Source organism: Microbulbifer pacificus, from assembly GCF_002959965.1.
GTDB classification, from domain to species: Bacteria; Pseudomonadota; Gammaproteobacteria; order Pseudomonadales; family Cellvibrionaceae; genus Microbulbifer; species Microbulbifer pacificus_A.
Map to the genome: position 1 here is coordinate 1,867,501 of NZ_PREV01000026.1, position 115,343 is coordinate 1,982,843.

Below are 115,343 nucleotides of genomic sequence, written 5' to 3' on the forward strand. Positions count from 1 at the left end.
AGCCAAATTGTCTTAGGCAAGGCGCGCGATGAGCGAGTGAGGGAGCGTACATTAGTACGTGACCGAGTAAGCGAAGAGCAGCAACGCCGCATAAGACGGTTTGGAAAAGCACAAAGTCGTTAGTAGTCGTTTGTGTTGTATGGTCAAGCGACTAAGCGTATACGGTGAATGCCTTGGCAGCTGGAGGCGATGAAGGACGTAGGAGCCTGCGAAAAGTTCAGGGGAGCTGGCACACAAGCTTTGATCCTGGAATGTCCGAATGGGGAAACCCACCCGCTTGCGGGTATCACATAGTGAATCCATAGCTATGTGAGGCGAACCCGGGGAACTGAAACATCTAAGTACCCGGAGGAAAAGAAATCAACCGAGATTCCCTGAGTAGCGGCGAGCGAAAGGGGACTAGCCCTTAAGCTCTTTATGTCTTAGTGGAAGGATCTGGAAAGTTCCGCGATACAGGGTGATAGCCCCGTACACGAAAAGGCACATTGAGTGAAATCGAGTAGGTCGGGACACGTGTTATCTTGACTGAATATGGGGGGACCATCCTCCAAGGCTAAATACTCCCAGCTGACCGATAGTGAACCAGTACCGTGAGGGAAAGGCGAAAAGAACCCCGGAGAGGGGAGTGAAATAGAACCTGAAACCGTATACGTACAAGCAGTAGGAGCAGGCTCGTCCTGTGACTGCGTACCTTTTGTATAATGGGTCAGCGACTTACTGTCTGTAGCAAGGTTAACCGCATAGGGGAGCCGTAGAGAAATCGAGTCTTAATAGGGCGTTTAGTTGCAGGCAGTAGACCCGAAACCCGGCGATCTATCCATGGGCAGGTTGAAGGTTGAGTAACATCAACTGGAGGACCGAACCGACTCCTGTTGAAAAAGTAGCGGATGACCTGTGGATCGGAGTGAAAGGCTAATCAAGCCGGGAGATAGCTGGTTCTCCTCGAAAGCTATTTAGGTAGCGCCTCGCGTCTCACCCTCGGGGGTAGAGCACTGTTTGGGCTAGGGGGTCATCCCGACTTACCAACCCCATGCAAACTCCGAATACCGAGGAGTGCAATCGCGGGAGACACACGGCGGGTGCTAACGTCCGTCGTGAAAAGGGAAACAACCCAGACCGCCAGCTAAGGTCCCAAATACCAGTTAAGTGGGAAACGATGTGGGAAGGCCCAGACAGCTAGGAGGTTGGCTTAGAAGCAGCCATCCTTTAAAGAAAGCGTAATAGCTCACTAGTCGAGTCGGCCTGCGCGGAAGATATACCGGGGCTCAAACTGGTAACCGAAGCTGCGGATGCTCTTATGAGCATGGTAGAGGAGCGTTCTGTAAGCCGTTGAAGGTGAACTGTGAGGTTTGCTGGAGGTATCAGAAGTGCGAATGCTGACATGAGTAACGACAAGGGGGGTGAAAAACCCCCCCGCCGGAAGACCAAGGGTTCCTGTCCAACGCTAATCGGGACAGGGTTAGTCGGCCCCTAAGGCGAGGGCGAAAGCCGTAGTCGATGGGAAACAGGTTAATATTCCTGTACTTGCAATTGCTGCGATGGAGTGACGGAGAAGGCTAGGCCAGCATGGCGATTGGTTGTCCATGTTTAAGGTCGTAGGCTGGGGGATTAGGCAAATCCGGTCCCCTAAGGCTGAGAACTGATGACGAGTCTCTTTAAGAGACGAAGTGGTTGATGCCCTGCTTCCAGGAAAAACTTCTAAGCTTCAGGCAATTGCGAACCGTACTCTAAACCGACACAGGTGGTCAGGTAGAGAATACCAAGGCGCTTGAGAGAACTCTGGTGAAGGAACTAGGCAAAATGGTACCGTAACTTCGGGAGAAGGTACGCCGGTTTTGGTGATGGGACTTGCTCCTTAAGCTGAGGCCGGTCGAAGTGACCAGGTGGCTGCGACTGTTTATTAAAAACATAGCACTCTGCAAACACGTAAGTGGACGTATAGGGTGTGACGCCTGCCCGGTGCCGGAAGGTTAATTGATGGGGTTAGCGCAAGCGAAGCTCTTGATCGAAGCCCCGGTAAACGGCGGCCGTAACTATAACGGTCCTAAGGTAGCGAAATTCCTTGTCGGGTAAGTTCCGACCTGCACGAATGGCGTAACGATGGCCACGCTGTCTCCACCAGAGACTCAGTGAAATTGAAATCGCTGTTAAGATGCAGTGTACCCGCGGCTAGACGGAAAGACCCCGTGAACCTTTACTATAGCTTTGCACTGAACTTTGAGCCTACTTGTGTAGGATAGGTGGGAGGCTTTGAAGCAGGAACGCCAGTTCCTGTGGAGCCATTCTTGAAATACCACCCTGGTATGTTTGAGGTTCTAACTCTGGTCCGTAATCCGGATCGAGGACAGTGTATGGTGGGTAGTTTGACTGGGGCGGTCTCCTCCCAAAGAGTAACGGAGGAGTACGAAGGTGCACTCAGCATGGTCGGAAATCATGCAATGAGCATAATGGTATAAGTGCGCTTGACTGCGAGACAGACATGTCGAGCAGGTACGAAAGTAGGTCATAGTGATCCGGTGGTTCTGTATGGAAGGGCCATCGCTCAACGGATAAAAGGTACTCCGGGGATAACAGGCTGATACCGCCCAAGAGTTCACATCGACGGCGGTGTTTGGCACCTCGATGTCGGCTCATCACATCCTGGGGCTGAAGCCGGTCCCAAGGGTATGGCTGTTCGCCATTTAAAGTGGTACGCGAGCTGGGTTTAGAACGTCGTGAGACAGTTCGGTCCCTATCTGCCGTGGGCGTTGGAGATTTGAGAAGAGTTGCTCCTAGTACGAGAGGACCGGAGTGAACGAACCTCTGGTGTTCCGGTTGTCACGCCAGTGGCATTGCCGGGTAGCTATGTTCGGACGGGATAACCGCTGAAAGCATCTAAGCGGGAAGCCTCCTTCAAGATGAGATCTCCCTGGGACCTTGAGTCCCCTAAAGGGCCGTGGAAGACTACCACGTTGATAGGCTGGGTGTGGAAGCGTTGTGAGGCGTTGAGCTAACCAGTACTAATTGCCCGTGCGGCTTGACCATACAACAGAGATGGTTACTAACGAACGGATTGTGTAAGCAATCGAGAGACGTGCAAGCTTCTCGCAAGAGATCGACTTGCGGTGTATTACTACAGAATGTTTCGCCGAAGTATTTGGGGTTATCGCCGGTCTAAACGACCAGGCAAACAGCGATAACAGGTAGCGCAGGGCACAGCCCGTAAGACCAGCACCAACCCAAGCCAGTTTGCCTGACGACAATAGAGTTGTGGAACCACCTGATCCCTTGCCGAACTCAGAAGTGAAACGCAACATCGCCGATGGTAGTGTGGGGTTTCCCCATGTGAGAGTAGGTCATCGTCAGGCTTCTAAATAAAAGAAAGGGCCACCCAAACGGGTGGCCCTTTCTTTTATTTTTGCGCCCGACACTATGAGCTGGTGCCAAGCATCGTGAGAGTAGGGCTGCCCATCGCGTATGCGAAGCACACGCTTCGCGTGATGGGCAGCGCCCGGCCATGGATGGCCGGGCCGGGGCTAAATAGCACATTCAAAAGTCGCGCCAGGGATGGCAGTGCAGAGGTTCACAATCTCTGCCACAAAATGCGGCAGTTCTCTACTTTGCCTTTTCGAAGCTTCCTTTCCTGAGCTGGTCCTGCCACCGGCGCTTTTTTAAACGCTTTCCCAAGCCCAACAACCACGGGCCTCACATCCGATATCCCAAACTTATCCCCAGCTCTATGCATGGATTTTGTGGGAAACTGTGTAATCCACAGGGCAATGCCTCACAATCGACGCATGCAAAGCAGCGGCATATTTTTGCGTACTTTCTCGAGCTGATCAGCCTCCAGGACTGCTGTAACAACACCTTCGCCCTCGCCCATTTCTGCGAGTACCTCACCCCAGGGGTCAATAATGGCCGAGTGCCCCCAGGTGCGACGCCGGTGTGAATGCTGCCCTCCCTGTGCAGCTGCAACCACAAAGCAGCCATTCTCAATGGCGCGTGCGCGCAGCAGAGTCATCCAATGCGCCTGACCGGTTGTATGCGTAAACGCCGCGGGGATCATGAATACTTCGGCTCCCGCCATAGCCAATTGGCGGTAGAGTTCGGGAAAGCGCAGATCAAAACAGATGCTGAGCCCGAGCCTGCCCCACGGCGTGTGTGCGGAGACTGGATTGTCGCCAGGCTCAATACTCGCCGATTCGCAGTAGCGGCCGGCGGCATCGGCGACCTCCACATCGAACAGGTGCATTTTGTCGTAGCGTGTAACGAGTTTCCCGCGGTTGTCGTAGAGCAGGAACGCAGAGCGACTACGCGAACCGGGGACAGGGGAGCCGTCCTCGCGCTGGAGAAGGGAAACCGAACCGGCGGCGATCCAGATGCCCAGTTCACGAGACCACTTTTGCAGAGAAAATTGCACCGGGTGCAGCTCGGGATCAGCGGTGCCCCGGGCAAATGGTTCCGCCACCGAATAGCTGCCACCATCCGCGAGATGCGCGAAGTTTTCCGGTAAAAGTACCAGTTGAGCACCCTGGTCCACGGCTTGTGTCAACAGCTCACAGGCTCGTTCGAGGTTCACGGAGACAGAATCTCCGCTGACCATTTGTACTGCGCCGACACAAATATCCTTCACCGTCTGCTCCTTGTAATTGAACGCGAACCTGTGGGGTGGGTTGGACACCGGCTCTGTTTTGCGACGGAAGCCGGGAGGTGCGCGGTCACCGGTCCCCGGAAGTGATCGCTGTCGTGATATGGTTCAGCGTTCAACCATTTCTACCGAGGGAATATTCAATGGCACCGAGACCCGCCGGATTTCTGTTCCTGATCATAGTCGCAGGCTGGCTGCTGATACCAGCGGCGCAGGCGGTTACCGCTTCTGAACAGCTGCAGGCCGTGATTGACGAGCACTGGCAGTACAGTCTCAGGGAAGACCCAATCACCGCCGGGAGAATGGGAGCGAAGGGTTATAACGACCGCTTGCCCGGTGTCGCGCCGGAAGATCGCGCACGCCGCCTGAAGTCGGAGAAGGCGTTGCTCGCACGCCTCGATGCTATCGATGCCTCGACCTTGAGTGCATCGGAACGGGTAAACCGTGACCTGCTTGCCTGGGTGCTCAAAAACTCTACTGAGGGCAATCAATTGTTCCTCGATCGCATCCCGGTGAATACGTTCTACAGTTTCTGGAGCGCGGCCCTGGACGCAAGCTCTGGCCTGAATATGCCGAAGGTCTCGGACTATCAGGATTACATCAAGCGTATTCAGGATTTCGGCCGTTACTTCGACGAAAATATCGCGAATATGCGCGTGGGTATCGAGGATGGATTTGTACTGCCGAAAATCGTCGTGAAAGGCATTGCCCCGACGGTGCGTGCGCAAGTATACGAAGATCCCACCAAAAGCAGTCTCTACGAGCCGTTCAAAAACCTGCCGGAAACGTTTTCTGAAGCTGACAAAAAGCGTCTCCGGGAACAGGGTAAACAGGCTATCGCTGAATATGCCATTCCGGCGTTTGATCGTGTGGCGACCTTCCTGGAAGGGGACTACATGAACGCCGCAACTGATTCACTTGCGGTCGAAGCGCTGCCCGGAGGCAAGGAGTATTACCGCCATGCGATCCGCACCTATGTGACCATGGATATGGACCCCGCGGAAATTCATCGCATCGGGCTTGATGAAGTAAAGCGCATTCGCGGAGAAATGAACGCGCTGATTGCACAGCTGAAGAAAGAGGGAAAATTTGACGGCGACTTTGCAGCATTCACCGAGTTTCTGCGCACCGATCCCCAGTTCTATGCAGACACCCCGCGTGAACTCCTGAGCGAGGCATCCTACGTTGCCAAACGCATCGATTACCGCCTGCCGGAGTTTTTCGGCAAGCTGCCCAGACTGCCCTATGGCGTGGTGCCGGTACCCGATGAAATCGCGCCCAACTACACCACGGCGTCCTATAACCCGGCCGCCATTGGCGGCACTCGTGGTGGCGCTTACTGGGTGAACACCCACGCCCTCGACCAGCGCCCGCTGTACGAACTGGTCGCGTTGACCCTGCACGAGGCGGTGCCTGGTCACCATCTGCAGGGAGTGTTGTCCCAGGAGTTGGAGAATGTGCCGGATTTCCGTCGCAACCTCTATCTGAGTGCCTTTGGTGAGGGATGGGCGCTCTATAGCGAACGGCTTGGGGTGGAGATGGGTGTATATGAAAATGCCTACCAGCAGTTCGGCAGATTGAGTTACGAAATGTGGCGTGCCGCGCGCCTGGTAATCGACACGGGAATCCACTCCCAGGGCTGGACTCGTCAGCAGGCGCTGGATTTTCTGGCGGATAACACCTCACTTTCCAAAGCAAACGTGCGCGCGGAAGTCGATCGCTATATCTCCTGGCCGGGGCAGGCGCTGTCTTACAAAATGGGCGAAATCAAAATTCGTGAGCTGCGTGCAAAGGCGGAAAAGGAACTGGGTAACCAGTTTGACATTCGCGCCTTTCACGACGCGGTGCTCGCCAATGGCGCACTTCCGATGGAAATGCTGGAAGCAGAAATGGATCGCGTGATTGCGCAAGGAAAGAAATAACACCGAAGGCCCCGGTACCTGACCGGGGCCTGATTTTCCGGTGCACCATTCCAGTCCGGAAATCGAATGATTTATCCCGATTAATTCGATTTTTCCCCGTCCCCACCGGTCGTATAGTGCGGTCACTCCACAACGGCTGAGGACGAAAAAATGCTCTATCAACGTCGTGCTGACGAACGCGGCCGTGCGAACTTCGGATGGCTCGATTCCCGCCATACCTTTTCATTTGGTCGCTATTACGACCCAAAGCATATGGGTATCTCCGTCTTGCGGGTCATCAATGATGATACCGTCGCACCCGGTGCGGGGTTTGATGCCCACGGCCATCGGGATATGGAGATAATTTCCTACATTCTCTCCGGGGCGATTGAACATCAGGACAGCATGGGTAACGAGTTTGTGGTCCCCGCCGGTGATGTGCAGCGAATGACGGCCGGTACCGGTATCACCCACTCCGAGTACAACCACTCGAAAACCGACCCACTCAAATTTTTGCAGATATGGATTGTTCCCAACCAACGCAACCTGCCACCGGGGTATGAGCAGAAGACGATTCCGCAGAGCGGCCGACTCACACCACTGGTGACACCCGATGGGAGAGACGGTTCTCTGACGGTACATCAGGATGCGAGTATCTTCCGCGCGCAGCTCGAAGCCGGTGAGCAGCTAACGCTAAATACCGGGCAGCGAATGGGTTATCTGCACGTGATTACCGGCAGTGTACAGGCCAGCGGTAACAGCCTCTCCGCCGGCGATGGAGTTGGTGTTATCGACGAGCCGCTGGAGCTGATTGCGGGTGAACCGGGGATAACGGCGCTCTGGTTCGATCTGCCGCGGACGCGCGACCAGCCGTAACTGGCGAATGACGATCTTCGCCTGGAAGCGGGAAAACCGGTATCGGATTACATGGCCTGAAGGTAGCGACGGCCGCCCAGCTGTTGCACCTGACGATGAATGGCAGATGCACGGCTGCGTACATATGGCGAGGGGCGGCTCGCTGACATCTGTATGGGGTTGGGGAGTACCGCCGCCAGCAACCCGGCCTGTGACGCGCTGAGGTGTCGCGCAGTGGTGCCGAAATGCGCTTGCGCCGCAGCCTCGGCGCCGTAAACCCCTTCGCCGAACTCGATAATATTGAGATACACCTCAAGTATCCGCCGCTTGGACCAGAGTGTTTCCATCAACAGCGTGAACCAGGCTTCCAGCCCTTTGCGCAGATAACTGCGCCCATTCCACAGGAACAGATTCTTAGCGGTCTGCTGGGTAATGGTGCTGGCGCCACGGGTGCGTTTACGGTTTTCTGCGAGTGCTTTTTGCAGGGAAGCGAAGTCAAAGCCGTGGTGTCGGGAAAATTTTTGATCCTCGGCCGCAATTACCGCCATCTGCAGGTTCGGAGAGATGTTTTCCAGGGAGCGCCACTGCTGCCGGGCTTTGCGGTCGCTGCTCAATTCCCAGGTGAGAATGACCGCAGATGAGGGCGGGTCAATCCAGCGCAGAGCCAGAACCAACAGCGCAGTAATCGCCGCAAAAGCAACCGCAAGAAAAAGTCCGGATTTAATGGTGCGATTCAGGTAGTGGGTCATCGTTTGCGGAGATCAAAGGAAAACGGCAGCGCGCAGTATCCGTTGGCCCCAGTGCTTGAGGCCATATACGAAAAAGGCCACCCTGTGGGTGGCCTTTTTCGTATATGGCCCGCCCGAGAGGATTCGAACCTCTGACCTTCGCCTCCGGAGGGCGACGCTCTATCCAGCTGAGCTACGGGCGGAGCGGGTGACCTGGTTGGTCTAATCAGCGCCAAATCAACAGCTTAGGAACTCTGGCGCGGACGCGGATTATACAGAAGGCCCGGGTTGCGGCAAAGGGAATTGGGAGTGGATTGGTCGCTGGTGGAGCGCGGGCCTTCGCAGGGGCCGGCGCTATGCTTATAATGCGCGGCTGTTTGGTAGAGGTTTGTGGCGATTGCGCCGAAATCTACGGGCCGGCTTGGGCCTTTAGGGGGAATGGATGAAAGTTGTTTTGAATTTCGTGGCGGCCCTGGCCGTGGTGGCTGGCGCAGCGGTAGCCGTGGCGCAGTCCGTGGATGAGCAGATCGCCGAGCGCATCGCGCCGGTAGGCAAAACCTGCATGAAGGGCGATGAGTGTGCGGCGGCGGCACCCGCGGCGGCGGCCTCTTCCGGTGGCGCCCGTAGCGGCAGCGACGTCTACAGCGGTCACTGCGCGGCCTGTCACGGTACTGGTGCGGCTGGCGCGCCCAAGTTTGGCGACGCCGGAGCCTGGGGCCCGCGTATTGCCAAAGGGATGGATACGCTATACACCCACGCGCTGAACGGCTTCAATGCGATGCCGGCAAAAGGTCTGTGTATGACCTGTTCCGAGGACGAGGTGAAGGCGGCCGTTGACCACATGGTGGAAAACAGCAAGTAAGCAAAAACGTACCGTCACAGACAAGAAGGCCGCTCATTGAGCGGCCTTCTTGTTTCTGGATTCCACTCCTGCCGTTCAGTCAAACATACTGAGCAGAGACCCCAGCGTCTCGGCTCCCTTGGCCTGGTTCTGTTCCGGCGTCGCCTTGCCGAAGCCTTCAAATACACAGTCTTCCTGTGGCAGTTCGTCGAGGAAACGGCTGGGAGTGGTGTCCTGGTTCTCGCCAAACATTTTGCGCTTGCCGGCGAGCGTCATGGTTAGGGTACGCTGGGCGCGGGTGATACCCACGTAGGTGAGGCGCCGCTCCTCCTGGATGTTGTCGTCTTCGATACTGTTGCGGTGCGGCAGCAGGTTTTCCTCCATGCCGATCATGAACACATGGGGAAATTCGAGGCCCTTGGCGGCGTGCAGGGTCATCAGGCTGACCTTGTCGGTGGCCTCTTCTTCCTCCTGGCGGTCGAGCATGTCGCGCAGGATCAGCTTGGAGATGGCCTGCTCCAGGCGCACGTCCTGCTCCAGTTCATCGTCGGTACCCTCCATGGTCTTCATCAGGCTGTCCAGCAGCCAGTAGACGTTCTCCATGCGCTTTTCGGCGACTTTCTCACTGCTGGCGTTCTGGGACAGCCAGCCGGCGTAGTCAATGTCGTCGAGCATCTCGCGCAGCGCCGTTTCCGGGCTGTTGTCGGCGCAGTTGCGGGCTACGCCCTCCAGCCAGTGGGCGAAGCGGTTGAGTCGCTCGTAGCCCTGCTCGGTGATGTGTTCTCTGAAGCCGATTTCGGTGCAGGCGCGCAGCATGGAAATCTCGCGACCCTTGGCGTAGTTGCCCAGTGCCTCCAGGCTGCTGGTGCCAATCTGCCGGCGCGGGGTGTTGATGATACGCAGGAAGGCGTTGTCGTCGTCCGGGTTAACCAACAGGCGCAGGTAGGCCATCACGTCCTTGATCTCCGCGCGTGCGAAGAAGCTGGTGCCGCCGGACATCTGGTAGGGAATCTGGTTTTCCTGCAACTTCATTTCGATCAGCCGCGCCTGGTGGTTGCCGCGGTAGAGCACCGCGAAATCCATGAATTTGCAGCCGCGGCGGGCCTTCTGCAGAAAGATTTCGTTGGCGACGCGCTCGGCCTCTTCGTTCTCGTTGGCTACCTTGAGCACGCGGATTTCGTCGCCGAGGCCTTTATCGGACCACAGCGCTTTGTCGAACTCGTGGGGGTTGTGGGCGATCAGGTGGTTGGCCACCTTGAGGATGCGGCTGGTTGAGCGGTAATTCTGTTCCAGCTTGATCAGGCGCAGGTTGGGGTAGTCCTGCTTGAGCTGACTCATGTTTTCCGGGCGCGCGCCGCGCCAGGCGTAAATCGACTGGTCGTCATCGCCCACCACGGTGAGACCGCCGCGGTCGCCCACCAGCAGTTTCACCATCAGGTACTGGGAGCTGTTGGTGTCCTGATACTCGTCCACCAGCAGGTAGCGGATTTTTCTTCTCCACCGGTGCAGGAGCTCCGGATCGGATTCGAACAGCTGAACAGGGATCAGGATCAGATCGTCGAAGTCCACCGAATTGTAGGCTTTCAGCGCTTCGCAGTAGCGCCCGTAGGCCACCGCCATGGCCTGCTCCCCCGGGCTCTGGGCCAGCTCCAGTGCCTTGCGCGGGGTGAGCATGTCGTTTTTCCAGTTGGATATCTGGTTCTGTACCCGGTCCAGCAGGTCAGTGTCCAGGTCGCCATCGCGCAGCATCAGCTCCTTGATCAGGCCGCGGGCGTCCTCGGCGTCGAAGATGGAGAAGCCGGGTTTGAAGCCGGCGGCGCGGTGCTCCTTGCGCAGGATGTTCAGACCCAGATTGTGAAAGGTGGAGACGGTGAGGCCGTGGGACGCCTTGGACTTCTTGCCATCGGGCCCGGTGATCAGTTTGCCCACCCGCTCTTTCATCTCCCGTGCGGCCTTGTTGGTAAAGGTCAGGGCGGCGATGTTTCGCGCCTGATAGCCGCACTCTCCGATCAGATAGGCGATTTTACGCGTTATTACACTGGTTTTGCCGGAGCCGGCGCCGGCCAGCACCAGGCAGGGGCCGTCGACATATTTCACCGCCTCCGCCTGGCGGGGGTTCAGCTGGGTCATTCTGGGGCTTACATCTTGGTTGCGCTCGAGCCGGGGATTCTACCAGTGTTGCGGTAGTTGCTTGTTCAACTTGCTTTATCGTTACGCCCGCATTGATAGCTTTACCATAATGGACGTGAGCGGCGCCCTGCCGGGAGCGCCGCTTTACTTTTGAGAGACCTCCCGGCCAACGCGCGGGGATTATTGCAGGCGCGCCAGATCCAGTTTCGTGAACAGGAACTGGTTTATGCGTTCCAGTAGCGGCATCTTGCTGCCGTCGTCGGCCAGGGTGATGTCGCTCTGACGGTAGAAGTGACCGCGACCGGGAACCCAGGCCAGTTGGCTGTCGACCCCGGCGCCGCGCATGCTCTGTACCACCGCCGGAGCGATTTGCAGCAGACCGGGAATATCGTTTTCGCCCCACAACAGCAGCAGTGCGGGCGTGTCTGTCGCCGGCTGCAGCTTGTACAGGTTGTAGCCCCAGAAGCCGCCGGAGTTGGCGAACACGGCTTTGACCGGTACCCGGGCGCCGTAGGCCAGGTTGATGGAAGTGAAAGCGCCGGCGGACCAGCCGCCCACCGCCACACGCTCCGGATCGATGCCGAAGGACTCGGCATTGGCGCGGATATATGCCACCGCCTTGCCCATGTCCTCCGAGGAACCGACGATCGCGCGCCAGAACCAGAAGCGGGTTTCATCGGTGAGTGGCGCCAGGCCCAACTCACTGCGCACGCCGTTGGCACCGCCGAGAAACTTGTGCTGCATGGCGAATTCCGGGTCCATCAGGTGCTCTGCGTGCGGCGGGCTTTCCAGGCCCGGGTCCTCCTGGGTCAGCCGATAGTCGATGGAGAAACAGGTGTAGCCACGGGCGGCAAATGCCTGGCAGTAACCGGACATGGGGGTGTTCTGGTGGCCCTCCGCATCGTGCATGGGCGCCGCGTCCTTGCCGCCGCGGTGCCAGAAGCCGCCGAAGGCCAGCACCAATGCCGGCCGTTTCCGTGGCGCCGTCTCGCCGAGCGGTTGGTAGACGTCCATGGTCAGTTTGCGCGTGCGGGGCTCGCTGCTGGAATCCACAACCCCCTCGCCGTAGGCCACGTCTTTTTGTACCTGCACCTCGAATTGTGGTGTTAGGAAAAGAGTCGTTTCCGCGCGGGCGCTGAGAGCGAGAAATATCAGCGGGGCGATCAATACTCGTAACATTTCTCTGGCTCCCGGTTAGCTGGTTTCGGTTGAATGGGTTTTGATGTCGAGCAGTGTCAGTGCGACCGGCAGCTGCTCCAAAAGATCTTTCGCCTGCGCCGCGAGCCCGGTTTCCATGTGTATCGACAGTCGCAGGCTACCGCTTTCCAGTCGCGCCTCAACCTGCGCCTCGATACCCTCACCGCGCAGTAATTCAGCGGCGGCGAATGCCAGCGCGCGGCGACGCAGTTCCGGCTTGAAGATTTTACCCACGGCGGTGAGCGGCATCTCCGATACCAGGAAGATACGCTTGGGCACCGCCGCGCGCTCGCGGATGTGCTGGGCGGCAAAGGCCAGTAGTTGTGTTTCGTCGACTTCCGCTCCCGCACACGGTTGCACGAATGCCACCGGGAGTTCGCCGGCATGTGCGTCCGGCATGCCGACCGCCACCACGTCCGCCACGGCGCTGTGCCCGCGCAGTGGCTCTTCGATCAATTGCGGATCGATGTTGTGTCCGCCGCGAATGATCAGATCCTTGGCGCGACCGGTGATAAACAGGCGGCCCTCGGTGTCCAGGTAACCGCAGTCCCCGGTGTCGAACCAGCGATGTCCCTCGTCGTCCGTATACCAGACGCCGCGGTTGTCGTCTTCCTGCAGGTAGCCGGCGAATACGTTGGGGCCGCTGATCAGGATATTGCCTACTTCGTTGGCGTTCAGCGGTGAGGGCTCACCGCCGCCGAGGGTGGCGATCCGGATTTCCGTATAGGGGATGGGCAGTCCCACACTGCCCGCCGGCGCCGCGCATTCGGCGGGTACCGGGGAGCCCTGGCCGCGCGCGATCAGGCAACAGCTCTCGGTCATGCCGTAGCCTTCCGCGATGCGCAAGTCGAAACGCGCCTCGAAACGCCGTTTCAAACCCTCCGGCAGCGGCGCGGCGCCGCTGCCCATCTCCCACAGGCAGGAGAGATCCAGCCCGTCCACCTCCGCATCCAGCAACAGACCGAACAGGGTGGGCACCACGGGCACCACATTTGCGCGGTGTTCGGCCACCAGCGGCCAGAAGTTGCGAATGACCGCCGGGGTGCGGAAGCCGGCTGGGGTCAGGTGCACCACTCGGCAGCCGTGGATGAAGCTGGCCAGGCCCGCGGCCATGGCACCATAGATATGAAACAGCGGCAGTCCGTTCAGTTGGGTGTGGCACTCGGGCAGCGCAGTCACATCGCGCATGGCCTGGGCCACAAAGGCGAAGTTGGCCTGGGTCAGTCTGGCGATCTTGGGGCGGCCGGTGGTGCCGCCGGTATGAAAGTAGGCGGCGACATCCTCGGCACGGGGTACTTCCCGCAGCGGTACGGCTTCGGTCTCCGCCATCCGCGCCCGGTAATCCACCGGTAACACCCGCTTGGGCAGATCGATGAAGAGGTCGGAATCCAGGGGCCTGTCCGGCAAGCCGACCACCAGCAGGCATCGGACGGACGGGCACTCGCGCAACAGATACTCAACCTTGGTCCAGCCCTCGGGGTCCAGTTCCGGTGCACAGGCCGCCAGCACCCGCGCGCCGACGGCATTGATGATCCCGGCCAGGTGCTCCGCCTCCAGCAGCGGGTTGAGCGGGTTGGCGATGCCGCTGCACTGGGCGGCGAAGGTGAGTATCTGGGTTTCCGGCAGTATCGGCAGCAGCAGCGACAGAACCTGGCCGCGACCAAAGCCCAGCTCCCACAGTACCTGGTGTGCACGCAGTATCGAGTCGTGCAACTGGTGGTAGTGGATGGTGCCGGGGATCTCGCCGGGCTCGCCGGTCATCAGCAACTGGATCGCTGGCTGGTCCGCATAGCGTTCACAGGCGTGGTGCAGCAGGGCGGGTATCGTGTCCAGCGGGAAGCGCTGTGCGCGGGGTACCTGCTCATAGCGCCGAACCTGTTGCAGGGAAATCAGCGGCAGTTCTGTCATCGTCACTCTCAATATCTTGTACTTGTTATTCGTGACAATTTCCCTCAGAGCGTGCACAGGCTCCATTACTTCGCGGGTAAAGCGCGCTTGATACTGGAGGTAATGGCTCCCCGGCACCAAGCCTTTTAGTGTGAGGGCCTGCCGCAAGCGAGGAGAGGCAAAGTGAACCTGACACACGAAGAGCAAGCGTTTCGCGAGGAGGTGCGCAACTTCCTCGAGGAAAATTTCCCGAAAGATATTCAGCAGAAAGCCAGAAACCATATTCCTCTGAGCAAAGACGACCATGTGCGCTGGCAAAAAATCCTGTTCGAGAAAGGCTGGGCCGCGGAGAACTGGCCACTGGAGTACGGCGGCACCGGTTGGACCCATGTCCAGAAGCACATCTTCGCCGAGGAGTGCGCGCAGGCCTACGCACCGGAAGTCATTGCGTTCGGCATGCGCATGGTGGCGCCGGTGATCTTTACCTTCGGCAACGAGGAGCAGAAAAAACGCTTCCTGCCCGATATCCTCGCCAGCAATGTGTGGTGGTGCCAGGGTTACTCGGAGCCCAATGCGGGTTCAGATCTGGCCTCACTGAAGACCACTGCGACCCGGGATGGCGACGACTACATCGTCAATGGCACCAAGAGCTGGACCACACTCGGTCATTGGGCCGACTGGATTTTCTGCCTGGTGAAAACCGGCGGCCCGGACACCAAAGCCCAGGAATCCATCTCCTTTCTGCTGATCGATATGCAGACCCCGGGTGTCACCGTCTCGCCGATCATCACCCTGGATGGCCGTCGCGAAGTGAATGAAGTGCATTTCGACAATGTGCGCGTACCGGTCGTCAACCGCATCGGCGACGAGGGGAAGGGCTGGACCTACGCCAAGGAACTGCTTACCCACGAGCGCACCGGCATCGCGCGCGTGGCCCACTCCAAAGTGCGCCTGCGCGACCTTAAGAAACTGGCGAGAAGCACGCCCAGCGGTGACGGAACCCTGGCGGAGGATCCGATCTTCCGCCACAAGGTGGCGGACATCGAACTGGATCTGCTCGCGCTGGAATACACCGAGCTGCGCACCCTGGCCGCCGTATCCACCGGTAAGGCACCCGGACCGGAGTCCTCCATCCTGAAAATCAAGGGCTCCGGCATTGGTCAGCTGATCGACGAACTCTATTTGGAAGTGGCCGGCCATCACGCGCTGCCGTTTGTGCCGGAACAGTTCGATATGGCGTTTTGCGGCGATTTTGTGGGCCCCTGGTACGCAGCGGATACCGCGCCCCATTATTTCAACTACCGCAAAACCACCATCTACGGCGGCTCGAACGAGATTCAGAAAAATATCATCAGCAAATTTGTTCTGGGGCTGTGACCATGAATTTTTCCTTAAACGAAGAGCAGCTAATGCTTCAGGATTCCGTGCGCAAATTTGTACTTGCGGAGTACGGGTTCGAAAACCGGCAGAAGCGCCAGCGGAGTGTGCCGGGCTATGCGCTGGAAAACTGGAACACCATGGCCGAGCTGGGGTGGCTCAGCCTGCTGCTGCAGGAAAATTACGGCGGCTTCAACGGCGGCGCCCGCGATCTGGCGGTGGTGATGGAGGAAATGGGCAGGGGGTTGATAGTGGAACCTTTTCTGGCCAGCGCCGTGCTGTGTAGCAGTCTGCTGCAGCGGCTCGCCAGCGAGGCACAAAAGGACCGCTGGCTGCCGCAACTGGCGAGCGGTGAAACGCTCATGGCACTGGCGTGCTGGGAGGGCAGCAATGCCTTCGATCTGCGTCGTGTCAGCACCCGCGCGGAAAAGTGTGATGCAGGCTATGTCCTCAACGGCACCAAGGCCGTGGTGCTGAACGGTGCCGAAGCCGATTGGCTGCTGGTGAGCGCGAACACCGAGCGCGGGCTCAGTGTATTTCTGCTGGACGCGCGGCAGTCGGGAGTCCAAGTTCACGGCTACCCGACGGTAGACGGCGGCCGCGCTGCGGAGATTACCTTTCGTGATGTGCGGCTGCCATCGACTGCCTTGGTCGGAGCGGAAGGCATGGCGTTGCCCGGGCTGGAATACGCCGTGGATCTGGCGACCCTGGCCGTTTGTGCCGAGGCACTGGGCATTATGCAGACGCTGCTGGAGAAGACCGTAGAGTACAGCAAAACGCGGCAGCAGTTCGGTCAGCCCATCGGCCGCTTCCAGGCCCTGCAGCACCGCATGGTGGACATGTTTATGGAATGCCAGCAGGCGAGATCGATTCTGCTGATGGCAACCACTTCATGGGACGATACCGTCCGCAGCGAGGAGGAACGCCGCCGTGCGGTCAGTGCCGCGAAAGCGCGTATCGGCAAGGCGGGTCGCCTGATCGGCCAGGAAGCCGTACAGATCCACGGCGGTATAGGCGTTACCGATGAGCTGGACGTGGGGCACTATTTCAAGCGGCTGACGGTCATCTGTCAGCTGTTTGGCAACAGTGACCGGCATCTGCGCCGCTTTGCGGACGCCTCCTGGTAGGGTGGGCGCGGGCTGACGCGGAAAGCCGTCAGAGATCGCGAAAGAGCAGCGGATGTTGCGCGGGTGTCGCTGCCAGCTGCTCCTCGTCGAGCAGTGGTTTACCGTCGTCGCGGTAGATGCGCCCGATCAGCAGGCGCGGCTGCATCAGCTGTGGGGTGGAGGACAGTGTGTCATTGAACACGGTGATATAGCACACCCCGTCATCCGTCTTCAGCACCAGTGGATAGTCGCTGGTGTGCGTCAGCTTGCGTCCCTGTGCCTGCCAGTTTTCCGGCAGTGACCCCGAAGCTTGCAGCCTCTGCAGCAGCTCCCAGCCCTTGGGGTCACTCCCCTGCAGAGTTTCCATGGCGAGATACAGGGTCAGACCACAGGCCAGCGCGGTGCCGTTCTGCAACAGCGGGCGCAACCCCCGCTCGTTCATCACCAGCTCGTAGATATTCGCATCGTCTTCCAGCAGTGCCGGATCCACATGTGGCATGAAGAAGGCCAGCCAGGCGCGGTTCACCGCCAGCAACCTGCCGAAGCTGTCGTGTACAAACGCCGGGGCCGGTTCGCTGTTCGCCAGCGCGGCGCGCATGGCTTTGCGTACCCACACCGCCAACTCGGGACTTTCGAACACGGACTGATCGGGAGAGAAACCGGCCGCGGTCATGAGGTAGGCGCGGTCGCGCGCCGACAGGCTGAATATATCCGCCAGCGTCTGCGCGACGATACGTGAAGGTTTGGAGCGGCCGGTTTCGAGGAAGCTGATATGGCGGGGGGAGACGCCCAGCGGCCCGGACAGCTGCTCCTGCGACAGGCCCGACGCTTTGCGCCAGAAATGCATCAGGCGTCCGAAGGCGCTGTCGCCCCTGGACTTCTCCACCAGTGACAGCGTGGATGGCTTCATGGTTGATAGCTTTCTTTTCAGAGCGGAACATCAATATAAAACGAAGTCACGATGAGCGCCACGCGGGCCGGGGAAATGCCTGCTCCGCAGGCCCGGCTGTAGCGTCAGGTGGATACAGCTCAGCCGCTGCGCACGTGGCGATCGAGAAATGCTTTCATCTTCGCCAGCGCGCGCCGGCTCTCCGGCGATTCCGGCAGCGTCGACTGGAACACGTGGGGCATACCTTCGTAGAGGTCCAGCTGCACCGGTTGTGCGGCGTCGTCCAGTGCCCGATACAGGCGCACGAAGTTGCTCAGGAAGAGTTCCCGGGTGCCGCCCTGAATCAGAGTAGGCGGGAATCCCGGTGAAAAATCCCCGTACACCGGGGACACATAGGGATGTTTCTGATCCCCCGGGTCGGCATAGGCCGCGGCGGCCGGCCCCAGCAGTCGCGCATAGGTGTAGCGCGGTTCCACCTCTTTGAGGGTGGTGTAGCTATCGCCGGTCTCGGTGATGTCCGCCCAGGGAGACCAGAGCACCAGCGCCGCCGGCATGCCCTGATGGCGGTCGCGCATCTTGAGCACCGCACCCGCGGCCAGGGCGCCGCCGGCGGAGTCGCCGTAGATGGCCGTGCGCTGGATCGGGATACCCTCGCGTCTCAGGGCCTCGAAAACCGCGATGACCTGATCGGTAACCTGCTGCCATCTGGCGTGGGGGGCGAGGGTGTAGTCGATAGAAATCACCCGCAGACCGGTACGTGCCGCCACCAGTGCACTGCTGGGCATGGCGCTGCGGCTGCTGTAGAAGGTGTAGGCACCGCCGTGGGTGTAGACCAGCAGACGGCCGTCATCCACCCAGTCGCGCGGTCGGATATCGGCCACGGGCACGCCGCCGAGTTCGCGCCACTCCACCGTCACCCCAAACTTCTCTAAGGCTTTGTCCCCCGCCGCGACCAGCGTGACCTCCACCGCGGACTGCATTTTCCTCCAGCCTTGCCGATCATCTGCCTGTGGCATCGCGGGCCCCTGTGTGGGGTCCGGCAGGGACGCGAACACCTGCTGCCAGCCTTCGGAAACCGTGTCCGCCGCCGTGTTGCGGACCGACGCTGTGGCATGGGCAGTGAACAGCAGCCCCACCAGTAGCGCGCATGTCTTGTTTGGTACCAAGGGGATTCTCTCCGCGATCGCGACCGGTATGGTCAGAATAAAAAGGGGCTGCGAATGCGGCCCCGGAAGTGGCGAAGGTGTCTTGCGAGGACTCGTTTAAAAGCGCTTGTTGAAGCTCAGGCCGTAGGTGCGGGGTTCTCCGGGGTAGGCCATCGCGGTACCCGTCTGCACTACAGCATCAAATATCACGGTCTTGTATCGCTCGTCGGTCACATTGCGGCCCCACAGCGTCAGGTCTGCATCGATACCGGCGAACAGCAGGCCGGCGCGCAGGTTCAACAGGCCATAGGCCTCCTGTTCCATGATCGGGTCATTAACGTTGGAGGTCATCTGATCGGAGCGGTAGTTGTATTCACCGAACAGATAGGCGTCCACACCGTCGGTAACGCTGAAGTCCTGGCGCAGGCCCAGAGTCAGGAAGTGCTCAGGGGTCGTTGCCAGCGGGTCGCCGCTGCGGTCGCACACACTGACCCCCGGATCGGTCTGGCCCGGATCCGCCATACCGGTGTGCCAGGGCGTGGTCACCCAGCAGTTGCCCTTCTTGAATTCCTTGAAGGTGGCCTTGGTATAGGCGTAAGCGGCGGTGACAGTGGTGTTGTCGGCGGGTGCCCAGAACAGCTCGGTTTCGGCACCGTAGGATTCCAGCTTGCCGGCGTTCTGCAGATTGAAACCGTCGCCGGTAAACGCATTGGCCTGATAGTCGTCCAGGGTGGTGTGGTGCAGTGCCATATTCAGGCGCACCGCCTGGGCCGGGAACTCGGTCTTCATGCCCACTTCAATGGAGGCGGACGTCTCGGCATCGAATACCGGGTCGAAGCTCTGGGCGATGCGGTCGGTATTGGTGCCGCCGGACTTGTAGCCGGTGCCGTAGGAGGCGTAGACCATGCTTTGCCCGGACAACGCGTAGCTCAGTTTGACGGTGCCGGTGACCTGCTCGTCAGACAGCTTTGCGTCGATATCCGAGCGCGGACTGTTGGCGGCGAACAGCCAGTTGCCCCAGCCGGGCTGGCTGAAGGAGTTGTATGCGGCAATCACTTCCGGATTTCCGAGGCTCGATGTATCACCGGCGGCCAGTGCTCCCAGGGAGGCCGCCACCAGCGGGATGTTCGGCGGTGCGACGGCTGTCCAGGGGGTGTCGTTAACCCACTCGCTGAAGACGGTCTGCATGGCCTTGTTTTCCTCGGTGTAGCGCAGGCCGGCGGTCAGGGTCAGCGCGTCGGTGAGGCTGTAGTCGAACTGTCCGAAGAGCGCCCAGCTGTCGTGCTGCTGGCGGGCGGTGTGGATGGGCCGGTAGCCGTCGATATAGGCCTCCGCCGCGGGCGCCACCGTGCCGGGGGGCAGGATGGAAGAAACCAGGTTGATGCCGCCGACCAGACCGGCCAGCCCGAGCCCGGGCACCAGATAGGCATTGGCCATGCTGTTGTTGGTCAGCACGTAGTCCATATCCAGGTCCTGCTCGAAGTAGTAGGCTCCGGCCACGGCATTGAAGCGGTCACCGGTAATACTCAGGCGCAGTTCCTGGGAGAGGGAACTCTGCTCGGAATCGTTGGTGGTGGAGAGGATATCCACATCACCGAAGTCACTGTCGATGATGTCGTAAGAGGCGTAATCCCGGCTGGCGGTAATCGAGGTGAGGCGCATGGAATCGGATATATCCCAGCCCACCTCCAGGGACACGCCGGTATCTTCTCCCCTGGATTCGGGGGCGAAGTTCAGCGCGGTTTCCAGGTCGTCAAACTGGCGTCCGGTAAACACGGTGCCGCCCAGGCCTTGCAGAATGGCCGAAGGTCCGGGGTTGCCGGCCTGGTTTTGCAGGCTGTCCTGCACCGTCAGCGCGCCACAGCAGATTTCGTCTATCTCGGATTTATCCAGAATCAGGCGTGCGGAGAGCGTGTCGCTGGGGGTATACAGCAGCTGCAAGCGTGCACCCCAGCGGTCGCGGTTGTTCAGGTCCTCGGTTTCGCCATCGATCGTTGCATCGATATAACCGTCGCGCTGACTGGTGAAGACGGTGGCGCGCGCCGCGAGCACATCGTCCACCAGCGACAGATTGGCGGCGGCGGCAGTGTTCAGCAGGCCGTAGTTGCCAGCGGTCACTTCCACGAAACCATCGGTTTCGTGGCTCGGCGCCCTGGTATTGAACTGAATGGCGCCCGCGGGCGTGTTTTTGCCGAACAGGGTACCCTGTGGACCACGCAGCACCTCAACCGCCTGCATGTCCACCAGGTTGTTGATCATCGAACTGGGGCGGGAGCGATAGACACCATCCACATAGAGACCCACGGATGATTCGAGTCCGAAGTTCTGACCGGAAGTTCCGATACCGCGAATCGCGAAATTCGAGGTGGTGGCGGTCTGGTTTTGTCCGGCGCGCAATCCCGGAGTATTGGTTTGCAGGTCAAAGATATCCTTGATAACTGCGGTTTGCAGTTGCTCGCCGGTAACGGCGGTTACCGCAACGGGTACATCCTGCAGGTTTTGTTCGCGCTTTTGTGCGGTTACCACCACTTCTTCCAGGGCGCGTGACTCCTGGGCCAGTGCCGGCTGGGTGACCACAGCGGCCACTGGCAGACTCAGCAGGCGGATTGCCATCGGTAATTTTTTTATCCCGAACATCGCTTCTCTCCGGATTTATATTTATTTTGCGAATGCGGTGTGGAAAGCAGAACTTAAAATGCCTGTCCGATCGGGATTATTAGCAGAGCAAAAAAATAATAAAACCCTTCGAGATGGTTATTTGAAAAATAATCTTTTTTAAACGGAAAAAAGCCGAAGAATATTATCTTCCAGGTAATATATTTTTCTATCTTGGAGCGCTTCCGTAGGTAAATATTATCTCGAAAGTAATGATGTATTCGGAGGCCGGTGCGTCGCTGTCGGGGAGGCTTGCTCAACTGCCTTTTCGGTGCGCCTGGCGCGGGTTCTTGCACCATACGCTCGTCTGATTTCAGTGGGGTGTCCCATGGGTTGCCATCACCGGAATGAATGTGCGGCTATTCGCATAATAAACTTTAATGATTCATTTGTCGGCGATACCTTGTTTCCCCAGCGAGAACTCAAGGGTGGGGACTTCCGCGGGGCGCGTTTCGGGACCCCGCTCGACTTTATTCAGAATCAGTACGTGCGGAGAGCACCGGGTGTGCCGGGAATACTCCTGGAGGGATTCGGGCAAAACAGGAACGCCGATGTCGAGCCGAAAACATTTCCGCCGTTAGAAGTTGCTGTAGCGAGAGAAAAACAGGAGAAAAATAATGCCTACACTCATTCCGAAAAATCAGATCCAGGAATTTATTGGTCACACCACCGAGCCCACCGAATGGCTCAGGGTGGAGCAGACGCGCATTGATGTGTTTGCCGAGTGCACCATGGATCGTCAGTTTATTCACGTAGACCCGGAGGCGGCCAGGGCGACGCCTTTCGGCAGCACTATTGCCCACGGCTTCCTTACCCTCTCACTGCTGTCTTATTTCGCGGAACAACTGCAGGTTGGTATCGAAGGCGTGCAGATGGGGGTGAACTACGGCCTCGACAAGGTGCGCTTTCTCAACCCGGTGAAAGTGAACAGCAATATCCGCGCGCGTGCAAAAGTGCTCGATATCCTGGAGAAAAATCCCGGTCAGTACCAATTGAAACTCGAAGTCACCATTGAGATCGAAGGCGAGAGCAAGCCGGCGCTGATCGCCGAGTGGCTGTTTTTGCAGTTCGTGTAAGAGGGCAGGATCATGAAAGAGGCGGTTATCGTTTCCACGGCGCGCACACCCATTGGCAAGGCCTATCGCGGCGCCTTCAATAATCTGGAGGGACCGAGCCTGGCGGCGCACGCGGTGCGTGCCGCCGTGCAACGCGCGGGTATTGAAGGCGGCGAGGTGGACGACTGTATTTTCGGTGTGGCGATGCAGCAGGGCTCCACCGGCTTGAACGTCGCGCGTCAAATTGCTCTGCGCGCGGGGCTGCCGATCAGTGTTGCCGGCATGACTATCGATCGGCAGTGCTCCTCCGGCCTGATGGCAGTGGCCACCGCGGCCAAGCAGGTCGTGCACGACGGCACGCCGATTGCGGTGGCCGGGGGCCTCGAGTCCATCTCGCTGGTGCAGAACGAGCATATGAATAATTTCCGTGCCACCGACCCCGCGCTGCTGGCAATACACCCGCAGATGTACGTGCCCATGATCGACACCGCCGAACTGGTGGCCAGCCGCTACGGAATCAGCCGCGACGCCCAGGATGCCTACGCCCTGCAGTCGCAGATGCGCACCGCCGCCGCTCAGGAGGCCGGATTGTTCCGCGATGAGATCGTGCCGGTTACCGCCACCAAGGCGGTATTCGACAAGGAGACCAACGCGGTTTCCTATGAAGACGTCACCCTGGAAAAAGATGAAGGCAACCGCCCGCAGACCTCGCTGGCAGATCTGCAGAAACTGAAGCCGGTGCGCGAAGGCGGCGTGATTACCGCGGGGAATGCTTCCCAGCTATCCGACGGTGCGGCGGCACTGGTGTTGATGGACAGCCAGCTGGCGGAAAAGCGCAATCTGCAGCCCCTGGGTATTTATCGCGGTATGGCCGTAGCCGGATGCGAACCCGATGAAATGGGTATCGGCCCAATCCATGCCATCCCGAAATTGCTGCAGCGCACCGGCCTCCGTATCGACGATATCGGCCTGTGGGAATTGAACGAAGCCTTCGCCTCACAGGTACTTTATTGCCGCGACAAACTGGGCATCGACAACGAGCGCTTCAATGTCAACGGCGGTGCGATATCCATTGGGCACCCCTACGGTATGAGCGGGGCGCGCATGATTGGCCACGCACTGCTGGAGGGCAAGCGTCGCGGCGTCAAGTATGTGGTGATCACCATGTGCGTGGGCGGCGGTATGGGCGCGGCCGGCTTGTTCGAAGTCGTATAAATTTTTGGAGATGGTTATGCGCGCACTGGTATGCGAAGAATATGGACCGGCGGAATCTCTGGTAATTGCCGAGCGCGAGGTGCCGGAGCTGAAGCCCACGGAGGTGCGGATACGGGTCCGCGCCGCCGGCCTGAATTTTCCCGATGCGCTGGTAATTGCCGGCAAGTACCAGATCAAACCGCCGCTGCCGTTCATTCCCGGTGGCGAGTGTGCCGGAGTGGTGGAAGCCGTCGGCAGTGCGGTTGAGAATTTCAAGGCCGGCGATCGCGTTATCGCAATGCCGGGCATGTCCGCGTTTGCCGAGCAGGTGAATGTAGATCAGAAACTGTTGGTGCCCATGTCGGACAAACTGAACTATGAGCAGGGTGCGGGTTTCTGTATCACCTACGCGACGTCCTATTACGCGCTCAAACAGCGTGCCGGATTGTGCGCGGGAGAAACCCTGGTGGTTCTGGGTGCCGCCGGCGGTGTCGGCGTCACCGCGATCCAGCTGGGAAAGGCCATGGGCGCACGGGTGATTGCCTGCGCTTCCTCAGCGGAAAAACTGGCGTTCTGCAAGGAAGTCGGCGCCGATGCGCTGATCGATTATTCCAGCGAGGATTTGAAAGAGCGCATCAAGGAGCTGACCGAGGGCAGAGGTGCGGATGTGATCTACGATCCGGTGGGCGGAGACCTCACCGAACAGGCCTACCGCGCCATTGCCTGGGGTGGCCGCTATCTGGTCATCGGCTTTGCCTCCGGGGATATTCCCAGGCTGCCGCTCAATCTGCCGCTGCTGAAAGCGGGGGACATCATGGGTATCTTCTGGGGTGCCTGGGCGCAGCGGGATCCCAAGGGAAATCTGCAGAATTTTGCCGAGTTGCTGCAGATGGTGGATGACGGCACCCTGAATCCACTGACCACGGAAGTCTATTCGTTCGAGCAGTATGCCGAGGCGTTTGCCGCAATTACCGAGCGGCGTGCGCGCGGTAAGGTGGTGCTGTCGATTGGGGGGTGACTGTCAGGTGCCGGCTCCATTTTCATTACCTGAAACATAATGGCGTGGTGGCTGGGCGGGACTTAGCCTGACTGCTGTGGTGCAAACAGAGCTCCGCGGAGCGCACACAAAACAATAATAAATTTGAGGTAATGGCGATGAGCGAGCGCGATGTAAACAGCGAGCGGAGCAACGTCAACGGCTGGCGCTGGGGACCTTTCTCCCTGCGCCTGCCACTGCTGCATCTGAAGGCGGTACCCTCGCAGATACTACAGGGTCTGGGGGTGGCCGGCGGCACCAGCCTGATCATGGCGCCGGTGATGATCGGATACTTCGGTCTCACCTTCGAGGAAGCGCTGGCCCTGATCATGCTGGCGAACACCATACTCTGTGCGTCCTTTATCCTGTTCGGCGAGCCCTTCGCTCCCGGCATGCTGACACCCGCTTTCCCGCTGGTGCTGACCTTTATCGTCAGTGGCTACCCAGAGGGGCCGGAGCGCTTCCAGGTGATGACCGCGCTTTCGCTGGGACTCGCCGCCATAGCGCTGTTTTTCAGTTTGACCGGGCTATCGCGACGGGTGATGGCCGCGCTGCCGGCGGCGTTGAAGGCGGGCATCATTTTCGGGGCCGCTATCTCGGCCCTCGACCGGGTGTTCGTCAAGGATGTCGCCTTGTTTGAACAGCAGCCGATCAGCGCTATCACCGCCCTGGTGGTTGCGCTTCTGTTCACCTTCTCGGCACCGATTCAGCAGCTGCGGGCGCGCAATCGGATTGTCGATGCGGTCTCGAGCCTGGGGCTGCTACCGGGCTTCGTCGCCGCCGGTATCGTCGGCGCGCTGGTGGGCGAGATCAGCTTCGACATCCGCTGGGGCTGGCTGTTGCCACCGGTGGCTGAAACGCTGGCAAAAGTATCGCCACTGTCGATTGGCTGGCCGCCGCTGACCATGTATCTGGAAGTGCTGCCGCTGGCCTTTGTGGCCTACGTGATCGTATTCGGCGATTTCGTTACCGGTGCCGAGATGATCAAAAGCGCCCAGGCTGCGCGGCCGGACGATCCTATCGACCTGAATTTCGAGCGCACCCAGATCGCGGTGGCTGCCCGCAATGGTGTGTCCGCGGTACTCGCCCCGCTGTTCCCATTTCAGGGTGTGCTGTGGACCGGCGTGCATGCGGTGGTGGTGCAGGCGTGGCAGAGCGGCCGCCACAAGGTCGTGGATCTGCGCAGTGGTATCGCCTCTTACTATGTATTTGGCCTGCCGTTGATTTACCTGTGCTGGCCGATGATCAGTGTGGTGAAACCATTGATGGGCATTGCACTCATGTTGACGCTGGCGCTGACCGCCTTCGCCTGTTTTATGGTCGCCGCGCCACTGGTGAAAAAACCGCTGGAAATGGTTTGTGCCCTGGTCATCGGCTACATGCTGGCGATGTTCGACGTGTGGACGGCCATCGCTGTGGCGCTCTTCCTGTTGGTGGCGGTGAATGGCAATGTGCCGCGCTGGCGGCGATCGGATCGCGCGGTTGCCGAGGCCGGTGAAAATTAATTCCATTTCTCTCTGTCTCGCGGGGTGATCGACAGGCGCCCCGCGTGTACATCGCGCGCCCGATTGGCTATAACTGCCACCTGAGTTTTCCGCCGGGCACCCCTCCCATGCAGCAACCCATCATCGGCTATCACCGCGACGAAGACGATCACTGGGTCGCCGAGCTGGCATGCGGTCACAACCAGCATGTGCGGCACGATCCTCCGTGGCAGAACTGCTCCTGGGTCACCACCTCAGAAGGTCGCGCGCAGATGCTGGGCTTCAAGCTCGAGTGCAAAAAATGTGATGAGGGTTCCCCTCGGGATCAACAACCGCGAGAAGTCCGTTAATGCCGAAAATCTGGGTCGATGCCGACGCCTGTCCCACCGTGATCAAGGAAATTCTGTTCCGTGCCGCTGAGCGCACGCACACCGAACTGACGCTGGTGGCCAACCAATATGTCCGGGTACCGCCGTCATCCTATATTCGCGCGCTGCAGGTTACCTCCGGCTTCGATGTGGCCGACAACGAAATCGTGCGGCGCTGCGATGCCGGTGACCTGATCATCACCGCGGACATTCCGCTCGCGTCCGAAGTGATCGACAAGGGGGCAACCGCACTCAATCCACGCGGTGAGAAATACTCGAAAGCCAATATTCGCGCGCGCCTGAACATGCGCGATTTTATGGAAACTCTGCGTTCCAGCGGGGTCCATACAGGAGGGCCACCGCCACTGGGGCAGCAGGAGCGCAAGGCATTTGCCGATCAGCTGGACCGCTGGCTGGCGCAGTCAGAGAAAAAATAATGTGGATGATAGATGCTGGATTCTCATTGAACCCCTTCGAGGAAAAATATCTCACCGAGCTTATGCGCTGGATTCCGTCGGAAACCGAGTGCCGGCAGTGGGGCGGGCCGGGATTTCGCTATCCGTTCGACCAGCAGAGCTTTTCAGAAGATTGTCGCTGGCGCGAGCTTCCGACATTTATCGTGAAGAATGCCGAGGGCTTGCCGGTGGCGTTTGGCCAGTTTTATCAGCGTCTGCAGTGCTGTCATCTGGGCCGTCTCATTGTGGCGCCCCACACCCGGGGCCAGGGCGTCGGACAACAGCTGATTCGCGCACTGGCTGTGCGAGGATACGAGTCACTTCGCCTGCAACAGTGCTCACTGTTCGTCTTGAAAAACAACCTTCCGGCAAAAGCGTTGTATGAAAGACTGGGATTTGAAGTGTGTGACTACCCTGAACCGATGGACGGACTGGAGATGTGTCACTACATGGTTACGCCAATGGAAAACTTATTGAGTAAGGAATATTGAAATGCATCACGGGTTTGGTTCGATGGCTAAAAAGACATTGATGGCTGCTGTGGCAATAACCGCTGTCTCGTTTGCCGTTGCTGAAGAAAACGCGTTGCCACAGCTACAAGCCTACGAAGTACCTGAACCCTGGCGCACTCCGGTGGAGCCGCTGCAGATTGCCGAGCACACCTGGCAGATTGGCACTGAAGAGCTGAGTGCGCTGCTGGTCATGACAAATGCGGGGGCCGTACTGATCGATGGGGGGATGCCGCAAGCGGCGGAACATTTGCTGGAAAATATGCGCAAGCTGGGTCTGCAGCCCGGAGACCTGCAATGGATACTCCTGAGTCACGGGCATGCCGATCACGCGGGTCCGCTCGCCGCGGTCAAGCGCGCGACGGGCGCTAAAATTGCCGCCAACGCGGAAACCGCCCACCTGCTGGCCAACGGCGGTGCAGGGGATATTCATTTCGGTGATGGCCTGATGTTTCCTCCGGTGACCGTAGATCGCTACCTGATGGATGGTGAAACGATTCCACTCGGGGAGCTCCAGTTGAAGGTCCATTTTATTCCCGGCCATACCCCCGGCAGTGTTGCCTGGACATGGCATGACCGGCATCAGGGCAAAGCGATAGACGTCGCCTATGTCGACAGCCTTACCGCTCCCGGTTATCAGCTGCTGGACAATCCGCGCTATCCGAACCTGGTGCAGGATTTCCGTTTCACCTTCGCCAAAGTGCGCGATCTCCCATGTGACCTGTTGCTGACACCCCATCCTGGCGCCAGTGGTTGGGTGTATACGGACAAAGCCAAACAGGAACGCGTCATGGATTGCAAAGACTACGCGGTGCAGGCGCAACGGAAACTGGATGAACAGTTGGAAGAGCAACGTCAGCAGAAGAAAAAGGACTGACTTCCTGTGCGCATTGAACCGCAAACAGAACGCCTGCAATTACGCCAGTGGCGCGAGGGTGACCGCGAACCTTTTGCCGCAATGAACGCCGACCCCGCGGTGATGGAATTTTTCCCGGCGCTGCTGAGCCGTGCCGAGAGCGATGCCGGTATCGATCGCCAGATCGCGCACATCGAAAAATTTGGCTGGGGTTTCTGGGCGGTGGAAACGCTGCGGGACAAGCGGTTCATCGGTTTTGTAGGCATCAAGAACGTAACCGATGACATGCCATTTGCACCGGCGGTGGAAATTGGCTGGCGGCTTGCGAAAAATGCCTGGGGTAGGGGCTATGCCACCGAGGCGGCGCGCGCCTGCTTGCAGGTTGGCTTTGAGCGGCTCGGATTGCACGAAATTGTTTCCTTTACCCTTCCCGGAAATTTCCGTTCGCGAGGGGTAATGGAAAAGCTCGGTATGCAACAGGGAGAAAATTTTCGGCATCCCGCGCTGCCATCGGGGCATCCCATGCAAGAGCATGTGCTCTATCGTTTGGCGCGGTCCAGGTAACCCATCAGACGGAAACCACAGGCTTGCGGTCGAGATTGCGATACGCCAGTGCCTCCGCGATCTGTGCTGTGCCGATATGTTCCTGCCCGCATAAATCCGCCAGCGTGCGCGCCACTTTCAATACGCGGTGATAGCTGCGCGCTGACAGGCCGAGCCTGTCCACCGATGCGCGCAGCAACGCACTTTCTGTGTTGCCCAGGCGGCAAAAAGCATCCAGTTCGCCACCCGTCAGCTCGCCATTGATTTTTCCCTGCCGCTGTAACTGGATGGCCCGCGCGGCGCGCACCCGTTCGCGCACGGTCGCAGATTTTTCACCAGGCGGGGACTCCTGCAGCTGCACCGCACTCACGCTGGTCACTTCCACCTGCATGTCAATGCGGTCGAGCAGTGGGCCGGAGAGCTTGCTGCGGTAGCGATGTATCTGGTCCGGGGTACAGCGGCAGCGGGGTTCACCCAGGTATCCACAGGGGCACGGATTCATCGCCGCGACCAGCTGGAAATCCGCGGGAAACGTAACCTGGGCGCGCGCGCGGGAAATCCGCACCTCGCCGTTCTCCAACGGCTCGCGCAGAATCTCCAGCGCGGAGCGGGGAAATTCCGGCATTTCATCCAGAAACAGCACACCGCGGTGGGCGAGGCTGATCTCACCCGGGCGCGGGTCGCTGCCACCGCCGACCAGAGCGGTGGGCGAAGCCGAGTGATGTGGTGCGCGAAAAGGTCTCTGGCGGATGCGCGCGAGCCCGGCGCTGGAATAGAGCGCGGCCACTTCGATCAACTCGCGCTCGGTAAGTGGCGGCAGGATACCGGGCAGGCGGCTCGCCAGCATGGTTTTCCCTGTACCTGGGGGACCATAAAACAGCAGGTTGTGACTTCCAGCGGCAGCCACTTCCAGCGCGCGCCGCGCTTTCAGTTGTCCGCGCACATCGGCGAGATCTGCACTGGGTACCTCCTCCTGTTCGTTATCACCCGCGGCATCCGGCAACGGCTCGCGCCCGTGCAGCTGTGCACAGACCTGCAGTAGGGACGAGGCGGCTTTGACCGGGGTACGGATCAGTGCCGCCTCGGCAGCGGAGTCGGCGGAAATCACCAGTGTGCGAGCGCATTCACCACAGGCCATGGCGGCGGGCAGGGCGCCGGGAATAGGGCGCAGGCCGCCGGACAGGGCCAGCTCGCCGATGAATTCGTACTGTTCGAGTCTGTCACCGGGTATCTGGCCGGAGGCGGCGAGGATGCCGAGGGCGATGGCGAGATCGTAGCGGCCGCCGGCCTTGGGCAGGTCTGCCGGTGCCAGGTTGACGGTGATACGTCGCTGTGGGAACTCGAAGTGGCTGTTGACGATGGCACTGCGCACCCGGTCGCGGCTCTCGCGTACCGCAGCTTCAGGCAGTCCGACAATATTGAATGCCGGCAGTCCGTTGGCGAGATGGGTTTCCACTGTGACCAGTGGTGCTTGCACGCCCAGCTGAGCGCGGGCGTAGGTGATCGATAGGCTCACTTTCCTTCCTGAAAAATGGTCGTCCCTGAAATCTCGGCGCAAATGGCCGATTAGTTTTCCCGATTCAGCTGCGTTTCGAGCATGTTCAGCTGCTCTTCAAGACGGGCGAGCTTTTCCTCCGCCCGCGCCAGTTTGGCAGCCTGGATATCGAATTCGCGCTGGCTCACCAGTGGCAGTTTTCCCAGGGCAACTTCGAGCGCATCGCGCAGATCGCTGCTCACAACTGCCCCTTGTTGTTGCAGTTCACTGAGTAACTGTTGCAATTTTTCCGCGGCCACGCGCAATTCTCCACTACAAATTCCTGTTTCGGTAGCGGCAAATAGTACCGCAGCCGTGCTATCCCACCAAGCCGCGGAGTTGGTGCTCACTCTTGGGTCGCGAGCCCCACAATCCATCGCGCGTATGCGCTATCCCGGTGCAGGTTCAATTTTGGTGCGCACTCATTTTGCGCGTCGGCTTTCGCCAAATCCCGGGTTGATCTCCCGAAAATGTACTAACTCGTTGATTTTCATCTGGAATTCCAGAGTTGGCACCAACCCTGCAAGTACTCCTGTGCAAATCGCTCTGGCAATGCAGGCAGGGACAGGCCTTCAGGTGAAGTGCCGGGGCGAGTGCGGCGCATACCGTCTCCCCGGTGAAGTTGTGACCGCCAAGATAAAAATCAAAACAAGCATTTCACACAGAGATCAAGGAGAACCAAAAGTGGGCAAGCTGAACAATAAAGTGGCTGCAATCGTATCTGGAAGCGTACTGGCCGTGGCGATTTCTGCGGGCGCGGCGGCAGATGATACCGGTGTGAGCCTGAGTGGCAATCTCGGCGTCGTCAGTGATTACAAATTCCGCGGTGTTTCCCAGTCCGACACCGGCCCGGCGATTCAGGGCGGTCTGGATCTGGATTTTGGCAACGGTTTTTACCTGGGTACCTGGGCGTCCCAGGTGGACTTCGCCTACAGCAGTGACCAAACCGACTTCGAACAGGACTTCTACGGCGGCTACGCCGGAGAAACTGCGAGTGGTATGGGTTACGACGTTGGCTACATCTACTACGCCTACCACGGCAGCGACCAGGATGAGGATTATCAGGAAGTCTATGGCAGCGTGAGCTTTGGCGATCTGAGCCTGGGCTTCGCTTACTCCGACGACTACTGGTACCAGGCGGGTGAATTCGTTTACCTGAATGCCGGTTACTCCTTCAGCCTGGCCAACGACATAACCCTGGATGTCAGTGCCGGCCTGAACCTGTTCGATGAAGAAATCTTCCTGAGCGGATCCGATTCCTACATCGATTACAACGTGACGGTTGGTAAGGAGTTCGGCGGTCTGGCACTGAGTGCCTCTCTGGTTGGCACCGATGCCAGCAAGGCAGAGTGCTACGACCTCGACTGGTGTGAAGCGACTGTTCTGGCAGGTGCAACTTACAGCTGGTAACAGCCATAACGATATGGGCCCACTCTGCGAGTGGGCTTTACTCATAGGGGGAGACCATGAAACTGGTAACCGCAATTATCAAACCTTTCAAGCTCGACGCGGTGCGCGATGCACTGGCGGAAGCTGGAGTAAAAGGCATCACCGTAAGTGAAGTGAAGGGTTTTGGGCGGCAGAAGGGGCATACCGAACTCTATCGTGGAGCCGAGTATGTGGTGGATTTTCTGCCTAAAACCATGTTGCAGATCGCCGTTGACGACAGCCAGGTAGATGCTGTGCTGGAAGCCATCGGCACTGCGGCGCAAAGCGGCAAGATCGGCGACGGCAAGATCTTTGTTGCAAACCTTGAGCAGGCAATCCGTATCCGCACCGGTGAAACCGGCGTGGAAGCGATCTGATAACCAATAACGATTGCCACAAAAAAACGATTCTTTGATCAACAGAAATAACTGCCGGGGCAACTCGGGAAAGTTTGGGTTAAACGGAGCGAAAAATGGAAAATCAAATTTTTCAGTTGCAGTACGCAATTGATACATTTTATTTCCTCGTGTGCGGTGCACTGGTCATGTGGATGGCGGCAGGCTTCGCCATGCTGGAAGCGGGCCTGGTGCGTTCCAAAAACACCACGGAAATTCTCACCAAGAACGTGGCGCTGTTTGCGATTGCCAGCATCATGTATCTGATCAGCGGCTACGCCATCATGTACGACGGCGGCTGGCTGCTGAACGGCATTGAAGCTTTCGATCTCGAAGGTGTTCTGGCAAGCTCTGCGGAAAACGGATTCGAAGGTGACTCCGTCTATTCCGGTGCTTCCGACTTCTTCTTCCAGGTGGTGTTCGTGGCAACGGCCATGTCCATCGTCTCCGGTGCGGTGGCCGAGCGTATGAAGCTGTGGAGCTTCCTGCTGTTCGCCGTAGTGATGACCGGCGTCATCTACCCGCTGGAAGGTTCCTGGACCTGGGGCGGCGCTGAAGTGTTCGGCCTGTACAATCTGGGCGACCTGGGCTTCTCCGACTTCGCCGGTTCCGGCATCGTGCACATGGCCGGTGCCGCCGCTGCTCTGGCTGGCGTACTGCTGCTGGGCGCGCGTAAAGGCAAATACGGCCCGAACGGCGAAATCTACGCCATTCCCGGTGCCAACCTGCCGCTGGCTACCCTGGGTACCTTCATCCTGTGGATGGGCTGGTTCGGCTTCAACGGCGGCTCCGTACTGAAGCTCGGCGACGCCGCCAACGCGCACTCCGTGGCCATGGTATTCCTGAACACCAACGCCGCCGCTGCCGGCGGTGCTGTCGCCGCGCTGATCACCGGCCGCATCCTGTTCGGCAAGGCCGACCTGACCATGCTGCTGAACGGCGCACTGGCTGGCCTCGTGGCCATCACCGCTGAGCCCTCCACCCCGACTGCCCTGCAGGCGACCCTGTTCGGTGCCATCGGTGGCGTGCTGGTAGTGTTCTCTATCATCACTCTCGACAAACTGAAGATCGACGATCCCGTAGGCGCCATCTCCGTGCACGGTGTGGTTGGTCTGCTGGGCCTGCTGCTGGTACCGGTTACCAATGGAGACTCTTCTTTCAGCGGCCAGCTGATCGGTGCCGCCACCATCTTTGGTTGGGTATTCGCCGCCTCCTTCGCTGTCTGGTTTGCCCTCAAGCTCATCACCGGTATCCGTGTTACTGAGGAAGAAGAGCAGCAAGGTGTTGACTTGGTCGAGTGCGGAATGGAAGCTTATCCGGAATTTATGAGCAAGTAAGCGCTCGTAAGATTGCTGCCGGGGCTGATCGCAGACCCGGCAGCCGCAAGAATCTTCCGGCACCGATTCATTTCAGGGCCGGTGCCCGCAAGAAACAATATCAGGGGATAAGTCAATGAAACTGATTACGGCTGTCGTGAAGCCATTCAAACTGGACGACGTGCGCACCGCGCTGTCCGAAGTCGGCGTACAGGGTATGACCGTGACCGAAGTGAAAGGCTTCGGCCGCCAGAAGGGTCATACCGAACTGTACCGCGGCGCGGAATACGTGGTGGACTTTCTGCCGAAAGTGAAACTGGAACTGGCGGTGGATGACAGCATGGTCGACAGCGCCGTGGAAGCCATCACCAAGGCGGCCCAGACCGGCAAGATCGGCGACGGCAAAATCTTTATCACTGCGCTCGAAGAAGTCATCCGCATCCGCACCGGCGAAACCGGCAGCGAAGCGGTCTGATCAAAGAATCCGACACAGTGTTTTACAAGCCCCGCTCTGCGGGGCTTTTTTGTACGCGAAAAAACCGCGTGAAAAGATATACGGTTGCGCGGCGGGTAAACCGTTTTGCTGTTGAGCGCGTCGTCAAAAATGCGGCGCAAAAAATTGCATAACCAACAGCAATAAATCCGGGCAAAACAGCTCAAAAAAACTCTACCAATTCGGGGAACCTTTTCTGGCAGGCTGGTGGGACACTGCCTATATATATTTCGCCGCAGGAATTCTTCTGCCCGGCGGATTTTACTCGCGGAAATTGCGCGGCTGTACCGTGTGGATTTCTTCGCGGATAAACCTGCGGGGTAGTGGCGGGATTTTTTCCGCTCGATGCTGCGGCAGCAGGGGTATTCCCTCTGTAACAAGGGGTATCAAGTTACAGGGTAAAGTGACATGAAAGACGAAGAGTACAGCGTTCGGGCGAAGGACTCCGAGGAATTCGGCGATGAACGCTCCATCACCTCCCGCCAGCGGGCCCGCAGTGAACTGAGTGCCGAAGTCGAGGCCTTCCTCGCCAGCGGCGGTGCCATCAACGAGATAGCACCGGACATCACCGCGGACCCACCTCGCAAGCCGCAGCCGAAGTACGGCAGTCGGCCCATCTGAGAGCAAAGCGCTACAGGTGATACTGGGTACCGGCTCTGCCGGTAGGACAATACCGCGTCACCCCGGCTCATGCCGGGGTCCAGTTTTCATCTGATCCCCTATCCGGAATATCTTCGCGAGACCCGCGGGGCCTGTTGACTCAGCTGCGTGCCAGCAGGTCGGGCAGCAGGCGCTCGAGTATTTCGCCGATATATGACAGGAACAGGGTGCCGAGGCTGGAGCGGTAGTGGTTGGGATCGCTGGAACCCACCGCGAGGATGCCGAGCTGGTTGGCCAGCGGTACCACCGCGGCGGAGGCGACACGCTCGGCATCGCTGCCGAACAGGAAAGCGGTTTCGCTGGGACGCAGGGTGCCGCACACCGTGCGACCGTTGCGCAAAATGGAGCCGATGGCGGTTTCTGCGCTGGCGCGGGAACAGCTGCGCACGTCACCGAGCAACTTGCCGGAGCCCGGCAGTGGGCCGAACAGGGTTAGTGCGGTGACCTCCACCTTGAAGTCGTCGCGGAAGCTGCGCAGCAGCGCGTGCCCGGCTTCTGCCACGGTGCGCGCTTCCAGTAAAGCCAGCACCAGGCGGCGGCTGTGCATGAACAACTGATCGTTATCCCGGGCGTTCTGCAGCAGCTGGTCGAGACGCTGGCGCATCTCGATATTGCGTTCGCGCAGCAAATTGGTCTGATGTGTCATCAGCGACACGGTCTTGCCGGATTCCCGCGGGATCTGAATGGCTTCCAGCAGCTCGAGGTTTTCGGCAAAAAACGTCGGATTCTGCATCAGGTAACGCGCCACCTGCCGCGCCAGCAGCTTCTTGTTGCGCTGGTTTTCGCTGTCGGCGGCTTCCTGTTTTTCCAGGTTGGCCTCGACGGCGCTGTCGATCAGGGGGGCGTCGCTGTGCTCGGTCATTACGTTGTGTTGCTCGGTCGCTGGTCCGGTGTTCTCTGGGTTAAACCACTATCTGTCCGTGATACACCGCGGTGGCGGGTCCGGTCATGGTAACCGGCGCACCGGGGCCCGGCCAGTGAATTGTCAGGGTGCCGCCGGGCAGGGTGATCTGCAGTTCTTCATCTACCAGGCCGCGAATGCGCGCAGATACCATGGCGGCGCAGGCGCCAGTGCCACAGGCGCGGGTCTCGCCCACACCGCGCTCGAACACGCGCAGGCGCGCGTTGCCGCGGTCGAGAATCTGCAGGAAGCCCACGTTCACGCGGGCCGGGAAGCGCGGGTGGCTCTCGATAGCAGCGCCGAGGCGTTCCACCGGTGCGCTATCCACATCCTCCACCAGCAGCACCGCGTGGGGATTGCCCATGGATACCGCGCCGACGGTATAGGTTTCGCCGTCTACCTCGAGGGGATAGGACTCCGCCTGAATATCCGCGTGGAACGGGATCTTTGCCGGCTCGAGCACCGGAGCGCCCATGTCCACACTGACCTGATCTGCGCCCTGCACATTCAGCTCGAGGATGCCGGCGGCGGTTTCCACCAGAATTTTTTCCTTGCTGGTGAGGCGGCGCTCACGCACGAAGCGCGCAAAACAACGCGCGCCGTTACCGCAGTTTTCCACTTCACTGCCGTCGGCATTGTAGATGCGGTAGCGGAAGTCCACGTCCGGGTCCCGCGGCGCTTCCACCAGCAGCAGCTGGTCGCAGCCGATACCGGTATGGCGGTCGGCGATCTGGCGGACCTTGTCCGAGGTCAGCTTCACCCGTTGGGTGATGCCGTCGACCATCACAAAGTCGTTGCCGAGGCCGTGCATTTTGGTGAACTTGAGCCGCATCGTTGTTCGTTCCCGTCAGTCCTTTCTCATCAATTCCTGGCCGGCACTGTGGTTTCACCGCGCACCAGGTCCGCGAGCGTTTCCCGCGCGCGCACCAGGTAGGTTTTGTCCCCATCCACCAGCACTTCCGCCGCGCGGGTGCGGGAGTTGTAGTTGGAACTCATGGTGAAACCGTAGGCGCCCGCGGAGAGCATCGCCAGCAGCTGGCCCTGCTCCAGTGCCAGCGGGCGGTGCTTGCCGAGGAAATCACCGGTCTCGCACACCGGCCCCACTATATCCCAGCTTTCGGCTTCGCCGTTGCTGGGGGTGACCGCGACGATGTCCTGCCACGCCTGGTACAGCGCGGGGCGCAGATTGTCGTTCATGGCGGCGTCGACGATGGCAAAGTTGTGGCCTTCGGTGCGCTTCAGGAATTCCACCCGGGTCAGCAGCGCACCGCCGTTGGCGGAGATGGAGCGGCCCGGTTCCAGTACCAGTGCCAGGTTGCGCCCGGCGAGCTTTTCTTTTACAGCACCGAGATAATCGCTTACCTGGGGCGGTTCTTCACCGCGATAGCGCACGCCGAGACCGCCACCGAGATCCAGGTGTTTCAGCACGATGCCGCCTTGCGCCAGCTCGTCGATCAACGTCAGCAACCGGTCGAGTGCATCGAGAAAGGGCGCGATGTCGGTGAGCTGCGAACCGATATGGCAGTCCACGCCCACCGCATTGAGGTTGGTGGAGGCGGCCACCTTGCGGTACACCTCCGGAGCGCGCTCGATGGCGATACCGAATTTGTTTTCCTTCAGACCGGTGGAAATGTACGGGTGGGTCTTGGCATCCACATCCGGGTTGACCCGCAGGGATACCGGGGCGACTGCGCCCATCTCCGCGGCCACCGCGTCGAGGCGCTCGAGTTCCGCTTCCGATTCCACGTTGAAGCAATGTACACCCACTTCCAGTGCGCGTCGCATTTCTGCCGCAGTCTTGCCCACACCGGAGAACACCACTTTCTTCGGGTCACCGCCGGCCATCAGTACCCGCTCCAGCTCGCCCGCGGATACGATATCGAAACCCGCACCCAACTGTGCCAGCACCGACAGGATACCGAGGTTGCTGTTGGCCTTGATGGCGTAACAGATCAGGCCCGGGTGATCGCCAAGGGCATCGGCGTACGCCCGGTATTGGTTTTCGAAGTGGGCGCGACTGTAGACATAGGTGGGGGTGCCGAAGTGTTCGGCAATCTGCTCAAGGCTGACGCCCTCGGCCCACAGGCTTCCCTGCTGGTAGTGGAATTCACTCATTTGGTTACTGCTTCTGCTTCCGTGTGTTGCTCGGACGGTTGTTGGCTCGGGTCTTCTTTGGCCTCATCCTTGCGCGCACTTGCGGGCTGGCCGTGGCTGTGAGTACCGGTCGCGGAAGTCGCTGCCGGTGCGGCCGGTCCCTGGGGAAGGTACAGAGGGCCTTTCTGGCCGCAGGCGCTCAACGCGACCACGACAATGGTGGCCAGTGGAATCAGTGGTGTGCGCATCGTTGTTACCCGGAACCTTATGAATCGTACCTGCCGCGTTTCGCGGGACGAGAAGACTGGAAAAGCCTGCTAGTATAGCGACCCACGCCTTCCAGCAACACAGTAACAGCAGTAACAGAACTATGAGCCAAGCGGCATACAACGCGGCGATCGAGCAGACGCTGATTGCGATCGAGGACGCACTCGACAATTGCGACGTGGACATGGATTACGAGCGCGCGGACGCGGTGCTCACCATCACCCTGGAAGACAGCGGTACTCAGGTGATTCTGTCGCGCCAGAGTGCGGTGCAGGAGCTGTGGGTGGCGGCGCGCTCCGGTGGCTACCACCTCAAATTTCAGAATCCCGGCTGGAAGTGCACCACCACCGGTGAGGATTTACCGACCCTGCTGAACCGGGTATTGAGCGAGCAGCAGGGTGCTCCGGTGTCACTGGCGCTGGGAGACCTCTGATCCCGGGAGAGAAGCTGCCGTTACCCTGATGCCGCGCGCGGTTGCCCCCTTAACCGCGCCTGTCCGTGTACCCCATTCCCGCCTCTTGCGCACTGCCGTTCCCCCCCAACCATCACGCCCGTCGAGCGCGTTGCAAAAAGTGGTTGGCTATCCGCGCGTGTTGGTGCTAATTTGATATCAAATTGACATCAAAAGGAGATTCCGGTGATCCGAGAAAAGCGCGCATTCACTCTCAATGGCTACGGGATGCTGGCGGTGCTCCTGATATTGCAGGCAGTCACCGTGGCGATGGCTCTGCGCAGTCTGGCGGCCACCGAGTTTCCCGTTGCGGCGGGCTGGGGGCTGGCGGCGGTGATTGTCGCCTTCTGCTGGCACGGACTGTTTATGGTGGCGCCCAATCAGGGAAAAATACTGCAGCTGTTCGGCAAATACGTGGGTACAGAGCATGTCACCGGGCTGCGCTGGGGCAATCCGCTGATCTTCAAGCGCACACCCATCTCGCTGCGCATCCGCAATTTCGAGAGCGGCAAACTCAAGGTAAATGACGCCAACGGCAATCCGATCGAGATCGCCACGGTGGTGGTGTGGAAGGTGGTCGACTCCGCCGAGGCCTATTTCGAGGTGGATGACTACGAGAGCTTCGTCACCATCCAGAGCGAGGCGGCGTTGCGCAACGTGGCGAATGAGTTCCCCTACGACAACCACAGCGAAGACACCCTGTCTCTGCGCGGCGATCCGATTGAAGTGGCAGAGAAAATCCGCGCTCAGGTGCAGGAACGTCTGGGCAGTGCCGGTATCCAGGTGATTGAAGCGCGCATCAGCCATCTCGCCTACGCACCGGAAATTGCCCAGGCCATGTTGCGTAAACAGCAGGCCGGTGCGGTGCTCGCGGCGCGCAAACTGATCGTCCGCGGCGCGGTGGAAATGGTCACCGATGCGATTACCACTCTGGCGGAATCCCATGCAATAGAACTGGACGATGAGCGCAGGGCGAATATGGTCAACAATCTGATGGTGGTCATTTGCGGCGAACAGCAGGCACAGCCGGTCATCAACAGTGGCAGTCTCTACTGATCGACCGGGCCGATACTGAACGATCAGGATTATCATGACGAAAAAGAAAGCTTTCCCGCTGCGAATCAACGAGCAGGTACTGGCGGCGATGCAGCGCTGGGCAGACGATGACCTGCGCAGCCTGAATGCACAGATTGAGTATGTGTTGCGGGATGCGCTGGTTCAGTCTGGCCGAGTGAAGCTGGTGCAAAAAGTAGTGACCGAAATCGAGGAAAATAAAGCAAAACCCGGGGAATCGTGAAGGGCGCAGGGCATGCGTCTGCGCGGCCACAACCACAGCTGCGCCAGCGCGGCTTGTAAAATACATGCCGGGCCGCGTTGCGCGAGCCCGGCGGCATTTTTTAATTTGGCAGGCGCTGCACTGCGTGTTCTCCGGGGGAAAACCGGATCTTCGCATAGGGGCCGATCTGTTCGATTTTCTCGACCCACAGCGCGCCGCGATAATCCGCCGGCAAGAAATCCAGCTCCTGGGGTTTGTAGATCCCGTGCATTCCGCGCCCGCGCCCTGCAAAATCCAGAGCCATCACCAGCGAGCCCGCGTCGTCCATACGTTGCATAAAACGGTCTGGCCAGCCCCACAACACCCACTGCCATGTGTTCGGTGCCACCACCGCGCCGTTGCGGCAGGCTTTCGGTACATAGCCGCTCCATCCCAGCATCACGTAGCGCAGAGTGCATTGCTGAACGCTCTCGCGGCTGAACACCCATGCATCCGGGCGCAGTTGGCGAATTCTCGCCATTACCTGCTCGCTGCCGTAAACACGCAATGGTCTTTGCTGGGGTAGCTGGCGCGCACTCAGATATTGGTGCAGCAGATCCGCTTCCTCTACATCGCTGCTTTTGATGTTGATCAGGAATTGCCTGCCGGGAAATGCGCGGAACACCTCTTCCAGTGTCGGCATCTGCCCCACACCCCTGCCGCGAAATGGATAGGTTTTGCCGTTGTCCGGGGTATAGCCGTAGCCGATGTCCAGGGTTTTCAGGTAGCTCATCGGGTGTTCGCGGGTGGTGCCGGTGCCCTCGGTGCGGCAGTCGAGGGTCCAGTCGTGGAACACGGCAAACTCGCCATCGGTGGTGGGGTGCACGTCGATCTCGACAATATCCGCCCCGTAATCAAACGCCGCCTGCATGGAGGCGAGGGTATTTTCCAGGTATTCGTGTTCCGCTGGGTACACGCGGATCGCGGTGCAGTCATCGCGACCGAGGTTTTCCTTGTTGTAGGTCTGGTAGACGCCGCGGTGGGCAATCAGCGTGGGTTTGCCCGCGGCTTTTTGGGCGAGCCACGAGGCGTTGGTGAGGTAGATGGCAACGGCGAAAGCGGCAGTGCCGAGCAGAAGGTATTTGCGCATGGAAGACTCATTTTTTTGATCGGAACTTGTGATCGGAGGAGTCTAGCGGGTCACGAAAGCTGGAAAGTGGCGGCGGACGGGATGAATTGTGACGAAAAATGGCGGCGGGGGATTTTTCCCCTGTAGGAGCCTGCAAGCAGGCTCCTACAGGGAGAGGGTGGTTTAGCGCGAGGCGATCAGTTTGCGCGCGCGCACACAGGCCGCACGCACCTGGTTCGGCGCAGTACCTCCGATATGGTCGCGGGCGGCAACAGAGCCTTCGAGCGTCAACACGTCGAACACATCCTCACCGATTGCATCGGAGAACTGCTGCAACTGCGCCAGGCTGAGCTCCGCGAGGTCGCATTTCTGTTCGATGGCAAAGGCTACGGAGTGGCCGACGATCTCGTGGGCATCGCGGAAGGCCACGCCCTTGCGCACCAGGTAATCCGCCAGATCGGTAGCGGTGGAGAAGCCTTTGCCGGCGGCGGCGTACATGTTTTCCTTCTTCGGCTTCAGCGCCGGTGCCATATCGGCAAACGCGCGCAGACAGTCGAGCACGGTGTCGGCGGCGTCGAACAGGGGTTCCTTGTCTTCCTGGTTGTCTTTGTTATAGGCCAGCGGCTGGCTCTTCATCAGGGTCAGCAGCGCGATCAGGTGGCCGTTCACACGGCCGGTCTTGCCGCGCACCAGTTCCGGCACGTCCGGATTTTTCTTCTGCGGCATGATTGAGGAGCCTGTGCAGAAGCGGTCGGGCAGGTCGATAAAGTCGAACTGGCTGGAAGTCCACAGCACCAGTTCCTCGCTGGCGCGGGACAGGTGGGTCATCAGCAGCGCGGAGAAGGCGCAGAATTCGATGGCGAAGTCGCGGTCGCTGACGGAATCCAGGGAGTTCTCGGTGGGCGCGTCGAAACCCAGCAGCTCCGCAGTGCGGGCACGATTGATCGGGTAGCTGGTGCCGGCCAGTGCCGCGGCACCCAGCGGTGAGCGGTTGACGCGCTTGCGGCAGTTCATAAGGCGCTCGTAGTCGCGGGTCAGCATCTCGTTCCAGGCCAGCAGGTGATGGCCAAAGGTAACCGGCTGCGCACTCTGCAAGTGGGTGAAGCCGGGCATGATGGTGTCGGCATTCTGCTCGGCGAGGTCCACCAGGCCGCTTTGCAGGCGGGTGAGTTCACCGGCGATCTGGTCGATACGGTTGCGCAGCCACAGGCGGATATCTGTGGCCACCTGGTCGTTGCGGGAGCGGCCGGTGTGCAGTTTCTTGCCGGTGGCGCCGATGCGCTGGGTAAGGCGGGACTCGATGTTCATATGCACATCTTCGAGCTCCACCGACCAGGGGAATGTACCGGTCTTGATTTCCTCGGCGATCCCGTTGAGTCCTTCCGCGATCTGCTGGAACTCATCGGCCGTCAGCACACCCACTTCCGACAGCATCTGTGCGTGGGCGAGAGAGCCCTGAATGTCTTCCAGCCCCATGCGCTGGTCGAACATCACCGAGGCGGTAAAACGCTCCACAAAGGCGTCGGTGGCTTCACTGAAGCGGCCGCCCCAGAGTTTCGCTGCCGGGTTCTGTGCGCTGTTTGCGGAGGAGTTATCGTTGCTCATGCTGCCTCTGGTGGAATCTGGATTGGGATATGGAAGTCGATCCGGGATGGCGGTATCTTCTCTGACCTAGAGCGGATCCAGAATAAAGATAACGCAGTATGACATCTTCCCGGCCCGCGCAAGCGGCGGGCATTATAGCGCAGCAAATTCGTAAAATTGCCCCCGCAGGCAAAGATTCTGCGCGTCTGGATTCCACCAACCCCCCTCATTTCCTTCCCGACCTGTGCGGTGTGACCGGTGTTGCCTCTCTGGTGCTGATGGGCGAACTGCTGGCGCTGGTGCTGGTGCTCGCCACCGACGGTCTGCACCCCTTCAACTGGCAGCGCCTTGGGCTGGTGTCCCTCACGGTGCAGTGGGTGAATCTGCCCGCGGCCGCCATTCTGTGCCGTTTGCGCCCGCGCCTTGCAAGGCTTTCCCACAAGGTCGCCGCCGCCCTCAGTTATTCCACCGTGCTGGCGGTGCTGCTGGGCGTACTGCTGGCGCAGCACGGGTGGGTGGCGGATATGGAAGACGTGCCCATCGACTTCTGGAGCCTGCTGGCCCATTTCTTCGTCGGTGCGATTTGCTCCGGTGTAGTGCTGCGCTACGCCTATGTGCAGCAGCAGTTGCACAATCAGCAGCAGGCGGAGCTGGGGGCGCGTATCGAGGCACTGCAATCGCGCATTCGCCCGCACTTCCTGTTCAACAGCATGAACAGTCTCGCCAGCCTGATTGCGGTAGATGCCGAGCGTGCAGAAAAATTGGTAGAGGACCTGTCTGCATTGTTCCGTGCATCACTGGCGGACTCAAAAATGGTGCCACTGGAGCAGGAGGTTGCGCTGGCCAGGCGTTATCTCGAAATAGAATCCCTGCGCCTCGGTGACCGCCTGCAACAGGAGTGGCAGATCGACGCGTTGCCGGAGCAGGCGCAATTGCCGTCCATGTTGCTGCAGCCGTTGCTGGAAAATGCGGTACTGCATGGCGTTGCGCGATTGCGCCGCGGCGGAAAAATTAAAATTTGTATTCAACAAAATGTCATTGGCAGCCGCACGCGCGAGCTGCTATTGTCGATTCATAACCCTGTTGCAGTTTCTGAAGCAAACAATGAGGCGGATAACCGAACCGGTGCAAGTTCCGGCAACGGTATGGCGATGGAAAATATTCGCCAGCGTCTCAGTGCGTATTACGGCAATCGCTTCCGTTTTACCGCGGAAGAGCGCGATGGAGAGTGCGGTAAAGAATACCGTGTGGAATTGCGTTTGCCGCTGAACGCCACGCCTTCCGCGAAGGAAGCCAGAATAACTGAGCCAGCAAAAACTCCGGTGACGGAAGAGGTAGCCCAATGAGCGCTGCCGATTACCCGCTGGGCGTGCTGATCGTCGACGACGAACCGCTGGCGCGGGCCAGACTGGCCCGACAGTTGCAGACTATTGATGGTTGCCAACTGCTGGGAGAAGCTGCCGATGGGGAAAGCGCATTACAACAGCTGGATCTACTCGACCCGGACCTGTTGTTACTGGATATCGAAATGCCCGGAGAAAACGGGCTCCAACTCGCCGCACAAATCACCGCCCGCCCCAACCCACCCGCGATCATTTTCTGCACCGCCCACGACGAGTTTGCGCTCCCTGCCTTTGCGGTTGCTCCATCGGGTTACCTGCTCAAGCCCGTCAGTGTGGAGCAACTGGCACAGGCGATTGCCCAGGCGCGAAGACTGAGCAAACCGCAGCGTCAGGCACTGCGCGCACAGTCACCGCATTCCGAGCCGAACTCCGCCCGCGGACGCCGCCACATCAAGGCGGTGAGCCGCCGCGGTGTGCAGTTGATTGATGTCGATGACATTCGCTGTTTCATCGCCGAGGACAAGTACGTTATCGCCCACCACAGTGGGGGTGAGACAGTTCTGGACGAATCCCTGAAGGAACTGGAAGCGGAGTTCGGCGAGCGATTTGTACGTGTACACCGCAGTGCCATTGTTGCTCTGGATTACATTACCGGCCTGCAAAAAGGCGGCGACGGATATTGTGTAACCCTGAATGGGGTCGCGATCGCACCGGCGGTATCGAGACGTCTGCTGAGCAGTATCAAATCCCTGTTATCGGAAATGGCATAGTCCCGGTCGGGCGCTGTGCCAGTCCTCCCCGGTTTCTCCCCCTGTCTGTTCACTCAGCTAGTGCGCATCGCCATCCAGAGGCCACTGGTAATCAGGATGCCGCCACCGAATACATTCAGATAGCGTGCTTCGGGATTCCCCAACAGTAAGTTTTTGGCCCGTACGGTGATCCATACATAAAACAGCATGACGCCACCCACGGCGAGCGCCGTGACGGCGAATATGGTGAGGGCGTCCATTGCGGTGATTGCATGCATGGGCAGAAATGCCGGGAAAAAACTCAGGTAAAAGAGAATCGCCTTTGGGTTGCCCAGCGTGGTGGTGAGTCCGAGCAGCAGGCTGCCATAACCTGAGCTTTGGGATTCGGTTTCAGGGCTGGGGCCGGTGTGGCGACGGGTTCGCATCAGGCTGACGCCCATCCAAATCAGATAGGCGGCGCCGAGAAATTTCAGTGCCACAAAGGCGCCACCCATCACATCCGCTATATATGCGAGCCCTGAAAGACACAGGGCAATAAACACATAGTCGCCGAGCACGATACCCACCGACGTCAACACACCGTGGACGGGGCCACCTTTGGCGGAGCGGGCGACCACCGCAAATACGCCGGGACCGGGAATCACGGCGAGAATGATCATAGTTCCGAAAAGGGTAAGGGCACTGAAAAAAGTCATCGCGTACTCCCGCTTTAAAGCCCCCCGGTTACATCAATAAATGCCCCGGTAGAATAGGTCGCTTCGTCGAGCAGCCAGGCGATCGCCGACGCGACCTCTTCGGGTTGTCCGCCCCGTGCCAGAGGAATACGTGGCGTCAGTCGCGCTATGCGATCGGGCTCGCCACCATCGGCGTGCATGTCTGTGGCGATAAATCCGGGGCGCACCGCATTGACCCGAATTCCGTCACCGGCCACCTCTTTGCTAAGGCCAATGGTCAGAGTATCTACCGCGCCCTTGCTCGCTGCGTAGTCCACATATTCATCGGGTGAACCGCTGCGGGCGGCACCGGAGGATATGTTGACGATGGTTCCGCCACTACCGCCATTCCGAGGGGACATACGTCGAATCGCCTCGCGACAACAGAGGAGGGTACCGGTGACATTCGTCTGCAGGATGCGGTTGATGCGCTCGGCAGTCATGCTTTCGACACGAGTCTGTGTCAACAGCATGCCGGCGTTGTTGATCAGTGCGGTAAGCGATCCCAGTTGCTGGTCCATCTCCGCAAACAATTGCACCACATCCGCTTCGCGGGAAATGTCTGCCTGTACCGCAATCGCTTTTACGCCAAGCGCATTGCAGGCTTCCATGACAAGACTGGCTTCAGCGGATCGTTCGCGATAGCTGATACAGATGTCATAACCTTTATGGGCCAGCAGTATCGCAGTCGCCGCGCCGATACCGCGACTGCCTCCAGTAATGAGGGCTGTTGGTTTCACGGCAGCATCAGCCCTGCTTCCGCCAGGCGTCCGCGCAATTCAGCCAGGGTTCCGCGATATTCCCAGTACATGATACGGCCGTGGGAGCTGGTGACCAGCACATACTGCTCGCTGATGGACTGTATGCGTTCAATGGCGATTAATTTGGTAGTAAACGCGGGCTCGTTTATCTGCTCGGTAATTTCCCGGTTTTTTTCGTCGTAACCGTGGACGATAAGGGCGGTGCGGACTTCCAGTTCCAGAAACTTCACGGTGGGCTTCCTGCTTGCAAGCATTGCGGGAGCCTGAAGCAGGCACCCGCAATGCGATTTTTAGTAAATACGCGGGCCGCCACCGCTTTCGGTATCGCTGGCGAGGCTCAATTCGTCGGCGGCGCTGTTGAGGTACTCGGCGTCGGACTCGGACTTGAGCTTGATCATCAGGCGCAGGTCGTTGGCGGAGTCGGCGTGAGACAGTGCGTCTTCGTAGGTGATCTCGCCGCGGTCGTAGAGTTCGTACAGGGCCTGATCGAAGGTCTGCATGCCCTGCTCGGTGGAGCGTTTCATCAGTTCCTTCATCTTGTGCACTTCGCCTTTGCGGATCAGGTCCGCCATCAGCGGGGTGTTGATCATGATTTCGAGACAGGCGCGGCGGCCGTCGCCGTCTGGTGTCGGCACCAGTTGCTGGGCGACCATGGCGCGCAGGTTCAGTGACAGGTCCATCCACAGTTGCTGGTGCCGGTCGGCGGGGAAGAAGTGGATGATCCGGTCGAGGGCCTGGTTGGCGTTGTTGGCGTGCAATGTACACAGGCACAGGTGGCCGGTTTCGGCGAAGGCGATGGCGTGGTCCATGGTTTCACGCGAGCGCACCTCACCAATGAGGATGACATCGGGGGCCTGACGCAGGGTGTTTTTCAGCGCGGTTTCGAAGGAGTCGGTATCGAGGCCCACTTCGCGCTGGGTGACGATGCAGCCGCGGTGCTGGTGGATGAATTCGATGGGGTCTTCGATGGAGATGATGTGACCCTTGGAGTGCTCGTTGCGGTGGCCGATCATGGAGGCGAGGGAGGTGGATTTACCGGTGCCGGTGGCGCCCACGAAGATGATGAGGCCGCGCTTGGTCATGGCCAGTTCTTTGAGCTGTTCTGGCAGGCCGAGACCGTCAATTGTCGGGATTTTGGTTTCGATGCGACGCAGGACCATGCCGACGAGGTTGCGCTGGAAGAAGGCGGATACCCGGAAACGGCCGACGTTGCGTACGGAGATGGCGAAGTTGAGTTCTTTGCTTTCGATGAATTCTTTTTTCTGCCGCTCGTTCATGATGCCGATGACGAGTTCGCGGGCTTTTTCCGGGGTGAGGGCCGTGGTACTGACGGGAACGATTTTGCCGTGCAGTTTGATGGAGGCGGGCACACCGGCGGTGATGAACAGGTCGGATGCGCCTTTTTCAGTCACCAGTTGTAGGAGTCGTTCGATTTCCATTTTTTAGCACCACTTTGGGTTGTTCTGTTGCCCCGGGGTCCTTTTTTAGCAGGTCCGGTGGCGGCCGGGCACCGGGGGCAGGTTTTCAGGACCGCTGTGAATACCCGCAAGCGGGCCCGGCCGACAATCACAGATTGTCGTCGTTAGGCTGCGCGCGAAGCAGTGCTTCGCAAACGTTTGCCTAACCCCGGTACGCTTCGGCGCAAAGTGTCAGGCCGCTTCAACGCGGCGCCTGCGGCCCTGTTTGCGACGATCCTGAAAACCCGCCCCGGCACCCGGCCTTCAATTCGAATATACTTGCTGCGTAGCCGATAAGATTATCGGCGTATTGAACTTCTTTATGCTCGTCATCCCGGTTTTGAGCCGGGATCCAGTCTTTCCGTCGCTGGAAAACTTCCTCAGAAATTTTCCGGCATTTTCGCCTTCTCGCGCGCTACTTCGCGACTGATGACACGCCGCTCTACCAGATCCTGCAGGCACTGGTCCATGGTCTGCATGCCGACGCTGGCACCGGTCTGGATGGCGGAGTACATCTGCGCGATTTTGTCTTCGCGGATCAGGTTACGGATCGCCGGGGTGCCGCGCATGATTTCGTGGGCGGCGACACGGCCGCCGCCGTTGCGTTTGAGCAGGGTTTGGGAGATTACCGCCTGCAGGGATTCCGACAGCATGGAACGCACCATGGCTTTTTCCTGTGCGGGGAATACGTCCACCACCCGGTCGATGGTTTTGGCGGCGGAGGTGGTATGCAGGGTGCCGAAGACGAGGTGACCGGTTTCCGCGGCGGTCAGCGCCAGGCGGATGGTTTCGAGGTCGCGCATCTCACCCACAAGAATGATGTCCGGGTCTTCACGCAGGGCGGAGCGCAGGGCTTCGGCGAAGCCGTGGGTGTCGCGGTGGACTTCCCGCTGGTTGACCAGGCATTTCTTGGATTCGTGTACGAATTCGATCGGGTCCTCGATGGTGAGGATGTGTTCGTACTTGTTGTCGTTGATGTAGTCGATCATCGCCGCCAGGGTGGTGGACTTACCGGAACCGGTGGGTCCGGTGACGAGAACCAGTCCGCGGGGGGTGTCGGAGATCTGCTTGAACACCTGGCCCATTCCCAGGTCTTCCATGGTGAGTACCTTGGAGGGAATGGTACGGAACACGGCGCCGGCGCCGCGGTTGTGGTTGAAGGCGTTGACACGGAAACGGGCGACGCCGGGGACTTCGAAGGAGAAGTCGGTTTCGAGGAACTCTTCGTAATCTTTGCGCTGCTTGTCGTTCATGATCTCGTAGATCAGGCCGTGTACCTGCTTGTGCTCCATGGGCGGCAGGTTGATACGGCGGACGTCGCCGTCCACCCGGATCATGGGCGGCAGGCCGGCGGAGAGGTGCAAGTCGGAGGCGTTCTGCTTGGCGCTGAAGGCGAGGAGTTCTGTAATGTCCATACTGCTACCTTTATTGTTCTCTTAACTTACTCTTGTCGATATGACGCGGGGGCACTGAGCGCATAGAATGCCCGCCGAGCAAAATTTGGGTCCCAGTATATGCGCAAAGGGTCTATCGCCGAAAACCTCAATTCCGTGACTGAGCGGATTGTCACAGCCTGCCGGTTTTGTGACCGGCAGGCGGATGCCGTTACTCTGCTGGCGGTGTCGAAAACCCGTCCGGCAGCGGACCTGCGTACCGCTTATGGCGCCGGTCAGCGCCATTTCGGTGAGAACTATCTGCAGGAGGCGCTGGATAAACAGGAAGCGCTTACAGATCTGGACATTGTGTGGCATTTCATCGGCCCACTGCAGTCCAACAAGACCCGGGATGTGGCGGCGCATTTTCACTGGTTGCACACGGTGGACCGCCTCAAGGTTGCCCGGCGTCTGTCTGAGCAGCGCCCCGGCGGGTTGCCGCCGCTCAATATCTGCCTGCAGGTGAATATCGATAACGAAGACAGCAAGTCCGGGGTCAGTCCGGAGGAATTACCGGCGCTGGCCGCGGCGGTGGCGGCATTGCCAAACCTGAGTTTACGGGGCTTGATGGCGATTCCGGCGCCGCGCGGTGAGACTGGGGACCAGCGGGTCCCGTTCCGGCGACTGGCGGCACTGCTGGAACAGTTGCGAGTCCAGCTGCCGGCGCAACCGCTGGACACCCTGTCCATGGGCATGTCCGGAGATATGGAGGCGGCGATATTCAGCGGCGCCACCATCGTACGTATAGGTACCGATATCTTCGGGGTCCGGAAATAGCGGCTGCGCGTCGCTGTTGGATTGGCAAGAGAGCACTCACAAGGAGTTAGCGATGTCTGAACACAAAATGGTCTTTATCGGCGGCGCCGGCAATATGGCCGGTGCGGTGATCGGTGGCATGGTGGCGAGTGGCTACCCGGCGGCCAATATCATGGCGACCGGTCGCGACGAGCAGAAGCTCCGGGATTTCGTCGCGCGCACCGGAGTGCGCGGCAGCACCGATAACCTTACCGCCATCCGCGACGCCGATGTGATCGTGCTGTCGGTCAAGCCCCAGGTAATGAAGGAACTGTGCGAAACCATCGCGTCCGATGTGAGTGCTCGCAAACCTCTGGTGATCACGCTTGCCGCGGGCATTCCATTGGCGGCCTATCAGCGCTGGCTGGGCGCGGGCGTGCCGATCATCCGCGCCATGCCGAATACCCCGGCGCTGGTGGGCACCGGGGTGACCGGGCTCTATGCCGGTGAAGGGGTCACCAATGAACACAAGTCCGTGGCCACGCAGATGGCGGACGCGGTGGGCATCGCCCTGTGGGTGGAGGAAGAATCCGGCATCGACCAGGTGATCGCGGTGTCCGGTTCCGGTCCAGCCTACTATTTCCAGTTTATGGAATCCATGATCGATGCCGCCGAAAAGGCCGGCATGAAACGGGAAGACGCTGCGCGCCTTACCTTGCAAACCGCTCTGGGCGCAGCGAAACTTGCGGTGGCCAGCCAGGTGGACGTGGCGCAACTGAAGCGCAATGTGATGTCACCGAACGGCACCACCGAGCGCGCGATCAAGCGTTTTGAGGAGGGGGGGCTGCCGAAGCTGGTGGCTCAGGCAATGCGGGATTGCGCGGCGCGCGCCGCGGAAATGGCACAAGAACTCGATAAGTAAAAGGACGTTTGATGGTCAGCACCTTCAGTAACATCGGCGTATTCATTCTCGCCACCCTCGGAATCCTGTTTCTGTTTGCGGTGCTGCTGCGCTTTATGCTGCAGTTGGCGCGGGCGGATTTTTACAATCCGATTTCCCAGGGCATCGTCAAAATTACCAACCCCCTTCTGCGTCCGCTGCGCAAGATTGTCCCCGGTCTGTTCGGTATCGACATGGCATCTCTGGTGCTCGCACTGCTGGTGGGCTGGGTGATGATTATGGGCGCGGGCATCCTCGCCGGCGCCGGGATGTTGAACCCGCTGTCGGCACTGCTGTGGTCCCTGCTCGGTTGCCTGATGACACTGATCGCCATCCTCTTTGTGGGGATGCTGATTTCCATTGTGGTGAGCTGGGTTGCCCCTCACAGCAGCAATCCCGCACTGGTGCTGCTGCGGCAGCTGCTGGAGCCGGTGTATGCGCCGGTGCGCAAGATTATCCCGCCGCTGGGGGTGATTGATATCAGCCCGATCTTTGTGTTCATTCTGCTCACGGTGGCGGACAAGCTGCTGACCGGCTTTGCCCAGAGCGCGCGTATGCCGCAACTCGTGTACAACCTGTTCTGGCACATACCTTTCTGATGTTTCCGGGAGTCGATGTGAGCGGCTCCCCATCTGACTTTCCTGTCAGATTCATTTGGCTTCACCAACCAGTTCGCGAAACACCGGCAACGGGGTTTCACTCTCCGCGGGCATGCTGGAAAATGTCCCGAAATTTCGTAAGCAGTAACAATAAGAACACCAAACATGGAAGATGCGACCTTGCGCAAGCACATTGCCGACTACGACCGGTGGAAAAAGGGTCTCGATGCCCAGTTCAACCGCTTCAGCCATTGGCTGGAGGAACACTTCCCCAACTCCGCGGGCGCCCGCCAAGTGGTACAGCAGGCGCGCCAGTTGCTGGTGGACGATCAGTTTACGGTGGCGCTGGTGGGGGAGTTCTCGCGCGGCAAGACCGAACTGATCAACGCGCTGCTGTCCCACACCTACGGTAAACGTTTGCTGCCATCGCGCCCGGGACGCACCACCATGTGCCCCACGGAAATCTTCAGCGATGGCACTCCGCAGGCGTCGGTGCGTCTGCTGCCCATCGAGACCCTCGCCACCAATACCAGCCTCGAGAGTTTCCGCCGTATCCCCCAGAAGTGGGTCAGCTTCGACTTTGACCCGGATGACGCCGATGCCACCCGCGACGCGCTGATGAAGGTGGCCTCAACCAAGGCAGTGACCCCGGAAGAGGCGGCGCGCTATGGTTTCGACCGCCGCCATCTGGACGGCAATGGCAACCTGGTGCAGATTCCCGCCTGGCGCTATGCGCTGATTTCCCTGCCGCACCCGCTGTTGGCCCAGGGCCTGCGTATCATCGATACGCCGGGACTGAACGCGCTGGGCAACGAGCCGGAACTGACGCTCTCTACTCTGCCCGGCGCCCAGGCGGTCGCTTTCCTGCTCTCCGCCGATGCCGGTGTCAGTGGTACGGACCTGAATATGTGGGAAACCCACCTGGTGCCACTCAAGGAGCATCGCGGCACCGCGGTGATGGCGCTGCTGAACAAGATCGATGTGCTGTGGGATGACCCGGACGAAGATTGCGAACAAATGCTGCGCAAAATGCGCTCGGAAGTGAGCAAGCTGCTGGATCTTCCGCAGGAGAGTGTGGTCGGCGTCTCCGCCAAGAAGGCCCTGCTGGCCCGGGCCGAGCGCGATCCGGCGCTGTTGCAGCAGAGCCGCTTCGGTGATTTCGAACAATTGCTGGTGCAGCGTCTGATGGACCATCGCCAGAAGGTGGCCAACCACCGCTCATTGCACCAGGCGTTGATGCTGATGGCGGATACCCGCGACCTGTTGAAGCGCCGCCTGAACAGCGGTCGCGCGACCCTCGAACACCTGAAGCGCCACGGCGCGACCAGCCCCGAGCAGGTCGAGGAACTGAAACAACTGCACCAGACCGCCAAGGAACAGCACAAGTACTGCCACCAGGAACTGCTGATGCTCAAATCCAGCCAGCGTATGCTGGCCCGCCAGCGCGCGTCGCTGCTGGCACCGGTATCCAGCCAGCAGCTGCAGCAACTGATCGACGAGACCCGTCAGGCCCTGCACGAGCGCTGGTCGCCGCTGGGGCTGGCGCGCGCCATCGACGGATTTATGGGCGGAGTGGAGCACCAGTTGTCCAACCTCGAGCGGGAGGTGGATCAGGCCAATCGGCTGGTGGACGCCATCTACGACCGTTCCAGCCTGAACAACATCACCACCGCTGAGCACCATTTCAATGTCGGCAGTTTCCGCGCTGCGCTGCGTGGCCTGCACCGGCAGGCCGCGCAGTTGCGCCGCTCACCACAGTTGCTTCTCGCGCGTCGCAACAGACTGACGGAGCGTTTTGTGGCGACGTTGGCGAATGAAGTGGGGCGGGTATACAGCCAGATGATTTCTGCGGTGGACGGTTGGCTGGAGCAGGTGCTGGAGCCGCTGAAGCAGCATGTGCAGTACCAGAAACACTTGTTGAACCGCCACCTGATCAAGCTGACGGAGTTGAAGCAGAAGACCCAGAGCAAGCGCACCGACCTGCGCGCGCTGGAGGAAGAATTGCTGCGCAACCACAGTGCACTGGGAGGGTTGGAAGATCTGCTCAAACAGACCCAGAGCCCGCCGCAACCCATACCGCCCGCGCCGGTGGCCAGCAATGTGACTCCGCTCAAGGCGCCCGCACACTCGTAACGGGACACCGGGGCGGTGTACTACCGCCCCCACCTTTCGTAAACTTGGCGCCCCGCCAAGCAACCACATGCGAAAGATTTTGACCACGGAAGCGCGATCCCCCAATTCAGCATTTCCGGCCAACTCGGTCGGTATCGTCGAGCCGCAAAGCCACACCTTTCCCGGGCCATTCAAGCTTGCCTGCGGCCGGGTGCTGGACGAATACACCCTGATGTATGAAACCTACGGCACACTCAACGCCGACAAAAGCAACGGTGTGCTGATCTGTCATGCACTTTCCGGGCATCACCACGCGGCGGGTTACCACAGCGAAAATGACAAACGCCCGGGCTGGTGGGATCACTATATCGGCCCCGGCAAGCCTATCGACACAAACAAATTCTTCGTGGTGGCGCTGAACAATCTCGGTGGCTGCCACGGTTCCACCGGCCCCGCGTCCATCAATCCGGCTACCGGTAACGTCTGGGGACCGGATTTCCCGCCATTGCGCGCGCGGGACTGGGTGCACAGCCAGGCGCAGCTGGCGGACCTGCTGGGAATCCGGCAGTGGGCGGCGGTGGTGGGTGGCAGCCTCGGCGGCATGCAGGCGATGCGCTGGTCGCTGGAGTATCCCGCGCGGCTGCGCCACTGCGTGGTGATCGCCTCGGCGATGAAACTGTCCGCACAGAATATCGCGTTCAACGAGACCGCCCGTCAGGCCATCACGTCTGATCCGGATTTTCGTGACGGTCGCTATCTGGAAGAAAATACCCTGCCGCGCCATGGTCTGGCGGTAGCGCGCATGATTGGGCACATTACCTATCTGTCCGACGATGGTCTGGGAAAGAAATTCGGGCGTGAACTGCGCTCGGGGACTTTCGAACAGGGCGTGGAGGAACTGGTGGAATTTCAGGTGCAGAGTTATCTGCGGCACCAGGGCGACTCCTTCTCCGGCAGCTTTGATCCGAACACCTATATCCTGATGACCCGTGCGCTGGATTATTTTGATCTGGCCCGTGAGTACGAGGACGACCCGGTAAAGGCGTTCTCCCACGCCCGCTGCAAATTCCTGCTGGTGTCATTTACCTCCGACTGGCGCTTTGCACCGGAGCGCTCGCGGGAAATCGCCGATGCCTTGATGCACGCGAATGTACCGGTTACCTACGCGGAGGTGGAATCGCCCATGGGCCACGATGCCTTCCTGCTGCCCAATGAGCGTTATGAAAAAGTATTTGCCGCATATATGAATAATGTTGCCCGTGAAGTAAACGCGGAGGTGACGGCATGACACGCAAGGATCTTGAGATTATTGCCGACTGGGTCGCGCCAAATTCGCGAGTTCTGGATCTCGGTTGCGGTGACGGGGAGCTGCTGGTGCGGCTGGCGCAGCAGAAGCAGGTCAACGGGTACGGTCTGGAAATCGATCCGTTGCAGATCCAGAAATGCGTCGAGCGCGGCGTGAATGTGGTGGAGCAGAACCTGGATAAAGGACTCGCCAACTTTGCCGACCAGAGCTTTGACACCGTGGTGATGACCCAGGCGCTGCAAACGCTGCGTTTTCCCCACCTGGTCGTGGAGGAAATGCTGCGAGTAGGGCGTGAATGTATTATTACCTTCCCCAATTTCGGGCAGTGGAAAGCGCGCTGGCACCTGGCCTTTTCCGGCCGCATGCCGGTATCCGATTTATTACCTTACGAATGGTATGACACGCCCAATATTCATTTTTGTACTTTCAGGGACTTTGAAGTGTTGTGTCGCGAGCACAATTGGGAAGTTTTGCACCGGCAAGTGGTCTCTGAGTCCGCAGTTTCCGGTGTTTTGAAGGATTTCTTACCGAATCTGTTTGGCGAAACAGCGATTTACCATCTGACTCGCTAATATTGATGTCAGAGAGTTGGGTAGCGTGTCACCCGCACCGGTTTCCGAGCGTATATACGGCAAGTTTGGATGACACGAAAATCATACGAGAACCATCACAGGAGGACGCCGTGAAACGTCTGTATGCTGCATTTATTTCCATAGCACTGCTGTTGTGGGCAGCCGCAGCGGCGGCGCAGGGTGCGAAAACCATCGAGAACCATCAGGATTTCGGTGATTACCGGGTCACCTACTCGGTGTTCAACAGCGACTTCATCTCCCCAGAAATCGCCCGGCACTACAATCTGGTGCGTGCCGATGATCGGGCCTTTGTGAATATTTCCGTGAGCAAGAAAGGCGAAACCAAGGGTGCAAGCGCGGGGGTTTCCGGCAATGCGACCAATCTGATTCAGCAGTCGCGATCACTGGAGTTTCAGGAAATCCGCGATCAGGATGCGGTTTATTACCTGGCGCCATTCCGCTTTGATCACGAGGAAAATCTCACCTTCAATATCGATCTGGTGCTGCCCGATGGCAGTACCCAGGAGCTCACCTTCCGCCGCCAGTTACACAAGAACTGACGTAATGCGCGATGGTTAAAACAGCGAGCGCGGGGCGCTCGCTGTTTTTGTATACCGGCGCCGAATTTTGACGCTGTCTGATTCTGATTATAGAAAGTCTCTATGGATAAAATCGTCCTCGCCAGTGGCAACGCGGGCAAGCTGAAAGAATTTTCTCTGCTTTTCTCTGGCTGGCAGATTGCGGTACTGCCGCAATCGGAATTCATCACCGAAGAAGCGGATGAAACTGGCCTCAGTTTTATCGAGAATGCGCTGATCAAGGCGCGTCACGCCAGTCGTGCCAGCAGTCTGCCGGCGCTGGCGGACGATTCCGGACTGGCGGTGGATGCGCTCGGCGGCGCACCGGGCATCTACTCCGCGCGCTATGCGGGCGCCGGGGCCAGCGATGCCGACAACAACGCCAAGCTGCTGGAAGCCCTGGAGGGTGTGCCGGCTGAATTGCGCTCAGCCAGTTTCCACTGTGCGCTTGCATTTGTACGCACGCCAGAGGACCCGGTACCTCTGGTGTGCACCGCGCGCTGGCAGGGGTTGATTGTGGATCGGCCCGCGGGCGATCAGGGGTTTGGCTACGACCCACTGTTTTATGTGCCCTCAGAAAAACTCACGTCTGCGCAGCTGTCGCGGGAAACTAAAAATCGTCTCAGCCATCGCGCCCGCGCTGTGAAAAAATTCGAACAGATGTGGCGCGAGGAAATGGTGCTGCCGGAGCGACAGCAGCACGCCGTCTCCGGCAAGACGATGATCTGAGAGTAATCCGTGTCCATCGACCTGTTGCCTCTGCGACTGCCGCCCCTCAGCCTCTATGTGCACATTCCCTGGTGTGTGCGCAAATGCCCCTATTGTGACTTCAACTCGCATGTGCACGCCGCCGGCGTTCAACAGGTTGTTGCAGATGCTCAAGTGGCCACTCGCCATACCGCGGGTGCCGAGTCGAGCGGTCAGCTGCCCGAAGTGGACTATGTGGATCAGCTGGAGCGGGACCTGCGCAGCCAGCTGCCCTGGGTGCAGGGGCGAAAACTGGGGTCCATCTTCTTCGGCGGCGGTACCCCAAGCCTGTTTTCACCGGCGGCTATCGGGCGGATTCTGGATCTGGCGGAATCCCTGGTGGGGTTCAAGGACGGGATCGAGATCACCCTGGAGGCCAATCCCGGTACCTTCGAGCAGGCCAAATTTGCCGGTTACCGCAGTGCCGGGGTCAACCGCCTCTCCATCGGTGTGCAGAGTTTTGACCCTCTGCAACTGCAGAACCTGGGGCGTATCCACACCGGCCCCGAGGCGGAGACCGCGGCCACCCAGGCCCGCAGCGCCGGCTTCGACAATATCAATATTGATCTGATGCACGGCCTGCCGGGGCAGTCAGAAACGGATGCGCTGCGCGACCTTCAGCGCGCGGTGGATCTCGAGGTCGAACATATCTCCTGGTACCAGCTCACCATCGAACCCAATACCGCCTTCTACTCGGCGCCGCCGGTCACGCCGGGTTCCGAGGAAATCGCGGCCATTCAGCAGGTTGGCAGGACCTATCTGGCGGAGCAGGGGTATGGTCGCTACGAGGTCTCCGCCTACTGTCGCACGGGGTTCGCCTCGCTACACAACCAGAATTACTGGTCGTTTGCTGACTATATCGGCGTCGGCGCCGGCGCCCACGGCAAGTACACCCTGCCGGAAAGTGGCCGAGTGATCCGCACCCAGCGCACCCGCGCCCCGCGGGACTATCTAGGCCTCGGTTGCGCGATCGGCGAGGGCGGGCTCGATTTCCCGCTCCCCAAAACGACGGACGTGCCCCCCGAGGAGCGGCCGCTGGAGTTTCTGATGAATGCACTGCGGCTCGTCGGCGGGGTGCCCGCAGAGACCTTCAGCGCCTATACCGGGCTGCCAACCTCGGTGCTGGCAAAGGAGTGGCAGCGCCTGCAGGCGATGGAACTGGTGGCTCCACTCGCGCCGCGGATTACCACCACCGCATTCGGCTATGACTATGTGGACGAAATATTGCAGCGATTCCTGCGCTCAGACTGACCGATCAGGCTGTCGCCTTGAAAATTGTATTTTGGCCCTCAAATAGGGCCACATGCCAACTGTTGCGGCGAAACGCCAATGGTGGCGAGAGCATTTGCCTTGCGAGGGTCGCGGACGCTACTTATCATGTTTGCCCGCGTGGCCCCTGGGCCCGAAGAAACAGAACCACAGGAAACCACTATGAGCGCGAATATCGTCAACGTTACCGATGCAGAATTTGAAGCCGAAGTACTCAAGGCCGAAGGCCCGGTACTGGTGGACTTCTGGGCCCAGTGGTGCGGCCCCTGCAAGATGATCGCGCCGGTTCTGGAAGATCTGGCCGGTCACTACGGCGAGAAGCTGAAGATCGTCAAAGTGGACGTGGATGCCAACAAGGAAGCCGCGGCCAAATACAATGTGCGCGGTATTCCCACCCTGCTGCTATTCAAAGGTGGCAATGTGGAAGGCACCAAGGTGGGCGCGTTGTCCCGCGCGCAGCTGACCGAATTCATCGACAGCCAGATCTGATCCCTCAGATTGCGGGGCGCCCAGCGCGCCCCGTGTCGTCCCGGCGGCGACCGGAGGTCAGGTAGCGTCGATCGGTGGATCAAATAGGCCTTGCAGGATGCCGAACTGCCGTTATACTGCCTAGTAATCAAGTTAACAGTTCAGTCCATATCTGAGCCGAGTCGCCAACCCCGCTGTCGATCCAGCCTCTCCGGCGCAAATTCCTCAAGTCGAAGACCCTCCTCTCTGGCGCCTTTGCCAAATCAAGCGTGCCAATGTGAGCGGTAATCCGTTTTCCGACAAGTGATGAGTTGCGTGCGGTCAGCCAGTCTTTCGGCAGATCTTTACGGGCATTATCAACATCGAACTTTCAACTCCCCCCGCAGAAACATCCGGCGCGTCCGCGCCAACGGATAGCAGAAACCTTAATAAAGCAATTGGTATGAACCTTTCTGAATTAAAAACAAAACCTATTGAAGAACTGATTGAAATTGCCAAGGGCATGGGGCTCGAAAACCTCGCCCGCTCGCGCAAGCAGGACATTATTTTCAATATCCTCAAGCGTCACGCCAAAAGCGGCGAAGACATCTACGGTGAGGGGGTATTGGAGATTCTTCAGGACGGGTTTGGTTTCCTGCGATCGGCCGACTCTTCCTATCTTGCCGGTCCCGATGATATCTATGTCTCCCCCAGCCAGATTCGCCGCTTCAACCTCCGCACCGGCGACTCCATTTCCGGCAAGATCCGCCCCCCCAAAGAAGGTGAGCGTTATTTTGCCCTGCTGAAAGTCAGCGATATCAATTTCGACAAGCCCGAAAACGCCCGCAACAAGATTCTTTTCGAAAACCTCACCCCGCTGTTTCCCAATGACCGACTCACTCTCGAGTGCGGAAACGGCTCCTCCGAAGACCTTATCGGCCGCATCATCGACCTGATCGCCCCCATCGGTAAAGGCCAGCGCGGTCTGATTGTGGCGCCGCCTAAAGCCGGTAAAACCATCATGTTGCAGAACATGGCGCAGGCCATCACCCGCAACAACCCGGAGTGCCACCTGATCGTTCTGCTGATTGACGAACGGCCGGAAGAGGTAACGGAAATGCAGCGTTCCGTGCGCGGCGAAGTGGTTGCGTCCACCTTTGACGAGCCGCCTGCCCGTCACGTACAGGTTGCAGAAATGGTGATCGAGAAGGCCAAGCGCCTGGTGGAGCACAAGAAAGACGTGGTGATCCTGTTGGATTCCATTACCCGCCTGGCGCGGGCCTATAACACCACAGTACCGAGCTCCGGCAAGGTGCTGACCGGCGGTGTTGACGCCCACGCCCTTGAGCGTCCGAAGCGCTTTTTTGGTGCGGCGCGGAATATCGAGGAGGGCGGCAGCCTATCCATCATTGCTACTGCACTGGTGGATACCGGTTCCAAGATGGACGAGGTCATCTTCGAGGAATTCAAGGGTACCGGTAACATGGAGCTGCAGTTGGATCGCAAGATCGCCGAGAAACGCGTCTACCCGGCGATCAATGTCCGCCGCTCAGGTACCCGCCGGGAAGAGCTGCTGATGCCGGAAGGCGAAATGCAGCGCGTCTGGATCCTGCGCAAGCTACTGCACGATATGGAAGACCTCGCCGCCACCGAATTCCTGATCGACAAGCTGAAGGACTTCAAGACCAACGATGAGTTCTTCCTGTCCATGAAGCGGAAATAAATTCTATATAGAATCAAGGCTGACGGTTTGCGTCAGCCTTTTTTGTATCGTTTGGATAAATTTTGCAATGCGACGAATGAGGCGGGAAATTACGCCGATTCCTGTTGAAATAGCGGGGCGTTAGGCATATAAAGGCCAGCATTGCGGTGTAAATGACCAATGTTTACGCCAACCGAATTGGTCACAGGCGGCTGGGAAGTCGGCTGTATTCAGGCCAATCTCAAATGGATAACGTGGTGGAGCTGGTTATCCAATTGTGAATGCTCGACAGCCCACTTACTCATGTGAGACTTTTTTGTGAATATCTATATCGGAAATCTGGCCTACGGCGTAACCTCTGACGATCTGCACCAAGCGTTCGGTGCGTTCGGTGAAATCTCCCGGGCTACTGTAATCACTGACCGGGAAACTGGCCGTTCTAAAGGTTTTGGTTTCGTAGAAATGCCGAACGACGACGAAGCGCGTAAGGCTATCGAAGAAATGAATGACAAGCCGCTGTCTGGCCGTAACATTCGTGTTAACGAAGCCAAGCCGCGCGAAGACCGTGGCGGCGACCGCCCGCGTCGTCCCCGCTTCTAAGTTATCGCTTAGATGCCCGGCAACCCGCAGCCAGTGCTGCGGGTTGTTCCATTCTCCTTCCCTCTTTCTTTTCGCCATATTCTGAAGTGCGGCGAACGGCTTCTTTTGCTTCTTACCTTCCCATTTTCCCCATTTTGTTCTGACTGTTTTACACTGGCCGCTGAATTTTCTGGTCGACCGGTAAAACATGAAATACAAAGATCTGCGTGACTTTATTCGCCTGCTGGAAAAGCGCGGCCTGTTGAAACGCATCAAGCACCCTGTTAGCCCCTATCTCGAAATGACAGAAATTGCCGACCGCGTTCTGCGCGCAGGGGGGCCGGCATTGTTGTTTGAAAACCCGACTGGATACGACACGCCGGTGCTCGCCAATCTGTTTGGCACCCCCGAACGCGTTGCGCTTGGGATGGGGCGCGAATCCGTCAGTGAACTCAGGGAAGTGGGTGAATTATTGGCATTTTTGAAGGAACCCCAACCTCCCGAGGGTTTGAAAGATGCGTGGGAGAAGTTACCCGTCTTCAAACAGGTTATGAACATGGGCCCGAAGCTTGTCAGCAAGGCCGAGTGTCAGGCGATAGTGATAAATGGGGAGGACGTCGACCTGGCTCAGCTGCCAATTCAGACCTGCTGGCCCGGTGACGCCGCTCCCCTGGTCACCTGGCCGCTGGTTATCACCCGCGGGCCGGAAAAAAAGCGCCAGAACCTTGGAATCTATCGCATGCAATTGATTGGAAAAAACCGTCTGATCATGCGCTGGCTGTCCCATCGTGGGGGAGCGCTGGACTTCCGTGATTGGCAGCAGAAATTCCCCGGCGAACCATTCCCTGTCGCGGTAGCGCTTGGCGCTGATCCAGCAACCATCCTCGGCGCCGTTACACCGGTACCAGACACTCTCTCCGAATATGCGTTCGCGGGGCTGCTCCGTGGCGGTAAAACCGAAGTCGCGGATGCAAAACTCAGTGACCTGCAGGTACCCGCAAGCGCGGAATTTGTACTGGAAGGGTTTATCTACCCGGAAGATATGGCCGATGAAGGCCCCTACGGTGATCACACCGGGTACTACAACGAAGTGGATCGCTTCCCGGTATTCACTGTAGAAAAAATTACCCACCGGAAAGACCCCATCTACCACAGCACCTATACCGGTCGTCCACCAGACGAGCCGGCGGTATTGGGTGAAGCGCTGAACGAAGTCTTCGTGCCGATATTGCGTAAGCAATTTCCAGAGATCGTTGACTTCTACTTGCCTCCCGAGGGTTGTTCATACCGTCTCGCGGTAGTCACCATGAAAAAGCAGTACCCCGGACACGCAAAGCGCGTAATGATGGGCGTTTGGTCATTCCTGCGACAGTTTATGTATACAAAGTTTGTCATTGTTACTGATGATGACGTCAACGCCAGAGACTGGAAAGACGTGATCTGGGCCATGACCACGCGTATGGATCCGGCACGCGATACCGTCATGGTGGAAAATACACCGATTGATTATCTCGATTTCGCCTCTCCGGTGTCCGGGCTCGGATCGAAGATCGGGTTTGATGCAACGAACAAATGGGAAGGTGAAACAACCAGAGAGTGGGGAAGGCCTATTGTCAAAGATCGAGAGGTCACTCAGCGAGTTGATGAGATATGGTCCGATTTGGGACTCTGATAAAAACGGAAGTGAATACACCACGGAGGGTGAATGGAAATTATAAAAACATACAAACCGGGACAGGATGGCAGCAAACGCTATGTCCAGAAATATGGCGAGCAGCTTTGCGCGGTGCGCTATCGACGTTCCCCGTGTAAGCGGACTGTATACACCACTGTGGAAATCATCGTTGCTCAGAGGGATGCGTACCAGCGACAAGACAGGGAAAGAGGGAATTCAAAGTGGGTAGCGTTGAAAATAGGTCAAAAGGAACTGACGCTTAGAGGTGAGGTAAAACGAATCGGCGGAAGGTGGAGCCGCGTAGCAAAGGTCTGGGTTGTTCAACGCTCTCTCGCCCAAAGCGCAAATCTCGACCACAGGATTGTTGAGGGTCTAGTTACCAGTTGCACCGATATCCCAACCTGGGACTAGCGCCCAAAGTCCATATCTAGGCATTATTGCCAGATATGGAAGAAGAAATCCAGATTTAGGCAGTTTGCCTAGATCTGGAGCTTATGAATAAACTGTTAACTGTCATGAATAGAAAATTTATCATTTCAATTTTAGGTATGTTGATTTCTGTCTTTTCTCAAGCAGATCAGCCACGCGGAAGCAATCTTCATATATGGTCGGAGAATGATGATGTTTATGTTTTGCACTCCCATGTTACTCGTGCGTGGACGGTTGAAAATTCAGATTTACGTATAATTAGAAAAGATGACGGTAAAGTTATTTTCAATGCGAAAACAACACCGTTCACGAAAATAGTTCCGGTAGAGGGGGGAGCATACTTTGCTGGTCTATCAGATCTTCAAGCCGGCTCAATGCCTCATGGCTACAATTTCGCGCTTTTTGATTCAATGGGGAACTTTATCTCTAGGGTCTACGTTTCTCGGGAAAGTGGCTACTGTGAAAAAGTAAGGCAGTCAGTATCCCAATCTATTGGTTGGTTTTCTAGGAATCCGAAAATCAAACTTGATAGAGAAAACGGGGAAATAACTAATATCGTAGTTAGCCCGTACTACGCTGACTCGAAGCCATGCTACCTTCCAGTTGGTGACCATCTAATTAAGCTCCGGAGTGAATCCCAAGGCAGCAGTTAACAAAGCGCTGCAGAGGGACGGCCAACGCTATGCACCTTTGTGCTGGTCGCTACGCTTCCATTGTTGCACAAAGGTGCATAGCATTGTCCGCCCCTGAGCGCGGCGTTAGCTTTCAAGAGGCATCGATCTGATGTACGGAATTGAAAATATAGGCCTTTTTATTGTATCTGGCTTAATTTTGAACATTCTTCCTGGCCCGGACTCTCTTCTAATTGCGGGTAGAAGCCTCTCACAGGGCTTTAAAGGCGGCTCGGCAGCCGCGCTTGGTATAGGCGCCGGCACATTTGTACATATTTTCGCAGCCATGGCTGGCCTGTCGGTTGTTATAGCTACATCAGCTACTGCATTCACTGTCATTAAAATTCTAGGTGGCCTGTACCTCATTTATATTGCAGTAAGTATGATTTTAGATCGGGAAAGTGCGACTCAAATTGATTGCCCTCAGGTAAGAAAAGAGCCTTATAGGAAAATTTTCATAGAAGGTTTTCTTACTAATGTTTTGAATCCAAAAGTCGCGGTATTCTTTCTAGCGTTCATACCACAGTTTATTTCTCCTGAAAGTCAAAACCATCCTCTGGCTTTCCTGATTCTAGGTGTAATTTTCAATGTAAATGGCATGTTATGGTGTCATTTTCTGGCATGGTCTTCGGCTGCAGTGGGTGCGCGTGTGGTCGCAAGTGGCAAGGTTAAGAAATGGCTCAATCGTATGGCTGCAACAATGTTTGGGTACTTCGGAATAAGATTAGTGCTAACGGCCCAAAGCTAACAAGGTGCTGCAGGCCGACGGCCAACTTTGTGCACTTTACGCGCGGTCGCTGCGCTCCTATTATCGCGCATAAAGCGCCCAAAATTGTCCGCGGCTGAGCGCGGCGTTATGCATTTATACAGATGAGCGAGTAATTTAAAAAATGTCGATGGAATTATTTATTTTTCTTGCTTTGGATGTACCGTTGGGCACAAACGATCTAAATGAAGTGGCGAAGAATCTGGAGCCACGAGTCGTCTATGAAGAAAACGTTAACCTCGAAAAGCATAGCGGGTTCTTGCCAGTAACCTTGAGAGGAAGTAAATCTGGTGTAGAAACTTACAGTATTGGCTATTCAAGTCTGGAAAATTATCTACCAAAAAATGAGAGTTTAAACTCCTCAAATACAAAGGTTCTGCAGCTGCGCTGGGGTAGCAGTCAAGAGGAGAGCATCGTTGCATTCTATACTGCTTCATTATTCTCAACTCACTTCAATGGTGTGGTTTTTGATCCAATGAGCGGTGTATATCTAAAAGAAAACCAGGTACGCCAAGCGCTATCGACGTTCAGCGAAGGCACAGAGTAGCGCCATGCATAACAAGGCGCTGCAGGCCGACGGCCAACTTTGTGCGTTTTATGCGCGGTCGCTGCGCTCCCATTATTGCGCATAAAGCGCACAAAATTGTCCGCGGCTGAGCGCGGCGTTAACGTAGGGAATCACAAAAAGTGAAAGTGGTTAACCTGCAAGAAATAATGAAGGAATCCTGTATCGGGTTTTGTTGGGCTCCGGAAGTCAGAACCAGGTAGCTAAGTTTCCGGTAGCGGATTCTGTGCAGCCTGAGAGTCAGCTAGAGGTAGAGTTCGTTCCGCATCGAGCACAGATTCTCGATTCAAAGCCATCTTTGTTGCTGGGGTTAAGAAAAGAATGAGATTTTCAAAATACGTGGAAGAACTCACTCTTTTTAAAGGCAGTGAAGTAGGCCAAAGTTGGTTCTTGGCTTTGTGCGCTTCGGCAGTAAAAACCGAGGTTCACGTTAACAAGGCACTGCAGGCGACGGCCAACTTTGTGCACTTTATGCGCGGTCGCTTCGCTCCCATTATCGCGCATAAAGCGCACAAAGTTGTCCGCGCCTGAGGGCGGTGTTATGCGTCAAAAACTGGAAAGTGAAAAATATCGGTAATAAGTAAAATTTGGAAGTTTCTAGCATTCACTGATCAAGAAAAGGTCAAGTTTTCGTTTGCCATTGTAATGTCATTGGTGGCCGCATTAATTTCTTTCTATGAGAGGCACGAGAAGGATCTAAAAAGGGAACAGAATCTTACTTATGAAAAACAGGTAGAAAGGTTGGCTAGCATACAAAGCAGCGTTAAAGACTTGGCTGATTTCGTTTCTCAGCAGCAAAAGCAACTAGAGTCTTCGAGAGTTACTTTACAAAGCCTGGAAAATGAAAGGAAGAAACTAGAGCCGGTTGTACAAGCAGACCGAGAGGTAGTCGAAGCCATATTAAAATTACAAGCAGAAAAAGAAGTTTCAAGTGTTTGGCTTGAGCGTGGCATAGGCTTTTTATTAGGTATAGCAGGTTCGCTAATAGCGTCAATTATCTTTGCCTTCGCCCGAAAACGAGTGGGTCCTAGCGGTGTTCAAGAAACCGCATAACAAGCTAATGAACTTCGCGCGCGAAATGCGCGCGCCGGACAGCCTGCGCTACGCTTCGGCTGCCGGTTATTAGAGCGTTATGAGTCGTCAATTTAGAGGTAGATTCAATGATTGAAGGAATGGAAATTAAAGACTTGGTAATGATCGGTGCAGTTATTTTAGGCCCGGTGCTTGCAGTCCAGTCTCAAAAAATTATTGAATCGGCTAGAGATAAGAAAAATCGCCGGTTGAAAATTTTCCAAACTTTGATGGCTACACGAGCCTCAAGGGTATCTATAGATCATGTGGCTGCACTCAACATGATAGATATCGAATTTTATGGGAGAAGAATTTTTGGGGTTCGCATTCAAACAAGGAAAGAAAAGGCGGTAACGAATGCCTGGAAAAACTATAACAATCAGTTAAATACACAATATACTCCTGAGCAGTTCGTAGTTTGGGTAGATGGCTGTTTCAACTTATTCGCGAAGCTATTGTATGAAATGTCAAAAACATTAGGTTACGACTTCGATGAGGTTCAGATAAAAAGAGATTGCTATATGCCCATCGCTCACGGCGACTTAGAGCAAGATCAGCTCCGGCTAAGAAAAATGCTTTTGGAGGTTCTGGCGGGCAGTCGCGGGGTTCCAATTACGCAATTTTCTGAAGAGTCTTCTGCTACGGAAAGCCCGAGCTCTGAGCACTCATAACAATCACAGGCAGTAAAGCTCCGGCCCTTCGGGCCTCCGCGGGACGTCTTACCTTGTGCACCTTTTGCGCGGGTCGCTACGCTCCCATTTTCGCGCAAAATGCGCACAAGGTAAGCCGCCCCTGCTGTGGGCGTTAACGTAGGTAATCACTAGAAATTAAAGTGGTTAAACCTATAGAAAAATGAAAGTTTCCGGTAGCTGATGCCTTCAGGGTAAGAAAGTCAGTACCTGGTCGATAACTTTTCGGTAGCTGATTTCGTGCAGCCTGAGAGTCCGCTAAAGGTAAAGATCGTGCCGCATCGGGCACGGATTCACGAATCAAGGCCATTTTTGTTGCTGGAGTTAAGGGAAGAATAAGCTTTTTAAAAATGAGTGGGAAAACCACTCTTTATAAAGGCAGCAAAGTAGGGCAATTTTAGTTCCTAGTTTTGTGTGCTTCGGTAGTCGAAACCGAGGTTCACGTTAACAAGGCATTGCAGCCGACGGCTAACCTTGTGCACTTTCTGCGCTGGTCGCTGTCGCTCCCATTATCGCGCATAAAGCGCACAAGGTTAGCCGCGGCTGAGCGCGGCGTTATACGTAAATACAAATGTCTAAAGAGCCAACGATAAAAGTAATTTACAACTCCGCTTGCCCAGTATGTGATGCGGGCATTAGCTCGCAGAAAAAGAAGTCGGCTAGCTGCAATGTAAATTGGCAAGATGTGCACCTTGATCACGAATTAGCCAAAAATATCGGTGCAGACGTAGAGTTTGTTAGGAAACGGTTACACGCAATTGATGAAAATGGAAATCTTAAGGTTGGTTTCGAGGCTTTCATTCTCATCTGGGAAAATTCGCCATCCGACAAATGGAAGGCAAAAATTTCAAAGGTTCCGATCCTAAGGCAAGTTTTGGGCATTATCTACAATGCGTTTGCGTGGTGCCTATACACGTGGAACCGCGCATTAAAGCATTGGTAACGTATAACAAGGCGCTGCAGGCCGACAGCTTACTTTGCGCACCTTTTGCGCGGTCGCTGTCGCTCCCATTTTCGCGCAAAATGCGCACAAAGTAAGCTGCGGCTGAGCGCGGCGTTAAATGCCAGTAATCAAAAAATCTATCGCGTTTATAATTTCATCGCGAAAAGTTTCTAGGTTTTCGACGGGGCGTCTCAATATTGATTTCGGTGCACTGGTTAGCTGGTGAGTAAGTAGCGCGTACTCATTGCTGTCAATTTGAAAAATTGGGCATAAACGTTCTGGCGCTTCTCTTTCCAGATTCTGAGCTGGAATTACCGGAATCACGATTCTGGAGTTCAGTACAGAGATTAGGTCAGTTTGCACATCCAAAAAATATGGATAGGCCTTTCTGGTGGTTTTATCTGTGTTTTCGTAGAGGGTAAACTGGCTCACTAGAAATCCCTAAATGCGTCAGAGAAAAGGCCGTTCTTTTCCACGAACTCATTGCAGGCTTCAAGGCCTTTTTGATTGGCTTTCAGCCATTCTTCAGCCTGTCGCTTGCTGACTTCGGCAGCCAATGCCTTCTCAAGCGTTGCGGAAAGGTTGATATTAAGCTGCTTTGCCTTAGTGAGTAAGTCTTTGTTTAGGCTAAGGTTTGTAGGTTTCTTGGCCGCTGAATGGTCATAAATTGACTTCATGGTCACTATCCTCGCATGGGTCATGTGCATAGTTTATGCGCATAGTCCGTGCGTGGCAAATGCATTTAACAATCAGCGGCAGAGCGACAGCCAACGCTACGCACCTTTTGTGTTACTCGCTGGCGCTCAAACATTAACACAAAACGCGCTCCGCGCTGGCTGCGCCTGCGCTGGGCGTTAGCTTTCAAGAGGCATCGATCTGATGTACGGAATTGAAAATATAGGCCTTTTTATTGTATCTGGCTTAATTTTGAACATTCTTCCTGGCCCGGACTCTCTTCTAATTGCGGGTAGAAGCCTCTCACAGGGCTTTAAAGGCGGCTCGGCAGCCGCGCTTGGTATAGGCGCCGGCACATTTGTACATATTTTCGCAGCCATGGCTGGCCTGTCGGTTGTTATAGCTACATCAGCTACTGCATTCACTGTCATTAAAATTCTAGGTGGCCTGTACCTCATTTATATTGCAGTAAGTATGATTTTAGATCGGGAAAGTGCGACTCAAATTGATTGCCCTCAGGTAAGAAAAGAGCCTTATAGGAAAATTTTCATAGAAGGTTTTCTTACTAATGTTTTGAATCCAAAAGTCGCGGTATTCTTTCTAGCGTTCATACCACAGTTTATTTCTCCTGAAAGTCAAAACCATCCTCTGGCTTTCCTGATTCTAGGTGTAATTTTCAATGTAAATGGCATGTTATGGTGTCATTTTCTGGCATGGTCTTCGGCTGCAGTGGGTGCGCGTGTGGTCGCAAGTGGCAAGGTTAAGAAATGGCTCAATCGTATGGCTGCAACAATGTTTGGGTACTTCGGAATAAGATTAGTGCTAACGGCCCAAAGCTAACAAGGTGCTGCAGGCCGACGGCCAACTTTGTGCACTTTACGCGCGGTCGCTGCGCTCCTATTATCGCGCATAAAGCGCCCAAAATTGTCCGCGGCTGAGCGCGGCGTTAGGCTATTTAGAGAAATTAATGAACATTGAAGCTTGGCTGGCATTTACTGCAATTGCATCCGTAGCAACTATCGTGCCTGGACCGGCGATGCTACTGGTCGCCACGCATAGTTTGAGATTCGGAGTTCTTCAATCTCTAAAAACAATCTTGGGTAACATTACAGGCCTAGCAATCCTATCGAGCATATCTGTTGCGGGCTTAAGTGCACTAATTCTATATTCTTCAGGTGCTTTTCTGGCAGTTAAAATTATAGGGGCGCTCTACCTCACATACCTTGGAATTAAAATTTGGCGGAACGGCGTCTCGCCTATTAATGTGGAAGAGGCTGATTCAAATAAACGGGGCAGCTTCTTGTATCTGCAAGGTATCGCCGTTTCGCTTTCAAACCCTAAAGCCATTGCGTTTACAACTGCGCTCTTTCCTCAATTTATCGATCCCGGCCAAAACGTATTTTTCCAATTTGTAATATTTTTGGGGACTTTTATGGCTTTATCATTTACATGCTTGAGTGTTTGCTCAATCATCGCTCACAAAGCATCGTATAGAGTTTCAAAGAGTTTATCGTTTAATCTGGGGAAAGTGTTTGGTGGCTGTTTAGTTGGAGCTGGCGGCTTACTGCTAGTTTCCAAGCACCAGTAGCCTAACAAGGCGCTGCAGGCCGACGGCTAACCCCGTAAAGGAAAAAGCATGAGAATAATAACTTTACTCGCTGTAGCATTAATGTTTACTACGCCCTTGTCGGCCCAGCAGATACAGTCAAGAGACACAATGATAGCCTCTGCACTTGATGAGTATGGAAAAGTTGCTGGTTCTTGGTTTTTGAATGAGAAATGCACCTTTCTATCCAAGGAAGAACGGAGCTCATTCGAAGAAAGCGTCGCACTTATAACAGTAACTCTAGGTAGAGAGATAGGTAACCCTACAATTCTGTTCGTAATCCAAAAAGGAGCAAAATCTGCTACAGAAAAGCCAGAATATTCAGGCTGTAACAGCACTTCTAAAGAACTATTTCAGTACGGATACGACCATTCTAAAAATTGGAGTGATCAAATTAGAAGGCTCCAGGCAGAGGTAGGCAAAAAGGGTTAACAAAGCAATGCAGCCGACGTCTTACTTTGTGCGCCTTTTGCACGGTCGCTGCGCTCCCATTTTCGTGCAAAAAGCACACAAAGTAAGCCGCGTCTGATTGCGGCGTTAAATGACGAGTACTTAATGCGTCTGAAAATTCTTTTCTTTACTTTTTTAGCAGCTGTAATTTTCCTTGTAGGGACCACTACTGCAGTTTACTTCGAAAAAGATAATGCTGAATTTCTTGCTTTTCTTAGTCTCGTTTTTACTGGTTTAGCAGCCATCGCCACAGCTTGGGCTGCACGTAGTGCCTCTAAGAGTGCACGTATCGCAGAAGTATCCGCCGAAACTTGGAAAAGACAGATGCGTCTTAATATCGAATTAGAGGAGGCAAAGAGATTGAAGCTTGCTCTTTCTTCGTGGTATCGGCATTTCATTGGTGAGAGCTATCGATATTCCGATCAAGACCTTGTGAGGATAGGTGAACTCCAGGATATAGGTAAACGTAATGATGCAAGAGGTAAAGCTCAGCATATACAAGGGTACCTAGATACCTATAAAAATCTATGGAACTCACTAGAAGAATCATTTGATAATGCTAGCTTCATTGAAAGTGACTTCGAAGGCAGACTGCGTTTAAGGCGCCTAAGCCTCAATCATATGGAAGCTTGTTCTAATTTATTGGCATATTTTCAAGGTGAGATTGAGAATACTGACAGTTTCATGGATGAAAATTGTTCAGCTATTTATGCGTGCGCTGATTGGCATGAGCTTGATTTGACTGGGATCAAGCTTTCAAAAGTTGAGCTAGAGATACCTAATAAAAATGGGAAGCTTGAATACGTCAAAAAGTCTAATGGAGATAATGTATACGTCAGCTTCCATGAGGATGTCCAGTCGTGGTATTCAAAAATTGGAAGTGACGTTGATGCTCAGATCGCTAGAATAAAATCCAGCGTATCCCCCATTTAACAAAGCCAGGCAGGATGCTCCGGGCCTTCGGCCCTCTGCGGGACAGCTTACCTTGTGCACGTTTTGCGCAGGTCGCTACGCTCCCATTTTTGCGCAAAACGCGCACAAGGTAAGCTGCCCCTGCTGGCGGCGTTATGCTATGAATCAGTTAAAAAGTTATTTGCTTCCAGTATTATTTTTCGGTGGACAAGCGCTTGCATGTGAACCGATACGTCCAGCCATAATCCCACCATTAACTCCAGATGGTGAATTTCAGTATGTATACCCTGATTACCAAAAAGAATTGAACGAGTCTGTTCGTACAGCGAAAGACGTAGCAGTTGTAAAGCTTCATAGTGACTCAGTGTCTGAGTCAGAATATGGTTATCAAGTAGCCGTGGCTATACTAGAGTTACTCCACGGTTGGGGGTATCAGTCTGGTCGCTATATGAAATATGTAAGAGAAGAATCATCTTGCGGAAAACCAAAGGAAATTACAGGCTCAGGTTGGTTTGTAGCCTTATTGCGCAATAATGAGGTTTATGCGGTAATTCCATACAGTGCGGTACAACAACAAATTAAGTCTAAAGGTAAACCAGAGTACGTCTACTCTGCAATTGGCCTTATCAAGGACTAGCATAACAAAGCGCTGCAGACCGACGGCTAACTTTATGCACGGTCGCTTCGCTCCCATTATCGCGCATAAAGCGCCCAAGATTAGCCGCGGCTGAGCGCGGCGTTATGCGTCTGAGTTGCTTCTAGATCGAGAGTAAAAATTGAAATTATGGAAATGGGAAAAAGGTAGGCAAGAGAGCGGGTACGAGAAATTTTTCGTGCTTGGGTCTAAATGGCCAATTCCTTTTGATTTCTACATTCTTCGATTCAAAGAGGGTGCTGAAATTCCGCCCCATACGGATAAAGTTGCTACGGGTAGTCACTACCGTTTGAATGTCGTTGTAAAGAATGCAAGATCTGGTGGAGAATTTGTGTGTAAATCACCGATCTATGAAAGTACTAGGGTTAAGTATTTTCGACCTGATCTTTCAGAGCATTCCGTTTCAAAGGTAGTCTCTGGTACGCGCTACGTACTTAGCTTTGGCTGGGTGCGTCACGCATAACAATCACGGGCAGTGATGCTCGGAACCTAACCCGCTTTTGCACACACCTCCATCTAACTGAGTTGGAGGTGTCAAATGGCACGCAGAAAGCACTACAACCGCTACGACGATGATTTCAAAGCAACAGCAGTCTCGCTAACCGAGATTCCTGGTGTGCTAGCCAAACATGTGGCTGAAGCGCTCGATATCCATGAAGTGATGCTTTATCGTTGGCGTATGGAGATGCGACGGGGGCAGATCATGGCCAAGAAGAAAAACATACAGATTGATCCTGAGGTGAAATCGGAGCTGAAGCGGCTGAGAAAGCTGGAGCGAGCACATAACCTGCTCCAGGAAGAGCATGCCCTTTTAAAAAAAGCCATCCAATTCTCTTTACAGCAAAAAGGGAAATCTTCGAATTCATAGATCAGCACCGGGAAAAGCACAGTATCGCTATGATGTGCAGGCTCTATGGTGTTACCCGGGATGGATATAACTCCTGGCGCCGGCGGGGTACTTCTGACCGTGAGCAGGAAGACAGCGAGCTTTTCGAGCTTATTAGATCGATCTTCAATCGGCATGATGGCTGCTATGGCAGCCCGAAAATCACCCAAGAGCTTAAGAAAACAGGTATAAATGTCGGTCAAAAGCGAGTTGCTAGAATCATGCGAAAGCACGGCCTTCTGGCCGTAAAGTCGAAGATCTATACAGCTCGGCCGGGCACGTACAAGCATGTCTACGGGATCAAGTGCAAAATAGAGGGCATCGAACTGACGCGTCCGAATCAGCTTTGGGTGGGTGATGTTACTTATATAAAGCTGAGTGATGGTAGCTGGCAGTATCTATCGGTAGTCATGGATCGCTACAGTAGGAAAGTGGTCTCCTGGTCGCTGAGTGCTCGCAGAGATGTTTCTCTGACTCTGGCCAGCATAGATAGGGCGGTACGCAACCGCGGGCATCACCCGGAGCTGATCTTCCACTCTGACCGTGGTAGCGAGTATCTGTCAGGCCAATATCGTGAGCGACTACGTCGGTATGGGATCAGTCAGAGCATGAATCGGGTGAAGAACATGAATGACAATGCATTCATGGAGTCGTTTTTTCACCAATTTAAAACAGAGCGTATTAAGCGCCAGGTCTTCGATTCTGATAAACAGTTAAGATCGACAGTGACCGAATATATGCGCTACTACAACAATCAGAGATCACATTCGTCTATTGGGTATGTTTCACCTCAAGAATTCGAGCGTAAAATCAGTTGCTAACAACTAGGTGTGTGCAAAAGCGGGTTAAGTCCCCTCCGGCCCTTCGGGCCTCCGCGGGACGGCTTACCTTATGCACGTTCTACGCGGGTCGCTTCGCTCTCATTTTCGCGTAAATCGCGCATAAGGTAAGCCGCCCCTGCCGTGGGCGTTAGAGCTATATCATGATAAGAACACTACTTTTTTTAATTTTTCTTCTTCCGGCTGGGTCTATGGCTGTTGAGGAGACTGAGTTCAAGCTGGAAGACTATCAAGACCTTCAAAAAGAGCTTGAGAAAAGTATGAAGTTCTCTCGGTCCATAAACGAAGGAAATACTGAGAAACTGCTTGTTGAGCTGGACTCAGAAATTGATATGTACATGTTTCAGGTTGCAAGTGCATTGTTTTCTGAGCCAAATCATCAATGCGCAGAGAGCTTTAAAATAGTTCTTTCAGAAATTAAAAAAATATAGAAATGAGTATCCCTCGAAAGGACTGTTTTCGGAAAACCAGCAATATAAAGATCTTCTCCAAAGTATTGAGATAATTCCGGAGATTAAATCTGAAAATAAGTTAGATGCGATCAAGTCACGCCTTGAGAGAATGAGAGTAAAACAGAGCTGCGAAAAGCTCTAACAAACAGCGGCAGAGCGACAGCCAACGCTACGCACCTTTTGTGTTACTCGCTGTCGCTAAAACATTAACACAAAAGGCGCTCCGCGCTGGCTGCGCCTGCGCTGGGCGTTAGAAGGTCAGCGTGGTTCGTAAGCTATTGTTTGGTCTTATAATTTTGGGGCTAATACAACTCACGCGAGTCGTGTTTACAAACACCATAGATGACGGTCTGTTGACGGTGGGTAGTTTGCTGCTAGGTGTTACCTTAGCTGCGTTACTTAGTTTTGTCCTAGATCACCCTAATCATCCAATCGTTGGTTTTTTTACAATCTTCGCTTCAGTTGTAATTGTCGCCACGTTGAATAGCAAACTTCCAAAGACTCATATTTATTCAGAGTCTTATGAGGTGGTAGGGTTCGGATCAAAAATCGTGCGGCACAGTAAGTTTTCATATGTAAAATTATCGGGTGAGCGTGGGCGCGTGAAATATTCTCTGTCATCGAAAGAAACCCCTTCGTACTCAGTGGGCGACATTGTTACTGTAAAGCTGAGGGATGGATTTTGGGGGTTCCCAATTATAGTGGCGGTAGAAAAGTAGAGCTTCTAATAAGGCCGAGCAGTATGCTACGGGACTTCGGCCCTCCGCGGGACAGCTTACCTTGTGCACATTTTGGGCGGGTCGCTGCGCTCCCATTCTCGCGCAAAATGCGCCCAAGGTAAGTTGCCGCCGCCGGCCGCGTTATGCATTAATGGAGCTATCGTGAATCCCGAAATAACCGTAATTACCTTAGGCGTGGATGATCTTGAAAAGTCTCTGAGATTTTATAGAGATGGTTTAGGGTTTCCAACCGAAGGTATCATTGGTAAAGAGTTTGAATTTGGTGCTGTTGTGTTCATACAGCTTCAGCCTGGTTTGCGCCTTGCATTGTGGCCACGTAAAAGTATCGCTCATGACACAGGGCTAAAACTATTCCCAGCCAGCGCAACAAATATGACTATTGGCCATAATGTTTCAAGCATTTCTGAAGTAGGTTCAGTTATGGCACAAGCTAAATCAGCAGGCGCTACAATCATCAAGCCACCACATGAAACATTTTGGGGTGGCTATTCTGGTTATTTTCAAGACCCAGACAGTCATGTTTGGGAGGTCGTATTTAATCCAGAGATTGGGTAGAGTAAATGCATGCCAAGGCCAAGCAAAATCGTGCGATGCAAAAAGCGCATTGCAATGGACAGCCTACGCTGCGCTTCGGCTGCCTGTGTTGGGGCGTTATGGCTTAGGAGAGTGCCAATGATAGGAATCTGTTTTTTAACAATCGCTGCTCTTCTAATCAGCTTGACGACCCAAGCTGCTGAGCCAGTTAGTTGCAATATCGCAGATTCCAGACATGCGGTTTACTATAGAGATATTTCGCAGGCCAAATTCGGGAAAGAAGTAGATATAAAAGCAGTCCTTCGAGAAAAACTACTCAAGCATGCAAAGGAAGTCGAGCGCATAGCGAATTGGGATAGGAAGTACAGTGGCCCCGATGAGGAGTATATTCCTGTATTAATTGGAATATTGGATCAGAGTGCGGGGGAAAATCGCGAGTTCTCGTGCTTTTGGGGCCTCGTGGAAGAAGGCGATATAGTCCGTGAGTTTACAGACAAAGAGCCAACGGTTTTGAGGGAAGGCTATGGCCTTTTTAGAAAGGGTAAATTAATTGCCTATTTTTACTCAGGTATCGGGGTGGTGTGAGCCATAAAAAACCAATGCAGCCGACGCCTTACTTTATGCACTTTTTCACGGTCGCTGCGCTCCCATTATCGTGGAAGAAGCACACAAAATGAGCCGCGCCTAATTGCGGCGTTATGCGAACACAGTTGTATAGGTGGAAATAGTGAAAACTCAATATTACACAGCCACAAGTCTTGATGGATTTCTCGCTACTGAAGAAGACTCTCTTGATTGGCTTTTTCCTCTTGGAGATATTAATAGCTCTAGCTATCCAGAGTTCATATCCGAAGTTGGAGCCTTGGCTATGGGGTCATCAACTTATGAATGGATGGTACGTAATGCAGACCAGGTCGCTAAAGAGACAGGTTCTCCATGGCCTTACAACAAACCTGCCTGGGTGTTCTCTAGTCGCAATCTACCAATGATTGATGGCGCAGATATTCATTTTTCAAGTGGAGATGTACGTCAAGCGCACGAAGCAATGAAGGTTGCAGCCAAAGATAAAAATATTTGGATCGTCGGCGGCGGTGACTTGGCTGGCCAGTTCTATGATGCGGGCTTGCTGGACGAGTTAATTGTTCAAGTTGGTTCCGCCACTCTTGCTAAAGGCAAGCCACTTTTTCCGCGTCGTGTTTTAAGCCCTACTCTATGTCTAATATCCGTTCAGCAAATGGGGGTAGGGATGGCCGAGCTACGATATGAGGTAAATAAAAGTAGCGAGCATGAGCGCGTCGTTAATTGAGTACTGATGCTGAAGCTAATATTTATTTTCAGTTTCTCTTTAACCTTTCTATTATCACCTGAGTATTCACTAGCAGATGAAGAAAGTGTGTTGATTGATATTGCATCCAATCTAAATGAAGTAAAAAGAGGGTACTGCGTGAAATTCAAGCACGCACCTCTTAGTGAAAAACTTTCAGAAAAAATAAAGTTACTTGGCGGGCAAAAAATGTGTGGGAAACATGGTTCCGCGTTAATTAATTTTTCAGAATTTCGAGAGGTGGAACCGAAGTTATTCATCGTAAAATTTGTTAAGTACCCAGGGAGAAAGTCATCAGGTGAGTACATTTGTAGTGTCGGTTACGGATATTTGGGGAGAGTAACTCCTGTATTTTGCTCCGTTAATGCAATTCACTAAATCCACCATACAAGGCGAGGCATTTCGCTCCGGCCCAGCGGGCCTCCACCGGACCGCTTACTTTGTGCACTTTATGCGCAGTTCGCTTCGCTCCCAATTTTGCGCATAGAGCGCCCAAGGCAACCTGCCGCTGCTCGCGGCGTTAAGCGTGGGAATCGAATTATGAGAGAGCTAAAAGTTTGGTATAGGGATCTACCGCTAGCTGCTATCGGCTGGTTTCTTTATGCATACTTTGCAATGGCGCTTTTTTGGTCGCAATACAACAAAATCAATCCCGTACTTGCGAACTTAGCTTCGGATTTTGCCATGAACAACCAAGCGTTGTTTAACATAATTTTATATGCCCATGACATGCTGGTTAATCTTGTGCTCGCCATTCCAGCGGCACTTATACTGGCAAGAATCATGAAAGTCCGATCAATATTTGCCGTCGTACTTGCTTCGCTGATCGTAGCTATCTTCATGAATCGAGGCCTTTCTTCTGCAGTGCTCACATCGGGAAATTTCCAAATAATTTGGAGTGTATTGGTGCTATTTTTAATTCTACCGGCGGCATTCTATTGTTTCGGGCGGAGCTCCAGTGTCAGCACCGCTTGACAAAGCCTGGAAGCTTGCTCGGAAACTAACCCGCCTTCACGAATATACGAAAATAAATCAGTGACTGATTACTGTGTTAAGCGTTTTAAAAAGCGAGGGAATGATGAGATATATCTGCTTATTTTTTATGTTGATATCTGTAATAGGGTGTTCAAACAGGGGTGTTTACGAAGCGGTAAAGAGTGGGAATCGCAATGAGTGCGCCAAGCTGCCCTCGTCGCAGTATGAAGACTGTATGCGAGACGCGAATAAATCTTATGATGAATATTCGCGTGATAGAGACGAGTTACTGAATTAAGAAGTAAGTCGCGGATCGGTTATGGGTTTAGAAGCGCGCCGCTCATGGTGTTACATGTGTGGTTGGCAGCCATAAGGGATGTCGTTTACATTGGTGCCGCGAAGAGTTTTGGGCTGTCTATGAAGTATTCATTCTATACAGCCCATTTCGGCGCAAATGGTCGTAGTCGGAGCGTCTACTTATCGTGGGCAGGTCCCGTCAGTGGGCATCGACGCTGAGCATTCCTGTGCTCTGTCCTGGTAGTGGCAGTTGGGGGAGGTCAGATACCGCTTGAAGCAGACCCTGCTCATAGAGACGTGCGGCCTGGTTTTTTTCGCCGAGGGCGTAGAGCAGTCGTGCAAGCTCTGCGGAGGTGGCTGGATCTGAACGCAGCAGCAGGCTTTTTTCAAAATACTGCCTCGCCTTACCCCAGATTTCATTGCGCAGGCAAAGTCGGCCCAGGCAGGTGAGCAGGTCGGCGTTTTCTCCGTACTCTTTTTGCCAGCCATCGGCAACGCCCAACTGATGGTTTGCGTCTGCTCCGGTTAACAGTCCATACCGTTGCACGGTATCGCCGCGCCATTCGCGGTTCAGAATCCAGCGCAGGTGTTTTTCCGCCTCCGGGTCGTCGCCGACCTTGTGCAGCATTTCTCCGTAGAGGTTGCGCAGTTCGATATTGCGTTGCCATCGGCCATTCAGGCTCTGCCAGATTTCTCGCAGTTTTTCCGCATCTCTGCGGTTGGCGGCTTCGCGCAGCAGATTCTGATACACCTCGAGTTCGAGCTGTTGCAGCTGCGATTCGGGCATGGTGCCGTGCTTTTCCAGTCGTGGTAGCAGCTCTCGCAGGCCGTTCCATTCTCCGATGTGGTAGTACGCCTGACGTAGCAGTTGCAACAGCGCGGGGTGGTTGGGCTCGTCCTGCATGGCGCGCTGCAGGCTGGCGATGCACTGTTCATAGTGTTTGTCGAGCAGCTGCATGCGTGCCTGGCTGATGGCGACGGCGAGCTGGGTGTCGTCGCCGGTGGCTTCTGCCTTCGCCAGCAATTCATTTGCCTCGTCGCGATAGCCCAGCTCGAAAGCACTGCGTGCAGCGGCGAGATAATTAATAATAGGGGCGTCCGAACGCGCAGCGCTTTTTAGCAGCAGCCGGCGGGCACGTGCCCAGTTTCCTTCCATGTATTCCACCAGCCCGTTGGTAAGCCGACGGCGAGCAGTACGACTCCGGCCGAAGCGGATGCGGCTGACGCTGCCCTCGATAACACGGGCAATGCTGCGCAGCAGCCATATAAACAGAAACAGCGCGAGAATGCCGAGTGTGAGGCCGCCGACGGCTACCCACAGGTTCATCTCAATACGCTTGCCGGTTTCTCCGCCGACCATCAACAGCAGGTAGCCCGGGTAGGAGCGCATGGCTTCTGCCAGCAGCGCGCCGCCCAGCAGCAGAATCAGCGTAAAAAATAAAAAACGCTTCACGGTTGGATGCCTCCGTTATCGCCGCTCGGCGATTGGCCTGAGGAGACTTTGTGCATGCGATCGATATAGTTGCGCAGGGCGCTCTGCGAGGCGCTGAGGTTCGGCAGGTCCGTTCTGATTTTTTCCTGAGCCAGGGCGTCCAGCTCACTCAGGATGACCTGCCGCTGGGGGTTGTCCACGCCGTAATCCAGCAGCAACTGGCGAGCGTGGTTGAGGGAGTCTTTGTACACGGTGTCATCGGCACGCAGTACCGCGAGTTCCGCCTGCTCCATATTCAGGCGGAGGCTCTGACGGAAGCGGGTTTCGCTCTGCGGCGACAGCAGCACAGGGTCCACTTCACCATCGCGAATGCGCACGGAGCCTTTGAGGAAGTCGACGAAGTTTGCCCAGCTCGAGCGGAAGTGATCTTCGCCTACCTTCTGGTTTTCCGCCTGGTGTTGCGCCGCGGCGGCGTCGCGTTTGGCGAGGTCGAACTGGGGCTGGATATTCAGCTTGGTCATCTGCTCTTCCAGTGCACGCAGGCGCAGGTAGATCCCTTCACGGTCAACATTTTCCGCGAGCTTCAGCGCGGTAATGTCGCGAGTGAGCTGCTGGCGCACGCCGTAGAGATCGGACAGGTCCACATCGCGCACGATGGTGTCCACTTCTTGCAGCAAGCCGAGGGCGGCGCGACTGTCCTGCTCCAGCATCAGGCGTTGGTTGGCGAGGCGCAGCAGGTAGTCGGCTTCTGCCAGTTGCCAGTCCTCACGGCTGGCATTGCCCAATTGGCCCAGGCGGTTGCCTTGGGCGGTGACATTGCGCTGCAGTCCCGCGAGTTGTTGCTGCAGCTGCTGGATGATCTGGTTCTGTTGCGACAACTGTTGGCGCAGCTCATCGATCATCTGCACGCTGTGATCCTGGGGGGGGATCGGTGAGGTGGTGGATGGTGGGGTCGGGCGCGCCTCTTCCGGCTGCGGCATGGGCTGCTCCGTTGCCGGCGGTGTCGAGTCGGTCGTCCCGGTTGTGGTTTGGCCCGTCGGTGACGGCGGCTTCTGTATCTGCGATTGCGGTGAAACCTCGCCAGTTTGCGGCTTTTGTAAAGAACTCGATTGGCTGTCGCCTTCGGCACTATGTAAATCGCTGCCACTGCTGGCGAAGTGCCGGCCGACTACCGGCAGGGATTGCAGGTGTTGGCTCACCTGCTGGCGCACACTCGGCAGTAGATACCAAGCGGCCGCAGCGGCGGCGATCAGGATCAGCAGCAACAGCCAGAACCAGAGCCAGCCGCTGCGTTTTTTGGCGGGACGGGTTTTTGCGGTTTTGCCGGCGGTTTGGCTGTTGTCAGCTTTGGCGAAATTGCTTTTGGGCTCGGCTTTTTGGGTAACCAACGGAATATCCTGGTGGGTGTCGGCTTGGCCGTCTGGGGTGTTGCTGCTTGTACCGGCGTCAGTACGGGAAGAGGACGGGACTTTTTTATCGCTCATGTCGTTCGCTCGTGGACTTGTCTGCTCGGGGTAGGCGCCAGAGAGCGCGGGCTATTGCCCGGTGCATCACAGGCGGCGAGGACGCCGGAAGAAATTTTGTCGCCAAATTATAGCGACTGAAGTCGGTCTTTATACGAAGTCTGGCGTGGAATTGAAATTTTTTACTGATACTGGCGCGAATTCAGGAGTGGCTGGCGGAGTTGTCCGGGGCGAGGGCCGCTTCCAGCGCTCCCAGCATGGCGTCGTCACCGGCATTGGTGGCGGCGCGGGCGCGGGCAAAGCCCAGTTCGCGTGCACAGGCGGCGACGCGCTGACTGGGGCAGATCAGTGTGCACTGCAGTAACTGCCGGCGACCGCTGGTGGTGAGCGCAGCGGCGAGGTTGTCGAGGGTTTCGCCGCTGTGCACGGTTATGGCGTCGGGGAATTGATCATAGGCGCGCAATTGTGCTGTGCCGTCGGCGGGCAAGCGGCGCTGATACAGCTCGCAATAGTCGAGGCGGGCGCCACGGGCTTGCAGGGTGTCGCCTATCAAGGTGCGCCCGCCCTGGCCGCGGAAAATAACGACGCGTTCACCCCGAGGGTTCTGCAGCTCAGGCAGGGTAAGCAGCGCTTCGGAATCCATCGTGCCCTCGCCGGATTCCTGTGCACTGTTTTCCGGGTTAGCACCGCGTGCGCGGATGGCGCGGGCGGTGGCGGCGCCGATGGCGTAATAGCGTGGCCCCTGAGGCAGTTGCGGCCAGAAGTCATCCAGCCAGTCAAAGGCGTACCGGACTGCATTCTGGGATACGAAGATCGCGTGGTCGAACTGGTCGAAATCCATTACCAGGTTGCGGATCGCCTGGGCGTCATCGCCCTCGGTGATGGGCGCGATTTCCAGCAGTGGAATGCAGTCCACCTGGGCGCCGCGCGCTTGTAGCCGGTGGCGGAAACCGTCGCTCTGGTGGGCGGGGCGCGTGATCAGGATGCGCCGGCGGTTGAGGGGGCTGGTCATGCTCGGCGTTATCAAATAGCGGCGAGGATTTCATCGGCACCGGCCTGCAGTAACTGCTCCGCTAGCCGGATGCCCAGTGCCTCCGCAGCGGCGGCGTCACCGTGGACCTGGCTGTGCAGCATGGTAGTGCCATCGGGGCTTCCTACAAGACCGCGGAGGTGCATTCCACCCATGCCGTCGAGCACCGCATAGCTGCCGATGGGAACCTGGCAGCCGCCGTCCAGGCGGCGCACCAGTGCGCGTTCGGCGGCGAGCCGGGTGCTGGTTTCGGGGCAGTGCAGGGGGGCGAGTAATGCTTCCAGTGCGGGGTCGCGGCGGCACTCGATGCCCACCGCACCCTGGCCCCCGGCGGGCAACAGGACCTCCGGTTCGATGAACGCGGCGATGCGCTCGCGCATTTCCAGGCGCAACAGGCCGGCGGCGGCGAGGATGATGGCGTCATAATCGCCGGCATCCAACTTGGCCAGGCGGGTGTTGACGTTGCCGCGCAGGAATTTCACTTCCAGGTCCGGGCGCACCGCCAGCAGTTGACACTGGCGGCGCAGGCTGGAGGTGCCGACCACTGCGCCCTGGGGCAGTTCTTCGATCGATGCGTAGTGATTGCTCACAAAAGCGTCGCGGGGGTCTTCGCGCTGGCAGATCACCGGCAGGTGCAGTCCCTCCGGGAACGCCATCGGCACATCCTTCATGGAGTGCACGGCGATATCCGCCTGGCCATCGAGCATAGCCCGCTCCAGTTCCTTCACGAACAGGCCCTTGCCACCCACCTTGTTGAGGGGGATATCCAGCAGCTGGTCGCCGCGGCTGGTCAGCGGCAGCAGCTCCACGGCGAGCCCCGGGTGGTGCAGCTCCAGCTGTTGTTTGACGTAGTTGGCCTGCCACAGGGCGAGAGCGCTCTCGCGGGTGGCGATGCGGATTTTCCGGATACTGTGTTGGGCGGGGGTGTCAGACATGTGGGGAGCGATCGCGGTTGGGAATTCGCGCGCAAGTCTACCAGTTTGCGCGCGGGATTACTGACCACTGTACTGGCGCAGCCAGTCCTCAAGAAAAATACGCGCGGCGATGGAATCCACTGGGTCACTGGCGTAATGGCCGCGGTGGCCGCGCTCGCGGGCTTCCTCCTTGGCCGCGTGGGTGCTGAGGCGCTCGTCCGCATACTCCACCGGCAAACCGAGGCGACCGTGCAGCCGCTGACCGAACTTGCGCGCGCGCGCGCCGATGTCGCTCTCACTGCCGTCCATATTCAACGGCAGGCCGACCAGCAGTAATCGCGGTTGCCACTCGTCCACGAGGCGCTGTACCCGGCTCCAGTCCGGCTGGCCGTCCTTCGCGCGCAGCGGTTCCAGTTCGCGGGCGCTGCCGGTGAGGCTTTGGCCGTAAGCGACGCCGATGGAGCCGGTGCCGAAGTCGAAGGCGAGGACGGTAAAAGGTTTGCTCATGGGGAAAGAGAGTGTGGAAATGTCGGGGAATAATCAGGCGTGACCTGATTGCGAACTGATGCCGCTGAGATCGATACCGTGGCGTGCCGCGGCGGTATACCAGCGTTTCTCCATCGGTGTGGCGAACAGGATTTCAGGCTCTGCCGGCAGAGTCAGCCAGGCGTTTTCGGCGATCTCCTGTTCCAGCTGCCCGGGGCCCCAGCCAGCGTAGCCCAGTGCCAGCAGTACATCGTCCGGGCCCCGACCGGCGGCGAGGGATTCGATGATGTCTTTGGAGGCGGTGAGGCTGATGTCGTCGGAAACCTCGGCGGTAGAGGCGAACGTCATGCCGCGGCCGTGCAGCACGAACCCCTGCTCCTGTGCCACCGGGCCACCCACCAACACCGGCTCCTCGCCACGCAGGCTGGCGTCGTCCAGTTCCAGCTGGTTGAAAACCTCGCGCCAGGTGATGCGGCTGGGGGTATTGATGACAATGCCCATGGCGCCTTCGGTGCTGTGCTCGCAGATGAACGTCACCGCCTGCCTGAAGCGTGGATCCTGCATGCCGGGCATGGCGATGAGGAACTGGCCTCGCAGGCTGTTATGGGTGAGGTCGCGGTCGAGATTGCTGGGGTGTTTAAAGTGCATGGGGCTTAGTCTAGCTGTTTCGCTGCCGCGGGTGCGGATTGTGGGCGCGTCGCGGCGGGTCAGCCGCGGTTGGGGGCGCCTTCCGCCGCGGTGGAGAATCCGGTCATTTCAAAGCGCCAGGTGCGGATGATCTCCAGCCGATCTGCCTGTTGGCGGATTTCCGGGGGGAAGGGCGCAAACGGCGCGGCGAGACGCACGATCTGCTGGGCGGCATCGTCGAGGATGCGCTCGCCGGAGGACTCCAGGATGACCACCTCTTCCACCGCACCGGAGGGCAGCAGCCGCACCATCATGCGCAGGTCGCCGGTGATCTGGCGCGCCAGCGCCTCCTCAGGGAAATTATCGTTGCCGATCGCTTCCACTTTCTGGCGCCAGTCGTGCAGGTAGGCGGCGTCCGTCGAGGCCTTGGTGGCGACAGACGTAAGGCGACGCACCCGCGGGCGCTGGGCGATGGTCTGGCGGATCTTGTCGAGACGCGCCTGCAGGCTCGCAATCTCCGGATTGGTCGGCGGCAGATCGCTGGGTGCGTCGCCGCGCTTTTCCTCCGAGCGTTTGTCTTCCGCCGGCAGTTCAGGGGCCTGCTCGGGGCTGTCGCCGATGGTGGTGATCAGCTGGCGCAGTTGGTCCGCAGGGCGCGCGGCCTGCTGTTGTGGCAGTGGATTGACCTGGCGGATACTGGTGTCAGCCATTTCCGCCTGCCGGTCGGTGGAGAGTTCTTTCGGTGCTTCCGCGGTGCCGCTCGCCTGTTGGTTGTGCTGGGCCAGATAGTCGGCATCTTTCGGAGCATCCAGTGAGCGGTGCTGGGCGAGGGTGATCTCCAGGGTGGGGGGGGCCTCTTTTGCTTCCGGTGCGGAAAAGGCCACGCCAAAAATCAGCAGTGCGTGCAGCGCGCAGGCCAGGAACAGGGCGAAGGTAAAGCGGTCGCCCTGGCTGGGGGGCATTGAGTTGATGCCCGGGTGGGTATTCGATTGGCTGGCGGCTGCGGTCATTGTGGTTATTGCTTTACTGCTGCGTTCTTGTTGTGTGGAGGCTGACGACAGGCGTCAGTTTATCTTTTTTTGGCGAGACGGTCTGTGATCGCGCGCATCAACAGTCCGCCGATATCGGTGCCGTAGGCGGCATCGATTTCGCGTACGCAGGTGGGGCTGGTGACATTCACTTCGGTGAGGTAATCGCCAATGACATCGAGGCCTACAAACAGCAGGCCTTTTTCTTTCAGCTCTGGACCTACTTTGCGGGCAATTTCGCGATCGCGCTCGCTCAGCGGGCGCGCTTCGCCGCGACCACCGGCGGCCAGGTTGCCGCGGGTTTCACCGGCCTGGGGAATGCGCGCCAGACAGTACGGCACCGGCTCGCCGTTCACCATCAGAATGCGTTTGTCGCCGTTTTTGATTTCGGGGATGTAGCGCTGACCCATGATCTGGCGGTGACCATTGTCGGTGAGCGTTTCCAGAATGGCGCCAATATTCGCGCCGTCCGGTTTGACGTGAAAGATACCGGTGCCACCCATACCATCCAGGGGCTTGAATATCACGTCTTTATGTTCGGCGTGGAACGCGCGCAGCTGCTGCATGTCGCGACTGACCACCAGTGGCGGTATGCAGTCGGCAAAATGAGTGGCGAAGATTTTTTCATTGCAGTCGCGCAGGGACTGGGGTTTGTTGGCGACCAGGGTGCCGGCGCGCTCGGCGGCTTCGAGAATATAGGTGGAGTAGATGTACTCATTGTCAAACGGCGGATCGACGCGCATCAGGATCACATCGAGGTCGCCCAGGTGCAGCGGTTTGCGTTCGCCGAGCGTAAACCAGTGCTGCGGGTCTTCGAACACCTCCAGTGGTGAGCCGTTGCCCATGGGTTTGCCACCGTCCAGATACAGATCGGACTGCAGAAAATAATACAGCTCAAAACCTGCCCGCTGCGCAGCCAGCAGCAGTGCCAGAGAGGTATCTTTTTTGTACGTGATGTTGGCGATGGGGTCCATGACCACGCCGAGCGTCTGGCGCATAGCGGTATCCGTTGTCTCGTTCATGACTGGCTGGGGTGCCGAAGGGGGTGGCAACCGCAGGGAATTTCGGGGACTGCCTTGGGGCAGTGTCAGGTGGCAAAGGTAAGAGTAGCGGGCGAGGTCTGCAAGACTGGCGGTGTTTCCGTATTCGGAGGATTTGCGGCTTTGCTCACAATTCGATCATTGCCGGCAGCGCACTCTGACCGTCGCTAGATTCACTATGGTATCTGTGATAAAAGTTTCCTCCTGATCTGCGCCCGCCGGCCACGGCCATTCGCAGCGACGATCGGACCCCGTAATGAGGTTGCACATAGGGTATGGATGCGAACAGCAGCGTGCCTGAAAAATAAGTAAAAGGGGACTTGGGAACACACTATGGAGCTCAACTGGGAAAGTCTCACCGTGATGGTGATTGACGACAGTAAAACCATTCGTCGCACGGCGGAGACTCTGTTGCAGAAAGCGGGTTGCACGGTGGTGACTGCCACCGATGGCTTCGACGCCCTGGCGAAGATTGCCGATTCGCGTCCGGACATCATTTTTGTAGACATCATGATGCCGCGCCTGGATGGCTATCAGACCTGTGCGCTGATCAAGAACAACAGTGAATTCCGCAGCACGCCGGTCATCATGTTGTCCAGTAAAGACGGCCTGTTTGACAAGGCGAAGGGCCGTGTCGTGGGCTGTGATCAGTATCTCACCAAGCCGTTCAGCAAGAGTGAGCTGCTGGGGGCGATCTCTGCGCACGCCAAACCTCACCATGCGGCCTGAGATCTGGTTCTCGCCGCAAATGTGAAATTTTCGATAAAAATGGCGTAGACTACCGCGTCTGATCTTTTTGAGGCCGATGTGCGTCTATCGAAAAGCGAAAGAGTCAAGAAAGTCAGTTGCGAATAACAAAGTGTGTGGTCGCGCTCGGTTGAACCGGCGCGCGATCGGTGCCAACAACAACCGCCAGGCAAAGAGTGATGCCGTGAGCGGAAACACTATCTCGGGGGAAAAATGGCCAAGGTGCTAATCGTCGATGACTCGCCAACCGAAACTCACAAACTGACCACTATTTTGGAGAAGAACGGCCATGCGGTGCTGACTGCTACCAATGGCGAGGCCGGTGTTGGGGTTGCTCGTGAGCAGCGCCCCGATGTGATCCTGATGGATATCGTAATGCCGGGCCTGAATGGTTTTCAGGCTACCCGTCAGCTCAGCAAGCACAGTGAAACCAGCGCCATTCCGATTGTCATCGTCACCACCAAAGATCAGGACACCGACCGCGTGTGGGGCATGCGCCAGGGCGCGCGCGCTTACCTGACCAAGCCGGTTGATGAGAGCAAACTGCTTGGCACCATCGAGGAGGTGTTGGCCTGAGGCCGACGTTGAGTGTCCGTGCAATCAACTCTTACCCCCTATCTGGCGCTGGTTGATATCGCCAATCGCGCAAAAGCACAGGCGAAGGGGCTGCCTGCCCGCCAGGAAGTCAAACCCTACTGGACGGGCATCGGTTTTTCTATTCTGGGGCACCGCTTCGTCGCCGCCATGGAAGACGTCGTGGAATTGCTGGAGGTGCCTCAGTACACCTTTATCCCCGGGGTTCAGCCCTGGGTGCGCGGCGTGTCCAATGTGCGCGGCCGCCTGTTGCCGCTGGTAGACCTGGCGGCCTTCTTCGGTGGGCACCTGACCAGTGCGCGCCAACGCCGCCGGGTGTTGGTATTGGAGCAGGACAAGCTCTATGTCGGTCTGATCGTCGATGAACTCCACGGTATGCAACACCTTGCGCTGGAATTCGGCAAACTGCCGCCGGCGGATCTGACCGAGTCCTTTGCGCCCATGATCAGTGGTCAGTTTGAATTGCAGCAGGGGCGCTGGCTGGTGTTTGACCTGCAGGCGCTGGTCAACGATTTCCAATTCGCGGATGCCGCGGCTCACTGAGCGGCGGCTTTCTGTTTTCTGACACCCGTTTCGGAAGTATCTGAATCCGGGAGTCATGAGGTGAGGCGCGTCTTGTGCGTCAAACCTGTTGCGGGTAGTGACTTTGGTCGCATACCTGCATGAAGCCCGCTTTCGGTTAACGCCGTTTTTGGGGGCGCCCATTCGATTGGGCCGCAGGGGATGTGAGGCCGCGAGGCCTCGAAAGTGGTGATAACAAGAATTTGGCCTTGGGCACAGGTCCGCCAGGAGTAAATTATGAAAACAGGCTCCCAGAGTTCATTTTCCGCGCTGCGCAGTAATCCTGCCGCGCTGTTTATGGGTTTGCTGGTACTCGCCACACTGGCGGGGCTGATCGTCAGCATCTACTTGGTGCAGAGCTACGGTGACCGGGATCAGAAGTACCAGGAAAACGTGGCGGAACTGCGGGCGCTTTCCTACCAGATGGCGTCCTACGCACCGGCGGCTACCGCTGGCGACGAGCAGGCATTCGCTGACCTGGAAAGGGTCGTCAGCCAGATGGCGGCCACCTGGAACGAACTGCAGGGTATGGATCAGGGCAGTAAGCGTGCTCTGGAACAGGAAATGGCAGTGTATGGCCAGGTTTGGCGCCAGATGCGCGAGCAGGCCGACACGATTATCGGCAACAAAGATTCGATTATCTTCCTGAACGACGTGGCGAGCACCCTGAACGATTCGCTGCCGGAACTGCAGGCGGAGCACAACAACATCGTGGAAATCCTGCTGGCCAACAACGCACCGGCCAACCAGGTGGAGCAGGCCCAGTTGCAGGTATGGCGCGCCGAGCGTATCGGCCGGAACATCGACAAGATGCTGCAGGGCGGTGACGACGCGGAATCCGCGGCGGACCAGTTCAATACCGATGCCAGCCTGTTCGGTAAGGTGGTTGAGGGCATGAAGGGCGGTGACGTGGTGATGGGCATCTCCCGCGTAACTGACACGGAAGCGCGTGAGTCTCTGGAGGAAATTACCGAGCTGTTTGAATTCGTGAGCTCCTCCGTGCGCGAAATCTTCGAGGCAACACCGGCACTGTTCGCCACTCGCCAGGCGGCAGACGGTATCGCGGCCTCCTCCCCGCAGCTGCTGGAGGCCCTGTCCGTACTGAACGACCGTATTGGTGGCCTCTCCGGCGAACGCCAGCCCAACAATCAGACCATCTTCATTGTTGCCGCTGTATTCGTACTGTTGATCTTCGTGATGATGATCCAGGCCTTCTCCGGTACCCGCCGCAGCCTGCGTGCCGAATCTGAAACCAATGAGCGCAACCAGCAGGCGATTATGCAGCTGCTGGATGAGCTGGCGGACCTCGCGGATGGTGACCTGACTACCTCCGCCACGGTAACCGAGGCCTTCACCGGTGCGATTGCGGACTCCATCAACTACACCATCGACCAGCTGCGGGTACTGGTAAGCCGGATCAACAGCGCCGCGCAGGAAGTGTCCTCCCTCTCCCAGGAAACCCAGCAGACCGCCCTGCACCTGGCCGAGGCTTCCGAACACCAGGCCCAGGAAATTGCCGGGGCCTCTGCGGCCGTTAACGAGATGGCCGTGACCATTGACCAGGTATCCGCGAACGCCGCCGAATCGGCCCAGGTAGCGGAGCGCTCGGTACAGATCGCGAGCAATGGCGCCAAGGTGGTACAGAACACCATCAAAGGCATGGACACCATCCGTGAGCAGATTCAGGACACCTCCAAGCGAATCAAGCGTCTGGGTGAATCGTCCCAGGAGATTGGTGACATCGTAAGCCTGATTAACGACATTGCCGACCAGACCAACATTCTTGCACTTAACGCTGCGATCCAGGCCTCTATGGCCGGTGATGCGGGCCGCGGCTTCGCGGTGGTTGCGGACGAGGTACAGCGCCTTGCGGAACGTTCCGCTGCTGCGACCAAGCAGATTGAAGGCCTGGTAAAAGCGATTCAGTCCGACACCAACGAAGCGGTTGTGTCGATGGAATCCACCACCACCGAGGTGGTGCGCGGTGCCCGTCTGGCACAGGACGCGGGTGTTGCCCTGGAAGAGATCGAAACGGTATCTACCAACCTCGCATCGTTGATTCAGAACATTTCCAACGCGGCGCGCCAGCAGGCTTCGTCCGCGGGTCACATCTCCAACACGATGAACGTGATTCAGGAGATTACCTCGCAGACCTCCGCGGGTACCCAGGCCACCGCGCAGTCCATTGGTAATCTGGCCCAGACCGCCTCTGCGCTGCGTGACTCCGTTGCCGGCTTCAAACTGCCGAGCAGTGAAGAAGTGGAAGGTGAGAGCGATCTGTATGATGGCGATCTTGCCCAGCTGTCGGAGGAATTCCCGATGCTGGACGACGAGGCGGCCGACGACGAGTTCGACATGCTCAGCGCGGAAGAGCGCAATGACCGGGTCATGGCCTGAGCTACCGCGGATATCCATAACGACAAAAGCGGACCTCCCCTGGCCGCGAGTTGAGGGGAGGTGCAGAGCAGCAGGCGGGTAGCTAAGCCACTGTGTAACACCTGCCAGCGAGCAAACTGAATTACCGAGGACTTGGCGTGAGTCGCGACAATCCCAATTTTGTAGCCCTGGATTGGCTGATAGGCGAAATCAACGAGACGTTGGCGCAGGCGCGCCAGCAGCTGGAGACCTTCGCCTCGGATTCCTCCGCCGCGGATACCTCCGCCGATAGCTCCGGCCTGCTGAAAAACTGCCTCAACCTGATTCACCAGGTCCACGGCAGCCTGCATATGGCGGAGCTTACCGGTGCCGCCATGCTCGCTGAAGAAATGGAGCAGCTGGTGCAGGCCCTCGCCAGTGGCGAAGTCGAAAACAGCGATGAAACCCGCGAATTCCTTATGCGCGCTCTGCTGGAGCTGCCGCTGTACCTGGAGAAGATTGCGTTCCAGCGCCGCGACAACGCGGTGTTGTTGCTGCCGCTGCTGAACGATCTGCGCGCAGTGCGCCGCGAGCGTCTGATCACCGAAGGTGCGTTGTTTTCCCCCGACCTCTCCGCTCTGGAGTTTGCCAGTGGTGCCCGCCAGCCCCTGCTCGACAACAACATCAAGCTTCAGGAGCTGGTCGCCAAGCTGCGCAAGATGTACCACGTGGCGGCAGCCTCTCTGATTCGCGACGTCAACAGCGGCGAGAGCATCGCCTACCTGAACAAGGTGTGCGAGAAGATGGTGCTGCTGTACAGCGGCAGCCAGCGTCAGCACCTGTGGGAAATCCTGCGTGGACTGCTGGAGGCTATCGCCGATCACCGGGTCAGTGTGCTGCCGGCGTTGCGCCAGCTGTTGCGTCGTATTGATGTGGAATTTCGCCTGCTTGCCGGGCAGGGCGCGCGGGCACTGGATGCCCGCCCGGATCACGACCTGATCCGCAACCTGCTGTTCTATGTCTATCTCGCAGGTCCCAACGGTACCCGCACCGAGGCGCTGTACCGGCAGTTTGCCCTTGATCAGGCCGTGCCTGGCACGCCGCGCCCGGATACCGAGGATGCGCTGGCCATGGGCCCCGAGGCCATGGGCACGGCGGTGGCGGCTCTGCGCGAGGAACTCGCCAACGTGCGCGAGGCACTCGATCCGAGTGTCACCACTGGCGAGCGCCCGCCGCTGTCGGATACCGCGGTGATTGCCAAGCGAATCGCCGATACCCTCGGTGTGCTGGGGTTGGAGAATCAGCGCACTCGCGCTCGCGCCATATATGAATATTTGCGCGATGCCTCTCGCAGTATTGAGCCCGATGAACTGTTGATGCAGGCGGCCTCTGAACTGGTGCAGCTGGATTCCGGTCTTGCCGCCGCGATGGAGCGCGATCGCCGCAACGACAGTGAGTCCCCCCTCATGGGTGAGGCCACCAGCCGGGTGCTGCGCGAAGCGCGCATCGGCCTCGAAACGGTAAAGGAAGCGGTGGTCGAATACATCGCCAGTCACTGGGATGCCGGGCACCTGTCGCTGGTGCCGAAGCGCCTGCAGGAAGTCTATGGTGGCCTCGATATGGTGGGCTACCAGCGTGCGGCGGAGATTGTCGGCGCGTGTAAAAACTATATCGAGGAGCGCCTGATCAACGCCGGCGACCAGCCCGACTGGAAATTGCTGGATACCCTCGCCGATGCGGTGACGAGCGTCGAGTATTACCTCGAGCGCCGCGCCGATGGCATCGAAGATGCGGACATGCTGCTGGCGCTGGCGGAAGACAGTGTCGCCACTCTCGGCTACGCCGTTGCCAATGGTGAGGGTGCCGTCGAACCGGGGCACGGAAACGGTGATGCTTCGAATGAAAGCCACAGTGAAGTCGAAGATTTCGCCGCGGAGTTTGTGTTCGAGGAGCCCGGAACGGTTGATGGCGAACTCAACGATGCACCGGTGGACGAGGAGCAGCGCGCCCTCGACAGCTTTGAGTTCAGTCTCGATATCGACGAAGTCGAGCCTGCGGATGATAACGACTCCGCGGCGGAACCTGACGCCGAAAGTGAAAATCTGCTCTCCTCATCACTCGCCGGATTCTCCGCCGCCCTGATAGAAGAGGCGAAGGCTGACGCCGTAATTGAGTCGAACGAGGATGCCTCTTCGCTGCTGGAAGAAAGCTGGTTTGCGTCGGAAGACGCTGCGGACTTGGCGGAAAGCGCCATCGGCGAAGACGCGGAGGAAACCGCTTCGAGCCTGCCGGAATCCCCTGTGGTTACCCCGGCGCCGATGCTGGAAGAGGACGATGATAGCAGCATCATCGACGAGGAAATTCTGGAGATTTTCCTCGAGGAGGCCGCTGAGGTACTCGATACCATCAATCATTATTTCCCGCTGTGGGCGGCGAATTTTGACAACCGTGACGCACTGGTGGAGTTCCGCCGTGGCTTCCATACCCTGAAGGGATCGGGGCGTATGGTGGAGGCGCTGGAAGTCGGTGAACTGGCGTGGGCGGTGGAAAACATGCTCAACCGGGTGCTCGACGAAACCGTCACTCCCGGCCGCGCTCATGTACTGCTGATAGAGCGGGTCATGGCCAAGTTGCCGTCGATGATCGAAGGCTTCCGCACGCATTCGGGTGATCCCGATCCGGCAGGCACTGCCGAGCTCGACGCCTGGGCCAAACAGCTGTCCCACGGTGAGGTGCCGGAAGCTCTGCTGCAGTCGACGCCCAGGGTCGCCACCTCGGTCGTGGAAAAAATGGCTGTCGGTGCGGTTGATGACGGCGTCGATGACAGTGTTGATGACAATGCCCAGTTGTGGGAAATCTTCGCCCAGGAGGCGGAAACCCATCTGGCGACGGTGGCGGAGTTCCTCAGCGAGATGGAGCGCGCTGCACCCGTTTACGGTATTCCGTCCGATCCGCTGCACCGTGCCCTGCACACTTTGAAGGGTTCCGCACACATGGCGGAAGTCACCCAGGTGGCGGAGCTGATGGCGCCGCTCGAGCGCTTCGCAAAAGAGTTGCGCACCTATCAGGTGGCGATCGACAGCGATATCTTCGAGCTGATCAGTGACGCCGCCAGTTATGTGAAATCCGTGCTCAACCAGATCTACCGCGGTGAGCCGCTGCATGTGGAGCGCAGCGAGCAGTATTTGGCACGGGTTGCCGAACTGCAGGAGCGCGCGGTGGGTCACCTGATTCGCGAGCGCGAGGCCAACGAACCCAAAGCGGTGGATCCACAGCTGCTGGCGGTCATCATGGCCGACGGCATGAAAGTGCTGCTGGACGCCGACCAGATGTTGAGCCAGTGGCGAAGTCATCCGGGCGATACCTCTATCCTGCTGCCGGTGGCAGAGGAGCTGGATGTGCTGCAGCAGGCTGCCGGCCAGGCGCAGTTGCCCGCGCTGCAGGAGCTCTCCCAGCTGTTGTTGGCGGTGTATCGCCAGGTGATCGACGGACACCTGGAAGAAGAGCCCGCGCTGTGGGCTGCGTTGGAACAGGGGCACAACGAATTACTGGATCTGGTGGATGCGGTGGCCGCGTCCACGGACCTGCCGTCGGTGAGCGAAGTGGTGGGCGAGGCTCTGCGCACGCTGGCTCAGGGCGATGATGGTGAGAGCGACGAGGATATCGACCTCGCCGAGTACGGCATCGACAGTAGCGAGTTCACTTTTGGCGAAGAGATTACCGCCGCAGCGCCCGCGGGCACCGACGAAGATGAACGCGGAGCGATAGCCGTTGACGCTGGCGAGGATGACGACGAGCAACTGCTGGCGGATCTGAGTTTTGACGATCTGCTGGCGGCAGAGTCCGAGGCTGGCGACACCGTCGCTGCAACTGCGGAAACGGAAATTTCTCTCCAGTTGCCCATCGACAGCGAAATTGAAATTGTCGATGCCCCGGAGATGGATGCGGACATCATTGATCCGGATGGCATCGAGATTGCGGGCACTGGCGATACCGGTGATATTGAGCCTGAGCATGCGGACGTCTCCAAAGGTTTTGAACTCTCCCCCGCTAAGACCACTGCGGACGAACTGTCCCTTGATGATCTCGAGCTGCCGCCGGCACTTCAGCGCGAATCGGAAGTCAGTCCGGCAGCGGCCGCCCTGTCCGCGGAAGCACCCGCTGTGGTCGCGGAGACCGATGGCGAGCTCGGAGCCACCCAGCGCGCGCTGCTTGCGGATATCGACCCGGATGTAGTGGAGGTCTTCCTCGAGGAAGCCGGCGACCTGATGGATGAGCTGGAGGAGCTGATTCAGAACTGGGAGCAGTCTCCGGAAGATCTCACGGCGCCGGAAGCACTGAAGCGCGTGCTGCACACCTTTAAAGGGGGGGCGCGCATGGCGGCGCTGATGGGGCTTGGTGAAGTGGCACACCGTTTTGAAACCGTCATTGAGAATATGCAGAGTGGCAGTTCGCCATCGGCAGCATTCTTTGCCGATGCCCACCGCATCTACGATCGCCTGGCCAGCGGTGTCGACACCGTGCGCGCCTGGATTGGTGGCGAAGAGATTGGGCCTTTCTGCGCGCTCCTGGAAACCCGCTGGGCGGATACACAGACCGCGGAAGATGTCGAAGTGGCAGCCGAGCTTCCGCCCGCAACACCCGTTGTGGAAGAGCATACCGCCGCAGAGGTGGAAGAGGCGGGCGATCTGTCCGACGACGATTACACGCCACCGGTCGAGGTGATCGAAAACGTTTCCGTGCCGGCAACCTCGCCGGCCAGCAATGTGCTGCCGTTTGTACGCAAGTCGAAGAATGTTGGCGATCGCAACGGCGGCCAGACCCGCAGCCAGCCCCAGGAAATGGTGCGGGTGGCCTCGGAGCTGCTGGAAGAGCTGGTAAACCTCGCCGGCGAAACCTCGATTTCCCGCGGCCGCCTGGAAGAGCAGGTGTCGGAGTTTGGTCTCGCCCTCGACGAGATGGACTCGACGCTAAGCCGTTTGAATGAGCAGCTGCGCCGCCTGGACAAGGAAACCGAAGCACAGATCCATTTCCGTCAGGAACAGCTGGCGGAACAGGATGTGGACTTCGACCCGCTGGAAATGGACCGCTATTCGTCCATCCAGCAACTGTCGCGCTCGCTGTTGGAGTCCACCTCCGACTTGCTGGAGCTGCGCCAGACCCTCGGCAACAAGGCGCGGGATACCGAGACGCTGTTGCTGCAGCAGTCGCGGGTGAACACCGAATTGCAGGAAGGCTTGATGCGCAGCCGCATGGTGCCTTTCTCTCGCCTGGTACCGCGTCTGCGCCGCATCGTGCGCCAAGTGAGCGCGGAACTGGGCAAGCAGGTGGATCTGGTGTTCTCCAACGTGGAGGGCGAACTGGATCGCTCCATGCTGGAGCGTATGGTGGCGCCGCTGGAGCACATGCTGCGCAATGCGGTCGACCACGGTATCGAGATTCCGCAGAAGCGCCGTGATGCCGGCAAGCCCGAGCGCGGCCGCATCTCCGTGGCACTTGCGCGGGAAGGCAGTGAGGTGGTGATTACCATCAGCGACGACGGTGCGGGCATCAACCTGATGCGGGTGCGTGAAAAAGCCATCGAAAGCGGCCTGATGCGCGCGGATGCGGAGCTGTCCAACAACGAGATCATGCAGTTCATCCTGCAGGCGGGCTTCAGTACCGCCGAGAAAGTGACCCAGATTTCCGGTCGCGGTGTGGGCATGGACGTGGTGTCGGCAGAAATCAAATTGATCGGCGGCAGCGTGACTATTGGCTCGCAGGCCGGCAAAGGTACCGAGTTTGTTGTGCGCCTGCCGTTTACGGTGTCGGTCAACCGCGCGCTGATGGTGAAGGTGGGTGACGATCTCTTCGCGCTGCCGCTGAATACCATCGAAGGTATCGTGCGTCTGAGCCCGTTCGAGCTTGAGCACTACTACCGCACGCCGGAAGCGCGCTTTGAGTATGCCGGCGAACCCTACCAGGTGAACTATTTCGGCAGTTTGCTGCAATCCAGCGCACAGCCGCGCCTCGCGGTGGAAGACATGCAGATGCCGGTACTATTGGTGCGCTCTGAAAATACGGCCATGGCACTGCAGGTAGACGCGATCATGGGCAGCCGCGAGATCGTGGTTAAGAGCCTCGGACCGCAGTTTGCCGGTGTGCAGGGTGTGTCTGGTGCCACCGTGACCGGTGACGGTACCGTGGTGGTGATTCTCGATGCCCACGCCCTGCTGCGGAAGCACTCTGCGCTGCTGGCTCGCCCGGAAGCGCCACTGCTGCAGCACATCGGTACCAGCAGTACCCGTGAGGAGCCGGAAGCGCAGAAACTGGTGATGGTGGTGGACGACTCGGTAACCGTGCGCAAGGTAACCACGCGCTTCCTGGAGCGCGAGGGCTACCGCGTAATCACCGCCAAAGATGGCCAGGATGCAATTATCCAGCTGCAGGATGTGATCCCGGATGTGATGCTGCTGGATATCGAAATGCCGCGTATGGACGGTTTCGAGGTGGCGCGCAACATTCGCTCCAGCAGTCGTCTGAGGGATATTCCGATCATCATGATCACTTCCCGTACCGGCAAGAAGCACCGCGATCACGCGCTGTCTCTGGGGGTCAACCACTATCTGGGCAAACCCTATCAGGAGGAAATCCTGCTGGGCGCCATCCGCGATTACACCGAAGCGGGGGTGAATGCCTGATGGCGGTGCCAGTCAATTACGAATCTGTAGAAGCCCGAGTGCGTGGCGGAGAGTACACAGCATGAGTGGATCAGACGCCCTGCCCACCACCGAACTGCCACAGGAAGTCAGCAGTCTGCTGTTGCCGCTGGCGGACGGCCATCTGCTGGTACCGGTGGATACCCTGTCTGAAATCATCGCCCTGCAGAGCCCGGTTTCCGCGTTCGATGCCCCCGACTGGTATATGGGTGAGCTGCACTGGCGCGAGCTGCGCCTGCCGCTGGTGTCGTTCGAGGTCATGCGCGGCAACCCCATGCCGGTGCTGCGCAGCAATTGCCGTATTGCCGTGTTGAGCAGTGGCAACGGTGAGGGCGATCTGCCGTTTTTTGCCGTGGTGCTGCAGGGTACCCCTCGCCTGGTACGGGTCACTCCCGATGAGTTGGCGGGGCGGGAAGGCGACTGCGCCATGGGCGAGTTGATGCACGTGGCGCTGTCCGGGGAAGCGGCGGTCATTCCCGATCTGTCTGCTATTGAGGAAGCTTGCCTGGCGTACCGCAGTCGCCGTTGAGTGAGGCTGGTCTTCCGGGAGCCACAAAAAAACCGCCATCAAGGCGGTTTTTTTTGTGGTTGGCGTTCCGTCGTGATCCGGTCTCAGAAGATTTCCTCCGGCAGGCCTTCCTGGGCCTGCTGCTCGCTGGCGGAGGGGGTGTCCGGGTTATCGGAATAGATGGAGGGGTAGTTACTGTATGTCTCCCGTCCCGGCACCTTGTCGGCGCGGAAGATTTCGAAAATACCTCCGCTTGAGGTGCGCAACCCGGTGCGCGGATTGATACGCATGGTGACGATGGTGTCCGGTTGTGCCAGGTGGCGCTCGGGCAGGCCTTCCAGCGCCGTGCTCATAAAATCTATCCAGATTGGCAGTGCCGCTGAGCCACCGTATTCATTGCGACCGATGGGTGTGTTGTCGTCAAACCCGACCCAGGTGCTGGTGGCCAGATAGGGGCTGTAGCCGGAGAACCAGGCGTCGCGCGGGCCGTTGGTAGTACCGGTCTTGCCGGCAATATCACCGCGCTTCATTACCAGCGCCTTGCGCCCGGTACCGAGCTTGATTACGTCCTTCAACATGGAATCCATGATGTAGGCCGTTTCCGCTGACATGGCGCGCGGCGCGCGCGGGCGCGCCTGCTCGTCGGCCTGCAGGGGGGCCACTGGCAGTGTGCGCAGCTCGATGGGTTCGCGCTCTTCCGATGACATTACCGTTTCCTGGCGGAGCGCCTGCAGGTCGATGGGCTCGGGCTCCGGGCCGCGTTCTTCACCGATTTCCGGGCAGTCCTGACACACGGTCAGGGGCAACGCCTGATACACGGTGTCACCGTGGACATCCAGCACCTGATTTACCAGATATGGTTCGATGCGGAAGCCGCCATTGGCGAAGGCCGCATAGCCGCGCACCATTTCCAGCGGAGTCAGCGCGGAGCTGCCGAGGGCGATGGAGAGGTTGCGCGCGAGCTTGTCGCGTTCAAAGCCGAACCCCTCGACAAAGGTGAGTGCGCGGTCCAGACCGAGGGATTGCAACAGGCGAATGGAGACCATGTTGCGCGACATATACAGCGCTTTGCGCAGACGGGTGGGGCCGAGGAAATCGCCGCCGTCGTTCTCCGGTCGCCACACGTCCTGCAGATTGGTCTGTTCAAAGATGATGGGGGCGTCGTTGATGATACTGGCCGCAGTGTAGCCGCGCTCGATCGCCGCCGAATAGATGAATGGCTTGAAGCTGGAGCCGGGTTGACGTGCCGCCTGGGTAACACGGTTGAAGTGGCTCTGGCGGAAATCGTAGCCACCGACCAGCGCACGGATAGCGCCATCCTCCGGCTGCAGTGAAACCAATGCACCCTGGGCGGTCGGAACCTGGGTGATATGCCATTCCTCCCGGGCCTGGGGTGCTTCGAGGGCCTCCTCCTCGGAAAGTCCGTCCGGCGTGGAGAATGGGTCTTCGGTGATTCCCGCCTCGGCGAGGCTGTCGGCGGCGCTTTCCATCGCCGCATTGCGTGCCTTTTTCTGCTCTTCTGCCACCTGTTCGGCGGAGATCACGACACGACGCACGCGTACCACATCGCCGGGGGCAAACATTTCATCGGCGGACTTGAGGCTCGCGCCACGGGCGTTTTCAGAAATATAGGGCCGGATGCTACTGAGACCGCGATCCCATGGAATTTCGACGACACGCCGATCGCGCAGTTGTACACGGATACTCCGAGCCGCAACCGCGGTCACTACCGCAGGCTGCAGACCTCCGAGTACCGGAATTTCCTGCAGCAGGTCTACCAGCTGGTCATTGTCCGCCAGCAGCTCCGGATCCAGGCGCTGCTCCGGGCCGCGGTAGCCGTGGCGACCGTCATAGGTCTCAAGGCCCTTTTGCAGGGCAGTGCGCGCGGCGTCCTGCAATTTGCTGTCGACGGTAGTGATGACCTGGTAGCCGTCGGTATAGGCGGCGTCGCCAAACAGGTCAACGGCCTCCTTGCGCGCCATTTCCGCCACATAGGGAGCACTCATGTCCAGGTCGCGGCCGTGGTAGCGGGCGGTGACTGGAGCGGTAATGGAGTTCTTGTAATCGTCCGAACCTATGTAACCCAGGTCCAGCATGCGTTTCAGGATCCAGTTGCGCCGCACCAGTGCGCGCGAGGGGTTGGCCAGCGGGTTATACGTGGATGGCGCCTTGGGCAGGCCGGCCATCATCGCCCACTGGGCCAGGTTCAGCTCGTTGATATCTTTGCCGTAGTACACATGGGCGGCGGCCTGGAAGCCGTAGGCGCGGTTGCCGAGGAAGATCTTGTTGATGTAGAGGGCGAGAATCTCGTCCTTGCTGAGTTCTTGCTCAATCTGAAGTGAAAGCAGGATTTCGTTGAATTTGCGGATGAAACGCTGTTCCCGGGTCAGGAAGAAGTTGCGCGCCACCTGCATGGTGAGCGTGCTGCCGCCGGACTGGATGGAGCCGCTCGCCACCAGCTGCCGAAATGCGCGCATCAGGCCTTTGATGGAGACACCGCTGTGGGAATAAAAGGTGTCATCTTCCGCCGCCAGAATGGCCTTGATGAACATCTCCGGGGTCTGTTCGATGGTAATCGGGCTGCGGCGTTTCTCCCCGAACTCACCGATGAGCTTCATATCCGCGGAATAGATACGCAGTGGCGTCTGCAGGCGGATATCGCGCAGACTCTCTACCGAGGGCAGGCCCGGCTTGAGGTACATATAAATGCTGGAGAGTGCCATGGCGCCGGCGGCGGCACCGGCCAGAGCCAGCCACAACAGGGACAGCAGGCGGTTGCGGGCTTTTTCGGTCATGGAAATGCTTCTGTGTACGTCTTGATCAAAATTGTCGGCACTGTTCGACAATTATACGAATAATGTGCGCTGTTACCTATGCAAAAGGCGGTTGCGACGGTAATTTAAAGTGCTATACCATCAAACCTTCATAACCCACGGAAAAGATAAGAAAAATGGGGATGCTCCCTTTTCTCAACAAGGGCCCGAAAGCCATGCTTGGGCTCGATATTAGCTCCACCTCGGTAAAGTTGCTCGAACTGAGTCGCAGTGGCGACAAATACCGTGTGGAAAGCTATGCCGCCGAACCGCTGCCTCCGAACGCGGTAGTGGATAAGAATATCAATGACGTGGGTGCGATTGCGGAGGCCATCCGCAAGGTAGTGCGCCGCTCCAAGACCCGTTTGCGCCAGGCCGCAGTGGCGGTTTCCGGTTCCGCGGTGATCACCAAGACGCTGGAAATGCCGGCGGATCTCTCCGATGACGCGCTGGAAGCCCAGATCGCGCTGGAGGCCGACCAGTACATTCCCTACCCGCTGGATGAGGTCAACCTCGATTTTGAAGTCCAGGGCCCCTCCGAAAGAGGTGAAGGCCAGGTCGAGGTGCTGCTGGCGGCGTGTCGCAGCGAAAATGTGGAGCAGCGGGTTTCTGCGCTGACCCAGGCGGAACTGCAGCCCGGTGTGGTGGATGTGGAGGCCTACGCCATCGAGCGCGCCTATACCCTGATGGAAAACCAGTTTCCCGCACAGGAGCAGCTGGTGGTGGCGGTTGTAGACATTGGCGCCACCATGAGCGCGCTGTCGGTGATGGTCGATGGCCGTATCGTGTACACCCGCGAACAGCTGTTCGGCGGTCGCCAGCTCACCGATGAGATCCAGCGCCGCTACGGTCTGTCGTCGGAAGAGGCCACACTGGCCAAGCGTCAGGGTGGCAGCGGTCTGCCGGATGATTACTACCCGGAGGTGCTGGAGCCGTTCCGCGACGCGGTGGTGCAGCAGGTAACCCGCTCCCTGCAGTTCTTCTACTCGTCTACCTCCTACAGCGATGTGGATTACATCCTGCTCGGCGGCGGTGTCGCCGCCATGGATGGTCTCGCCGAGCTGGTGGGACAGAAACTGAACAAGCCCACCCTGGTGGCCAACCCGTTCCGGGATATGAGTGTGGCATCCCGCGTTAACCGCCAGTCACTGGCCAGTGAAGCGCCATCGCTGATGATTGCCGCCGGTCTCGCGATGCGCGAGAGGGAATTCTAAGACATGGCAAAGATCAACCTACTCCCCTGGCGCCAGGAATACCGGGCGCAGAAACAGAAAGAATTTCAGCAGGTCGCCGTACTGGTGGTGATTGCGGCCGGTTTTTCCGTGTTTATGTGGATGAAAACCGTGGACGCGCAGATCGCCAATCAGAACGAGCGCAACCAGCTGCTGACTACGGAAATCGCTGCCCTCGATAAGCAGGTGCGAGAGATCAAGGATCTCAAGAAGCGCCGCCAGGAATTGATTGACCGGATGCGGGTGATCCAGGAGCTGCAGGGCAACCGTCCGCTGTCGGTGCGCTACTTCGACGAAATGGTGCGAGCGGCACCAGAGGGACTGTGGCTCACCAATCTGACACGCACTGGCAAAACCCTGAAGGTTTCGGGGGTGGCGGAATCCAACAACCGGGTTTCCTCTTTTATGCGCAGCCTCGATCAGTCCGAATGGTTTGAGTCGCCCAACCTTACCGGGGTAACGGCCAAGCCGGAATTCGGTGAGCAGGCGAGCGCATTTGAGATGACGGTCAGCGTCAGCGGCCGCAAAAAAGAAGAAGATGGCGACGCCGCCAACAATGGAGCGTAACCGTGGCGCTTGAAGATACCCTCAAACAGCTGAATCAGCTGGATATCAACGATATCGACTTTTCCCGCGTCGGTGTCTGGCCTCTGGCCGGGCGCGTGGCCTTGTTGATCCTGATTGCGGCCGTCCTCGTGGGTGGCGGTTACTTTTTCATGATCAAGGATCGCTACAGTCAGCTGGAGTTCGCCGCCAACAAGGAGCGCGAACTGTTCACGCAATTCGAGCGCAAGTCCTTCGAGGCCGCCAATCTGGAAGCCTATCGCGAACAGCTGGTGGAAATGGAGGAAACGTTTGGCGCGCTGCTCAAGCAACTGCCAAAAGACACCGAGGTGCCCGGCCTGTTGGAAGACATCGATGAATTTGGTCGCGGCAGTGGCCTGACCATTCAAAAGGTCGCGCTCGAAGGGGAGCAGGTGGGCGAGTTCTACGTGGAGCTGCCCATTCGCATCGAGGTCCAGGGCGGCTACCACGAGTTTGGTGCGTTCATCAGTGGCATCGCGGGTATGCCCCGTATCGTCACCCTGCACGACTTTGATATCCAGACCAGCAAGGATGGCGCGGCGCTGCTGAACATGGTGGTGAATGCGAAAACCTATCGCTACAAGGATCAGGGGGAAGAGGGATGAAAAAATACTTCGCTCTGACCGCGGCGCTGCTGGCGCTGGCGGGTTGTAGTCTGGACGGAAGTCACGGTGACCTGCGGGATAAAATGGCGGCCGTCAAGCACAAGCCCAAGGGCCAGATTGAACCGATCCCCACGTTTACGCCATACAGCCCATACGTATACAGCGCGGCGGCTCTGCGCAGCCCGTTCATGCGCCCGATACTGGAGGCGGATCAGCGTCTGGTTGGTCGCAAGCTCGATGTCGCACCGGACCTGAACCGGCAGAAAGAGTTGCTGGAGCGCTACCCCTTCGACGCCCTCTCCATGGTGGGCACCCTGTCTCGCGGCGGCCAGCTGTGGGCACTGATCAACGACAGTGAAGGCGGTATCCACCGCATCACCATCGGCAATTACATGGGCAAAAATCACGGGCGTGTGGTCAACGCCTCATCGTCACAGATCGATGTACTGGAAATTGTGCCGGACGGCACCGGCGGCTGGATTGAACGGCCGCGGGCTCTGACTTTGGAAGAGAAGGACAACTAAAAATGATCACCAAGCAACTCACCAGCGTATTGGCGCCGGTCGCCAAGGCACTGCCGCGCCTCAAAGCGCTGCTGCTGGGCCTGCTGATTCTTCCGCTGGCGGCGCCCACTCTGGCCAGCCAGCTGAACGACATCCAGTTTTCCGAACTGCCGGGAAGCCGCTTGCAGCTTCGTCTGACGTTCAGTGACGTACCGCCGGAACCCACCGGTTATACCATTGAACAGCCCGCGCGCATTGTCATGGACTTTGCCGGGGTCGAGAGCGTGTTGCCACAGAAAAAATACAGTCTGGACATCGGTGCCGCACGCAGTGCGGTAATCGTTTCCGGCGAGGACCGCACCCGTCTGATCCTGAATCTGGATGAGCTCCCTGTGTACACCAGCGAGCGCATCGGCAACCAGGTGGTGCTGGAAGTGGGTGCCGACAGCGCGACCACCGCGAGTGTGGCCGCGGCGCCGGTGCACAGCAGTACCAATATCGGCGGCAGCGCCCAGTTCAAGGCGGCGAGCGGAGTCGGTATCCGCAATGTGGATTTCCGTCGTGGCCAGGGCGGTGAAGGCAAGGTGATTATCAGCCTGACCGACCCGGCGGTGAACATCGACGTCGAGCGTACCAAAGGCAAAATCGTGTTGACCTTCCTCGGCGCGGAGTTGCCGCCGGCACTGCGCCAGCGTCTGGATGTGACCGATTTTGCCACCCCGGTAAATGCCATCAGCGTGGATTACGATGGTCGCAACACGGTAATTACCGTGGACCCGCACGACGGTGATTACGATTACCTGGCCTATCAGGCGGACACCGAATACGTGCTTAGCGTCAAGCCGCTGACGGTGGCTCAGGTGCGTGAAAAGCAGAAGGAATTCCAGTTCAGTGGCGAGAAACTGTCATTGAACTTCCAGGACATTGAAGTGCGTTCCGTACTGCAGCTGATCGCCGATTTCACCGATCTCAATCTGGTGGCGAGTGATACCGTACAGGGCCGTATTACCCTGCGCCTCGACGGCGTGCCGTGGGATCAGGCGCTGGAGCTGATCCTGAAGGCCAAGGGGCTGGATAAGCGTCAGGAAGGCAATGTGATCATGGTGGCGCCGGCGGCTGAGATTGCCGAGCGCGAGCGCCGCGAGCTGGAAACCCGCAAGCAGCTGGAAGAGCTGGCGCCGCTGCGCACCGAGTATGTCCAAATCCGCTACGCGGATGCCCGCGAAATTTTCACCTTGTTTGTTGGTGACCGCATGGGGCAGCAAGGCGGTGCCGGTGGATTTGGTCAAGGCAATTTTGCCGGTGGACGAGATGATCAGGAGGGTCGCAGCATTCTGTCCTCCCGCGGCAGCGCCATCGTGGACGAGCGCACCAACACCATTATCCTCACCGATACCGACGACAAGATCGCCCAGTTCCGCGATCTGATCAACGCCATCGATATTCCCATCCGCCAGGTGATGATCGAGGCGCGTATAGTGACAGCCAATACCGATTTTGAGAAAAGTCTGGGGGTGCGCTGGAGTTACCTGGAGGATCACAATGTGGGTGACGACGGCATCGGTATCGGTTCCGGTCGTCAGCTCGGGCTGATATCTGATGGCGATGGCAGTGGCCCGGATCTCTCCGCTCCGCAAACCGAGCACAGCCCGATGCTGGTGGATCTGGGTATCGCCAACCCGGCGGGCAGCGTGGCCTACGCCATCCTGAAAGAAGATTTCCTGCTGGGACTCGAGTTGTCCGCGCTGGAAGATGTGGGCAAGGCAGAGATCGTTTCTCAGCCCAAAGTGGTAACCGGCGACAAGCAGGAGGCCAGCATCCGCTCCGGTGTGGAGATTCCGTATCTGGAAGCAACCTCCTCCGGTGCGGCGTCCGTGACCTTCAAGGAAGCGGTGCTGCTGCTGAACGTGACTCCGCAGATCACTCCGGACGACAACATCATCATGAATCTGAACATCGACCAGAACAGTGTTGGTGAACTGTTCACCAACGTGATTACCGGTGCGCAGATTCCGGCGATCAACGTGAACTCACTGCAGACCAAGGTTCTGGTGCGCAACGGCGAGACGATCGTGTTGGGTGGTATTTTCGAAGCGCAAACAATTGAAGGGGAGACCAAGGTGCCGTTCCTCGGGGATATCCCGTTCCTCGGTCACCTGTTCAAGCAATCCACCAAACAGGAAGACAAGCGCGAGCTGCTGATTTTCATCACTCCGCGCATCATGCAAGACGAGTTCATGTCTTTCAGCAAGTGATTACCCAGCCCATCTTTCTTGTCGGTCCCATGGGGGCCGGCAAGTCTACCATCGGCAAATTATTGGCAGCCCAGCTCGGGCTGCCTTTTGCCGATTCCGACAAGGTCATCGAAGATCGCAGCGGCGCGGATATTCCGTGGATTTTTGACGTGGAGGGCGAGGCCGGTTTTCGCCGCCGTGAGCGTGCGGTGTTACAGGACCTTTGCGAAGGTGAGTCGCAGGTGGTTGCAACCGGCGGTGGCATTGTACTGATGCCGGAGAATCGCACGCTGCTTAAACATCACGGATTCGTGGTCTACCTGCGCGCGAGCCTTGACCAGCTGGTGGAGCGCACCTCCAAAAACAGCAATCGCCCGCTGCTGCAGGTGGCGGACCCACGGGCCAAGTTGCAGGAAATTCTGCAGCAGCGCGAACGCTACTATGACGAAGTCGCCGATCTCGTGTGTGATACCGACGACTGCACACCCAAGCAGGCTGCCCAGCTTGTGGTTGACCGCCTGATGGCCGTATCCACCGGCTGAGCCTCCGCTCACTTCTCAACATTGGCGTCCCGCGGTGTTAGAGTGCGGCCTCGCCCGAATTATTTCCATTTGTTCGTTTGCCCGTTTGTGTGCTTAAGGGAGTAGCCATGCACAGTCTCGATGTCGATCTGGGTGATCGCAGTTACCCCATTCTGATTGGTTCCGGCCTGCTCGATAATCCCGCCCACTTCACCGGTGCGATCCGCGGTCGCCAGGTGCTGGTTGTCACTAACGAAACCATCGCGCCTCTGTACCTGGAAAAAGTGCTGGCCAGCCTGCAGGGGTTCAGCAAGGTGGACACTGTGCTGCTGCCCGATGGCGAAGCTTTCAAGACGCTGGATACACTCAACCGGATTTTCGATGCGCTGCTGGAAAAACGCCACGACCGCAGCACCACTATCATCGCTCTGGGCGGCGGTGTGGTGGGTGATATGAGTGGCTTTGCCGCCGCCTGCTATCAGCGCGGTGTGGATTTTGTACAGGTTCCTACTACATTGCTCTCGCAGGTGGATTCCTCGGTAGGCGGCAAGACCGGGGTCAACCATCCGCTTGGCAAGAACATGATCGGTGCTTTCTACCAGCCGCAGATGGTACTGATCGATATCGATACGCTGACCACGCTGCCGGATCGCGAACTGTCCGCCGGTCTCGCAGAGGTCATCAAATACGGCATGATCTGCGATGCGCCATTCTTCCGCTGGCTGGAACAGAATATGGATGCGCTGCTGGCACGCGATCCCGCGGCACTGGCGTATGCGGTAGAGCGCAGCTGCGCGGACAAGGCCGCGGTGGTAGCGGAAGATGAGCGCGAATCCGGACGCCGGGCCATTCTCAATTTCGGCCACACCTTCGGTCATGCCATCGAGGCGGTACAGGGCTACGGCAAATGGTTGCATGGTGAGGCGGTCGCGGCGGGGATGGCGATGGCCGCCGAGCTGTCACGGCTGAGTGGCTGGATCTCTGCAGACGACGTGCGTCGATTGCGTACGCTGCTAACCAGGGCCAGTCTGCCGCAACAATCCCCTGAAGATATGGCCGTTAACGATTATCTCCAGGCGATGTCAGTGGATAAAAAGGTGCAGGATGGCAAATTGCGCCTTGTGCTGTTGCGCGCCATTGGGGATGCGCAGATTGTTGCCGATACTCCCAGAGATCAGCTGATAGAAGCTTTGCGCGCCTGTGGTGCGCGGTGACAGTTTTGTAGTTTTTTTACCAGAATGAGGATTCTTTGACATAAATGGATTTCTGGAGAAGATAAATCGGTTAAGTGGCATGTCAACAGCGAAAAAAACTGGCGAATCTTGCAATTGCAGGGGCTCGCTTGTAATATTGCGCGCCCCCTCGGTAAAAGCCGGGGAAATGAGCCGATAACAACAAGCCCAGGCTCGCAGCAAGCGAGTAATACCAAAGCCCCTAACGCGGGCTTTTTTTGTCACTGGGGATCTGAAAAACCAGTGAAATCTGCGGCGCCTTTGGCTCGACAGTAGATAAATATACCCCCGAAGGCAGTTTCCGGACTGTGAACCGATGGGCAGCCTGAAAATGGCGCCATCAAGGCGTAAGGGGGTAGCGATAACACTTTGAGGATTTCTATGGGTAGCGGTCTGTATCGATTGGATGAGTTCAAAGATAACTGTGGCTTTGGACTGATTGCCCACCTGAAGGGTGAAACCAGCCACAAGTTACTGCAGACGGCGATTGAGTCGCTGACCTGCATGACTCACCGCGGCGGTATCGCCGCCGACGGCAAAACCGGGGATGGCTGCGGCCTGCTGCTGCAGAAGCCGGATAGTTTCCTGCGCGCGGTGGCCAAGGAAAGTTTTGGCGGAGAGCTGACCGACAGCTACGCGGTGGGTGCCATCATGCTGCCACTGGACGACGCCAAGGCGGCAGACGCGCGCGCCATTCTCGAGCGAGAAGTGGAGGCCCAAGGCCTGAAAGTGGCGGGCTGGCGCCCGGTACCCACCAATGCCGATTGCCTGGGCCCGATCGCGCGCCAGTCGCTGCCGCGTTTCGAACACCTGTTGATCAACGACGCCGAGCAGCCGTTGGGCGACCAGAAATTTGCCGCGCGCCTGTTCGTGATTCGTCGCAAGGCCGAGCAGCAGTTGGGTGACGATACCTATATCGCGAGCCTCTCCACCGGTGTCGTGTCCTACAAGGGGCTGATGATGCCGGCGGACCTGCCGGCGTTCTTCCCGGATCTGGCGGACCCGCGTCTGGAAACCGCCATCTGTGTGTTCCACCAGCGCTTTTCCACCAACACCATGCCGCGCTGGCCGCTGGCGCAACCGTTCCGCATGCTTGCGCACAACGGTGAGATCAACACCGTTACCGGCAACCGCAACTGGTCCGTGGCGCGCACACCCAAATTCAACACTGAACTACTGCCGGAACTGAACGAGCTGGCGCCGCTGGTGAACCGCACCGGTTCCGACTCCTCCAGTCTCGACAACATGCTCGAACTGCTGATGGCGGGCGGTATCGACATGCACCGCGCCATCCGCATGCTGGTACCGCCGGCGTGGCAGAACGTGGACACCATGGACTCCGAACTGCGCGCCTTCTATGAATACAATTCCATGCATATGGAGCCCTGGGACGGTCCTGCCGGTCTGGTGCTGACCGACGGCCGCTACGCCGTATGTACCCTCGACCGCAACGGCCTGCGCCCGTCCCGCTGGGTGATCACCAAGGACGACTTCATCACTGTGGCGTCCGAAGTGGGCACTTACGCCTACGATCCGGCGGATGTGGTCGCCAAGGGGCGTCTCGGCCCGGGCCAGATCCTGTCCGTGGATACTCTGGAAGGAAAGCTGCGCCACACCGCGGAAGTGGATGGCGAGCTGAAGAAGGCCCACCCCTACAAGCAGTGGCTGAAGGGCAAGGCGCGCCGCATCCGTTCCACCCTGGTGACCGCGCCGGTGGACAACAACTTCTCGTTCGAACAGTTCAAGGTTTACCAGAAGCTGTTCAGCTCCTCCCTGGAGGAGCGCGACCAGGTGATCCGCCCGCTGGCGGAATCCGGCCAGGAAGCTGTGGGCTCCATGGGCGACGACACCCCGATGGCGGTGTTGTCCCAGGGTAATCGCTGCCTGTACGACTTTTTCCGTCAGCAGTTCGCGCAGGTCACCAACCCGCCCATCGACCCGCTGCGGGAAACCATCGTCATGTCCCTGGAGACCTGCCTGGGCCGTGAAAAATCCGTGTTCGAAGAAACGCCCGAGCACGCCGATCGCGTGATTCTGTCGTCGCCGGTACTCTCGCACATGAAGTACACCGCGCTGCTGGATCTCGGTCGCGAGGAGTTCAAGGCGAAGGTCTTCGACCTGAATTACGACCCGGCGCAACTGGATCTTAAGGGCGCCATCGAAAAGCTGTGCGCCGACGTCGCCGACTCCGTGCGCAGGGAAGGCACCGTGATCGTGGTGCTGTCAGACCGCAATATCGAAGCGGGCAAGCTGCCCATCGACGCGCTGCTCGCCACCGGCGCGGTGCATCACCACCTGGTGCACAATGGCCTGCGCTGCGACTCCAACGTGGTAGTGGACACCGCCACCGCGCGCGACTCGCACCAGCTGGCGTGTTTGATCGGCGTGGGCGCCACCGCGGTGCACCCGTATTTCTCCTACAGCATTATCAACCACCTGATCGAAACCGGTGAGTTGCTGCTGGATGCTGCCACCGCGCAGAAAAATTATCGCAACGGCGTCATCAAGGGCCTGTTGAAGATCCTGTCGAAGATGGGTATCTCCGCAGTGGCGTCCTATCGCGGTGCGCTGCTGTTCGAGCTGGTGGGCCTGTCCCAGGACGTGATCGACCTGTGCTTCCCGGAAGCGCCCGCCCGTGTGCTTGGCGCCGGCTTTGCCGAGCTGGAAGACGACATGCGCGCGCGCGCCGAGCTGGCGTGGAAACCGCGCAAGCAGGTTTCTCCCGGCGGCCTGCACAAGTTTGTGTACGGCCAGGAATACCACGCGTTCAACCCGGATGTGGTCAAGACGCTGCAGGAGGCGGTGCGCTCCGGCGACTACAGCGCCTGGCGGGACTACGCGACGCTGGTGAACCAGCGCCCCGTGGCTACTCTGCGCGATCTGCTGGGCCTGAAAAAAGATGTGCAGCCGATTCCGCTCAGCGAAGTGGAGCCGGTGGAAAACATTCTGCGCCGCTTCGACAGCGCCGCCATGTCTCTCGGCGCGCTGTCGCCGGAGGCCCACGAATCCCTTGCCCAGGCCATGAACCGCCTCGGCGGTCGCTCCAACAGCGGTGAGGGCGGTGAGGACCCGGCGCGCTACGGCACCGACAAGGTGTCCAAGATCAAGCAGATTGCCTCCGGCCGTTTCGGCGTCACCCCGCACTATCTGGTGAACGCGGAAGTACTGCAGATCAAGGTGGCCCAGGGCGCCAAGCCCGGTGAGGGTGGCCAGCTCCCCGGCGGCAAAGTGAACGAACTGATCGCGCGTCTGCGTTATTCCGTGCCCGGTGTGACCCTGATTTCCCCGCCGCCGCACCACGACATCTATTCGATCGAGGATCTGGCGCAGCTGATCTACGACCTCAAGCAGGTCAATCCGGATGCGCTGGTATCGGTGAAACTGGTATCGCGCCCCGGCGTCGGCACCATTGCCGCCGGTGTGGCCAAGGCCTACGCGGACCTGATCACCATTTCCGGTTACGACGGCGGCACCGCGGCGAGCCCGATTACCTCCATTCGCTACGCCGGCTCTCCCTGGGAGCTGGGTCTGGCGGAAACCCACCAGACCCTGTGCGCCAACGACCTGCGTGGCAAGGTACGGGTACAGACCGACGGCGGTCTGAAGAGCGGTCTCGACGTGGTCAAGGCGGCGATTCTCGGCGCCGAGAGTTTCGGTTTCGGCACCGCGCCGATGGTGGCGCTGGGGTGTAAATACCTGCGCATCTGCCACCTGAACAACTGCGCCACCGGGGTGGCCACCCAGAACAAGGATCTGCGCGACGAGCACTACATCGGCACCGTGGAAATGGCGATGAACTTCTTCAGGTTCGTGGCCGAGGAAACCCGCGAGTGGATGGCGAGCCTCGGGGTGCGTTCCATCGAGGAGCTGGTGGGCCGTGTGGATCTGCTGGAGACCCTCGAGGGTCAGACTGCCAAGCAGAAGACCCTGGACCTGTCGCCGCTGCTGCACACCGATGCGCTGCTCGACAGCAAGCCGCAGACCTGCCAGCAGCCGAAGAACGAGCCCTGGGACAAGGGGCTGCTCGCCGAGCGCATGGTGGCGGAAACACTGTCCGCTATCGAAAACCTGTCCGGCGGTGAGTTCAGTTTCAAACTGACCAACTGCGACCGCTCCATCGGTGCGCGCCTTTCTGGTGAAATCGCCAAGCGCCACGGCAACCAGGGCATGGTGGATGCACCGATCAAGCTGAACCTTACCGGTGTTGCCGGACAGTCCTTTGGTGTGTGGAACGCCGGTGGCCTGGAGATGTATCTGGAAGGTGACGCCAACGATTACGTGGGCAAGGGCATGGCCGGCGGCAAGCTGGTGATCCGTCCGCCCAGGGGCAGCAACTTCAAGTCCGAGGACACCAGTATCATCGGCAACACCTGCCTGTACGGCGCCACCGGCGGCAAACTGTTTGCCTCCGGCTGTGCCGGCGAGCGCTTTGGGGTGCGCAACTCCGGCGCCTTTGCGGTAGTGGAAGGCGCGGGTGATCACTGCTGTGAATACATGACCGGCGGCATGATCGCGGTGCTCGGCAAGACCGGGGTCAACTTCGGTGCCGGGATGACCGGTGGCTTTGCCTACGTGCTGGATATGGATCGTGACTTCTTCGACAAGTGCAACCACGAGCTGATCGAGCTGCGCCGTATCAGCAGCGAGGCACTGGAGGAATACCAGAGCCACCTGCGCGAAGTGATCGAGGAGTTCGTCGCCGAGACCGGCAGCGCCTGGGGCCAGGAATTGCTGGACAACCTCGACGACTACCTCAACAAGTTCTGGCTGGTGAAGCCGAAGGCCGCCAGTCTCGCCGGACTGCTGTCCGATGTACGCAAGCGCGGCGAATAAGGGGGAGATTTACCTATGTCACAGCGTCTGAACAACGATTTCCAGTTTATCGACGTTGGCCGGGTCGACCCCGCCAAGAAAGACATCATTACCCGCACCAACCAGTTCGTGGAGATCTACCAGCCGTTCACCGAGCGGCAGGTGGCCAGCCAGGCGCACCGCTGCCTGGACTGCGGCAACCCCTACTGCGAGTGGAAGTGCCCGGTACACAATTACATCCCGAACTGGCTGCGCCTGATCAGTGAGGGCAACATCATGGAGGCGGCGGAGCTCTGTCACCAGACCAACTCCCTGCCGGAAGTATGTGGCCGCGTGTGCCCGCAGGATCGCCTGTGTGAAGGCGCCTGTACCCTGAACGACGGTTTCGGTGCGGTGACCATCGGCAACGCCGAAAAATACATTACCGACACCGCGTTTGCGCTGGGCTGGCGCCCGGACATGAGCGCGGTGACCAAGACCGACAAGCGCGTGGCCATCGTCGGTGCCGGCCCAGCGGGTCTCGCCTGTGCCGACGTGCTGGTGCGCAACGGTGTGCAGCCGGTGGTGTTCGACAAGCATCCGGAAATTGGCGGCCTGCTGACCTTCGGTATCCCCGAGTTCAAGCTGGAAAAATCCGTGATGCAGCAGCGCCGCGCCATCTTTACCGAGATGGGGGTGGAGTTCTGCCTGGAAACCGAGATTGGCAAGGACATCACCTTCGACCAGCTGATGGCCGACTACGACGCAGTGTTCCTCGGCATGGGGACCTACAACTACATGAAGGGCGGTTTCCCCGGTGAGGACCTGCCGGGGGTGTACGATGCGCTGCCGTTCCTGATTTCCAACGTCAACCGCAACATGGGCTGGGAGAAGAACGCTGAGGACTTCATCTCCGTGGACGGCAAGCGTGTGGTGGTGCTCGGCGGCGGCGATACCGCGATGGACTGTAACCGCACCTCCATCCGCCAGGGCGCCAAGCGCGTGACCTGTGCCTACCGCCGCGACGAAGAGAATATGCCCGGTTCCCGCCGCGAGGTGGCGAACGCCAAGGAAGAGGGCGTGCGCTTCCTGTTTAATCGCCAGCCGGTGGAAATCGTCGGCGATGGCAAGGTGGAAGGTGTGAAAGTGGTCACCACCCAGCTGGGTGAGCCTGATGAGAAAGGCCGCCGCCGCCCGGAGGTGGTGCCCGATTCCGAGCAGGTCATCCCCGCGGATGTGGTGCTAGTGGCCTTCGGCTTCCGCCCGAGCCCGGCGAACTGGTTCGGTGACCACAATATCGCCGTGGCCGAGTGGGGTGGTGTGGTGGCGCCGGAACAACAGAAGTTCAAGTTCCAGACCAGCAATGAGAAGGTCTTTGCCGGCGGCGACATGGTGCGCGGCTCTGACCTGGTGGTTACCGCGATCTGGGAAGGTCGCCAGGCTGCCGAGGGTATTCTCGACTACCTGAATGTCTGATCGCCGACTGGCGATAGAAATGAAAAAGGGGCGCTGAGCGCCCCTTTTTCATTTGTGCTGAAAGCGGATGGGTCACACCACCATATAGCCCAATACCACAAAGCCCACACTGGCTATGATCGCTGCCAGGATGGCGTAGGGCAGCTGGGTCAGCGCGTGGCTCATTACGGTGCAGCCACTGCCCTGGGCTGCCAGCACCGTGGCGTCGCCGTAGAAGCAGGCGTGGCTGCCGAAGGCGCTCGCCGAGAGCAGTGCGCCGAGCGCCAGTGGCAGCGGGCAGCCCACGGCCTGGGCCAGCGGGATGATGATGGGAATGGTGATGGTGAAAATGCCCCAGGACGAGCCGGTGGCAAACGAGATCAGCGACATGGACAGGAACGCCAGCAGCGGCAGCCACTGGGCGGTCATCAGCGGTTTCAGGGTTTCGATCACATACTGCGGCATGCCCAGACTGTCATTCACCGACTTGAACATAAACGCCGCCACGATGATGGAGAGCGCCGGAATCATCAGCTTGAAGCCGTCCATCATGGTATCCAGCATTTCGTTCCAGCCGATGACTTTCTGCAACCCGAACAGCGGAATGGTGATGGCCAGTGCGATGATGACGCCTTTCAGTACGTCGATGTCGTAATACCAGCTGAAAAACAGCAGGCTAATGATCGGGATGATGAAGTTCCACGCGTGGTGACGGGCTCCAACCGGCGCCGGGCCGGCGGCACTCGCCGGCAGCTCGTCGGCGGAAATCTGCGGAGTGCCGGCCGCCGCCAGCGCCTCGGCGCGTTTCATCGGGCCGATCAGCGGGATGCGACCGGTAGCGACCAATGGCACCAGCAGCAGGGCCAGCCAGGAATAGAGCATGAACGGGATCGCGCTCATGTACATGCTGATACCCTCGCCCTGCTCGGCGATACTGGCCGACTCCAATATGCCGGAAAAGAACACTGCCCAGGTGGAAATGGGCACCAGAAAACACGCCGGCGCCGCGGTGGAGTCGGCGATGTACGCCAGCATCTGCCGGGATACCTTGAACTTGTCGGTGACCTTCTTCATCGACGCGCCGACCGCCAGCGCGTTCAGGTAATCGTCGATAAAAATCACCAGCCCCAGGAACCAGGTGCTGAGCAGCGCGCGGTTGCGGGTATTGGCGCGGTTGGCGAGCAGGTCCGCGAAGGCGTTGGCGGCGCCGGAGCGGATCAGCAGTGCAATCAGACTGCCGAACAGGCCGCACACAAGGATGACCCAGCCGATGGTCTCATCGGCCATCACCGACAGGGCGGTTTCGGTCAGCGGGGTCATGATGTCGCGTGGGTCGAGCATGGCCAGTGCGAGTATGACGCCGGTGATCAGGGCGGCTACCGGACGCTTGGTAATCACGGCGGTGGCAACCACGGCAATAGTGGGGATCAGGCTGAGTGCGCCATAAGTTTCCATTCAATCGCTCATCGTTCAAAAAGAAAAAGTATCCGGCAGCCGCGGCCAGTGCCATCCACCGAATGTGAGTGGAAGCGGGGGCATCATTGCCTGAGCGATGGCGGGCGGTCGGGGTTCGGGTAACGCAGGTTGCGCCAGGGTGGGAGCCGTGGGGCGCGTTATTGTACGTGACGTTTGGCAGATCTGTATCCGCAAGAGTTTTGTTTTCCGCTGCCGCGAACGGCTACAATAGCCGCCTTTTTAGCCAGCACCTCGCTGTGTCGACACGCCCACAGAGATTCCCATGTCAGAGACTGCCTTCGCGCCCCTGAAAAACGACCGTTTCCTGCGCGCCCTGCAGCGCCAGCCCGTTGATCGCACGCCCATGTGGATGATGCGCCAGGCCGGTCGCTATCTGCCTGAATATCGCGCCACCCGAGCCAAAGCCGGCACCTTTATGGATCTGTGCCGCAACACCGAGCTCGCCTGTGAGGTGACCTTGCAGCCTCTGGAGCGCTACCCGCTGGATGCGGCGATCCTGTTTTCCGACATTCTTACCATCCCTGACGCCATGGGGCTCGGTCTCTATTTCGAGGAGGGTGAAGGCCCGAAATTCAAGAAGCCTGTGCGCACCAGCGCGGATATCGCCGCGCTGGAAGTCGTCGATACTGCACGTGACCTGGATTATGTCACCAATGCCGTGACGGCCATTCGACGCGAACTGAACGGCCGGGTGCCACTGATCGGCTTTTCCGGCAGCCCCTGGACCCTTGCCACCTATATGGTGGAGGGCGGTTCCAGCCGGGATTTCGCGCGCACCAAGGAAATGCTCTACAACCGCCCGCAAGATCTGCACCAATTGCTGACGGTGCTGGCGGATTCGGTGATCGACTACCTCAACGCCCAGATTCGCG

Annotated in this window: 106 protein-coding genes, 1 tRNA gene and 2 rRNA genes (1 of these 109 running past the window's edge); 75 read left to right on the forward strand and 34 right to left on the reverse strand. The window is 57.8% G+C overall.

What is annotated here, in order from left to right; genetic code table 11:
* Positions 1–141 precede the first annotated feature (141 nt).
* A 23S ribosomal RNA gene (locus C3938_RS08330) occupies positions 142–3,024 on the forward strand.
* 207 nt (positions 3,025–3,231) lie between these two features.
* Positions 3,232–3,347 (forward strand): 5S ribosomal RNA (gene rrf / locus C3938_RS08335).
* Between the two features lie 416 nt (positions 3,348–3,763).
* Here the strand turns inward: rrf and C3938_RS08340 are convergent.
* On the reverse strand, positions 3,764–4,660 hold the full coding sequence (locus C3938_RS08340) for a carbon-nitrogen hydrolase family protein (RefSeq protein ID WP_325027382.1): 897 nt from the start codon (positions 4,658–4,660) through the stop codon (positions 3,764–3,766).
* 110 nt (positions 4,661–4,770) lie between these two features.
* On the opposite strand from C3938_RS08340, the gene C3938_RS08345 reads away from it, so the two are divergent.
* On the forward strand, positions 4,771–6,549 hold the full coding sequence (locus tag C3938_RS08345; RefSeq protein WP_105102695.1) for a DUF885 domain-containing protein: 1,779 nt from the start codon (positions 4,771–4,773) through the stop codon (positions 6,547–6,549).
* A gap of 150 nt (positions 6,550–6,699) precedes the next feature.
* Positions 6,700–7,404, forward strand: coding sequence for a pirin family protein (locus C3938_RS08350; protein ID WP_105102696.1), 705 nt, complete (start codon positions 6,700–6,702; stop codon positions 7,402–7,404).
* Between the two features lie 47 nt (positions 7,405–7,451).
* On the opposite strand, the gene mtgA is transcribed toward C3938_RS08350, so the two are convergent.
* Entirely contained in the window at positions 7,452–8,132 is a 681-nt protein-coding gene (gene mtgA / locus C3938_RS08355; RefSeq protein ID WP_105102697.1) for a monofunctional biosynthetic peptidoglycan transglycosylase, read from the reverse strand.
* A 105-nt stretch (positions 8,133–8,237) separates the two neighbouring features.
* Positions 8,238–8,314 (reverse strand) — tRNA-Arg (locus C3938_RS08360).
* 239 nt (positions 8,315–8,553) lie between these two features.
* On the opposite strand from C3938_RS08360, the gene C3938_RS08365 reads away from it, so the two are divergent.
* Positions 8,554–8,973 (forward strand): c-type cytochrome, encoded by a 420-nt coding sequence (locus C3938_RS08365; RefSeq protein WP_105102698.1) that lies wholly within the window; start codon positions 8,554–8,556, stop codon positions 8,971–8,973.
* 75 nt (positions 8,974–9,048) lie between these two features.
* Here C3938_RS08365 and rep read toward each other — a convergent pair whose 3' ends face one another.
* The 3 genes from rep to C3938_RS08380 form a co-directional block, all read right to left on the reverse strand.
* The gene (rep, locus tag C3938_RS08370) at positions 9,049–11,082 is read right to left on the reverse strand and encodes a DNA helicase Rep (protein ID WP_105102699.1); all 2,034 of its coding nucleotides are present in this window, start codon (positions 11,080–11,082) and stop codon (positions 9,049–9,051) included.
* A gap of 180 nt (positions 11,083–11,262) precedes the next feature.
* Positions 11,263–12,261 carry an alpha/beta hydrolase gene (locus tag C3938_RS08375; RefSeq protein WP_158681608.1) on the reverse strand — a complete coding sequence of 333 codons (999 nt, stop codon included), beginning with the start codon at positions 12,259–12,261 and terminating at the stop codon, positions 11,263–11,265.
* 15 nt (positions 12,262–12,276) lie between these two features.
* On the reverse strand, positions 12,277–14,187 hold the full coding sequence (locus C3938_RS08380; RefSeq protein WP_233998809.1) for an AMP-binding protein: 1,911 nt from the start codon (positions 14,185–14,187) through the stop codon (positions 12,277–12,279).
* Between the two features lie 162 nt (positions 14,188–14,349).
* Between C3938_RS08380 and C3938_RS08385 the strand changes: the two genes are divergently transcribed.
* Positions 14,350–15,543 (forward strand): acyl-CoA dehydrogenase family protein, encoded by a 1,194-nt coding sequence (locus tag C3938_RS08385; protein ID WP_105103293.1) that lies wholly within the window; start codon positions 14,350–14,352, stop codon positions 15,541–15,543.
* A 2-nt stretch (positions 15,544–15,545) separates the two neighbouring features.
* Entirely contained in the window at positions 15,546–16,670 is a 1,125-nt protein-coding gene (locus tag C3938_RS08390; RefSeq protein ID WP_105102702.1) for an acyl-CoA dehydrogenase family protein, read from the forward strand.
* 28 nt (positions 16,671–16,698) lie between these two features.
* Here C3938_RS08390 and C3938_RS08395 read toward each other — a convergent pair whose 3' ends face one another.
* The 3 genes from C3938_RS08395 to C3938_RS08405 form a co-directional block, all read right to left on the reverse strand.
* Positions 16,699–17,559: a helix-turn-helix domain-containing protein gene (locus tag C3938_RS08395; protein ID WP_105102703.1), complete on the reverse strand. Its 861-nt coding sequence runs from the start codon at positions 17,557–17,559 to the stop codon at positions 16,699–16,701.
* A 119-nt stretch (positions 17,560–17,678) separates the two neighbouring features.
* Positions 17,679–18,704, reverse strand: a complete 1,026-nt coding sequence (locus C3938_RS08400; protein WP_105102704.1) for an alpha/beta hydrolase — start codon at positions 18,702–18,704, stop codon at positions 17,679–17,681.
* 96 nt (positions 18,705–18,800) lie between these two features.
* Positions 18,801–21,320 carry a TonB-dependent receptor gene (locus C3938_RS08405; protein WP_105102705.1) on the reverse strand — a complete coding sequence of 840 codons (2,520 nt, stop codon included), beginning with the start codon at positions 21,318–21,320 and terminating at the stop codon, positions 18,801–18,803.
* A 635-nt stretch (positions 21,321–21,955) separates the two neighbouring features.
* Between C3938_RS08405 and C3938_RS08415 the strand changes: the two genes are divergently transcribed.
* The 9 genes from C3938_RS08415 (at position 21,956) to C3938_RS08455 (ending at position 28,859) form a co-directional block, all read left to right on the forward strand.
* Positions 21,956–22,414: a MaoC family dehydratase gene (locus C3938_RS08415; protein ID WP_105102707.1), complete on the forward strand. Its 459-nt coding sequence runs from the start codon at positions 21,956–21,958 to the stop codon at positions 22,412–22,414.
* A 12-nt stretch (positions 22,415–22,426) separates the two neighbouring features.
* Positions 22,427–23,608: an acetyl-CoA C-acyltransferase gene (locus C3938_RS08420; protein ID WP_105102708.1), complete on the forward strand. Its 1,182-nt coding sequence runs from the start codon at positions 22,427–22,429 to the stop codon at positions 23,606–23,608.
* A 16-nt stretch (positions 23,609–23,624) separates the two neighbouring features.
* Positions 23,625–24,605, forward strand: coding sequence for an NADPH:quinone oxidoreductase family protein (locus tag C3938_RS08425; protein ID WP_105102709.1), 981 nt, complete (start codon positions 23,625–23,627; stop codon positions 24,603–24,605).
* 137 nt (positions 24,606–24,742) lie between these two features.
* Positions 24,743–26,128: a hypothetical protein gene (locus C3938_RS08430; protein ID WP_158681610.1), complete on the forward strand. Its 1,386-nt coding sequence runs from the start codon at positions 24,743–24,745 to the stop codon at positions 26,126–26,128.
* Between the two features lie 44 nt (positions 26,129–26,172).
* Positions 26,173–26,457, forward strand: coding sequence for a DUF3565 domain-containing protein (locus C3938_RS08435; RefSeq protein WP_233998720.1), 285 nt, complete (start codon positions 26,173–26,175; stop codon positions 26,455–26,457).
* Complete coding sequence (locus tag C3938_RS08440) at positions 26,457–26,912, forward strand: YaiI/YqxD family protein (RefSeq protein WP_105102711.1); 456 nt, start codon at positions 26,457–26,459, stop codon at positions 26,910–26,912. The genes C3938_RS08435 and C3938_RS08440 overlap by 1 nt, the downstream gene beginning before the upstream one ends.
* Positions 26,912–27,421 (forward strand): GNAT family N-acetyltransferase, encoded by a 510-nt coding sequence (locus C3938_RS08445; RefSeq protein WP_105102712.1) that lies wholly within the window; start codon positions 26,912–26,914, stop codon positions 27,419–27,421. The genes C3938_RS08440 and C3938_RS08445 overlap by 1 nt, the downstream gene beginning before the upstream one ends.
* A 22-nt stretch (positions 27,422–27,443) precedes the next feature.
* Entirely contained in the window at positions 27,444–28,316 is an 873-nt protein-coding gene (gene bla / locus C3938_RS08450; RefSeq protein WP_105103295.1) for a subclass B3 metallo-beta-lactamase, read from the forward strand.
* Between the two features lie 6 nt (positions 28,317–28,322).
* Positions 28,323–28,859, forward strand: coding sequence for a GNAT family N-acetyltransferase (locus C3938_RS08455; protein ID WP_105102713.1), 537 nt, complete (start codon positions 28,323–28,325; stop codon positions 28,857–28,859).
* A gap of 4 nt (positions 28,860–28,863) precedes the next feature.
* Here C3938_RS08455 and C3938_RS08460 read toward each other — a convergent pair whose 3' ends face one another.
* Together C3938_RS08460 and C3938_RS08465 are read right to left on the reverse strand one after the other, a co-directional pair.
* Positions 28,864–30,354 carry a YifB family Mg chelatase-like AAA ATPase gene (locus C3938_RS08460; protein WP_105102714.1) on the reverse strand — a complete coding sequence of 497 codons (1,491 nt, stop codon included), beginning with the start codon at positions 30,352–30,354 and terminating at the stop codon, positions 28,864–28,866.
* Positions 30,355–30,404: 50 nt separating this feature from the next.
* A complete protein-coding gene (locus C3938_RS08465) occupies positions 30,405–30,632 on the reverse strand; it encodes an accessory factor UbiK family protein (protein ID WP_105103296.1) in 228 nt (75 codons plus the stop codon).
* A 424-nt stretch (positions 30,633–31,056) separates the two neighbouring features.
* Here C3938_RS08465 and C3938_RS08470 point away from each other — a divergent pair, with 424 nt between their 5' ends.
* The 5 genes from C3938_RS08470 to C3938_RS08490 all read left to right on the forward strand — a co-directional run bounded on the left by C3938_RS08470 (position 31,057) and on the right by C3938_RS08490 (position 34,625).
* Positions 31,057–31,782, forward strand: coding sequence for a TorF family putative porin (locus C3938_RS08470; protein WP_105102715.1), 726 nt, complete (start codon positions 31,057–31,059; stop codon positions 31,780–31,782).
* Between the two features lie 56 nt (positions 31,783–31,838).
* Positions 31,839–32,177 (forward strand): P-II family nitrogen regulator, encoded by a 339-nt coding sequence (locus C3938_RS08475; protein WP_105102716.1) that lies wholly within the window; start codon positions 31,839–31,841, stop codon positions 32,175–32,177.
* Between the two features lie 95 nt (positions 32,178–32,272).
* Positions 32,273–33,532, forward strand: coding sequence for an ammonium transporter (locus tag C3938_RS08480; protein ID WP_105102717.1), 1,260 nt, complete (start codon positions 32,273–32,275; stop codon positions 33,530–33,532).
* A 115-nt stretch (positions 33,533–33,647) separates the two neighbouring features.
* The gene (locus tag C3938_RS08485) at positions 33,648–33,986 is read left to right on the forward strand and encodes a P-II family nitrogen regulator (protein ID WP_043319767.1); all 339 of its coding nucleotides are present in this window, start codon (positions 33,648–33,650) and stop codon (positions 33,984–33,986) included.
* Between the two features lie 426 nt (positions 33,987–34,412).
* Complete coding sequence (locus tag C3938_RS08490) at positions 34,413–34,625, forward strand: hypothetical protein (protein WP_105102718.1); 213 nt, start codon at positions 34,413–34,415, stop codon at positions 34,623–34,625.
* Between the two features lie 139 nt (positions 34,626–34,764).
* On the opposite strand, the gene C3938_RS08495 is transcribed toward C3938_RS08490, so the two are convergent.
* From C3938_RS08495 to lptM, 4 genes are read right to left on the reverse strand one after another with little or no spacing between them, the layout of a single operon-like run.
* Positions 34,765–35,526, reverse strand: a complete 762-nt coding sequence (locus tag C3938_RS08495; RefSeq protein ID WP_105102719.1) for a DUF484 family protein — start codon at positions 35,524–35,526, stop codon at positions 34,765–34,767.
* Positions 35,527–35,566: 40 nt separating this feature from the next.
* Entirely contained in the window at positions 35,567–36,397 is an 831-nt protein-coding gene (gene dapF / locus C3938_RS08500; protein WP_105102720.1) for a diaminopimelate epimerase, read from the reverse strand.
* A gap of 29 nt (positions 36,398–36,426) precedes the next feature.
* Positions 36,427–37,680, reverse strand: coding sequence for a diaminopimelate decarboxylase (lysA, locus tag C3938_RS08505; RefSeq protein ID WP_105102721.1), 1,254 nt, complete (start codon positions 37,678–37,680; stop codon positions 36,427–36,429).
* Entirely contained in the window at positions 37,677–37,907 is a 231-nt protein-coding gene (gene lptM / locus C3938_RS08510) for an LPS translocon maturation chaperone LptM (protein WP_105102722.1), read from the reverse strand. Before lptM ends, lysA begins: the two co-directional genes overlap by 4 nt.
* A 122-nt stretch (positions 37,908–38,029) precedes the next feature.
* Here lptM and cyaY point away from each other — a divergent pair, with 122 nt between their 5' ends.
* From cyaY to C3938_RS08525, 3 genes are all read left to right on the forward strand, one after another.
* A complete protein-coding gene (gene cyaY, locus C3938_RS08515) occupies positions 38,030–38,359 on the forward strand; it encodes an iron donor protein CyaY (RefSeq protein ID WP_105102723.1) in 330 nt (109 codons plus the stop codon).
* 204 nt (positions 38,360–38,563) lie between these two features.
* Positions 38,564–39,433, forward strand: coding sequence for an SPFH domain-containing protein (locus tag C3938_RS08520; protein WP_233998722.1), 870 nt, complete (start codon positions 38,564–38,566; stop codon positions 39,431–39,433).
* 34 nt (positions 39,434–39,467) lie between these two features.
* Positions 39,468–39,674 (forward strand): Arc family DNA-binding protein, encoded by a 207-nt coding sequence (locus C3938_RS08525; protein ID WP_105102724.1) that lies wholly within the window; start codon positions 39,468–39,470, stop codon positions 39,672–39,674.
* A 100-nt stretch (positions 39,675–39,774) separates the two neighbouring features.
* Here the strand turns inward: C3938_RS08525 and C3938_RS08530 are convergent, their stop codons facing one another.
* Positions 39,775–40,782: a glycerophosphodiester phosphodiesterase family protein gene (locus C3938_RS08530; protein ID WP_105102725.1), complete on the reverse strand. Its 1,008-nt coding sequence runs from the start codon at positions 40,780–40,782 to the stop codon at positions 39,775–39,777.
* A gap of 162 nt (positions 40,783–40,944) precedes the next feature.
* On the reverse strand, positions 40,945–42,366 hold the full coding sequence (gene argH / locus C3938_RS08535; RefSeq protein WP_105102726.1) for an argininosuccinate lyase: 1,422 nt from the start codon (positions 42,364–42,366) through the stop codon (positions 40,945–40,947).
* A gap of 98 nt (positions 42,367–42,464) precedes the next feature.
* On the opposite strand from argH, the gene C3938_RS08540 reads away from it, so the two are divergent.
* Positions 42,465–43,691 carry a sensor histidine kinase gene (locus C3938_RS08540; RefSeq protein ID WP_105102727.1) on the forward strand — a complete coding sequence of 409 codons (1,227 nt, stop codon included), beginning with the start codon at positions 42,465–42,467 and terminating at the stop codon, positions 43,689–43,691.
* On the forward strand, positions 43,688–44,458 hold the full coding sequence (locus C3938_RS08545) for a LytR/AlgR family response regulator transcription factor (protein ID WP_105102728.1): 771 nt from the start codon (positions 43,688–43,690) through the stop codon (positions 44,456–44,458). Before C3938_RS08540 ends, C3938_RS08545 begins: the two co-directional genes overlap by 4 nt.
* Before the next feature lie 53 nt (positions 44,459–44,511).
* Here C3938_RS08545 and C3938_RS08550 read toward each other — a convergent pair whose 3' ends face one another.
* The 5 genes from C3938_RS08550 to C3938_RS08570 form a co-directional block, all read right to left on the reverse strand.
* Positions 44,512–45,132: a LysE family translocator gene (locus C3938_RS08550; RefSeq protein WP_105102729.1), complete on the reverse strand. Its 621-nt coding sequence runs from the start codon at positions 45,130–45,132 to the stop codon at positions 44,512–44,514.
* Positions 45,133–45,146: 14 nt separating this feature from the next.
* Positions 45,147–45,890, reverse strand: a complete 744-nt coding sequence (locus C3938_RS08555; RefSeq protein WP_105102730.1) for an SDR family oxidoreductase — start codon at positions 45,888–45,890, stop codon at positions 45,147–45,149.
* Positions 45,887–46,141 (reverse strand): hypothetical protein, encoded by a 255-nt coding sequence (locus C3938_RS08560; RefSeq protein ID WP_105102731.1) that lies wholly within the window; start codon positions 46,139–46,141, stop codon positions 45,887–45,889. Before C3938_RS08560 ends, C3938_RS08555 begins: the two co-directional genes overlap by 4 nt.
* A 60-nt stretch (positions 46,142–46,201) precedes the next feature.
* Positions 46,202–47,350, reverse strand: coding sequence for a PilT/PilU family type 4a pilus ATPase (locus C3938_RS08565; RefSeq protein ID WP_105102732.1), 1,149 nt, complete (start codon positions 47,348–47,350; stop codon positions 46,202–46,204).
* Positions 47,351–47,748: 398 nt separating this feature from the next.
* Positions 47,749–48,783 carry a type IV pilus twitching motility protein PilT gene (locus C3938_RS08570; RefSeq protein ID WP_105102733.1) on the reverse strand — a complete coding sequence of 345 codons (1,035 nt, stop codon included), beginning with the start codon at positions 48,781–48,783 and terminating at the stop codon, positions 47,749–47,751.
* A gap of 99 nt (positions 48,784–48,882) precedes the next feature.
* On the opposite strand from C3938_RS08570, the gene C3938_RS08575 reads away from it, so the two are divergent.
* The 20 genes from C3938_RS08575 to C3938_RS08665 all read left to right on the forward strand — a co-directional run bounded on the left by C3938_RS08575 (position 48,883) and on the right by C3938_RS08665 (position 67,196).
* Entirely contained in the window at positions 48,883–49,578 is a 696-nt protein-coding gene (locus tag C3938_RS08575; protein ID WP_105102734.1) for a YggS family pyridoxal phosphate-dependent enzyme, read from the forward strand.
* A gap of 52 nt (positions 49,579–49,630) precedes the next feature.
* On the forward strand, positions 49,631–50,458 hold the full coding sequence (gene proC / locus C3938_RS08580; protein WP_233998723.1) for a pyrroline-5-carboxylate reductase: 828 nt from the start codon (positions 49,631–49,633) through the stop codon (positions 50,456–50,458).
* An 11-nt stretch (positions 50,459–50,469) separates the two neighbouring features.
* Complete coding sequence (locus tag C3938_RS08585; protein ID WP_105102735.1) at positions 50,470–51,075, forward strand: YggT family protein; 606 nt, start codon at positions 50,470–50,472, stop codon at positions 51,073–51,075.
* A 165-nt stretch (positions 51,076–51,240) separates the two neighbouring features.
* On the forward strand, positions 51,241–53,208 hold the full coding sequence (locus C3938_RS08590) for a dynamin family protein (protein ID WP_105102736.1): 1,968 nt from the start codon (positions 51,241–51,243) through the stop codon (positions 53,206–53,208).
* 67 nt (positions 53,209–53,275) lie between these two features.
* Entirely contained in the window at positions 53,276–54,475 is a 1,200-nt protein-coding gene (gene metX, locus C3938_RS08595) for a homoserine O-succinyltransferase MetX (RefSeq protein WP_105102737.1), read from the forward strand.
* Positions 54,472–55,065 (forward strand): methionine biosynthesis protein MetW, encoded by a 594-nt coding sequence (gene metW, locus C3938_RS08600; protein ID WP_105102738.1) that lies wholly within the window; start codon positions 54,472–54,474, stop codon positions 55,063–55,065. Before metX ends, metW begins: the two co-directional genes overlap by 4 nt.
* 110 nt (positions 55,066–55,175) lie before the next feature.
* The gene (locus tag C3938_RS08605; RefSeq protein ID WP_105102739.1) at positions 55,176–55,625 is read left to right on the forward strand and encodes a DUF4426 domain-containing protein; all 450 of its coding nucleotides are present in this window, start codon (positions 55,176–55,178) and stop codon (positions 55,623–55,625) included.
* A 102-nt stretch (positions 55,626–55,727) separates the two neighbouring features.
* A complete protein-coding gene (gene rdgB, locus C3938_RS08610) occupies positions 55,728–56,372 on the forward strand; it encodes an RdgB/HAM1 family non-canonical purine NTP pyrophosphatase (protein ID WP_105102740.1) in 645 nt (214 codons plus the stop codon).
* A 9-nt stretch (positions 56,373–56,381) separates the two neighbouring features.
* Positions 56,382–57,641, forward strand: a complete 1,260-nt coding sequence (gene hemW / locus C3938_RS08615; protein WP_233998725.1) for a radical SAM family heme chaperone HemW — start codon at positions 56,382–56,384, stop codon at positions 57,639–57,641.
* A gap of 180 nt (positions 57,642–57,821) precedes the next feature.
* Complete coding sequence (gene trxA, locus C3938_RS08620) at positions 57,822–58,148, forward strand: thioredoxin TrxA (RefSeq protein ID WP_043320505.1); 327 nt, start codon at positions 57,822–57,824, stop codon at positions 58,146–58,148.
* A gap of 421 nt (positions 58,149–58,569) precedes the next feature.
* Entirely contained in the window at positions 58,570–59,829 is a 1,260-nt protein-coding gene (gene rho / locus C3938_RS08625) for a transcription termination factor Rho (protein WP_105102741.1), read from the forward strand.
* A 297-nt stretch (positions 59,830–60,126) separates the two neighbouring features.
* Complete coding sequence (locus C3938_RS08630; RefSeq protein WP_105102742.1) at positions 60,127–60,408, forward strand: RNA recognition motif domain-containing protein; 282 nt, start codon at positions 60,127–60,129, stop codon at positions 60,406–60,408.
* A 187-nt stretch (positions 60,409–60,595) separates the two neighbouring features.
* Positions 60,596–62,059, forward strand: a complete 1,464-nt coding sequence (gene ubiD / locus C3938_RS08635) for a 4-hydroxy-3-polyprenylbenzoate decarboxylase (protein WP_105102743.1) — start codon at positions 60,596–60,598, stop codon at positions 62,057–62,059.
* A gap of 497 nt (positions 62,060–62,556) precedes the next feature.
* A complete protein-coding gene (locus C3938_RS17810) occupies positions 62,557–63,144 on the forward strand; it encodes a hypothetical protein (protein WP_158681611.1) in 588 nt (195 codons plus the stop codon).
* 130 nt (positions 63,145–63,274) lie between these two features.
* Entirely contained in the window at positions 63,275–63,910 is a 636-nt protein-coding gene (locus C3938_RS08645; protein WP_105102745.1) for a LysE family translocator, read from the forward strand.
* 148 nt (positions 63,911–64,058) lie between these two features.
* Positions 64,059–64,475 (forward strand): hypothetical protein, encoded by a 417-nt coding sequence (locus C3938_RS17815; RefSeq protein WP_158681612.1) that lies wholly within the window; start codon positions 64,059–64,061, stop codon positions 64,473–64,475.
* Between the two features lie 339 nt (positions 64,476–64,814).
* Entirely contained in the window at positions 64,815–65,024 is a 210-nt protein-coding gene (locus tag C3938_RS08650) for a hypothetical protein (RefSeq protein ID WP_105102746.1), read from the forward strand.
* A 123-nt stretch (positions 65,025–65,147) separates the two neighbouring features.
* Positions 65,148–65,546, forward strand: coding sequence for a hypothetical protein (locus C3938_RS08655; RefSeq protein ID WP_158681613.1), 399 nt, complete (start codon positions 65,148–65,150; stop codon positions 65,544–65,546).
* Between the two features lie 107 nt (positions 65,547–65,653).
* Entirely contained in the window at positions 65,654–66,235 is a 582-nt protein-coding gene (locus C3938_RS08660; protein WP_105102748.1) for a DUF6680 family protein, read from the forward strand.
* 589 nt (positions 66,236–66,824) lie between these two features.
* The gene (locus C3938_RS08665) at positions 66,825–67,196 is read left to right on the forward strand and encodes a thiol-disulfide oxidoreductase DCC family protein (RefSeq protein ID WP_105102749.1); all 372 of its coding nucleotides are present in this window, start codon (positions 66,825–66,827) and stop codon (positions 67,194–67,196) included.
* 114 nt (positions 67,197–67,310) lie between these two features.
* Here the strand turns inward: C3938_RS08665 and C3938_RS08670 are convergent, their stop codons facing one another.
* Both C3938_RS08670 and C3938_RS08675 read right to left on the reverse strand, forming a co-directional pair.
* Complete coding sequence (locus tag C3938_RS08670; protein WP_105102750.1) at positions 67,311–67,628, reverse strand: CcdB family protein; 318 nt, start codon at positions 67,626–67,628, stop codon at positions 67,311–67,313.
* Positions 67,628–67,873 carry a type II toxin-antitoxin system CcdA family antitoxin gene (locus C3938_RS08675; protein WP_043320922.1) on the reverse strand — a complete coding sequence of 82 codons (246 nt, stop codon included), beginning with the start codon at positions 67,871–67,873 and terminating at the stop codon, positions 67,628–67,630. Before C3938_RS08675 ends, C3938_RS08670 begins: the two co-directional genes overlap by 1 nt.
* A 202-nt stretch (positions 67,874–68,075) precedes the next feature.
* On the opposite strand from C3938_RS08675, the gene C3938_RS08680 reads away from it, so the two are divergent.
* The 13 genes from C3938_RS08680 to C3938_RS08735 all read left to right on the forward strand — a co-directional run bounded on the left by C3938_RS08680 (position 68,076) and on the right by C3938_RS08735 (position 77,244).
* Entirely contained in the window at positions 68,076–68,711 is a 636-nt protein-coding gene (locus C3938_RS08680; protein ID WP_105102745.1) for a LysE family translocator, read from the forward strand.
* A gap of 127 nt (positions 68,712–68,838) precedes the next feature.
* Positions 68,839–69,459, forward strand: coding sequence for a LysE family translocator (locus C3938_RS08685; protein ID WP_105102751.1), 621 nt, complete (start codon positions 68,839–68,841; stop codon positions 69,457–69,459).
* A gap of 48 nt (positions 69,460–69,507) precedes the next feature.
* Positions 69,508–69,909 carry a hypothetical protein gene (locus C3938_RS08690; protein WP_105102752.1) on the forward strand — a complete coding sequence of 134 codons (402 nt, stop codon included), beginning with the start codon at positions 69,508–69,510 and terminating at the stop codon, positions 69,907–69,909.
* 123 nt (positions 69,910–70,032) lie between these two features.
* Positions 70,033–70,860: a hypothetical protein gene (locus C3938_RS08695; RefSeq protein ID WP_105102753.1), complete on the forward strand. Its 828-nt coding sequence runs from the start codon at positions 70,033–70,035 to the stop codon at positions 70,858–70,860.
* Between the two features lie 139 nt (positions 70,861–70,999).
* Positions 71,000–71,476 carry a hypothetical protein gene (locus tag C3938_RS17820; RefSeq protein ID WP_158681614.1) on the forward strand — a complete coding sequence of 159 codons (477 nt, stop codon included), beginning with the start codon at positions 71,000–71,002 and terminating at the stop codon, positions 71,474–71,476.
* A 556-nt stretch (positions 71,477–72,032) separates the two neighbouring features.
* Positions 72,033–72,362: a transposase gene (locus tag C3938_RS08705; protein ID WP_233998727.1), complete on the forward strand. Its 330-nt coding sequence runs from the start codon at positions 72,033–72,035 to the stop codon at positions 72,360–72,362.
* Positions 72,359–73,201, forward strand: a complete 843-nt coding sequence (locus tag C3938_RS08710) for an IS3 family transposase (protein ID WP_233998810.1) — start codon at positions 72,359–72,361, stop codon at positions 73,199–73,201. The genes C3938_RS08705 and C3938_RS08710 overlap by 4 nt, the downstream gene beginning before the upstream one ends.
* A gap of 161 nt (positions 73,202–73,362) precedes the next feature.
* A complete protein-coding gene (locus C3938_RS08715) occupies positions 73,363–73,650 on the forward strand; it encodes a hypothetical protein (protein ID WP_158681615.1) in 288 nt (95 codons plus the stop codon).
* Positions 73,651–74,552: 902 nt separating this feature from the next.
* Positions 74,553–74,966, forward strand: a complete 414-nt coding sequence (locus tag C3938_RS08720) for a VOC family protein (RefSeq protein ID WP_105102757.1) — start codon at positions 74,553–74,555, stop codon at positions 74,964–74,966.
* Positions 74,967–75,083: 117 nt separating this feature from the next.
* Positions 75,084–75,530 carry a hypothetical protein gene (locus C3938_RS08725; RefSeq protein ID WP_105102758.1) on the forward strand — a complete coding sequence of 149 codons (447 nt, stop codon included), beginning with the start codon at positions 75,084–75,086 and terminating at the stop codon, positions 75,528–75,530.
* A 142-nt stretch (positions 75,531–75,672) separates the two neighbouring features.
* Positions 75,673–76,251 (forward strand): dihydrofolate reductase family protein, encoded by a 579-nt coding sequence (locus C3938_RS08730; RefSeq protein WP_105103301.1) that lies wholly within the window; start codon positions 75,673–75,675, stop codon positions 76,249–76,251.
* Positions 76,252–76,257: 6 nt separating this feature from the next.
* Positions 76,258–76,647: a hypothetical protein gene (locus C3938_RS17825; RefSeq protein WP_158681616.1), complete on the forward strand. Its 390-nt coding sequence runs from the start codon at positions 76,258–76,260 to the stop codon at positions 76,645–76,647.
* Positions 76,648–76,809: 162 nt separating this feature from the next.
* Positions 76,810–77,244 carry a hypothetical protein gene (locus C3938_RS08735; protein ID WP_105102759.1) on the forward strand — a complete coding sequence of 145 codons (435 nt, stop codon included), beginning with the start codon at positions 76,810–76,812 and terminating at the stop codon, positions 77,242–77,244.
* Between the two features lie 496 nt (positions 77,245–77,740).
* Here the strand turns inward: C3938_RS08735 and C3938_RS08745 are convergent, their stop codons facing one another.
* The 8 genes from C3938_RS08745 to gshB form a co-directional block, all read right to left on the reverse strand.
* On the reverse strand, positions 77,741–78,994 hold the full coding sequence (locus C3938_RS08745; protein ID WP_105102761.1) for a heme biosynthesis HemY N-terminal domain-containing protein: 1,254 nt from the start codon (positions 78,992–78,994) through the stop codon (positions 77,741–77,743).
* Positions 78,991–80,457: a uroporphyrinogen-III C-methyltransferase gene (locus tag C3938_RS08750; protein WP_105102762.1), complete on the reverse strand. Its 1,467-nt coding sequence runs from the start codon at positions 80,455–80,457 to the stop codon at positions 78,991–78,993. Before C3938_RS08750 ends, C3938_RS08745 begins: the two co-directional genes overlap by 4 nt.
* A gap of 181 nt (positions 80,458–80,638) precedes the next feature.
* Entirely contained in the window at positions 80,639–81,448 is an 810-nt protein-coding gene (locus tag C3938_RS08755; RefSeq protein ID WP_105102763.1) for a uroporphyrinogen-III synthase, read from the reverse strand.
* Between the two features lie 11 nt (positions 81,449–81,459).
* Complete coding sequence (gene hemC / locus C3938_RS08760) at positions 81,460–82,401, reverse strand: hydroxymethylbilane synthase (protein ID WP_105102764.1); 942 nt, start codon at positions 82,399–82,401, stop codon at positions 81,460–81,462.
* Between the two features lie 57 nt (positions 82,402–82,458).
* Positions 82,459–82,887 (reverse strand): Holliday junction resolvase RuvX, encoded by a 429-nt coding sequence (gene ruvX / locus C3938_RS08765; protein WP_105102765.1) that lies wholly within the window; start codon positions 82,885–82,887, stop codon positions 82,459–82,461.
* A gap of 33 nt (positions 82,888–82,920) precedes the next feature.
* Positions 82,921–83,514, reverse strand: a complete 594-nt coding sequence (locus tag C3938_RS08770; protein ID WP_105102766.1) for a YqgE/AlgH family protein — start codon at positions 83,512–83,514, stop codon at positions 82,921–82,923.
* A 59-nt stretch (positions 83,515–83,573) separates the two neighbouring features.
* The gene (locus tag C3938_RS08775; protein ID WP_105102767.1) at positions 83,574–84,503 is read right to left on the reverse strand and encodes an energy transducer TonB; all 930 of its coding nucleotides are present in this window, start codon (positions 84,501–84,503) and stop codon (positions 83,574–83,576) included.
* Positions 84,504–84,562: 59 nt separating this feature from the next.
* Positions 84,563–85,519, reverse strand: coding sequence for a glutathione synthase (gene gshB, locus C3938_RS08780; RefSeq protein WP_105102768.1), 957 nt, complete (start codon positions 85,517–85,519; stop codon positions 84,563–84,565).
* 375 nt (positions 85,520–85,894) lie between these two features.
* Here gshB and pilG point away from each other — a divergent pair, with 375 nt between their 5' ends.
* The 6 genes from pilG (at position 85,895) to C3938_RS08810 (ending at position 97,045) form a co-directional block, all read left to right on the forward strand.
* Entirely contained in the window at positions 85,895–86,290 is a 396-nt protein-coding gene (gene pilG, locus C3938_RS08785) for a twitching motility response regulator PilG (RefSeq protein ID WP_105102769.1), read from the forward strand.
* Between the two features lie 231 nt (positions 86,291–86,521).
* Complete coding sequence (pilH, locus tag C3938_RS08790; RefSeq protein WP_105102770.1) at positions 86,522–86,884, forward strand: twitching motility response regulator PilH; 363 nt, start codon at positions 86,522–86,524, stop codon at positions 86,882–86,884.
* An 18-nt stretch (positions 86,885–86,902) separates the two neighbouring features.
* Positions 86,903–87,445 carry a chemotaxis protein CheW gene (locus C3938_RS08795; protein ID WP_105103302.1) on the forward strand — a complete coding sequence of 181 codons (543 nt, stop codon included), beginning with the start codon at positions 86,903–86,905 and terminating at the stop codon, positions 87,443–87,445.
* Positions 87,446–87,700: 255 nt separating this feature from the next.
* Positions 87,701–89,860, forward strand: a complete 2,160-nt coding sequence (locus tag C3938_RS08800) for a methyl-accepting chemotaxis protein (RefSeq protein ID WP_105102771.1) — start codon at positions 87,701–87,703, stop codon at positions 89,858–89,860.
* 137 nt (positions 89,861–89,997) lie between these two features.
* Entirely contained in the window at positions 89,998–96,498 is a 6,501-nt protein-coding gene (locus C3938_RS08805) for an Hpt domain-containing protein (RefSeq protein ID WP_105102772.1), read from the forward strand.
* Positions 96,499–96,559: 61 nt separating this feature from the next.
* A complete protein-coding gene (locus C3938_RS08810; protein WP_105102773.1) occupies positions 96,560–97,045 on the forward strand; it encodes a chemotaxis protein CheW in 486 nt (161 codons plus the stop codon).
* A gap of 83 nt (positions 97,046–97,128) precedes the next feature.
* Here C3938_RS08810 and C3938_RS08815 read toward each other — a convergent pair whose 3' ends face one another.
* Positions 97,129–99,819: a penicillin-binding protein 1A gene (locus C3938_RS08815; RefSeq protein ID WP_105102774.1), complete on the reverse strand. Its 2,691-nt coding sequence runs from the start codon at positions 99,817–99,819 to the stop codon at positions 97,129–97,131.
* Positions 99,820–99,974: 155 nt separating this feature from the next.
* On the opposite strand from C3938_RS08815, the gene C3938_RS08820 reads away from it, so the two are divergent.
* The 9 genes from C3938_RS08820 to C3938_RS08860 all read left to right on the forward strand — a co-directional run bounded on the left by C3938_RS08820 (position 99,975) and on the right by C3938_RS08860 (position 113,016).
* On the forward strand, positions 99,975–101,051 hold the full coding sequence (locus tag C3938_RS08820; RefSeq protein WP_105102775.1) for a pilus assembly protein PilM: 1,077 nt from the start codon (positions 99,975–99,977) through the stop codon (positions 101,049–101,051).
* Positions 101,052–101,054: 3 nt separating this feature from the next.
* Positions 101,055–101,636 carry a PilN domain-containing protein gene (locus C3938_RS08825; RefSeq protein ID WP_105102776.1) on the forward strand — a complete coding sequence of 194 codons (582 nt, stop codon included), beginning with the start codon at positions 101,055–101,057 and terminating at the stop codon, positions 101,634–101,636.
* Positions 101,637–101,638: 2 nt separating this feature from the next.
* Positions 101,639–102,259, forward strand: coding sequence for a type 4a pilus biogenesis protein PilO (locus C3938_RS08830; protein WP_105102777.1), 621 nt, complete (start codon positions 101,639–101,641; stop codon positions 102,257–102,259).
* The gene (locus tag C3938_RS08835; RefSeq protein ID WP_105102778.1) at positions 102,256–102,783 is read left to right on the forward strand and encodes a pilus assembly protein PilP; all 528 of its coding nucleotides are present in this window, start codon (positions 102,256–102,258) and stop codon (positions 102,781–102,783) included. The genes C3938_RS08830 and C3938_RS08835 overlap by 4 nt, the downstream gene beginning before the upstream one ends.
* A gap of 2 nt (positions 102,784–102,785) precedes the next feature.
* Positions 102,786–105,017, forward strand: coding sequence for a type IV pilus secretin PilQ (gene pilQ / locus C3938_RS08840; RefSeq protein WP_105102779.1), 2,232 nt, complete (start codon positions 102,786–102,788; stop codon positions 105,015–105,017).
* Positions 105,017–105,538: a shikimate kinase AroK gene (gene aroK, locus C3938_RS08845; RefSeq protein ID WP_199775574.1), complete on the forward strand. Its 522-nt coding sequence runs from the start codon at positions 105,017–105,019 to the stop codon at positions 105,536–105,538. The genes pilQ and aroK overlap by 1 nt, the downstream gene beginning before the upstream one ends.
* Positions 105,539–105,645: 107 nt before the next feature.
* Positions 105,646–106,731, forward strand: a complete 1,086-nt coding sequence (gene aroB / locus C3938_RS08850) for a 3-dehydroquinate synthase (protein ID WP_105102781.1) — start codon at positions 105,646–105,648, stop codon at positions 106,729–106,731.
* A gap of 399 nt (positions 106,732–107,130) precedes the next feature.
* Positions 107,131–111,582, forward strand: coding sequence for a glutamate synthase large subunit (gene gltB / locus C3938_RS08855; protein ID WP_105102782.1), 4,452 nt, complete (start codon positions 107,131–107,133; stop codon positions 111,580–111,582).
* Between the two features lie 15 nt (positions 111,583–111,597).
* A complete protein-coding gene (locus C3938_RS08860; protein WP_105102783.1) occupies positions 111,598–113,016 on the forward strand; it encodes an FAD-dependent oxidoreductase in 1,419 nt (472 codons plus the stop codon).
* 72 nt (positions 113,017–113,088) lie between these two features.
* Here C3938_RS08860 and C3938_RS08865 read toward each other — a convergent pair whose 3' ends face one another.
* Positions 113,089–114,450 (reverse strand): Na+/H+ antiporter NhaC family protein, encoded by a 1,362-nt coding sequence (locus tag C3938_RS08865; RefSeq protein WP_105102784.1) that lies wholly within the window; start codon positions 114,448–114,450, stop codon positions 113,089–113,091.
* A gap of 283 nt (positions 114,451–114,733) precedes the next feature.
* On the opposite strand from C3938_RS08865, the gene hemE reads away from it, so the two are divergent.
* A protein-coding gene (gene hemE / locus C3938_RS08870) for a uroporphyrinogen decarboxylase (protein ID WP_105102785.1) crosses the window boundary here: on the forward strand, positions 114,734–115,343 show its 5' portion. The gene runs 470 nt beyond the window's last position; the window shows 610 of its 1,080 coding nt (coding positions 1–610); the start codon lies at positions 114,734–114,736; the stop codon falls past the right edge of the window.

What these genes read in the sequence shown, in the direction of transcription:
- hemC (WP_105102764.1), bottom strand. Translation starts at nt 82,401, where the DNA reads ATGTCTGACACCCCCGCCCAACACAGTATCCGGAAAATCCGCATCGCC.
- rep (WP_105102699.1), bottom strand. Translation starts at nt 11,082, where the DNA reads ATGACCCAGCTGAACCCCCGCCAGGCGGAGGCGGTGAAATATGTCGAC.
- ubiD (WP_105102743.1), top strand. Translation starts at nt 60,596, where the DNA reads ATGAAATACAAAGATCTGCGTGACTTTATTCGCCTGCTGGAAAAGCGC.
- metW (WP_105102738.1), top strand. Translation starts at nt 54,472, where the DNA reads ATGACACGCAAGGATCTTGAGATTATTGCCGACTGGGTCGCGCCAAAT.
- mtgA (WP_105102697.1), bottom strand. Translation starts at nt 8,132, where the DNA reads ATGACCCACTACCTGAATCGCACCATTAAATCCGGACTTTTTCTTGCG.
- C3938_RS08860 (WP_105102783.1), top strand. Translation starts at nt 111,598, where the DNA reads ATGTCACAGCGTCTGAACAACGATTTCCAGTTTATCGACGTTGGCCGG.
- C3938_RS08820 (WP_105102775.1), top strand. Translation starts at nt 99,975, where the DNA reads ATGGGGATGCTCCCTTTTCTCAACAAGGGCCCGAAAGCCATGCTTGGG.
- C3938_RS08715 (WP_158681615.1), top strand. Translation starts at nt 73,363, where the DNA reads ATGATAAGAACACTACTTTTTTTAATTTTTCTTCTTCCGGCTGGGTCT.
- C3938_RS08775 (WP_105102767.1), bottom strand. Translation starts at nt 84,503, where the DNA reads ATGACCGCAGCCGCCAGCCAATCGAATACCCACCCGGGCATCAACTCA.
- rdgB (WP_105102740.1), top strand. Translation starts at nt 55,728, where the DNA reads ATGGATAAAATCGTCCTCGCCAGTGGCAACGCGGGCAAGCTGAAAGAA.
- cyaY (WP_105102723.1), top strand. Translation starts at nt 38,030, where the DNA reads ATGAGCCAAGCGGCATACAACGCGGCGATCGAGCAGACGCTGATTGCG.
- C3938_RS08390 (WP_105102702.1), top strand. Translation starts at nt 15,546, where the DNA reads ATGAATTTTTCCTTAAACGAAGAGCAGCTAATGCTTCAGGATTCCGTG.
- C3938_RS08420 (WP_105102708.1), top strand. Translation starts at nt 22,427, where the DNA reads ATGAAAGAGGCGGTTATCGTTTCCACGGCGCGCACACCCATTGGCAAG.
- C3938_RS08590 (WP_105102736.1), top strand. Translation starts at nt 51,241, where the DNA reads ATGGAAGATGCGACCTTGCGCAAGCACATTGCCGACTACGACCGGTGG.
- pilG (WP_105102769.1), top strand. Translation starts at nt 85,895, where the DNA reads ATGGAGCTCAACTGGGAAAGTCTCACCGTGATGGTGATTGACGACAGT.
- aroB (WP_105102781.1), top strand. Translation starts at nt 105,646, where the DNA reads ATGCACAGTCTCGATGTCGATCTGGGTGATCGCAGTTACCCCATTCTG.
- C3938_RS08695 (WP_105102753.1), top strand. Translation starts at nt 70,033, where the DNA reads ATGCGTCTGAAAATTCTTTTCTTTACTTTTTTAGCAGCTGTAATTTTC.
- C3938_RS08665 (WP_105102749.1), top strand. Translation starts at nt 66,825, where the DNA reads ATGTCTAAAGAGCCAACGATAAAAGTAATTTACAACTCCGCTTGCCCA.
- C3938_RS08540 (WP_105102727.1), top strand. Translation starts at nt 42,465, where the DNA reads ATGACATCTTCCCGGCCCGCGCAAGCGGCGGGCATTATAGCGCAGCAA.
- C3938_RS08735 (WP_105102759.1), top strand. Translation starts at nt 76,810, where the DNA reads ATGAGAGAGCTAAAAGTTTGGTATAGGGATCTACCGCTAGCTGCTATC.
- C3938_RS08675 (WP_043320922.1), bottom strand. Translation starts at nt 67,873, where the DNA reads ATGAAGTCAATTTATGACCATTCAGCGGCCAAGAAACCTACAAACCTT.
- C3938_RS08725 (WP_105102758.1), top strand. Translation starts at nt 75,084, where the DNA reads ATGATAGGAATCTGTTTTTTAACAATCGCTGCTCTTCTAATCAGCTTG.
- C3938_RS08425 (WP_105102709.1), top strand. Translation starts at nt 23,625, where the DNA reads ATGCGCGCACTGGTATGCGAAGAATATGGACCGGCGGAATCTCTGGTA.
- C3938_RS08430 (WP_158681610.1), top strand. Translation starts at nt 24,743, where the DNA reads ATGAGCGAGCGCGATGTAAACAGCGAGCGGAGCAACGTCAACGGCTGG.
- C3938_RS08650 (WP_105102746.1), top strand. Translation starts at nt 64,815, where the DNA reads ATGAGATTTTCAAAATACGTGGAAGAACTCACTCTTTTTAAAGGCAGT.
- C3938_RS17810 (WP_158681611.1), top strand. Translation starts at nt 62,557, where the DNA reads ATGAATAAACTGTTAACTGTCATGAATAGAAAATTTATCATTTCAATT.
- C3938_RS08345 (WP_105102695.1), top strand. Translation starts at nt 4,771, where the DNA reads ATGGCACCGAGACCCGCCGGATTTCTGTTCCTGATCATAGTCGCAGGC.
- dapF (WP_105102720.1), bottom strand. Translation starts at nt 36,397, where the DNA reads ATGCGGCTCAAGTTCACCAAAATGCACGGCCTCGGCAACGACTTTGTG.
- rho (WP_105102741.1), top strand. Translation starts at nt 58,570, where the DNA reads ATGAACCTTTCTGAATTAAAAACAAAACCTATTGAAGAACTGATTGAA.
- C3938_RS08835 (WP_105102778.1), top strand. Translation starts at nt 102,256, where the DNA reads ATGAAAAAATACTTCGCTCTGACCGCGGCGCTGCTGGCGCTGGCGGGT.
- C3938_RS08545 (WP_105102728.1), top strand. Translation starts at nt 43,688, where the DNA reads ATGAGCGCTGCCGATTACCCGCTGGGCGTGCTGATCGTCGACGACGAA.
- C3938_RS08440 (WP_105102711.1), top strand. Translation starts at nt 26,457, where the DNA reads ATGCCGAAAATCTGGGTCGATGCCGACGCCTGTCCCACCGTGATCAAG.
- C3938_RS08750 (WP_105102762.1), bottom strand. Translation starts at nt 80,457, where the DNA reads ATGAGCGATAAAAAAGTCCCGTCCTCTTCCCGTACTGACGCCGGTACA.
- C3938_RS08380 (WP_233998809.1), bottom strand. Translation starts at nt 14,187, where the DNA reads ATGACAGAACTGCCGCTGATTTCCCTGCAACAGGTTCGGCGCTATGAG.
- C3938_RS08755 (WP_105102763.1), bottom strand. Translation starts at nt 81,448, where the DNA reads ATGACCAGCCCCCTCAACCGCCGGCGCATCCTGATCACGCGCCCCGCC.
- ruvX (WP_105102765.1), bottom strand. Translation starts at nt 82,887, where the DNA reads ATGAGCAAACCTTTTACCGTCCTCGCCTTCGACTTCGGCACCGGCTCC.
- C3938_RS08415 (WP_105102707.1), top strand. Translation starts at nt 21,956, where the DNA reads ATGCCTACACTCATTCCGAAAAATCAGATCCAGGAATTTATTGGTCAC.
- C3938_RS08495 (WP_105102719.1), bottom strand. Translation starts at nt 35,526, where the DNA reads ATGACCGAGCACAGCGACGCCCCCCTGATCGACAGCGCCGTCGAGGCC.
- C3938_RS08705 (WP_233998727.1), top strand. Translation starts at nt 72,033, where the DNA reads ATGGCACGCAGAAAGCACTACAACCGCTACGACGATGATTTCAAAGCA.
- C3938_RS17825 (WP_158681616.1), top strand. Translation starts at nt 76,258, where the DNA reads ATGCTGAAGCTAATATTTATTTTCAGTTTCTCTTTAACCTTTCTATTA.
- C3938_RS08530 (WP_105102725.1), bottom strand. Translation starts at nt 40,782, where the DNA reads ATGCGCAAATACCTTCTGCTCGGCACTGCCGCTTTCGCCGTTGCCATC.
- C3938_RS08575 (WP_105102734.1), top strand. Translation starts at nt 48,883, where the DNA reads ATGCGCAAAGGGTCTATCGCCGAAAACCTCAATTCCGTGACTGAGCGG.
- C3938_RS17820 (WP_158681614.1), top strand. Translation starts at nt 71,000, where the DNA reads ATGAATCAGTTAAAAAGTTATTTGCTTCCAGTATTATTTTTCGGTGGA.
- C3938_RS08660 (WP_105102748.1), top strand. Translation starts at nt 65,654, where the DNA reads ATGATTGAAGGAATGGAAATTAAAGACTTGGTAATGATCGGTGCAGTT.
- C3938_RS08865 (WP_105102784.1), bottom strand. Translation starts at nt 114,450, where the DNA reads ATGGAAACTTATGGCGCACTCAGCCTGATCCCCACTATTGCCGTGGTT.
- C3938_RS08485 (WP_043319767.1), top strand. Translation starts at nt 33,648, where the DNA reads ATGAAACTGATTACGGCTGTCGTGAAGCCATTCAAACTGGACGACGTG.
- C3938_RS08800 (WP_105102771.1), top strand. Translation starts at nt 87,701, where the DNA reads ATGAAAACAGGCTCCCAGAGTTCATTTTCCGCGCTGCGCAGTAATCCT.
- C3938_RS08490 (WP_105102718.1), top strand. Translation starts at nt 34,413, where the DNA reads ATGAAAGACGAAGAGTACAGCGTTCGGGCGAAGGACTCCGAGGAATTC.
- C3938_RS08550 (WP_105102729.1), bottom strand. Translation starts at nt 45,132, where the DNA reads ATGACTTTTTTCAGTGCCCTTACCCTTTTCGGAACTATGATCATTCTC.
- lysA (WP_105102721.1), bottom strand. Translation starts at nt 37,680, where the DNA reads ATGAGTGAATTCCACTACCAGCAGGGAAGCCTGTGGGCCGAGGGCGTC.
- lptM (WP_105102722.1), bottom strand. Translation starts at nt 37,907, where the DNA reads ATGCGCACACCACTGATTCCACTGGCCACCATTGTCGTGGTCGCGTTG.
- C3938_RS08685 (WP_105102751.1), top strand. Translation starts at nt 68,839, where the DNA reads ATGAACATTGAAGCTTGGCTGGCATTTACTGCAATTGCATCCGTAGCA.
- gshB (WP_105102768.1), bottom strand. Translation starts at nt 85,519, where the DNA reads ATGCGCCAGACGCTCGGCGTGGTCATGGACCCCATCGCCAACATCACG.
- C3938_RS08690 (WP_105102752.1), top strand. Translation starts at nt 69,508, where the DNA reads ATGAGAATAATAACTTTACTCGCTGTAGCATTAATGTTTACTACGCCC.
- gltB (WP_105102782.1), top strand. Translation starts at nt 107,131, where the DNA reads ATGGGTAGCGGTCTGTATCGATTGGATGAGTTCAAAGATAACTGTGGC.
- C3938_RS17815 (WP_158681612.1), top strand. Translation starts at nt 64,059, where the DNA reads ATGGAATTATTTATTTTTCTTGCTTTGGATGTACCGTTGGGCACAAAC.
- C3938_RS08570 (WP_105102733.1), bottom strand. Translation starts at nt 48,783, where the DNA reads ATGGACATTACAGAACTCCTCGCCTTCAGCGCCAAGCAGAACGCCTCC.
- C3938_RS08475 (WP_105102716.1), top strand. Translation starts at nt 31,839, where the DNA reads ATGAAACTGGTAACCGCAATTATCAAACCTTTCAAGCTCGACGCGGTG.
- C3938_RS08645 (WP_105102745.1), top strand. Translation starts at nt 63,275, where the DNA reads ATGTACGGAATTGAAAATATAGGCCTTTTTATTGTATCTGGCTTAATT.
- C3938_RS08565 (WP_105102732.1), bottom strand. Translation starts at nt 47,350, where the DNA reads ATGGAAATCGAACGACTCCTACAACTGGTGACTGAAAAAGGCGCATCC.
- pilH (WP_105102770.1), top strand. Translation starts at nt 86,522, where the DNA reads ATGGCCAAGGTGCTAATCGTCGATGACTCGCCAACCGAAACTCACAAA.
- trxA (WP_043320505.1), top strand. Translation starts at nt 57,822, where the DNA reads ATGAGCGCGAATATCGTCAACGTTACCGATGCAGAATTTGAAGCCGAA.
- pilQ (WP_105102779.1), top strand. Translation starts at nt 102,786, where the DNA reads ATGATCACCAAGCAACTCACCAGCGTATTGGCGCCGGTCGCCAAGGCA.
- C3938_RS08350 (WP_105102696.1), top strand. Translation starts at nt 6,700, where the DNA reads ATGCTCTATCAACGTCGTGCTGACGAACGCGGCCGTGCGAACTTCGGA.
- argH (WP_105102726.1), bottom strand. Translation starts at nt 42,366, where the DNA reads ATGAGCAACGATAACTCCTCCGCAAACAGCGCACAGAACCCGGCAGCG.
- C3938_RS08525 (WP_105102724.1), top strand. Translation starts at nt 39,468, where the DNA reads ATGACGAAAAAGAAAGCTTTCCCGCTGCGAATCAACGAGCAGGTACTG.
- proC (WP_233998723.1), top strand. Translation starts at nt 49,631, where the DNA reads ATGTCTGAACACAAAATGGTCTTTATCGGCGGCGCCGGCAATATGGCC.
- C3938_RS08405 (WP_105102705.1), bottom strand. Translation starts at nt 21,320, where the DNA reads ATGTTCGGGATAAAAAAATTACCGATGGCAATCCGCCTGCTGAGTCTG.
- C3938_RS08825 (WP_105102776.1), top strand. Translation starts at nt 101,055, where the DNA reads ATGGCAAAGATCAACCTACTCCCCTGGCGCCAGGAATACCGGGCGCAG.
- C3938_RS08365 (WP_105102698.1), top strand. Translation starts at nt 8,554, where the DNA reads ATGAAAGTTGTTTTGAATTTCGTGGCGGCCCTGGCCGTGGTGGCTGGC.
- C3938_RS08585 (WP_105102735.1), top strand. Translation starts at nt 50,470, where the DNA reads ATGGTCAGCACCTTCAGTAACATCGGCGTATTCATTCTCGCCACCCTC.
- C3938_RS08810 (WP_105102773.1), top strand. Translation starts at nt 96,560, where the DNA reads ATGAGTGGATCAGACGCCCTGCCCACCACCGAACTGCCACAGGAAGTC.
- C3938_RS08770 (WP_105102766.1), bottom strand. Translation starts at nt 83,514, where the DNA reads ATGCACTTTAAACACCCCAGCAATCTCGACCGCGACCTCACCCATAAC.
- C3938_RS08480 (WP_105102717.1), top strand. Translation starts at nt 32,273, where the DNA reads ATGGAAAATCAAATTTTTCAGTTGCAGTACGCAATTGATACATTTTAT.
- bla (WP_105103295.1), top strand. Translation starts at nt 27,444, where the DNA reads ATGGCTAAAAAGACATTGATGGCTGCTGTGGCAATAACCGCTGTCTCG.
- C3938_RS08680 (WP_105102745.1), top strand. Translation starts at nt 68,076, where the DNA reads ATGTACGGAATTGAAAATATAGGCCTTTTTATTGTATCTGGCTTAATT.
- C3938_RS08375 (WP_158681608.1), bottom strand. Translation starts at nt 12,261, where the DNA reads ATGTTACGAGTATTGATCGCCCCGCTGATATTTCTCGCTCTCAGCGCC.
- C3938_RS08445 (WP_105102712.1), top strand. Translation starts at nt 26,912, where the DNA reads ATGTGGATGATAGATGCTGGATTCTCATTGAACCCCTTCGAGGAAAAA.
- metX (WP_105102737.1), top strand. Translation starts at nt 53,276, where the DNA reads ATGCGAAAGATTTTGACCACGGAAGCGCGATCCCCCAATTCAGCATTT.
- C3938_RS08395 (WP_105102703.1), bottom strand. Translation starts at nt 17,559, where the DNA reads ATGAAGCCATCCACGCTGTCACTGGTGGAGAAGTCCAGGGGCGACAGC.
- C3938_RS08815 (WP_105102774.1), bottom strand. Translation starts at nt 99,819, where the DNA reads ATGACCGAAAAAGCCCGCAACCGCCTGCTGTCCCTGTTGTGGCTGGCT.